The organism is Streptomyces zhihengii (assembly GCF_016919245.1).
Taxonomy (GTDB): domain Bacteria; phylum Actinomycetota; class Actinomycetes; order Streptomycetales; family Streptomycetaceae; genus Streptomyces; species Streptomyces zhihengii.
In genome coordinates this window covers 167,896-282,171 of the sequence record NZ_JAFEJA010000002.1, presented here as the reverse complement: position 1 = coordinate 282,171, position 114,276 = coordinate 167,896, and the positions used below count along the sequence as shown (strand labels likewise).

The following is a 114,276-nucleotide window of genomic DNA, read 5'->3' as shown; positions in this document are numbered from 1 at the left end:
GGCTGGCAGCTGATCGGCACGACGGACGCCGTCCTGTGGGACCCGTCCCGGGAGCCCGCGGCGCTGCTGTCCCCCGGGACGACGGTCCGCTTCACCGTGGCGGAGGGCCCATGAGCGACCGGGCCTTCGCGGTCGTCCGGGCGGGCGCGCTGACCACGGTGCAGGACGGCGGCCGGGCGGGCCACGCCCATCTGGGGGTGCCGCGGTCCGGTGCGCTGGACGCCCCGGCCGCCCGGCTCGTCAACCGGCTCGTGGGCAACGCCGAGGGCGCGGCCGTGCTGGAGACGACGCTCACCGGTTGCGCGGTGCGTCCGCGGTGCCCGGTGACGGTGGCCGTGGGCGGCGCGCCCTGCCGGGTCACGGTCGACGGCCGCCCGGCGGCCTGGGGCGCCGCGCTCGCGGTGCCCGCGGGAGCGGTGCTGGAGGCGCATCCGGCGGTGCGCGGGGTCCGGTCGTACCTCGCCTTCGCCGGGGGCGTCGCGGTCGAGCCGGTGCTCGGCAGCCGCTCGACGGATCTGCTGTCGGGGCTGGGCCCGGACCCTCTGACGGACGGCGCCGTGCTGCCGCTCGGCCCGGGGTGCGCACCGCCCGCCGGGGGCGGCGGTCCGGTGCCCTGGCCCGCGCCGCCGGGCGAGCTCCTGCTGCGCATCCGGCTCGGCCCGCGCGACGACTGGTTCACCGCCGGCGCGCTGCGCACCCTGGCGACCGCCCTGTACCGCGTGACCTCGTCGGGCAACCGCATCGGGCTGCGCACGGACGGGCCCCCGCTGGAGCGTGCCGTGCACGGTGAACTCGCCAGCGAGGGCATGGTCCTGGGCGCGGTGCAGGTGCCGCCCGACGGCCGTCCCGTGGTGTTCCTCGCGGACCATCCGACGACCGGCGGTTACCCGGTGGTGGGGGTGGTCGCCGAGCCGGATCTCGCCGCCGCCGCCCAGGCCGTGCCCGGCACCCCGGTCCGCTTCCTCCCGGTGCGCCGCCGGCGGAGGACCTGACCCGGGACCTGACCCGGGAGCCGTGCCGCCGCCGGAAGCCGTACCACCACGAGCCGCCCCCGGGAGCGGTACGGCCACCGGCCACCGCCGGTTGCCGTACGGCCACCGGCCTGACCCGGGAGCCGTGCCGCCGCCCCGGCCGACCCCGAGCAGCCCCGGGGCCCCGGCCCTCGTGGTGTCAGCCCGGCGCGGGCCCGTACCCGCCCCCGCCGGGCGTGCGCACGACGAGCACGTCACCGGCCTCGACGTCGACGGTGTCCACGCCCGCCAGCGGGCGGGTGCTCCCGTCCGCCCGCTCCAGCAGGTTCACGCCGAGCGCCCCGGGCTCCCCGCCGGCCATCCCGTACGGCGGCACCCGGCGATGCCCCGTCAGCAGCGCGACGGTCATGGGCTCCAGGAAGCGGATCCTGCGGACGACGCCGTCGCCCCCGTGCCGGTGTCCCGCCCCGCCGCTGCCCTCCCGCACCGCGAAGGAGTCCACCCGCACCGGGTAGCGCCATTCGAGGACCTCGGGGTCGGTGAGCCGCGAGTTGGTCATATGGGTCTGGACGGCGTCCGCCCCGTCGAAGTCCTCCCCGGCACCCGACCCGGACGCCACCGTCTCGTAGTACTGGAAGCGCTCGTTGCCGAACGTCACGTTGTTCATCGTGCCGGAGCCCTCCGCCTGCACGGTGAGGGCCGCGTACAGGGCTCCCGTGACGGCCTGCGAGGTCTCGACGTTCCCGGCGACGGTGGCCGCCGGGTGGACGGGCGCGAGCATCGACCCCTCGGGCACCCGGATGTCGAGGGGCTCCAGACACCCGCTGTTGAGGGGGATGTCCTCGCCGACCAGCGTGCGGAAGACGTACAGCACGGCCGCCGTCACCACCGAGGTGGGCGCGTTGGTGTTCCCCGGCTGCTGCGGCGACGTGCCGGCGAAGTCGATGACCGCGGTGCGCCGCCGGCGGTCGACGCGGACCGCGACCTGGATGACCGCGCCGCCGTCCGTCTCGTAGCGGCAGGCGCCGTCGTCGAGCCGGGCCACGATGCGGCGCACCGACTCCGCCGCGTTGTCCCGGACGTGGCGCATGTAGGCCCGCACCACGTCCGTGCCGAACTGGTCCGTCATCCGCCGCAGTTCGGCGATCCCCTTCTCGTTGGCGGCGATCTGGGCCCGCAGGTCGGCCAGGTTGGCGTCCGGCGCCCGCGACGGGTGGGGCGCCCCGGTCAGCAGGTCCCTGGTCTCCCGCTCGCGCAGCCGGCCGTCGCGGACGAGCAGCCAGTTGTCGAAGAGCACGCCCTCCTCGTCGACGGTTCGGCTGAACGCGGGCATGGAGCCGGGCGTGATCCCGCCGATCTCGGCGTGATGGCCTCGCGAGGCGACGAGGAACCGCAGTTCCTCCCCTTCGAACACCGGCGTCACCACGGTGACGTCGGGGAGGTGGGTCCCCCCGTGGTACGGGTCGTTGACGGCGTACACGTCACCCGGCCGCAGCCGTCCGGCGTTGCGGCGCAGCACCTCCTCGACGGTCTCGCCCATGGAGCCGAGGTGGACGGGGATGTGGGGCGCGTTGGCGACGAGGTTGCCCTCGGCGTCGAAGAGGGCGCAGGAGAAGTCGAGCCGCTCCTTGATGTTGACGGAGTGGGCGGTGTTCTCCAGCCGCACCCCCATCTGTTCGGCGATCGCCATGAAGAGACTGTTGAAGACCTCCAGCAGCACCGGGTCGACGTCCGTGCCGACGGCCACCCGGCCGGGTCGCGGGGTCACCCTGGTCAGCAGCAGATGGCCGGCCTCCCCGGCCGTGGCGCGCCAGCCGGGGTCGACGACGGTCGTGGCGTCCGGCTCGGCGACGACCGCCGGTCCGGTCACCTCGTCGCCGGCGCGCAGGGCGGAGCGCTGCACGAGGGGCACGGTGCGGGTGGCGCCGTCGGCGTACATCCGCACCTCGGCGGCGGCCGGCCGCCCTCCGCCGGTCCCGCCCGGCCCGGCGAGCACCTCGCCGTGCTCGGCCGCTCCGCCTGCCGCCTCGACCCGCACCGCCTCCACCACGACGGGCTGGTCCATGGCGAAGCCGTACCGGGTGCGGTGGGCGGCGGTGAACGCGTCCTCCATCGCGGCCGCGGAGTCCAGCGCGACGGGCAGCCCGGCGTCCGTGCCCGCGTAGCGCAGCCGTACCCGGGCGCGGGTGGTGATCGCGGCGTCCGGGATGCCGTCGGAGCGCAGTTCGGCGCGGGTGCGGCCGGCCAGGGTGTCGCAGAGTTCGCGTACCCGGGCCGCCGTCGCGTCGTCGAGCCCGGCCTCGACGGACTGCTCGCGCATCGCGGTGGCGTCGGCGAGGCCGATGCCGTAGGCGGACAGCACACCGGCGAGCGGCGGCACGATCACGGTGCCGATGCCGAGGGCGTCGGCGACGGCGCAGGCGTGCTGTCCGCCGGCGCCGCCGAAGGAGGTGAGCGCGTAGCGGGTGACGTCGTGGCCGCGCTGGACCGAGATCTTCTTGACGGCGTTGGCCATGTTGAGGACGGCGATCTCCAGGAAACCGGCCGCGACCTGTTCGGGGGTGCGCGCGGTCCCGGTCGCGCGGCCGGTCTCGGCGGCCAGGCGGGTGAAGCGTTCGCGCACCGTGCGGGCGTCGAGCGGCTGGTCGCCCCGGGGCCCGAAGACGGCCGGGAAGTGGTCCGGCTGGATCCGGCCCAGCATCACGTTCGCGTCGGTGACGGTGAGCGGCCCGCCCCGCCGGTAGCAGGCGGGCCCGGGGACGGCGCCGGCCGAGTCGGGCCCCACCCGGAAGCGGCGGCCGTCGAAGTGCAGCACCGATCCCCCGCCCGCGGCGACGGTGTGGATGCTCATCATCGGCGCGCGCATCCGGACCCCGGCGACCCGGGTGCCCTGCCCGCGCTCGAACTCGCCCGCGTAGTGGGAGACGTCGGTGGAGGTGCCGCCCATGTCGAAGCCGATGACCCGGTCGTGCCCGGCCAGGCCCGAGGTGCGCACCATGCCGACGACGCCCCCGGCAGGGCCGGACAGCACGGCGTCCTTGCCCCGGAAGTGGCTCGCCTCGCGCAGCCCGCCGTTGGACTGCATGAACATCAGCCGGATCCCGCCGAGTTCGCGGGCCACGTCGTCGACGTAGCGCCGCAGCACGGGCGAGAGGTACGCGTCGACGACGGTGGTGTCGCCGCGCGGCACCAGGCGGATGAGCGGGCTGACCTCGTGGGAGCAGGAGATCTGGGTGAAGCCGAGCTCCTCGGCGAGGGCGGCGAGGCCGCGTTCGTTGCCGGGGTGCCGGTAGCCGTGCATCAGGACGACGGCGGCCGAGGCGATGCCCTCGGCGCGCACGGCGGCGAGCCGTTCCCTGGCGGCGGCGAGGTCGAGGGGGGTGACGGTGCGGCCGTGGGCGTCGACGCGTTCGGGGACTTCGACGACCCGGTCGTAGACCGCCTCGGGGAGCAGGATCCGGCGGTCGAAGAGGTGCGGGCGGTTCTGGTAGGCGATCCGCAGCGCGTCGCGGAAGCCCTCGGTGATCACCAGGACGGTCGGCTCGCCGCGCCGCTCCAGCAGGGCGTTGGTGGCGACGGTGGTGCCCATCCGGACGGCGGCGACGCGGTCGGCCGGCACCGGACGGCCGTCCGGGACACCGAGCAGGGCCCGGATTCCGGCGACGGCCGCGTCGCGGTACCGGTCCGGGTCGTCGGAGAGCAGCTTGCGGGTCACCAGGCGGCCGTCGGGCCGCCTGCCCACGATGTCGGTGAAGGTGCCGCCCCGGTCGATCCAGAACTCCCAGCGCCCGCTCATCCCCCCATTCTCGCGCCGCCGGCCGGGGCCGGCCCGGCTCGGACGCCCAGGGGCGGCACCCGTGGGACGGGCGGGACCGGCACCCGTGGCGCGGACGGGACCGGCGCGGCGGGGGTCAGGGCGGCGAGCGCGGCGGACAGGGCGGCGTCGGCGGTCCGGTCGAGGCGCGCCGAGGTGCCCCGGGCGCGGTGCCCCGCCTCCGCGCCCGCGAGCCACAGCAACTGGGGGACGAGGTCGGTGCACCGGCGGGCCACCCAGCCGGTGCCCGCGGTGGCGAGCCAGAGCAGCGTGTCGGCGCGGGTGGGACGCGGGCGGTCGGGTTCGGCGGAGGGCGCGGGTCCGAGGGCGAGGCCCCGGGGCGCCAGCAGGTCGTGGAAGGTCCGCGCGAGCATCCGGTGGCCCCGCTCACCGGGGTGCAGCCGGTCGGCGCTCCACAGCGTCCGGTCGGCGACCCAGGCCGGGCCCGCGGCGTGCAGATGGACGGCGCCGTAGCGGTCGGAGAGCGCGTGGACGACCGCGTTCACCGCCCGCTGCCGTCGGGCGAGGGGACGGGCGAGGGGCGGCGGCAGCGCGAACATCGCGCCGGGGTCCGGCAGACACGCGGTCAGCAGGACGGTACCGCGCGCGGCGAGTGCCCCGCAGACCTCGTCGAGACTGCGGGCGAGGCGGCCGATGTCGAAGGTGCGCCGCAGGGTGTCGTTGACGCCGACGATCACCGAGGCGATGTCGGGTCCGAAGTCGAGCGCGCGGGGCGCCTGGCTCTCGGCGACATCGCGGCCGAGGGCGCCGCCGACGGCGAGCTTGAGGAATTCGGCGGGCCGCTCCGGGCTCCCCACCCCTTCGGCCAGCAGCGCGGCCCAGCCGCGCCACCCGCCCGCGACCGGATCCCCGACCCCCTCGGTGAGCGAGTCGCCGAGCGCGGCGAACCGCAGCGCCGCGCCCGGACGCGGGCCCCCGTGGCCGCTCACGGCCGGTGCTCGCGCGGCTGGGCGGTGTCGCCGGTGGGCAGTGCCTCGTGGGCGGCGAGGAACGCGGCCACGGAAGCGGGCCAGTCGAAGAGTTCGGCGCGTGCCCGGGCCGCCGCGCGCCGCCCGGGTTCGGGGCGCCCGAGCAGGTCGCCGACGGCGTCGGCGAAGTCCGCGCCGGTGCCGGCGGCCACGGCGCCCGCGCCGCCGATCACCTCCGGCAGCGCCGAGGCGGCACTGGCCACCACGGGCGTGCCGCAGGCGAGCGCCTCCAGGGCGGAGAGGCCAAAGGTCTCCGCGGGACCGGGCGCCAGGCAGACGTCCGCCACCGCCTGGAGACCGGCCAGCGCCTCCCGGTCGGCGACGTGGCCCAGGAAGGCGACGGGCAGCCGTCGCGCCGCCGCCCGGCGTTCGAGGGAGGTCCGCAGCGGCCCGTCCCCGGCGACGACCAGGCGTGCGGGCACGCCGCGCTCCCGCAGCACGGCCAGCGCGTCGAGCGCGGTGCCCGGCCGCTTCTCGACCGACAGCCGGGAGCAGAGCAGCAGGAGCACCTCACCGGGCGCGGCGTACCCGGCCCGCAGCGCGGGGCTGTACCGGGCCGGGGTGCAGCGCTCCAGGTCGACGCCGAGGGGCGCGCGCACCACGTTGCGGGCACCGATGCGGACGAATTCGCGCTCGGCCCATTCCGTGGTGCACACGATCCGGTGGTAGGCCCATGCGCTGCGCCGGTTGAGCCGGTCCGCGGCACGTGCGGCGGCGGGCCCGGGCACCCCCCAGGTGCGCAGCACCCCGTCGGCGGTCTCGTGGGAGACCATGACGGCCGGGATCCGGCGCCGCCGCGCCCACTCCCCGGTCCACCGCAGGGTGGTCCGGTCGGACACCTCCAGCCGGTCGGGGGCGAGGTCCTCCAGCAGGGCGCGCAGCCGGCGCCGTCCGGCGAGCACCCGGTAGCCGCCGGTGCCGGCGAGGAGGGGCCCGGTCAGGGTGATGACGCGGCCCTGCGGGGTGTGCCGGTCGTCGTCCCGCTCGCCGGGGACGACGAGCACCGGCTCGTGCCCGGCCGCGAGGTAGCCGCGGCCGAGCCGGTCCAGCGCGGTGCGCAGCCCGCCGGACGAAGGGGTGACGAAGTTGGCCAGCCGTACGATCCGCAGCCCGCCCGTGCCACCACCGCCAAATGCACGCCCGCCCGTGCCACCACCACCGTTTGCACTCCCGGCCGTGCCGCCACCGCCAAGTGCACGCCCGCTCATGCCGCCACCGCCGTGCGCGCGCCGAGGACCTCGGCGTAGTGGCCGGTGAGCTGGGCGCAGACGGCCGCCCAGGTGCGGCCATCGACGGCGGCCCGGCCGGCGGCGGCGAAGGCCGCGCGGCGTGCGGGGTCGGCGGCGAGCGCCGCGACGGCGTCGCGCACCGCGGCGGGGTCACGGGGTGCGACGAGCAGTCCGGTGCGGCCGTGGTCGACGAGGTCGAGCGGCCCTCCGACGGCGGGGGCGATCACGGGCACCCCGGAGGCCATCGCCTCCTGCACGGTCTGGCAGAAGGTCTCGTACGGGCCGGTGTGGGCGAAGACGTCCAGCGAGGCGAAGATCCGCGCGAGGTCGTCGCCGGTGCGGCGGCCGAGGAAGACCGCGCCGGGCAGCGCCGAGCGCAGGGCGGTTTCGCTCGGGCCGTCGCCGGTGACGACCACGCGTACGCCGGGGAGGGCGCAGACGCCGGCGAGGAGTTCGACGTGCTTCTCGGGAGCCAGGCGGCCGACGTAGCCGACGAGGAGTTCGCCGTGCGGGGCGAGTTCGCGGCGCAGCCGCTCGTCGCGGAGCGCGGGCCTGAAGCGCTCGGTGTCGACGCCGCGCGGCCACAGCCTGACCCGTTCGACGCCGTGGGCCTCCAGGTCCTTCAGGGCCGCGGTGGACGGGGCGAGGGTGCGGTCGGCCGCGCCGTGCACCGCCTTGATCCGCCGCCAGGCGGCCCCTTCCCCGGCACCGACGTAGGTGCGGGCGTAGCCGGCCAGGTCCGTCTGGTAGACGGCGACGGCGGGCAGTCCGAGGCGGGTCGCGACCGCCATGCCGCGGACGCCGAGCACGAAGGGGCCGGCGAGGTGGACGATGTCGGCCCGGTGCGCGGCGACGGCCGCGGCGACCCGGCGGCTGGGCAGCGCGACCCGCACCTGCGGGTATCCGGGCAGGGGCAGCGAGGGGACGCGGACGACGGGGCAGGGCGCCCGGGTGTCCGCCTCGTCCGCCCCGGCGGCGGCCGGGGCGATGACGAGGGGGTCGTGACCGCCGTCGGCGAGGTGCCGGGCGGTCTGCAGGGCGCAGTGCGCCACTCCGTTGACGTCGGGAGGGAAGGACTCGGTGACGATGACGACACGCATACCCGTGTTGTCGTCGGGCCCGGAGTGGACGAGCCGACGTGGATCTTTCCGCCCGTGGAACGTCCCATGAGCGTTGTGTGCCCCGGCCGCCGGGGCGGCCGGGGGTTCGTCACACGGCGGGCATGTCGGGCCCGATCCTGCTGCGCACGGCGGTCTGCACCTCGGCCTCCTCGGCGGGGTCGGCGGCGAGCCTGCGCAGCCGCTCGGCGACGCGGACGTCCCCGGTCTCGGCGTGCAGGGCGGCGACCTCGCGGGTCGTCTCCTCGCAGTCCCAGAGGCATTCGACGGCGAAGCCGGTGGCGAAGGAGGGGTCGGTGGCGGCGAGTGCCGCGGCGGTCCGGCCGCGGAGACGGGAGGAGGTCGTCTCGCGGTAGACGTGGCGCAGGACGGGTGCCGCGCAGGCGATGCCGAGGCGGCCGGCGCCGTCGACGAGGGCCCACAGCTCGGGGGCGTCGGGGCCTTCGGCGCGCACGGTGTCGCGCAGCGCGCCGAGCACGAGGTGGGCGTCCCGGGCGGTGCCCTTGCAGGCGAGGACGCCGGCGGCGGAGGCGCCGAGCGCGTCCGGGCGGTGCACCCAGCCCCGGGCCCGGTCCACGGCCTCGTCCCCGCACATCCGCTCGAACGCGGAGACGGCGGCGTCGGCGACGACCCGTGAGCCGTCGGTGACGGCCGCCTCGACGAGGTCGAGGACGAAGGGGTCCTGGGTGTCGGCGAGGTAGTGGAGGGCGGCGCAGCGGGCGCCGTCGGTGCCGTGGCGTGCGGCGTCCACGATCTCGGCGCGGTCCTCGGGACCGGCGACGGCGGCCAGGCAGCGGGCGGCGGGGACGTGGCGCGCGGTGCCGCGCTCCAGTCCGTCGTCCGCCCAGTCGAACACCGCCTGGACGCTCCACCCGGGCCGGGGGCCGCTGGGCCGCATCTGGCGCTGCCAGCGGTCGAAGGATCCCGCCTCGCGGGCGGCCCTGATCCGGGGGCCGACGAAGGCGCGGGGGTCCTCCTCCCACAGCCGCCAGGGCCGGGGTTCGAAGGCGTCGCGGACGGCGGCGGCGAGCGCGGCGTCGCCCTCGGGGGTGGCCGGGAAGCGGGCGAGCACCGGCACGGCGAGGGCCCGCAGGCCGGTGTCGTCGTCGCGCAGGGCGAGCTCGTCGAGCGCCCATTCCCAGTTGGCCCCGCTCGCGGCGTACCGCCGGAGCAGCGCGAGGGCGTCGCCCCTGCCGTAGGAGGCGAGGTGGCCGAGGACGGCGAGGGCGAGACCGGTGCGGGTCTCGTCGGTCTCGACGAGGTCGCAGCTCGCGGTCAGGTGCCGCTCGATGCCGCCGAGCGAACCGTGCAGGTCCAGGTACAGGCGTGCGTAGTAGAGGGAGCGGTTCTCGACCTGCCAGTCGTGGCGGGGGTCGTCGACCACGCAGTGGTCGAGGGCCGCGAGCGCGTCCGCGCGCGGGGCGGCCAGGGCGTGCAGGGTGCCGTCGCCACGGCCCCTCTGCAGCAGGCCGAGCAGCGTACCGCTCGGCGCTATGACGGGATCGAACATGGGGAGAGCCTCACATCAAGCTGTCGACGCGACCGGGGACTGACATGCCTAGGCCACGCAGCAGCAGGTCGGTCCGCCCGTCGTACGACGCGTCTTCTGCTCGGTGTGAATCATCTTCTCTGCCTCTCTTCGGTGCCCCAGGGGAATTCCCGGATGATGAGGTCCGGGACAGGGCTGACGTCATGATGACCGACGCATTTCGCCACCGCGACCACATTTACGGCGTCCTCGCCGGTGGGTGGCCGCCCGGCCGCCGGTGGGCCGCGGGCGGGTGCGGGGCCCTCGCCCGGCGGCGGGGCGGGCCGCCGGGCCGGAGCCGCGCGACGGGCGCTCAGCGGCCGTCGAACAGCTCCAGGAGGTCCGTCTTCCCGAACATCCGCGCGGTATCCGCGGCGGACGGTGTGCCCGCCTGCGGGTCGGCGCCGCCGTCGAGGAGGACGCGGATGACGGCGTCCTCCCCCTTGAAGACGGCGCCCGCGAGCGGCGTCTGGCCGCGGTCGTTGGCGCGGTCGGCCGCGGCGCCGCGGGCGAGCAGCGCCTCCACGGTGGCCGCGTGGCCGTGGTAGGCGGCGAGCATCACGAGGGTGTCGCCCTTGTCGTTGGTGAGGTCGGCGGGGACGCCCGCGTCGAGATAGGCGGCGAGCGTCTCGGTCTCACCGCGGCGCGCCAGGTCGAAGACCTTGGTCGCGAGTTCGATCACCTCGGAGTCCGGGACCTCGCTCATCGGACGGACCGCCTTTCACCACGTTGACCTGGGTCGCACGGCGGGAGCGGCCGTACGAGTGAACCGACAGGGTACTGCCCGGGGCCGGGCGGCCCCGGGGACGCCGCCGCGGGCCCGGACTGCGCCGGAGGAACTGTGCCGCCTCGGGGTGCGGGGCGCGCGCCGGCCCGGGCGCAGTCGCCACCCATTCGAGTGAAACAGGCAGAAATTCACTCATTTGCACCTTTTGTCGTATAGATACTTTCCGTAAGGATGGAAGAACTCATGGTGAATGTCCCCTCACCCAGGAGAACCTCATGATCCTGTCCATGTCAGGCGTCGTGCTGCTCGGCATCATCGTCTTCCTCTTCTTCCGGAAGGACGGGCTCAAGGCGTCGCACGCGTTCGTCTCCGCGCTCTTCGGCTTCTTCCTCGCGGGCACCGCGATCGCGCCGAGCATCACGGCGGGCACCACGAGCCTCGCCGGGCTGCTGGGCGGGATCAAGTTCTGACACCCGTACGACCGACGAGCACGTCAGGAGACAGATGTGGCCCGGCGACCACTCCCCCGCATTCTGACCAGCGGCAGCGCACAGCTCGCCCGTAGCCGGGAGCTGGCGCGCACGGCCGCCGACAGCGCCACGGATGTCCTCCATCCCCTGATCACGGTCGGCCGTGGTCTGCGGAAGCTGGCCGCGATGGCCCGCACCAAGTGGGCCGCCACACCCAAGGAACGGCGCGGTCCCAGCCTGTTCTCTGTGGCGGCCTGCGTCCTGGTGGTCGCGCTCATCCCGTACGGGCCCCTGATCGCCCTGATCACGGTGATGGCCGCGGCCGCCTGGGCGGGCCGCGTCAAGGTGCCGGTGCGAACCGGCCCCGCCGACGCGGAGATCGCCCGCCTCTCCGCTCTCTACGAGGCCCTCGTGCCGTACTTCTCGGCCGAGGGCGACCCGGCTCCCCTCTTCGCCCACGGCGGCGAGTGGAGCAAGGCCCTCAGCGCCTACGAGTTCGACGAGGACGGCCGCCTCACCCGGCTGCGGATGAGCTACCCGGCCTGGTTCACCGACTCCGAGGCCGCCTCCCGCGACCGGATCGAGCGCCTGCTGCACGCCAAGTCCGGACGGGGCCGCGAGTACCGCTTCGTCTGGGACGAGGAGGGCAACACCCTGCTGATGAGCGTGCTGCCCGCCCTGTCCACCGCGATCGCGGCGCAGCCCTTCGTCATCTCGCCCGGCGAGACGGTGCTGGGCTTCACCGACCCCGATTCCGTCCAGCGCACCGTCCCGGTCACCGCGTCCGACGGCACGGAGCAGGCGCCGCCCGTCGTCTGGCGCACCGGCCCCCGCTCCACCGAGCCGCACCTGCTGGTCCTCGGGGACCCGGGCAGCGGCACCACGACCCTGCTGCGCTCCATCGCCCTCCAGGCCCTGCGCCACGGGGACGTCCTGATCGTCGAGGGCGCCGGCACCGGCGAGTTCGCCTCCTTCGCCGGGCGGCCGGGCGTCCTCGGCGTGGAGTGCGGTCCGGCCGGGGCGCTGTCGGGCCTGGAGTGGGCGGCCCAGGAGACGGAGCGCCGGCTGATCGCCGCCAACCGCGCCCGGCAGGCCGGACAGCCCGCACCCGAGGACACCCGGCGCCCCCTGTGGATCCTGGTGGACCGGCCCGGCACCCTCGGGCACCTCGCGGCGGCCGACGGCCACATGGACCCGCAGGAGCTCCTCCAGGTGCCGCTGCGGCACGGCAGGGCCGCCCAGGTCACCGTCGTCGTCGCGGAGCAGCTCGACGGCGCCGGGGCGCTCACCGAGACGGTGCGCACCCACACCAGGGCCCGGGTCGTGCTGGGCCCCGTCCCCTTCGACGAGGTGGCGGCCGTGCTGGGCGCCGCCCCGTGCACCACCCCGGCCGGCGCCGTCCCGCCCGGCCGCGGGTACGCCAGGCTCGGCACCGGCGAGGTGCTGAGGATCCAGGTCCCGGCCACCCCCGACCCGTACGACGACACGACCGCGGAGGAGCACCGCCGGGCGGTGCTGGACCTGCTGCCGCCGCGCGACGGCGAGAGCGACGGGCACGCCGAGAGCGGTGAGAGCGGCGAGGACACGGCGTCCGAGGCGCGGCCCGCGCTCACCAAGGCGGCCGTCGCCGTCCCCGCCGAGGGCTGAAGCGCTTCACCGGCCGGGTCCCCGCACCGCGGGGGCCCGGCCCTCGTGCGTCAGGCCACGAACGTCCGGGGCGACTCGGCGCCGGCGGAGGCGCCCTTCCGCACCAGGCGCGCCGCGGCGGCCAGGCGGGCGGCGGCCTCGTCGGCGACGGGCCCGCCGACGGTGAACGGCAGCCGGACGTACCCCTCGAACGCCCCGTCGACCCCGAATCGGGGGCCGGACGGCACCCGGACGCCGACCCGCTCCCCGACCTCGGCGAGCCGCGAGCCGGAGAGGCCGCCGGTGCGGACCCAGAGCGTCAGCCCGCCCCGGGGCACGTCGAACTCCCAGTCGGGCAGCTCCCGGCGCACGGCGGAGACCAGCGCGTCGCGGTTCTCCCTCGCCTGCTCGCGGCGGATGGTCACGGCGCTGTCCCAGCCACCGGTGCGCATCAGCCAGTTGACGCCGAGCTGCTCCAGCACGGGGGTGCCGAGGTCCGCGTAGGCGCGGGCGGCGACGAGCGACCTGATCACATCGGGCGCGGCGCGCACCCAGCCGATCCGCATGCCGGCCCAGAACGCCTTGCTCGCCGAGCCGACGGTGAGCACGGTGGACCCGGCCGGGTCGAAGCCGCAGACGGGGCGGGGCATGACGACGTCCGGGTCGAGGTGGAGCTCCGACATCGTCTCGTCGACGACGAGGACGGTCCCGGCGGACCGCGCGGCCTCGACCAGGGCCCGGCGCTGGTCGTCGTCGGCGAGCGCGCCGGTGGGGTTGTGGAAGTCGGCGACCACATAGGCGAGCCGGGGCGCGGCCTCGCGCAGCACCTGCCGCCAGCGGCCCAGGTCCCAGCCGCTGAGCCCGGCGGCCATCGCCACCGGCACCAGCCGGGCCCCGGCCTCCCGCATGAGCTGGAGGATGTTGGCGTAGCTGGGCGACTCGACGGCGATGCGCTCGCCGCGGCCGGCGAAGAGGTGGCAGATGGCGTCTATGGCGCCCATCGCGCCGGTGGTGACCATGATCTGCTCGGGCATGGTGGGGATGCCGCGCTCGGTGTACCGGTCGGCGAGCATCTGCCGCAGGGCGGGCAGGCCCGCCGGGTAGTCGCCGTGGGTGTGGGCGTACGGGGGCAGTTCCTCCAGGGCGCCCTGGAAGCCCTGGGTCAGCCAGGGCTCGGGGGCCGGGAGGGCCGCGCAGCCGAGGTCGATCATGGAGCCGAGGGACTCGGGCGGCAGCGGTTCGAGCCCGCGGGCCGGCAGCGGGTTCCCCGCCGGGACGGCCGTCCAGCTCCCCGCTCCCCTGCGGGACTCCAGGAAGCCCTCGGAGCGCAGGGCCTCGTAGGCGGCGGCGACCGTGGTGCGGCTGACGGAGAGCGACAGGGCCAGTTCGCGCTCCGCGGGGAGGCGGGCGGCCACCGGGACCCGCCCTTCGAGCACCAGCAGGCGGATGCCGTCCGCGAGGGCGCGGTAGGCCGGGGGGCGGCGGGTGCCGGGCCCGGCGGGGCGCTGCTGCTGGGCGCTGAGCTGACGGGCGAGCTGGGCCGCTCCCACCGCCGAGGTCCACTGCGACATGGAAGTCAGTCCACCTTCCTCGAATTGGCCATGGTTGCGACTCTTTCCATAGCCACAGAGTGGCATGCATCGGTCCACTACCACCAGGGGGGTCCTCGTGCCCACGCATCTCACCCGCAGGCTGCTCCAGCTCTACGCCGGTCTCGCGCTCTACGGCGTCAGCTCGGCGCTCCTGGTGCGCGCCGGTCTCGGACTGGAGCCGTGGGGGGTGCTGCACCAGGGGCTCGCCGAGCGGACCGGGATCTCCATCGGCGTCGTGTCGATCATCGTCGGCGCCGTGGTGCTGCTGCTGTGGATCCCGATCCGGCAGCGGCCCGGCCTCGGCACCGTGTCCAACGTGTTCGTGGTCGGGCTGGCCATGGACGGGACGCTCGCCCTGGTGCCCGGCGTCGAGGCGATGGCGGTGCGCGTGCCGCTGCTCGTCGCCGGTGTGGTGCTGAACGGGGCGGCCACCGGCCTCTACATATCGGCCCGCTTCGGGCCGGGCCCCCGGGACGGGCTGATGACCGGTCTCCACCGGCTGACGGGCCGTTCGATCCGGCTGGTGCGCACCGGGCTGGAGGTGGTGGTCGTGGCCACCGGCTTCCTGCTCGGCGGCACGGTCGGCGCGGGCACCGTGCTCTACGCGCTCGCCATCGGGCCCCTCGCGCAGTTCTTCCTGCGGGTGTTCGCCGTCCCCGCGCCGGAGCAGGGCAGCACCGTGGTCGCCGGGGCTTCACCCCGGCAGGCCATACTGCGACCGTGATCCGAATAAGCCACCCCTATCTCGACCACCCGTCGACGCTCGCCTTCGCCCATCGCGGCGGGGCCGCCGACGGGATCGAGAACACCGCGGCGGCCTTCCGGCGGGCAGCGGACGCCGGTTACCGCTACTTCGAGACCGACGTCCACACGACCCGCGACGGCCGGCTCGTGGCGTTCCACGACGCGACGCTGGACCGGGTCACCGACTCCGGCGGCAGGATCGACGCGCTCCCCTGGAGCGAGGTGCGCCGGGCCCGGGTGGCGGGCCGGGAGCCGCTGCCGCTCTTCGAGGAGCTGCTGGAGGAGTTCCCGGACGCCCGCTGGAACGTGGACGTCAAGGCGGCCCCGGCGCTGGAGCCGCTGGTGGAGCTCGTGCGCGGGACCGGGGCCTGGGACCGGGTGTGCGTCGGCTCGTTCTCCGAGCGCCGGGTGGCCCGGGCGGCCCGGCTCGCCGGCCCCCGGCTGGCCACCTCCTACGGCGTCCGGGGCGTGGTCGGGCTGCGCCTGGCGTCGCTGGGACTCCCGGCGCCGCTGCGCGACGGAGCCGTGTGCGTGCAGGTGCCGGAGAAGGAGTACGGCGTCCGCGTCGTGGACCGGCGCTTCGTCCGCGCGGCCCACGCCCGCGGCCTCCAGGTGCACGTCTGGACGGTCAACGACGCGGAGGGAATGGGCAGGCTCCTGGATCTTGGCGTGGATGGCATCATGACCGATCATCTGGAGACGTTGCGCACCGTGCTGACCGACCGCGGCCTGTGGGTCTGACCGTCCGGACGCGCCTGGGCAGGGGACGAGCGAGGGGGCGCGGATGACGGCGGAGACGGCCGGCCGGGAGGCGGGCACGGGCGACCGGGACGAACGGCGCCGGGAGCAGCGCGGCTGGTACTTCTACGACTTCGCGTGCTCCGTGTACTCGACCAGCGTGCTGACGGTGTTCCTCGGCCCGTACCTGACCTCCGTGGCGAAGGCCGCGGCGGACGCCGACGGTTTCGTCCACCCCCTCGGCATACCCGTGCGCGCCGGGTCGGTCTTCCCTTACGCGGTCTCCGCCTCGATGGTGCTGGCGATCCTGCTGATGCCGCTCGCGGGCGCGGCGGCGGACCGGACGGGCCGCAAGAAGCCGCTGCTCGCCGTCGCCGCCTACGTCGGCGCTGCCGCGACCACCGGCATGTTCTTCCTGGACGGCCACCGCTATCTGCTCGGCGCGCTCCTGCTGATCGTCGCCAACGCCTCGCTCGCGGTGTCGATGGTCCTCTACAACGCCTATCTGCCGCAGATCTCCGAGCCCGGGGAACGGGACGCCGTGTCGTCGAAGGGCTGGGCCTTCGGCTACACCTCCGGCGCCCTGGTCCTGGTGCTGAACCTGATCGTGTACTCGGGCCACGACTCCTTCGGCCTGTCCGAGGGCGAGGCGGTCCGGATCTGCCTGGCGTCGGCGGGCCTGTGGTGGGGCGCCTGGAGCATCGTGCCGCTGCGCCGCCTGCGGGACCGCCGGGTGTCGCCGGCCGGCGCGGGGGCGGTCGGCTCGGGCTGGCGGCAGCTCGTCACCACCCTCAAGGACATGCGCCGCCATCCGCTGACCCTGTCGTTCCTGCTGGCGTACCTGGTCTACAACGACGGGATCCAGACCGTCATCTCCCAGGCGTCGGTCTACGGCTCGGAGGAGCTCGGCCTCGACCAGACGACGCTGATCGTCGCGGTGCTGCTGGTGCAGGTGCTGGCGGTGGCGGGCGCCCTGGGCATGGGGCGGCTGGCCAGGACCTACGGCGCCAAGCGCACGATCCTCGCCTCGCTGGGCGTGTGGACGGTGATCCTGGCCGCGGGGTACTTCCTGCCGGCGGGGGCGCCGGTGTGGTTCTTCTGTCTCGCCGCGGGCATCGGCCTGGTGCTGGGCGGCAGCCAGGCGCTCTCCCGCTCGCTCTTCTCCCATCTGGTGCCGCGCGGCAAGGAGGCCGAGTACTTCTCCGCGTACGAGATGAGCGACCGGGGCATGAGCTGGCTGGGGCCACTGGTGTTCGGTCTCGCGTATCAGCTGACCGGGAGCTACCGGGATGCCATCATCTCTCTGGTGATCTTCTTCGCACTGGGCTTCGCGCTGCTGGCGCGGGTGCCGGTGCGGCGCGCGGCGGCCGCCGCGGGCAACCCGCTGCCGGAGCGCATTTAGACAGGGGATGCGGAAGGCCGGTAGTGTACGCCTTTGGCCTGCCAGGCGGACCGTTACTGCGTGCTCAATGATGAAAGACGCTGGGTGACATCTGCGTTCAGATGTGACAAACCGGGCACTGGTGGGTAGAACAAGGGGCGGCACGACGGGCGACGCATGACCCGCAACGGGAATCTTTACCGCCGACCGGACGTTGACCGGATGACGACGACAGCGACACCTGTCCTGTGGGCGACAAGCCCGGGAGGCACGATTCATGAGTGAGCGAGCTCTTCGCGGCACGCGCCTCGTGGTGACCAGCTACGAGACCGACCGCGGCATCGATCTGGCCCCGCGCCAGGCGGTGGAGTACGCATGCGAGAAGGGGCATCGTTTCGAGATGCCGTTCTCGGTCGAGGCGGAGATTCCGCCGGAGTGGGAGTGCAAGGTCTGCGGAAGCCAGGCACTCCTCGTTGACGGGGACGGCCCCGAGGAGAAGAAGGGCAAGCCTGCGCGTACGCACTGGGACATGCTCATGGAGCGGCGTACGCGTGAGGAGCTGGAGGAGGTGCTGGCCGAGAGGCTGGCGGTCCTCAGGTCCGGCGCCATGAACATCGCCGTGCATCCGCGCGACAGCCGCAAGTCCGCCTAGGGCGCGCGCGGGCACACACGCACACGGAGCCGCGGGCTGTGACACACCGGAAGGTGTCGCACAGCCCGCGGCTCCGTTTGTGCTGCCCGCACCCACCGCCTCCAAGGCAGGCGCCGGCGGCGCCGCAGGAAGATACGCCGGTGCTGCCGCAGTCGGATGCGCCGCGGCCCGGACCGGGTGCCCAGCACTCCGGTCCGGGCCGCGGCGGATGCCGGGGGCGCGGCCCCGGCAGCGGCCGGTCGCTCAGGGGGTGAGGGGCGGCCGCGGGGTGTCGTCGGCGGGCGGGTCGTCGCGGACGATCACCTCGCCCTGGACGACCTTGCCGTCCGGCCGGTGCATCCGGGCCTGCTGGAAGGCGCCGCCGAAGCTCCCGGCGGACGCCGCGTTCATCCGGCGCTCCAGGGAGCGTTCGACGGAGCGGCTGAGCCGGGTGCGCACCGGCGGCAGCAGCAGGAACAGGCCGAGGACGTCGGAGATCAGGCCCGGGAGCATCAGCATCAGCCCGCCGAGCATCAGCAGGCCGTTGCCCTCGCCGCTCGACCGCGGGGCCTGGGCCCTGGGGTCGAACGGCTCCCCGCCGGCCGTCTGCCGCTGAAGCGTCTCGGTCAGGTTGGTGAACGCGCGGCGCCCGGCCCGCTTGATCACCACCGCTCCCAGCACGATCCCCGCCACCAGCAGCGCGAAGACCGTGAAACCGCCTGCCGCGCCCGCCACGAGCGTCAGCAGCCAGATCTCCAGGACCAGCCACGCGGCGATGCCGAGGGGGAGGAACGTGCGGGCGCGTGAGCGCCCGCGGGCGGTCGGGGTGGGTGCACCGGTCGTCATGCCCCCAGTGTGCCTGGACCGCCGCCGGGGTGGCGTAAGGAAGAGATCAGTACCCCGGGAGCGATCGGCACCCCGGAAGCGGAGACCGTGGCCGGCTGCCCCGTGCCCCGGGCCCCGGGTCAGTGCCCCGGCGGCTTCCGGCCGAGGAGGCGCCCCGCGCGGGTGCCGACGCCCCAGGCGGTGACCCGCCACAGCGCCTCGACGACGATGTCCCGGCTCATCTTCGAGTCGCCGAGCTCGCGCTCGACGAAGGTGATCGGCACCTCGACGACGTGGAAGCCCGCCTCCACCGCGCGGCGGGCGAGGTCGACCTGGAAGCAGTAGCCCTGCGAGGCGACCTCCGTGAGGCCGAGGCCCTGGAGGGTCTCGGCGCGGAAGGCGCGGAATCCGCCGGTGACGTCGCGGATGGGGACGCCGAGGAGCATCCGGGAGTAGGTGCTGCCGCCGCGGGAGAGCATCTCGCGGTGCTTGGGCCAGTTCACGACCCGGCCGCCGGGCACCCAGCGGGAGCCGAGCACGAGGTCGGCGCCCTTGAGGGCGGTGAGCAGCCGGGGCAGCTCCTCGGGCTGGTGGGAGCCGTCGGCGTCCATCTCGACGAGGACGCCGTAGCCGCGCTCGATGCCCCAGTCGAAGCCGGCCAGGTAGGCGGCGCCGAGCCCTTCCTTGCCCTTGCGGTGCAGGACGTGCACCTGCTCGTCGGTGGCGGCCAGCTCGTCGGCGAACTTGCCCGTGCCGTCGGGACTGTTGTCGTCCGCGACGAGGACGTCCGCGTCGGGCACGGCGGCGCGCACCCGGGCGACGACGGAGGTGATGTTCTCGGCCTCGTTGTAGGTCGGGATGATCACCAACGCCCTGCCGAGCGGGCCGTACCGCCTCCCCTGGGGTCCACCATGGGGAACCGCACCACCGTCGTTCACTGCTGCCCCTTAAAGTCCGTACGCAGGTCCCCACCATAGCGAGCGCCCGCGGCGCTCTGGATGGAGGCGGCGGATCACGGGGCGCACGCCGCGGGAACTGCGGATCGGGCCCGGCGTCCTTCGGGCCGACCTGGGGCCCGCTGGCTGCGGGTCGACCGAGAGCCGTTGTCTACTGAACGCCGGGCCCCACCCGGGTCGCACCCGCCGGCCGGCTGAAACCTTCCCTCTGTCTCCGAGGCGCTGGCGCTGGACCTGGCTCCCAGTGGTGGTGCGCCGGTGCGGCACACCACCCCATGACCCAGAGGCGTTCGGCGACTGCGTGGACGGTGCCGGTCGGACGTCCTGTGGTGGACCCGGCCGAACCTACCGGCCGGTGGGCGCTCGCTGTCAACAGTCGTGTCACCAGCGGGAATCAGCCGAACCAGCAGGTCAGACGGGAAGATCCGCAGGTCGAGGCGGACGGGTGCGGGCCTCGGCGGACGGGACGAAATGTCCGCACGTCACCCGTTCGGTCCCTCGAAGACGGTGTGACCGGCGACCACCGTCCGCAGGCAGCGGGGCAGTTCGCCGCCCGGGGTGAGGTCGGGCAGACCCGGCGTCCCGGAGCGGGGGTCCGTGGACCAGCGGGCGACGCGGTCGTCCGGCGCCTGCACGACGAGCGCGCCGGTGCTCCACAGGGCGTAGTCCGCCGGGGCGCCGGGGACGAGCACTCCGGCGTCGTCGCGGCCCACGGCCCGCCAGCCGCCCCGGGTGTGGGCGGTGAAGGCGGCACGGACCGAGACCCGGTGCGCGGGGGTGCGGTGGAAGGCCGCCGCGCGGACGGTCCCCCACGGGTCGAGGGGGGTGACGGGGCTGTCGGAGCCGAAGGCCAGCGGCACTCCGGCGCGCAGCAGGGCGGCGTAGGGGTTGAGGGTGCGGGCCCGGCCGGCGCCGAGGCGCTGGGCGTACATGCCGTCGTCGCCGCCCCAGGCCGCGTCGAAGGCGGGCTGGACGGACGCGGTGAGACCGAACTCGGCGAAGGCCGCGACCGTCTCGGGGGTCAGCATCTCGGCGTGCTCGACGCGGTGGCGGGCGGCGCGCACCCGGGCGAGGCCCAGCTTCGCGGCCGCGGCACGCAGGCCGTCGGCCACCGCGGTGAGGGCCCCGTCCCCGATGGCGTGGAAGCCGGCCTGGAGGCCGGCCTCGGTGCAGGCCACGACATGGGCGGCCACGTCGCCCGCGTCCAGGTGGGCCGTGCCGGTGTGCGGGGCGTCGGCGTAGGGCTCGTGGAGGCAGGCGGTGTGCGAGCCGAGGGAGCCGTCGACGAAGAGGTCGCCGGCCGCGCCGGCCGCGCCGAGGGCGAGCGCGCGCTCGACGTCGCGGTCCGCCCAGTACCCGACGACCCGGGGGCCGGGCTCGGCCCGGGCGAGCTCCAGCAGGCCGGTGAAGTCGTCCTCCGACGAGATGCGGGGGCCGCCGCACTCGTGGACCGTGCCGATGCCCAGGGAGGCGGCACGGCGCAGCGCGGCCCGCTGGGCGTCGGCGCGCTGGGCGGGCGACACGGCGGCGTAGGCGGCCTCGCGGACGGCGTGGTGGGCGTCGCCGGTCAGCGGTTCGCCGTCGCGGAAGCCGTCCATCGCGCGCACCCCGGGCACGAGGTCGAGCATCGCGGTGGTGACGACCGCGGAGTGGACGTCGATCCGGGTGAGGTACAGCGGGCGGCCGCCGGTCAGCTCGTCGAGCTCGTCGCGCCGCGGCGGGCGGGCCTCGGGCCACCGCGAGGCGTCCCAGCCGTGACCGGTCAGGACGCGGTCGGCGGTGCGCTCCCGTGCGTGCGCGCGGACCAGGGCGGCCGCCTCGGCGAGCGTGGCGGCGGACGAGAGGTCGAGGCCGGTCAGCGCGAGGCCGGTCGCGGTCGTGTGCACGTGCGCGTCCGTGAACGCGGGAGTGACCAGGGCGCCTTCGAGGTCGACCACCTCGTCCACGCCCGGGGCGAAGGCGTCGGCCGCTCCTTCGGAGCCCACCCAGGCGACATGTCCCTTCTCGACGACCATCGCGGTGGCGAAGGGGTCGGCGGGGCTGTGGACTTCTCCACCGCGCAGCAGCACGGTGCGGTGTTCGCTCTTCAGGGCGGTGCTCTCGGTCATGCACCCAGCCTAGGTCTCCCCTTCGGGCCCTAGATACGCGGTGGGCGTGCCTCGTACGGGGTGGACAGCACGACCGTGGTACGGGTGGAGACGCCGGACAGGGAGCGGATCCTGGTGAGCAGGTGCTCCAGCTCGTGGGGCGTGGCGACACGCACCTTGAGGATGTAGTTCTCGTCGCCCGCGACGCTGTGGCACGCCTCGATCTCGGGGACGCCGGCCAGCCGGTCCGCGATGTCGTCCGGAGCGCTGGGGTCGAACGGTTTGACCGAGATGAACGCGGTCAGCGGCAGGCCCACCGCCTCGGGGTCCACGACGGCGGCGTAGCCGCGGATGACGCCCCGCTGCTCCAGGCGGCGGACACGCTGATGCACGGCCGACGTGGACAGGCCCGTGGCCTTGCCCAGGTCGGTGTAGCTCATCCGCCCGTCCTTGACGAGCAAGTCCACGATCTGCCGATCCAGCTCCTCCATGCGGATCAACCTATTGCCCCGGGGTGCCCGCGGCACAGTCCGGGGCGGGCGGAACCGGCGGCGGGAGGGGCCGCCGGGCAGGCCGGAGCCGCCACCGCACCGGAACCGGGGACGCCGTGTGACGAACACCACAGGTTTGCCCAACGGTCCGTCGTGACCTCACGGTTACCCGACCCGCCGGAGGGGAAGTGCTTGCTGTGGTCGAGGCCACAAGCGCCTGATCGGCCCATCCGAGGGGGAGATTCTCCATGCAGAAGTCCAAGCACGACGGCCGCGCCGAACCGGAGCCCGTCGATTCGGCCGACTTTGCCGAGTCCGACGAGTCCGACGGCTTCGACGCGTACGACACCTTCGGGATGTACCGGGTCCTCTGCCCGGACTGCGCCCAGCCGATCGCCCTTCTCGCCGACGAGGAGCTGCTCCCGGAGCACGCCCGGGTCCCCACCCGGTGGAACCCCTTCGGGCTGACCGAGTGCGCGGGCACCGGACGCCCCTCCTCGGACGCGCGTCCGGCCGACGAGCACCTGACCTTGCAGGAGCACGACGCCGTGCTGCTGACGCTGCCCCAGGGCCTGGACTGGCGCACCCAGCCGTTCTCGCACGTCGGCGGCCCCGGCTCGCGGCCGATCAAGATGGTGCCGCTGCAACAGGCCGCCTGAGCCGCGAGCCGTCGTCTGCGGACCGCGAAGGGTCGCGGTCCGCAGTGCTCGGCGGGGGGGCGCCTGCGGGCGGGGCGCGTACGGTCCGGACTGGCGCGCGATTCGCGCGGGCGGTGACCCGCACGCGGGCGCGCGCGTTGGCCCGGCATGAGACTGGTGTACTCCTCGACGGGGCGCGGCGGTCGGCGGCGGCTTGTCGCCCCGGCATCCGAAGAATCGGTTCCGCACCCGGCCGGCCAAGCGGTCCGCCGCGATCCCCGTCCGGTGGGCCCGACGGTCCACCACGATCCGCACCCGGCCGGCCCGGCGGTGCGCGCCGACCCGCATCGCGCCGACGCCGCCGTCCGCGCCGACGCACATCCCGCCGACCCCGCCGTCCGCGCCGATCCGCCGATCTACCGCGACCTGCTGCGGCTCTGGGCGAGCCGCGGGCAGACCCTGCCCGGGCGCCGCGATCCCGAGTGGAGCAGGCTCGCGGCGCCGGCGGCGTGGGACGGGCGCCTCAGCGCGTCTCGGGCCCGGCGAGGTGACGGGCGATGACCATGCGCTGGATCTGGTTGGTGCCCTCGACGATCTGCAGGACCTTCGCCTCGCGCATGTAGCGCTCGACCGGGAAGTCCTGGGTGTAGCCGTAGCCGCCGAGCACCTGCACGGCGTCCGTGGTGACGCCCATGGCCGCGTCGGTGCAGAACAGCTTGGCCATCGCCGCCTGCCGGGAGAACGGCCTGCCCTCGTCGCGCAGCCGCGCCGCCGTCAGGTACAGCGAGCGGCCCGCCTCGATGCGGGTGGCCATGTCGGCCAGCATGAAGCGCAGCCCCTGGAAGTCGGCGATCGGACGGCCGAACTGGGTGCGGTCGGTGGCGTACGCGACGGCCTGGTCCAGCGCGGCCTGCGCGACGCCGATGGCGCACGCGGCGATGCCGAGGCGTCCCGAGTCCAGGGCAGAGAGCGCGATGGCGAAGCCCTGGCCCTCGTCCCCGATCCGGCGGGAGTCGGGCACCCGCACCCCGTCGCAGTGGAGCTGGGCGGTCGGGGACCCCTTCATGCCCATCTTCTTCTCGGGCACGGCGGCGCTCAGCCCGGGGGCGTCGCCCGGGACCAGGAACGCGGTGATCCCCCGCGCGCCCTCGACGCCGGTGCGGGCGAGCACGGTGAGGAAGTCGGCGACCGGGCCGTGGGTGATCCACGCCTTGGTGCCGGTCAGGACCCAGTCGTCGCCGTCGCGCACGGCCTTGGTCCGCAGCGAAGCGGCGTCCGAGCCCGAGGCGGGCTCGGAGAGGCAGTAGGCGCCGAGCAGACCGCCGCCGAGCATGGCCGGCAGGTGTTCGGCGCGCTGCTCCTTGGTGCCGTAGCCGGCGAGGGCGTGGCAGGAGAGGGAGTGGACGCTGACGCCGAGGCCGACGGTGAGCCGGGCGGCCGCCAGTTCCTCCAGCACCTGGAGGTAGACCTCGTAGGGCTGGTCGCCGCCTCCGTACTCGGAGGCGTAGGGCAGGGCCAGCAGGCCGGAACCGGACAGGAGCCGGAAGACCTCGCGCGGGAAGAGACCGGCCTCCTCCTCCTCGGCCGCGCGGGGAGCGATCTCCCGCTGGACGATGTCACGGACCAGGGCGATCAGATCCCTGGCCTCATCGGTGGGCAGCTGACGGTCCACCGGCTGCGGGGCACGGTCTGGCATTGCGGCGCACTCCTCCCTGTCGGGCGCTGCGGCGGTCGCGCGCGCAGGGTGTCGGGGCGCGCCGCCGGTTGTCCTGCCAGGCCGATGCTGCCCTTCCGGATCACGAAAGAGGCTGGTTGGCGGCTGTGGCGCGTCGAGTATGCCCGATCGGCGGGCTGCCGTCACCAGGTACCGGACAGCTTGTCGATCATGGGAGTGCCGACGGCGCGGCACAGGGGGCGTGCGGGGGCGCGGGCCGGGGTCGGCGGCGCCTCAGAGGAGGCCGAGGCGGGTGATGAGCACGGCCAGCACGACCACCAGGGTCCAGCCGAGGACGTGTTCCAGGACCGCGGGGCCGTCGGGCCCTCCGGTGCGGGTGAGGCGTCCGGTGCGGGCGGCGGCTGCGGTGGCGGCGGTCGAAGTCATGGTGCTCTCGATCGGTCGGCGTCGGATCCCCCTGGGCCATCTCTGGCCCCACCACAGTGCCAGCCGGGCCGGGCCGCGGGGTAGAGACGTTCGTCACGCCCCCGCGGGCCCGGCCCGTGCCGTCAGTGGACGCCGACGGCCGCGAGGGCCTTGCGCTGGGCCGCCGTCGGCCTGGCGGGCCAGTACAGGTAGCAGATGCCGCCGGTGCCGGAGACGACCTTGCCGCTCGCGTTGTACCGCTTGGTGCGCAGCCAGATCCGCTCCCACTCGGCACGCCGGTAGACGCGCCGCACCGCCTCGTTGCTGGGCGAGGCGGGGTCGTTGGCGACCACGTCCCCGGCGGGGGTGAAGCCGACGACGGTCATCAGATGGCCGGACGTCCCGTACCCCGCGCCGGTCAGCTCCTCCTTGAGGAAGGACTGCGACGTTATGGCCGGGATGCCCGCCCGGACGAGTGTCTCCAGGTCGGTCAGCGAGGTGAGCCGGGTGACGACGGCGTTCATGTCCCGGTAGGTCGCGGCGTAGGCGGCGTTGAAGGGCCAGTTGCCGCAGCCCGCGTACTGGTGGTCGTAGGTGAAGCGGGCGGCGTGGCAGACCTGGGGGTCGTCGAAGTCCGGGTTCACCCAGGCCAGTTCCTCCGCCGTGGGCCTGCGGCCCCAGTACTCGACGATCATCTGGGAGGAGGTGGGGCTGCACCACGCCTCGCCGCCGTTGTCGTACTCGGGGTACTGGCCGACGTGGGTGTTCTGCGAGTAGCGGGGCACGAGGAGCTCACGGGCCGCGCCGGGGACCGAGGCGGGCACCTCGAAGCGGTCCGGGACGTCGGAGGCCATCGCCCCGAGGCGCCACACGGTGGGCGTGAGCCGTGTGCCGGGCCTGCGGTACAGGGTGACCCGCAGCCGGTAGGAGGTGAGGCGCAGCCCGCTCGCCGCGTCGTCGACGGCGAAGGTGTCCGTCCACACCGACGCCTTCCCGTCGCCCTGGCCGTCGACCGAGGTGCGCCGGATGTCGCCGTCGCCAAAGGCCCAGATCCCGAGGACGAACCAGGGGGTCTCGCCGCCGTCCGAGTAGCGTCCGCGCAGTTCGGTGCGGATCCAGGTGCCGGCCGGGGTGGCGGCGTTCCAGGAGGCGACGAGCTCGGTGGCGGGCACCGTGGAGCGGTGCTCCGGCGAGGTCCAGGCGGCGTACTCCCAGCTCTCCGTGCGCCCGGTGTGCGGGTCGGTGTACTCGGTGGCGCCGGCGGGCGTGCCGATGACGATCCCGGGGCGCTGCCCGGCCACGGCCCGGACGCCGGCGGCGTCGCCGCAGCGCCAGTCGGTGTAGGTGGTCCAGAAGCGGTTGTCGACCGTGCGGGCGGCGGCGGGGGCAGCCCGGGGCGGGGCCGCCGCACCGGCCGGCGCCGCGGAGCCCAGGGCTCCGGCGCTCGCGGCGGCGACGGCGGCGCCGATGACGGTTCTGCGCGAAGCGGGTCTGGCCATGGGACCCCCAAGTCGGGTGCTCGACAGTGGGGGCCACTATCCCGGCTGCGGCGGCGGGCGGCCAGCACTTCGGAGCCGCGTCGGGCGAGCAATATTGGTCTGGTCCACTGAAGGCACGGCTTCGACGGCACCACGGATGACCTGCGGCGATCAGGGTCCTTACGCTGGTGGCCATGAAGGATCTCGGACACCTCGCCGCCACGCTGGGCACGCTCGCGCCGTCGTGCGGGCCGGTGCGGCTGATCGCGGTCGACGGCCACGCGGGCTCCGGCAAGACGACCTTCGCGGCGCGGCTCGCCCGGGCCTGCGGCGAGGAGGTGCCGGTGCTCCACCTCGACGACCTCGCGAGCCACGACGAACTGTTCGCGTGGACCGGCCGGATGCGGCGCGAGGTGATCGAGCCGCTCTCCGCGGGGCGTACGGCCCACTTTCACCCGTACGACTGGAATCTGCGGCGCTTCACGGACCCCCGGCCGCTGCCCGCCGCTCCCCTCGTCCTCGTCGAGGGGGTGGGTGCCGGGCGGCGGGCGCTGCGGCCGCATCTGGCGGCGCTGCTGTGGATGGAGCGCGCCGCCGAGGACTCCTGGGAGCGGGGCCGGACCCGTGACGGAGCGGGCCTGGCCGGTTTCTGGGACGGCTGGACGGCGGCGGAGTCACGCCATTTCTCGGCGGACCCGTCCCGGTCTCACGCCGATCTGCTGGTACGGGAGTGCCGTGAGGGGTACGAGTGGCTGCCGCTCGCCCATGGGGCCGGCCGAACGCCCTGGACATCACCCAGCGTGACCGATTGATTCCGGACACATTCCGGGCCTCGAACGGGACCCCAAAGCGGCTTCAACTCCGCTTGACCGAGGGGGCTTACAGGTCTTACGTTCTCAATGTGCGGCTTTTCGAAGCCGCCGCAGACGCGAAGCCCCCGGTTGTTCCCCCGTGATCGGGGGCTTCGTTCTGCCTTCTTTCCCCTCGCGCGTACATCGCGCCGCCCGATTCTTACCCTGGGTAACCATGGTCGGGCTGCCCCTCGCGCCCTTAAGCCCGCCACCCTGCGCAGGTAGCATGCACCCCGGTGGGCTCAATTCCCTTCCGCGGCACGCTCGTTCCGATCGCCGCCGGCGGGCGCCCCCCACGCGACGACACTGGTGCACGGTTTGTGGGGGGATGGTGGGGGACCCTGTGGACAGCGGCACGCACGGCGCACGCACACCTGCCGAACTCGCCTGGCTGCGCGGGGTGGACGCCTGCACCATGGGCGCCTATCCGCAGGCCGAGGAGGAGTTCCGCGGGGCGGTGGCGCTCGACCCCGGCATGGCGGACGCCTGGCTCGGACTGCACGCGCTGCGCGCCGAGACGACCACCGCGCTGCTGCACATGTACCGCCACCGCGACCGCTTCGGCGAGCAGCGCGCCCGGCACCGCCGCACCCTGAACTCCTGGTACTGGCTGGGCTGGTGGGTGCAGCCGGTGCTGGAGAGCAGCCGGGACCTGCTGCTCGCCCACGCCTCCCACTGGCTGGACGGCCGCCATGTGGCCGAGCTCGACCGGGCGCTGGCGGGACTGCCGCCGGTGGACACCGACCCCCAGGTGCGCTTCCTGCACGCCTGCCGCGCGTACCTGGTCAAGGACTGGGACCAGCTCGTGCGCCACACCGAGCCGCTCGTCGACGACCCCCTGCTGGGGATCGAGGCCGGTCTGTTCGGCGGCATGGCCCGGGTGCGGCTGGAGATGTACGGCCAGGCGGAGCCCATGCTCTCGGCGGCCCTGATGCGCTGCCGCAGCGAGCAGCCGCAGCGCAAGGAGCTGCGCTACTGGCTGGCCCGGGCCCATGAGGGCACCGGGCGCAGCGCCGCCGCGCTCCCCCTCTACCGGGCGGTGCACCGCGTCGACCCGGCCTTCATGGACACCTCGGCACGGCTGGCCGCGATCGCCGAGTACGACGGCTACGACGGCCCCGACGACCCCGCGGGACTGGCCGCCGTCTCGCTGGCCGGGTTCGGCGCCGACCGCGCCGATCTGCGCTCCGAGTCGGAGAGCCCGTTCGCGGCGGACCGGCCGGCCGGCGAGGGGTCCGGCGACCTCGTCGACTTCGGGGAGCTCGACGACCTCGGGGCACAGCCGCCGGGCGGCGTGACGCCGCCGAGGGAGCCGTTACGGCACGGCAGGGGCGCGGCACGGCCGGTCGCTCCACCGCCCTTCCCCTCCGGCCCCACCGATCCGGTGCTGCTGGCCGAGGCACTGTCCGAGCTGGAGCGGATGGTGGGCCTGGAACCGGTGAAACGCCAGGTCAAGGCGTTGTCCGCCCAGCTGGAGATGGCCCGGTTGCGGGCCGGCCAGGGGCTCCCCGTGCAGCCGCCGAAGCGCCACTTCGTCTTCTCGGGCCCCTCCGGCACCGGCAAGACGACCGTCGCGCGCATCCTCGGCCGGGTGTTCTACGCGCTCGGGCTGCTCGGCGGCGACCATCTGGTGGAGGCCCAGCGGGCGGACCTGGTCGGCGAGTTCCTGGGCCAGACGGCGGTGAAGGCCAATGAGCTGATCGACTCCGCGCTCGGCGGCGTCCTCTTCGTCGACGAGGCGTACAGCCTGTCCAACTCGGGCTACAGCAAGGGTGACGCCTACGGCGACGAGGCGCTCCAGGTGCTGCTGAAGCGCGCGGAGGACAACCGCGACCATCTCGTGGTGATCCTCGCAGGCTACCCCGAGGGCATGGACCGCCTGCTCGCGGCGAATCCCGGGCTCTCGTCCCGCTTCACCACCCGGGTGGACTTCCCGTCCTACCGGCCGCTGGAGCTGACCGCGATCGGCGGGGTGCTCGCGGCCGAGAACGGCGACGTGTGGGACGAGGAGGCCCGGGACGAGCTGCGTTCGATCAGCGGCCATGTCGTCGACCAGGGCTGGATCGACGAACTGGGCAACGGGCGCTTCCTGCGGACGCTGTACGAGAAGAGCTGCGCCTACCGGGACCTGCGCCTGTCGCTGTACCCGGGCACCCCGGGCCGCGAGGACCTGGCGACGCTGCGGCTGCCCGATCTGATGCAGGCGTACGGCGAGGTCCTCTCCGGCCGCGGCCCGGCCGCCAGGGACCCGCTGGACCCCTGATCGCGGGCCGGGGGGCCGCGGGCCCGTGACGGACACGGAGGCGGCGGGGAGCCGGACCGGCACCCCGCCGCCTCCGGTCAGCTCGCCAGCGCGGTGCCGGTGGGCGCCGACCGGGGGACGCGGGTGAGGGTGACCCGGTGGGCGGGGTCGCGGACCTCTCCCACCAGCCTCTCCAGCACGTCTTCCAGCGCGACGAGACCGAGCACCCGGCCGTCGGCGTCGGCGACCTCGGCGAGATGGGTGGCGGCCCGGCGCATCACGGTGAGGGCGTCGTCGAGCGGCAGCTCGGCCCGCAGGGTGGCCATCGGCCGCCAGACGTGCTGGGGCACGGCGCGGTCGGCGTCCTCCGCGTCGAGGACGTCCTTGACGTGCAGGTACCCCATGAACGGCCCGGAGCCGTCCGCGCGGACCGGGAAGCGGGAGTACCCGGTGCGGACGGTCAGCTCCTCCACCTGGCGCGGTGTGACCGACGGTTCCACGGTGACCAGCTCCCCCCGGGCGATCAGCACCTCGCTGACCGGACGGCTGCCCAGTTCCAGCACGTCCTCCAGGCGTTCCTGCTCGGCCGGCTCCAGGAGTCCCGCCTGACCGGCGTCCTCCACGAGGCGGCCGAGCTGGTCGCTGGTGAAGACGGCGTCGACCTCGTCCTTCGGCTCCACCCCGAAGCCCCGCAGGACCCGTTTGGCGCAGGCGTCGAGGGCCGCGGTGACGGGACGGCACAGCCGGGCGAAGCCGACGAGACCGGGGCTGAGCCACAGCGCGGTCCGCTCGGGAGCCGCCATCGCGAGGTTCTTCGGAAGCATCTCGCCGATGACCAGATGGAGGCAGACGACGATCGCGAGCGCGATCACGTACCCGAGGGGGTGGACCAGGCCGTCGGGCACCCGCGCCCAGTGGAAGACGGGCTCCAGCAGCCGGGCGACGGTCGGTTCGGCGACCGCGCCCAGGGTCAGGGAGCAGACGGTGATGCCGAACTGGGCCGCCGCCATCATCTGCGGCAGGTTCTCCAGGCCGTGCATCACCTGCCGCGCCCGGCCGGAGCCGGCGGCGGCGAGCGGTTCGATCTGGCTGCGCCGCACCGACACCAGGGCGAACTCGGCCCCCACGAAGAAGCCGTTCGCCAGCACCAGCAGCAGCGCGAACAGCAGCATCAGGGCGCTCATCGGACCACCGCCCGGGCCGCCGGGGCGTCACAGGTGCGGACCAGCCGCACGCGTTCCGCCCGGTAGCGCCCCACCTGGCGCACCGACAGGCGCAGGCCGGGCAGTTCGGCCCGGTCGCCGGGGACGGGGATGCGGCCGAGGAGGTCCGCGACGAGCCCGGCGACGGTCTCGTACGGCCCGTCGGGCACGTCGAGCCCGGTCCTGCGCAGGGTGAGCACCCGGCAGCTCCCGTCGGCGTCCCAGGCCGGCCGGCCGTCCTCGGGCGGGGCGGGCACGAGCTCGGGGCGCTCGTCGGCCTCGCGGTCGTGCTCGTCCCGGACGTCGCCGACGAGCTCCTCGACGATGTCCTCCAGGGTCACCACGCCCGCCGTGCCGCCGTACTCGTCGACGACGACGGCCATCGGCTGCTGGGTGCGCAGCCGTTCGAGAAGCTGCTGCACGGGCAGGGTGCCGGGCACCAGCAGCGGGGCCACGGCGACCCGGGCGGCGGCGACCCGCTGCCGTTCGCCGGCCCGCACGGCCAGGGCGTCCTTGAGGTGGGCCACGCCGACGATGTCGTCGATCCCCGCACGGTAGACCGGGAACCGGGAGAGCCCGGTGGCCCGCGTGAGGTTGAGGACGTCGGCGGCGGTGGCGTCGGCGTGCAGGGCGGCGACCTTCACCCGCGGGGTCATCAGGTGCTGGGCGGTGAGACCGCCGAGCGAGAGGGTCCGGACGAAGAGGTCGGCGGTGTCCTGCTCCAGCGCGCCGGCCCGGGCCGAGTGGCGGGCCAGCGACACCAGCTCGCCCGGCGTCCGGGCGGACGCCAGCTCGTCGGCCGGCTCGACGCCCAGAAGCCGCACGAGACGGTTGGCGGCCGCGTTGAGCAGGGTGATCACGGGGCGCAGCGCGGCCGAGAACACGGTCTGCGGGCCGGCCACGAACCGGGCGACCTGGAGCGGGCGGGACACCGCCCAGTTCTTGGGGACCAGCTCGCCGATCACCATCTGGACGGCGGAGGCGAGCAGCATGCCGACGATCACGGCGACCGTCGCCACGGCGCCCTCGGGCAGGCCGGCCGCGCCGAGCGGGGCGTCGAGCAGCCGGGCCAGCGCCGGCTGCGCGAGCATGCCGACGACCAGGGAGGTGACGGTGATGCCGAGCTGGGTGCCGGAGAGCTGGAAGGACAGTTCCCGCAGCGCGGCGACGACCCGGCGGGCCCGGCGGTCGCCCGCACCGGCGGCGGCCTCGGCCTCGGGGCGCTCGACGGTGACGAGGCCGAACTCGGCGGCCACGAAGAAGCCGTTGGCCAGGATGAGAAGAAGTGCCGCGGAGAGCAGCAGCAGGGGGATGATCATGCCGCCGCCTCCGGGGAGGGGGCGGCGCAGGTACTACCGGACGATCCGTCCATTGCCGGAGGGAGTCACTCCTCGGGTCGTGGGAAGAACCCCGCCGGCCCGGACGGGCCGCATGGGCGGGGCGGGGCGCACCGGGCGCCGCCGCGCACCAGAGTAATGGGGCACGGCCCGGACGGCTCCCGGCGTCACACCGGCGGACGCCCGCCGCCGGACCTCCGTGCGGAGGTGCCGGGCGGCGGGCGGCGAGCCGGAAACCCCGGGCGGGAGACCCCGGGCGGGAGGGCCGAGGACCTCGGGGCGGCAGAACGCAGCCGGGCGGCGGGAGACCCCGGGCGGGCGGGCGGGGGAAGGCGGCCGGGTCAGCGCGCGTCGGCGCCGGTGCTCCGCGTGTCGACAAGGGAGCGCAGGGCTCGGGCGTGCCGGACGGCCTGTGCCCGGGCGACACCCGGCTGGATGCCGAGCGCGGGCATGCTCGTGCCGTCGCTCAGGTCCAGGAAGACCCAGGGGTCGCCGGGACGCAGGTTGACGCGCAGGATCTCGGCCCAGGCGAGCCGGCGCGTACGGGTGAGGTTGACGACCGTCACCCCGTCCTCGTCGGCGACCACCTTCGGCCGGCTGAGCAGTGCCAGCACCCCGAAGAAGAGCAGGGCGACGAAGACGAAGCTGATCCGCTCCGGTGTGCTGAGCCGGTCGAGGAGCAGGGTGACGGCGATGATCACGGCGCACATCACCGAACCGACTCCGAGCAGCACGATCCTGGTGCGCGTGGGGCGGAAGGTCACCGGCAGGGCGGGGGCCGGCGTGGCGGGGGTGGACATGGTGTCGGTGCGTCCGTCCCTCAGAGCCGGCAGGCGTGGATGGCCGTGGTCAGGATGGCCCGCGCGCCCAGGGCGTACAGGTCGTCCATGATCCGCTGGGCCTCCTTGGCGGCGACCATGGAGCGGACGGCCACCCATCCCTCGTGGTGCAGCGGGGAGATGGTCGGCGACTCCAGGCCCGGGGTGAGGGCGACGGCCTGCTCCAGGTTCTCGACCCGGCAGTCGTAGTCCATCATCACGTAGCTGCGGGCCACCAGGACGCCTTGGAGGCGGCGCAGGAACTGCTGGACCCTGGCGTGCTCCGGGTCGGCGCCGGTGCGCCGGACGACGACCGCCTCGGAGGTCATGATCGGCTCGCCGATGACCTCCAGGCCGGCGTTGCGCAGGCTGGTGCCGGTCTCGACGACATCGGCGATGACCTGGGCGACACCCAGCTCGATCGCCGTCTCGACGGCACCGTCGAGGTGGACGACGGAGGCGTCGATGCCGCTGTCGGCGAGGTGCTTGGCGACGATGCCCTCGTAGGAGGTGGCGATCGTCATGCCGCCGAAGTCCTCGACGCCCTGCGCGGTGCCGGGCCGGGTGGCGTAGCGGAAGGTGGAGCGGGCGAAGCCGAGCCGGAGGATCTCCTCCGCGCTCGCCCCGGAGTCGAGCAGCAGGTCGCGGCCGGTGATGCCGATGTCGAGGCGGCCGGAGCTGACGTAGATCGCGATGTCGCGCGGGCGCAGGTAGAAGAACTCGACCTCGTTCTCGGGGTCGACGAGGACGAGTTCCTTCGACTCCTTGCGCTGCTGGTAGCCGGCCTCATGGAGCATCGCCGACGCAGGTCCGGACAGTGAACCCTTGTTGGGGACGGCGATGCGCAGCATGAGACGGGCTTCCTTCGTTCGCGTGACGGTTGTTTCGCGCGGGGGTGTTCGCGTGACGGACGGGCGGACGGGCTCAGAGATGGGCGTAGACGTCGTCGAGGGAGATCCCGCGCGCCACCATCATCACCTGGACGTGGTAGAGCAGCTGGGAGATCTCCTCGGCGGCGGCTTCCTTGCCCTCGTACTCGGCGGCCATCCAGACCTCTGCGGCCTCCTCGACGACCTTCTTGCCGATGGCATGCACACCCTTGTCCACCAGTTCGGCGGTACGGGAGGTGGCGGGGTCGCCGGTCGCGGCCTTGTGCTGGAGCTCGGCGAAGAGCTCCTCGAACGTCTTCTTGGACATGGTGCTCCCACCCTACGCGGAAGTGGGCTCCCCTCAGCGCCAGGGTTCAGATACTGAACGCAGGATGGTCGCGGTCGCCACGGCGGCGGTGACCGCTTCGTGCCCCTTGTCCTCGTTCGACCCTTCCAGGCCGGCCCGGTCCAGCGCCTGCTCCTCGGTGTCGACGGTCAGCACGCCGAAGCCGACGGGGACGCCCGTGTCCACCGACACCTGGGTGAGGCCCTGGGTGACGCCCTGGCACACGTACTCGAAGTGGGGGGTGCCGCCGCGGACGACGACACCGAGGGCGACGATCGCGTCGTAGCCGCGGCCGGCCAGGACCTTGGCGACGACGGGCAGTTCGAAGCTGCCGGGGACGCGCAGCAGGGTGGGCTCGTCGATGCCCAGCTCGTGCAGGGCGCGCAGGGCGCCGTCGACGAGACCGTCCATGATCTTCTCGTGCCACTGGGCCGCGACGACCGCCACCCGCAGGTCACCGCAGTTCTTCACGCTCAGTACGGGCGCGCCCTTGCCGCTCATGTCTCTCCTTGGACGTTGCTGATCGAGTTCGGAAGCAGGCGCCCGCCGCGGGTGCGGCGGGCTCGCCGGCTGCTCACTGGTTGCCGCAGGCCGACGCCCCGGGGGACTCCAGCCACGGCAGGTCGTGCCCCATCCGGTCCCGCTTGGTGCGCAGGTAGCGGAGGTTGTGCTCGCCGGCCTGGACGGGCATCGGTTCGCGTCCGAGGACGCCGATGCCGAGGCGGGTGAGGGCGGCGACCTTGTCGGGGTTGTTGGTCATCAGGCGCACGCTGCGCACACCGAGGTCGGCGAGGATCTGCGCGCCCGCCGCGTAGTCGCGGGCGTCGGCGGGCAGGCCCAGTTCGAGGTTGGCGTCGAGGGTGTCGCGGCCGCGTTCCTGGAGTTCGTAGGCGCGCAGCTTGGACATCAGCCCGATGCCGCGGCCCTCGTGTCCGCGCAGGTAGACGACGACCCCGCGGCCGGCCTCGGTGACGCGGCGCATGGCGGCGTCGAGCTGGGGGCCGCAGTCGCAGCGCAGCGAGTGGAAGATGTCGCCGGTGAGGCACTCGGAGTGGACGCGCACCAGCAGGTCCTCGCCGGTGCCGAGGTCGCCGTGGACCAGGGCGACGTGCTCGACGCCGTCGACGGTCGAGCGGTACCCGTAGGCGGTGAAGTCGCCGGCCGCGGTGGGCAGCCTGACCTCGGCCTCGCGGCGCACGGTCGGCTCGCTGGAGCGGCGGTAGGCGATCAGGTCCTCGATGGAGATGATCGTCAGGCCGTGCTTGCGGGCGAACGGCACCAGCTCGGGCAGCCGCAGCATCACCCCGTCCTCGCCGGCGATCTCGACGATCGCCCCGGCCGGGCGCAGGCCGGCCAGGCGGGCGAGGTCGACCGCGGCCTCGGTGTGGCCGGGGCGGGTGAGGACGCCGCCGGGCTTGGCGCGCAGCGGGAAGACGTGGCCGGGGCGGACGAAGTCGGCCGGTCCGGCCCGGCCCCCGGCGAGGAGCTGGAGGGTGGTGGCGCGGTCGGCGGCGGAGATGCCGGTGGTGACGCCGTAGGCGGGGCCGGCGTCGACGGAGACGGTGAAGGCCGTCTGCATCGACTCGGTGTTGTCGCCGACCATCTGGGGCAGTTCGAGCCGCTCCAGCTCGTCGTTCTCCATCGGCGCGCAGATCAGGCCGCGGCACTCGCTCATCATGAAGGCGACGATCTCGGGGGTCGCCTTCTCGGCGGCGATCACGAGGTCGCCCTCGTTCTCGCGGTCCTCGTCGTCGACGACCACGACGGGGCGGCCCGCGGCGATGTCGCGGACGGCCTGCTCGACCGGGTCGAGGGAGAGGTCCTCGGCGCCGTCGGACGCGTACCAGGTGGGCAGTGCGCTCATGCTGCGACTCCTTCCAGGGCGGGCCGCGGCTCGCGGGAGCGCTGCCACCAGTCGTGGGCACCCCACAGGACGAGGGCGAAGTAGATCACGTAGACCAGGCCGGAGAAGGCGAGGCCGCTGCTGAAGGCGAGCGGGACGCCGACCAGGTCGACCAGGAGCCAGGCGAACCAGAACTCCACCAGGCCGCGGGCCTGCGCGACCATCGCGACGAGGGTGCCGACGAAGATGTACGCGTCGGCCCACGGGCTCCAGGAGAGCGTGGGGAACGCGGTGAACAGCCCGCCGACCGCGAGGGTGCCGAGGGCGGCGCCGCCCAGCAGCCAGCCGCGCTCCTTCCAGGTGGCGAAGCGGACCGCTATGGAGCCGTCCTGCGCCTGCCGGCGGCCGCGGGTCCACTGGTGCCAGCCCCAGACGGCCACCCCGATGACGAGGAGCTGCTTGCCGACGCCGCCGCTGAGGTGGGCGGAGGCGTAGGCGCCGACCAGGATCACGCCGGAGAGCAGCTGCGCGGGCCAGGTGAGCACCGAGCGGCGCCAGCCGAGGGCGAGGGCGATCAGGCCGATGGTGTTGCCGATCATGTCGGACCACATGATGTGCTGTCCGAAGGCCGTGAACGCCTCGGTGTTCAGCCAGTCCAGGGCACTCACTTCGCACGCTCCCCGGCGTCCGCGCCGAGCAGCCGCTCGACGTACTTGGCGATGACGTCGACCTCGAGGTTGACCGGGTCGCCGGGCTGCTTGATGCCGAGCGTGGTGAGCGCCAGCGTGGTGGGGATGAGGCTGATGGTGAAGTGGTCGGCGCCGGCGTCGACCACGGTCAGGCTGACGCCGTCGACGGTGATGGAGCCCTTCTCCACGACGTACCGGGCGAGCTGAGCGGGCAGCGAGACCTTGACGATCTCCCAGTGCTCGGACGGGGTGCGCGCCAGGATCTCGCCCGTGCCGTCGACGTGGCCCTGGACGATGTGGCCGCCGAGGCGGTCGCCGACGGCCGTGGGCCGTTCCAGGTTGACGCGGGAGCCGGCGGCGAGCGCGCCGAGGCTGGAGCGCTTCAGGGTCTCGGCCATCACGTCGGCGGTGAACTCGCCGTCACCCGTCTCGACGACGGTGAGGCAGACGCCGTTGACGGCGATCGAGTCGCCGTGCTTGGCGCCGTCGGTGACGACGGGACCGCGCAGGCGGAAGCGTGAGGCGTCGCCGAGGTTCTCGACGGCGGTGACCTCACCCAGTTCTTCGACGATTCCGGTGAACACTCAGGCTCCCTTGGGGACGGTCGCGGTGACGCGCAGGTCGGGTCCGATGCGGTCGGTGGCGGTGACGTCGAGCCGCAACGCTTCGGTGATGGTGGAGATTCCGGCGTCGGCGAGGGCCGCGGGGCCGGCGCCGAGGAGTACGGGGGCGAGGTAGCCGACGACCCGGTCGACGGCACCGGCGGCGACGAAGGAGCCGGCGAGGGTCGGGCCGCCTTCGAGGAGCACCGAGCGGACGCCGCGCCCGTGGAGTTCGGCGAGGAGGCCCAGGACGCCGATGCCGTGCGCGCCGGCGGGGAGCCGGGCGACGTCGACGCCGGGCAGGTGCCGGGTGTCGGCGTCCTCGGCGACGGCGAGCAGCGTGGGCGCCGCGTCGTCGAGGACGCGGGCGGTCGGCAGGATCGAGGCACGGCTGTCGAGGACCACGCGCAGCGGCTGGGTGGCTCCCTCGATGCCGCGGACGGCCAGGTGGGGGTCGTCGGCGCGCAGGGTGCCGGCGCCGACGAGGACGGCGTCGGACTCGGCGCGCAGCCGGTGGACGTCGGCGCGGGACTCGGCGGAGGTGATCCAGCGGCTGCTGCCGTCCCGGGCGGCGACGCGGCCGTCGAGGGTGGCGGCGTACTTCCAGGTGACGTGGGGGCGGCCGAGGCGCACGGCGGTGAGCCAGGCGGTGTTGCCGGCCTCGGCCTCGGCCTCCAGCAGGCCCTGCCGGACGGCCACACCGGCGGCGCGCAGGGTGTCGGCACCGCCGCGGGCCTGCGGGTTCGGGTCGGCGACCGCGTACACCACACGGGCGACGCCCGCCTCGATCAGCGCCTGGGCACAGGGGCCGGTGCGGCCGGTGTGGTTGCAGGGTTCGAGGGTGACGTAGGCGGTGCCGCCGCGGGCGAGGGCCCCGGCCGCGCGGAGGGCGGCGACCTCGGCGTGGGGGCCGCCGGCGCGCTCGTGGAAGCCCTCGCCCACGGGGTGTCCCGAGGCGTCGGTGACGACGCATCCGACCACGGGGTTGGGGCTGGTGGAGCCGAGTCCGCGGGCGGCGAGCGCGACGGCTCGGCGCATGGCGGCGGTGTCGGCTGCGGTGGCCACCGGGTCCTCCTGCCTCTTCGGGCACGGACTCCGGGGCCTGTCGATGACGACAGAGAGCGGGGGAACACCTCGACGCGCGGAGGCCGGGCCGCGCGCACGGCCGTCGAGGACGACGACCGCGCAGACGGCCGGCGCACCCCGTGAGGGTCGCCCGCCGCGCACTGCCTCCCATCCGGACTTTAACCGTCGGTCCAGGAATTTCACCTGGTCAACCGGCCGCTGGCTGCGGACGGGTCGCGGACTGTAACCGCCGGTTCGGAATTGCACCGACCCCGGAGTGCGCTGCTGCTGATACAGGGCCAGTGTGCCACGTCCGGACGGGGGCCATGCGGGTGACGGCCATGACCTGGCTCACATCCCGCCCAGTGGTCACTTACGTCCCACCATGCGGACAGCTGCCCTGCCACCCCTCCCCTCACCGGCGCCTCAATTGGTCCAGACCTATTGACGGGTTGGTCTAGTCCTCTTAATCTCTGCGTCACCTCCGCGGATCCGGCCCGGCGGTGCGCGCACACCACGGGCCAACCACTGAAGTCTGCAAGCCCGTTGTGCCAGCAGTGCCCTTCGTGCAAGGCCGAACACCCTCCGGAACCCGCCGCCCCGACGCGGCCCGGGGGATCCCCACCAGGAGGAACTGACCGTGCAGTCCCCCACCCCCCTGAGAGCCTCGCTGCTCGCCGCCGGCGCCGCCGTCGCCGCGCTGCTCGCGGGTTCGCTCTCGGCCGGCGTCTCCCACGCCGCCGTCGACAACAGCACCTGTCGTCCCGACGGGCTCTACGCCACCCCCGGCGTCGACGTCCCCTACTGCTCCGTCTACGACGAGAACGGCCGAGAGAAGATGGGCGCCGACCACAAGCGCCGCATCATCGGCTACTTCACCAACTGGCGTACGGGCAAGGACGGGAAGCCCTCGTACCTCGCCTCGGACATCCCGTGGGACAAGATCACCCACATCAACTACGCCTTCGCCCACGTCGACTCGGGCAACAAGCTCTCCGTGGGCCCCGACGGGCCGAACAACGCCTCCACCGGCATGACCTGGCCGGGTGTCGCGGGCGCCGAGATGGACCCGTCGCTGCCGTACAAGGGCCACTTCAACCTGCTCAACAAGTACAAGAAGCAGTACCCGGACGTGAAGACGCTCGTCTCGGTCGGCGGCTGGGCGGAGACCGGCGGCTACTTCGACGAGAACGGCAAGCGCGTCGGCTCCGGCGGCTTCTACACGATGGCCACCAACGCCGACGGCTCGGTGAACCAGGCGGGCATCGACACCTTCGCCGAGTCCGCGGTCTCCTTCGTCAAGAAGTACGGCTTCAACGGCGTCGACATCGACTACGAGTACCCGACCTCCATGAAGGACGCCGGGCACCCCGCCGACTTCCCGATCTCCAACGCCCGCCGCGCCGGACTCAACAAGGGCTACGCGGCCCTGATGAAGACCCTGCGCGAGAAGCTGGACCGCGCGGGCGCGGCGGACGGCAAGCACTACCTGCTGACCGTGGCCGCCCCCTCCTCCGGCTACCTGCTGCGCGGCATGGAGACGTTCCAGGTCCAGAAGTACCTGGACTACGTCAACATCATGTCCTACGACCTGCACGGCGCCTGGAACGAGTACGTCGGCCCGAACGCCTCGCTCTTCGACGACGGCAAGGACGCCGAACTGGCGGCGGCCAACGTCTACGGCAGCTCCCAGTACGGCGGCATCGGCTACCTCAACACCGACTGGGCGTACCACTACTTCCGGGGCTCCATGCCGGCCGGCCGCATCAACATCGGCCTGCCGTACTACACCCGCGGCCACAAGAACGTGCAGGGCGGCACGGACGGCCTGTGGGGCAAGGCCGCCGTCTCCTCCTGCCCGGCCGGGTCCGGCCTGACCAAGTGCGGTGACGGCGCGGTCGGCATCGACAACCTCTGGCACGACAAGGACGACAACGGCGTCGAGTCCCCGGCGGGCTCCAACCCGATGTGGCACGCCAAGAACCTGGAGAAGGGGATCGTCGGCGACTACGTCACCCAGTACGGCTTCCCGGCGAACACCACGCTGACCGGCACCTACGCCCGCAAGTACAGCTCCACGCTGGTCGCGCCGTGGCTGTGGAACGCCGAGAAGAAGGTCTTCCTCTCCACCGAGGACGAGCAGTCGATCGGCACCAAGGCCGACTACGTCGTGGACCGCGGCATCGGCGGCTCGATGATCTGGGAACTGGCCGGCGACTACCAGTGGAACGCCGCCAAGGGTCAGTACGAGATGGGCGAGACCCTCTCCACGCTGATGTACGACAAGTACAAGGCGGCCTCCCCGTACGGCGCCAAGAAGTCGAACGCGGCGCTGCCGTCCGAGGCGGTCGACGTGGACGTGGAGTTCACCGAGTTCAAGCTCGGCGACTCCAACTACCCGATCACGCCGAAGCTGCGGATCACCAACAACACGAAGACGGCGCTGCCCGGCGGCACGGAGTTCCAGTTCGACTACGCCACCGCCGCCCCGCCCAACGCCTCGGACCAGTCCGGCTTCGGCACCAAGGTCATCAGCAGCGACCACACCGGCGGCAACGTGGGCGGCCTGAAGGGCGACTTCCACCGGGTCTCGCTGAAGCTGCCGGCGTGGCAGTCCCTGGCGCCCGGCGCCACCGTGGACCTGTCGTTCAACTACTACCTGCCGGTGTCGACGCCCTCCAACTGGACGGTGAGGATCGGCGAGAAGACGTACGCGATCGAGGGCGACCTGGCCCGCGGCACGACCCTCGTCGAGCCGGGCACCGGCGGCACCCCGTCGCCGTCCCCCTCGCCGAGCCAGTCCGGCGGGACCGGCGGCACGGGCGGCGGGGGCACCTGCTCCGCCCCCGCGTGGTCGGCGTCGAGCCAGTACGGCGGCGGCACGACCGTGTCCCACGCGGGGCACACCTGGAAGTCCAAGTGGTGGACGACCAACGAGGAGCCCGGCAAGACCGGCGAGTGGGGGGTGTGGCAGGACCTGGGAGCCTGCTGACCCACCGACGGGCGGCCTCGCGCCGCCCGCCCGGGGCCCGGTGCCGTGCGCGAGCACGCACCGGGCCCCGGTGCGTGCCGGGCGGGCGCCGGGCCCCGGGCGTGCAGGGGCGGTGGTCGGGTGCGGGGCCTGCGGGGCGGGCGGCCGCCGTGCGTGCGGGGACGGGCGCCAGGCCCGTGCGTGCAGGGGCGGTGGTCGGGCCCCGTGCATGCAGGGGCGGTGGTCGGGTGCGGGGCGGGCGTCGGGCGGCCGCCGTGCGTGCGGGCACCGGGACCCGGTGCGTGCAGGGGCGGGCGTCGGGCCCCCGTGCGTGCGGGCCCGCGTCCCGGGTGACCCGCCGCCGCCTCGGGGGCGTCACACCGCCGGCGCGCAGCCGCCCGCCCCCTGGCCGGCTACGCCGGGCCGCCCGCGAAGAGGTCGTCCTGGGCCGCCTCCTGGGCCATCAGGAGGGCGCCGCGCAGGACGGCGCCGCCGCCGAGCGTGCCGGGGCGGACCTCGGTGCGCAGCGGGGACATCGCGGCGAGGCTCCCGCCCACCCGGGCCGCGAGTTCCGGTCCGCCGGCGTGGCCGACCTCCCCGCCCAGCACCACGCAGCCGGGGTCAAGCACCGAGACGACCGCGGCGGCGCCCAGCGCCAGGCGGCCGGCGAGTTCCCCGACGAAGGCGGTGTGCCCGCCGGCCACGGCGGCCGCGACCACCTCGGCCGCGGCGGGGGCCTCGGAGAGGGCGTCCCGCCCTTCGGGCAGCAGCCCGTGCCGCTCGGCGAGCGCGCAGACGGCGGCCGACCCCGCCAGGGAGTGGAAGCCGCCGTCGCAGTCGACGGCGGACGGCATCCCGCCGGTGCCCGGTACCGGGAGGAAACCGATCTCGCCGGCCCCGCCGGACGAGCCGCGGCGCAGCCGCCCGTCGAGGACGAGTCCGGCGCCGACGCCGTGCCCGAGCCACAGGAAGGCGAAGGACTCCCGGTCGCTGGCCGCGCCGACGCGCTGCTCGGCGAGGGCCGCGAGGTTGGTCTCGTTCTCGACGACGACCCGGGCGGGCAGCCGGTGCTGGAGGGCGGTCACCAGGCGGCGGTGCCAGGCGGGCAGCCCGGTGGTCTCCCGGAGTTCGCCGGTGGCGGGGTCGATCAGCCCGGGGGCGCCGATGCCGACGCTGTGCAGCCGGGCGGCGCCGGCCCGGGCGACGGCGCCCTCCAGCAGGGCGACGGCCTGCTCGACGGCGGGCTCGGTGCCCGTGTCGCCGCCGATGGGCAGGGACGCCCGGGCGAGCGTGGTGCCGAGGAGGTCCGCGACGACCACGGTGACGCTGCGCATGCGCACGTCGAGCGCGGCGAGGTGCGCCCGCTCGGCGACGATCCCGTAGAGCCGGGCGTTGGGCCCGCGCCGTTCGGCGCCCGCCTCGCCGACGACGCGCACCAGCCCCGATCCCTGGAGCCGCTCCACGAGATCGGCGACCGTGGGCCGGGACAGTCCGGTCATGGCCTTCAGTTGTCCTGCCGTCAACGGGCCCTCCCGCTGGAGCAGTTCCAGGGCGAGGCGGTCGTTGATGGCCCGGGCGGTGCTCGGGGATGCGGGCATACCGGAATCCTTCCAGACGTCCCGGCGTGCGCCGTGCGCGGTCTCTTCCCGGGCTCTATTTATCAGGCAGGCTTCCTGATAGTTTACGTCCCACATTCTCGGGGAGGGGTACACCCATATGCTCAGCGAACCGGCAGCCGCGCCGAAGCTCCAGGAGCTCAAGCGCGCCCGTATCGCCGTCGCCGTCGTCTTCTGCGTGCACGGCGCGGTCACCGGCAGCTTCGCCACCCGGATCCCCTGGATCCAGGACCACGCCGGGGTGAGCGCCGGCCAGTTGGGGCTCGCGCTCGCGTTCCCCGCGCTCGGCGCCTCCGTGGCGATGCCGCTCGCCGCCGCCGTCAGCCACCGCCTCGGCGCCCGCAACGCCCTGCGCGGCCTGCTCGCCCTGTGGACGCTCAGCCTGATCCTGCCGTCGCTCGCCCCGAACCTGGTGACGCTGTGCCTCGGGCTCTTCGTCTACGGCGCCACGGCCGGCATGTCCGACGTGGCGATGAACGCACTGGGCGTGGAGATCGAGAACCGCCTCGACCGGTCGATCATGTCCTCGCTGCACGGCATGTGGAGCGCCGGCGCCCTGATCGGCTCGGCCGTGGGAACGCTCGCCGCCCATCTGGGCACGGACGCGCGTCTGCACCACGCACTCGCCGCCGCGGCCCTGACGGTGTTCGGGCTGATCGCCTGCCAGGGCGTGCTGGACCTGCGGAGCGCCCCCGACGAGGAGGCGCCCCCGCGCTTCACGCTGCCGCCCCGCTCGGCCCTGGTCATCGGCGCGGTCGGCTTCTGCGCGGTGTTCGCGGAGGGGGCGAGCCTCGACTGGTCGGCGGTCTACCTGCGGGACGTGATGGACACGTCCGCCGGACTCGCGGCCGCGTCGACCACGGCGTTCGCCCTGATGATGGCGATCGCCCGGCTGGCGGGCGACCGGATCGTGGACCGGTTCGGGCCGGTGCGCACGGTCCGCACCGGCGGGGTGCTGGCGACGGCCGGCGGCCTGCTGGTGGTCGCCGCGCCCCATCCGGCGCTCGCCATGGCCGGCTTCGGTCTGATCGGGCTGGGCGTGGCGGTGGTCGTACCGCTCGCCTTCGCCGCCGCCGGGCGCAGCGGCCCGAACCCCAGCCAGGCCATCGCCGGTGTCGCCACCATCACCTACACGTCCGGGCTGATCGCCCCGTCCGCGATCGGGGCCGTGGCCGACGTGACGAGCCTGGTGGTCTCCTTCGGCCTGGTCACGGCCCTGGCGCTGGGGCTGGTCGTCGGCGCGGGGGTGCTGCGCTCGGCGGGCCGGGAGAGCGCGCCGGTCAGCCCCCGGGACGCAGCAGTGCCCGACCGGCGTCCCTGAAGCGCGCGCTCCAGGGCGCGGGCCGCAGGGTGGCCGCGTCCAGCCGGACGAGGACGCGGCTGCCGCGGGCGTAGGTCGTGGCGCCGTCGGCGGAGCAGAAGCGGAAGCCGTAGGTGAGCCCGGTCGTGCCGAGGCGGTCGAGCCACAGGTGCACGGCGTACCCACCCGCCCGGGTCACCGGCCGCTCGTAGCCGATGCGCAGTTCCCGCACGGCGTTGCAGGCGTCCTCGGCCGCCGCCCAGTCGCCCTCGTAGCCGAAGCCGTGCCCCGCCCAGTACGCCCCCCAGGCGCGCTCGACGAGCAGCGGGTAGCGGGCGTTGTGCAGCAGGCCGAGGGCGTCCAGGTCGTCGAAGTGCACCTCGACGGGGACCAGGACGCCGGGGGCGGTGGCGCTGTCCGCCGGCACGGAAGGGGAGGGGGCGTGGGTGGTCACGGGTGGTACTCCAGAGGCGGTGCGGGGCGGTGCCGAGCGGTGCGGCCGGCCGGTGTCGGCCGAAATCGATTCATCCTAAGCGGTCGCTCAGCACCCTGGAACCAGATCCTCCGCCGGTGCCGCGACGGCGGGCCACTACGATGTCGCCGATCCTTGACTACTGCATGAAGTGGAGCGGCCCGTGAATCTCGGCGTGCGCTGGACCCTGCACGGCGACGGGCGGACCCCCGCCCCCGGTGCCGTCGTACGACCCGACGAGCGGCTGTCATGGCCGAGAACCGCCGGTCTCGGCGCCCAGCACGTGGTCGCCATGTTCGGCGCCTCGTTCGTCGCGCCCGTGCTGATGGGTCTCGACCCGAACCTCGCGATCATGATGTCCGGCGTGGCGACGGTGATCTTCCTGCTCGCCACCCGCGGCAAGGTCCCCAGCTACCTCGGCTGCTCGCTCTCCTTCGTCGGCGTGGCCGCCACCATCCGCGCGACGGGCGGCGACAGCGCCACCGTGACCGGCGCCGTCCTGGTGGTCGGCGCCGTGCTCTTCGCCGCCGGACTCGCGGTGCGGCACTTCGGCGCGCGGATCATCCACGCGACGATGCCCCCGATCGTGACCGGCGCCGTGGTCATGCTGATCGGCTTCAACCTGGCCCCGGTCACCGCCGCCACCTACTGGCCGCAGGACCAGTGGACGGCCCTGCTGGTCATGCTCTTCACCGGGCTCGCGGTGGTGTGCCTGCGCGGCTTCTTCTCCCGCGTCGCGATCTTCCTCGGTCTGATCTTCGGATACGTCCTCTCCTGGGCGCTGGACCGGATCTTCGGGCAGATCCACTCCCCCGCCGGCGGCGGCGAGGCCGTGGACCACTGGCGCCTGGACCTCTCCGGCGTCGGGCAGGCCGACTGGATCGGGCTGCCCTCCTTCCACGCCCCGAGCTTCGAGTGGTCGGCGATCCTGGTGGCCCTCCCGGTGGTCATCGCGCTCATCGCGGAGAACGCCGGGCACGTGAAGGCGGTCGGCGAGATGACCGGCGACCCGATCGACGACAAGCTGGGCACCGCCATCGCGGCCGACGGCGCCGCCTCGATGCTGTCCACCGCCGTCGGCGGCCCGCCGAACACCACGTACTCCGAGAACATCGGCGTCATGGCGGCCACCCGGGTGTACTCCACGGCCGCCTACTGGGCCGCCGCCGCGTTCGCGCTGCTCTTCGGTCTGTGCCCCAAGTTCGGCGCCGTGGTGGCGGCGATCCCGGGCGGTGTGCTGGGGGGCATCACCGTGATCCTCTACGGCATGATCGGCCTGCTCGGCGCGCAGATCTGGATCAACGCGAAGGTCGACCTGCGCAACCCGCTGAACCTGGTCCCCGCCGCCGCGGGCATCATCATCGGCGTCGGCGGCGTCAGCCTGAAGATCACCGACAACTTCGAGCTGGGCGGGATCGCGCTGGGCACGCTCGTGGTCATCACCGGCTACCACGTGCTGCGCGCCTTCGCGCCGGCCCACCTCAAGGAGCCCGCGACCCGGGAGGAGCCCCTCCTCGACTCCGGCACCTCCTCGTACGACGACGACACCAAGCGCTGACGCGCACGGCCCCGGGCCGTCGCGGTTCCGGGACACACCACGGAGCGCCACACGCCCCCGGGCCGTCGCGCCGACGGGCCGCGGCGTCCTCCTTTCCGGGGAAGCCGCGGCCCGTCAGCGTGTCCGCGGCCCCGCGCCTGGGACGCTGCCTCCATGGCGCAGAGGGAACAGCTCGCGGTACGGACGGTGCGCGGCCCGTCCGCGCCGGGCAGCGGCGGGACGGCGGCGGCGGACGGCCCCGCCGGGCCGGCCGCGGGGCTCGGCTCCGTGGCCGCGCGGATGCGGGCCTGCGGCGCGCGCTGGCCGGCCGCGGACGGCATGGCGGTCTTCAACCGGGTGTACCTCACGGTCACCGAGGAGCTGGCCGGGCGGGTGGCGGGCGGGCACTTCCCCGACCGCCGGGCCGCCGGGACCCTCGGGACGGTCTTCGCCGAGCGCTACCTGGAGGTCGCCGAGTCCGGCGGCGACGGGCCCCGGCCGCCCGCCTGCTGGCGGCCCCTGCTCCAGTACCGCGGTCACCCCGGGATCCGCCCGCTCCAGTTCGCGCTGGCCGGCGTCAACGCCCACATCGGGCACGACCTGCCGCTCGCGGTGGTGGACGCCTGCCGGGCGCTGGACTGCGCGCCGCCCGCGCTGGAGGACGAGTTCGAGCGGGTCGGCGATCTGCTGGTGCTGCTGGAGGAACGCGTCCGCGAGGACCTGATGCCGGGCCCGGACCTGCTCCAGGTCGCCGACCCGCTGACCCATCTGGTGGGCGCCTGGTCCCTGGAGCGCGCGCGGGAGGCCGCCTGGTCCGCCGCGCGGCTGCTCTGGGGCATGCGGGAACTGCCAAGCCTGGCCGCGGAGTTCACCGAGCGGCTGGACGCGGGCGTCGGCCTGGTGGGCCGCTGCCTCCTCACGCCCTGCCGCTGAGACGTCCCCGGCGCCCGGCGCCGGGCGCCGCTCCCCCGGGCGGCCCCCGTCGGTCCTCCGGTCAGTCCTCCGGCAGCTCGACGGGCGCGATCTCGTCGTACACGTCGCCGGGGCCCGGGTTGGTCGGGTCGGTCGTGCCGCCGAACTGGTGCATCACGCCCCAGACGGCGTTGAGCGCGGTCTGCACGGCGCCCTCGGCCCAGCCGGCCGTCCAGGAGATGTCGTCGCCGGCCAGGAAGATGCCCCGCTTGTCCTCGGGCAGCCGGTCCTGCATGAAGTGGGTGAACAGCCGCCGCTGGTAGCGGTAGTGGCCCGGCAGGTTGGCCTTGAACGCGCCCATGAACCAGGGCTCGTTCTCCCAGGAGACGGTGACCGGGTTGCCGATGATGTGGCTCCGGATGTCGACGTCCGGGTAGATCTCGCCCAGGGACTTCAGCATCACCTCCATCCGCTCGTTCGCGGACAGCGGCAGCCACTTCAGGCTGTCGTCGCACCAGGTGTACGACAGGCAGATGACGGCGGGCCGGTCGGGGCCGTCGTCGAGCAGGTAGGTGCCGCGGGTCATCCGGTCGGTGAGCGTCATCGACATGGTGTCCCGGCCGGTGCGCGCGTCCTTGTCCAGCCAGAACGGCCGGTCGACGGGCACGAACAGCTTCGAGGACTCCATGTAGTGGGTGCGCTCCATCGCCGTCCAGTGGTCGATGGGGAACAGCGCGTCGTCGCAGGCGATCTTCGAGAGCAGCAGCCAGGACTGCGCGGTGAAGACCGCCGCGCGGTAGGTGCGGATGTCGCCGGCCGCGTCGGTCACCGTGATCCGGTTGCCCGCGGTGCGGGACAGGCGGGTGACGGCGGGGCGGGGGTCGCCGCCGTGGAGCGAGGAGAGCGAGGTGCCGAGCGGCCAGTGCACGATCTTGGCGGGCTCGCGCTCCCACAGGCGCAGCGGAAGCTGCTGGCTGCCCTCGACGATGCCGCGGTGGTGGTCGTCGGCCTCGGAGTAGACGACCCGCAGGATCTCCAGGATGGAGTTGGGGAAGTCGGTGTCCCAGCCGCCGGTGCCGAAGCCGACCTGGCCGAAGATCTCGCGGTGCCGGAAGGACTTGAACGCCTCGGAGTCGCAGAGGAAGCCGTAGAAGGTCTGGTTGTCCAGCTTCTCGACGAGCCTCGCCCAGATCTCCCGGATGCGCGGGACGTCGCGCTCGCGCATGGCGCGGTTCATGTCGGAGAAGTCCGCGCCCTCCTCCAGGCAGGCGTTCCAGGCGTTCATCACGTCGCGGTAGACCTGCGGCAGGTCGTCGATGGTCTCCGCGTAGTGCGACTCGCCCTTGAGGTCGACGACGGTGGACGGCGTCGAGGGCGCCAGCGGGTTGGGGAAGGGGCGGGTCGTGAGCCCCACGAGGTCGATGTAGTGCTGGAGCGCGGTCGACGACGGCGGGAAGCGCATGGCGCCCATCTCCGCGGTCAGCCCGCCCTCGCAGCCCTCGAAGCCGACCGTGCGCAGCCGGCCGCCGATCTCGTCCGCCTCGTACACGACGGGCTTCAGGCCCATCTTCATCAGCTCGTAGGCGGCGACGATGCCCGAGAGGCCGCCGCCGATGACCGCGACCTCGGCGCCGTGCTCGGTCGCGGGTATCTGCCCGATGCCCGCCGGGTGGGCGAGGAAGTCGTCGTAGGCGTAGGGGAAGTCCGGGCCGAACATGGTGATCGGCGGCTGCTCGTCGCTGTGCTGGACGGCGGTGGTGGGCACCGTGGACGTCATGGGGTACGGACTCCTTGCGCGGAACGATGAAGCGGAGGGGAAGCGGGGAAGCGGCGCGGTCAGCTCAGGGAGCCGTACAGACCGGGGCGGCGGTCGCGCAGATACGGGTTGTTCTCCCGCGAGGCGGCCAGCAGGGCGGGGTCGACCTCGCCCACGACGAGTTCCTCGCCGCGTCCGGCCCGGGTGCGCACCGCGCCGTCGGGGCTCGCGAGCGAGCTCAGCCCGACGAACTCGAACTCGCCCTCCGCGCCGGTGCGGTTGACGTACGCGATGTACATCTGGCTCTCGAAGGCGCGGACCGGGACGAGCGACTCGGCGACGAACTGGAACGGGTGCATCTGCGCGGTCGGCACCAGCAGCAGGTCGGTGCCGGCGAGGGCGTGGGCCCGGACGTTCTCCGGGAACTCCACGTCGTAGCAGATGAGCAGGCCGATGCGGACGCCGTCCAGCTCCGCCTGCACCACCGGCAGGTCGCCCGGGGTGAACCACCGCTGCTCGAAGCAGCCGAAGAGATGGGTCTTGCGGTAGTTCGCCAGCCGGGTGCCGTCGGAGCCGATGAGCTGGGCGGAGTTGTGGACCAGCTCGCCCGCGCGCTCCGGGTAGCCGTAGTGGACGGCGATGCCGTGCCGTACGGCGATGTCCGCGACCGCCCGGGCGCCGGGTCCGTCGGCAGCCTCGGCGAGCACCGGGACGTCGTCGCCGATCGCGTAGCCGGTGAGGAACATCTCGGGGGCGACCAGCAGCCGGGCACCGGCCTCGGCCGCACGGCCCGCGGCCTCGTCGAGCACCTTCAGATTCGCGGCGACATCACCGGGGACGCCGGAACTCTGGAGCAGGGCGGTGCGCAACGGCGGCATGGGTGACCTCGGACGACGGTACGGGGGACGGGGAGACGTCCAAAACGGTACGGTCCGCCCTCCCGCCGCGACAAGGCGCGTCCGTTGCGCGCCGACGGCCGATCCGTTGCGTCCTGGAAGGCCTGTGCGGCGATTCGTTGCGCCGACCCGGGCGCTACCGCGGAGGTACCCGCCTACGACCGCCGGCGGACCTTCCGGGAGGCGCTGCCCGCCGCCCGGCGGAGACGGTACGGGCCCCTGGCGCGATGTACCGCGGACCCCCCGCCGGAAGAGTGTGACGTGTTCGCCTCACCTGTGGAAAGGACCTCCCATGAAGAAGCGCACCGTCACCCGTCGCGCCGGGATCGCCGCGATCGGCGCCGCCCTGCTGATCACCGCCGGGGCCACCGGCTCCGCCGTCGCCTCCGGCGAGGCGGGCGTCACGGGGAAGACGCCGCGCGACGCCGCCGCCCTCACCGGCTCGGCGAAGCTCTACCGGTCGCTCGGCGACGACATCACCTTCACCTTCGACGCCCGGCTCGCGGCCGAGCACAACGACGACCCGACCCGGGCGACCGGCACCTTCCGGTTCAGCCACTTCCTCCACGGCGAGGGCGCCTGGGCGGAGGCGGAGGTGGACTGCCTGATCACCGGCGGCAAGGTGGCCGTGGTGTCCGGCGTGATCACCAGGAGCGATCTGGAGGGGGCCGAGGGGCGGCGGGTCGGCATCACCGTGCACGACCTGGGCGGCAAGGACCGGCTGGGGTACAGCTGGGCGTCCACCGGCAGCCCGGTGGACCAGGGCGACGTGCCCAAGTGCGTGGGCTCGGCGCCGTTCGAGAAGGTGAAGCACGGCACCGGCGACTTCCGGGTGCTGCCCTGGAAGCCGGCGCTCTGACCCGCCGGGAACGCCGCGCGGCCCGCACCCGGCGGACGTGCCGGGCGCGGGCCGCGGTGCCGGCCGCTCAAGCGCTGCCGACCGGTCAAGGGCGGCCGATGCTCACGGCCGTTGAAGCGGTGCCGGCCGTTCAAGCACTGCCGATGCTCACGGCCGTCGAAGCGGTGCCGGATGTGCCGGCCGCACCCGGGGGCCGGCGGCTCCGTCTCAGGCGGGCGAGCCGGAGGAGAAGCGCCGCAGCAGCGGCGACAGGACCAGCACCGACTTGGTGCGCTCGACGAACGGCTCGCCCGCGATCCGCTCCAGCACCCGCTCGAAGTGCCGCATGTCGGAGGCGAAGACCTGGACGAGGGCGTCCGCGTCACCGGTGACCGTCGAGGCGGACACCACCTCCGGATAGCGCTCCAGGCCGCGGCGGATGTCGTCGGGCGAGGTGTTGTGGCGGCAGAAGATCTCGACGAACCCCTCGGTCTCCCAGCCGAGCGCCGCCGGGTCGACCCGCACGGTGAAGCCGGTGATCGCCCCCTCCGCGCGGAGCCGGTCCACCCGGCGCTTGACCGCCGGGGCCGACAGTCCGACGACCTGGCCGATGTCGGCGTAGGAGCGGCGGGCGTCCTCGGCGAGGGCGTGGACGATGCGTTCGTCGAGATCGTTCAGTCGCACTGCGGGTGGATCACTTCTCTGCGGGGTGGAGGCGGGAGCGGCGGTGGCCGTACAGGAAGTAGAACACGAGGCCCGCCGCCATCCAGCCACCGAAGACCGCCCAGGTCACGCCCGGCAGGCTGACCATCATCCAGGCGCAGAAGAGGAATCCGAGCACCGGCGTCACCGGGAAGAGCGCCACGCGGAACGTGCGGGGCATGTCGGGCCGGGTGCGGCGCAGGATCACGACGGCCACGTTGACCAGCGCGAACGCGAAGAGGGTGCCGATGCTGGTGGCGTTGGCCAGCTCGCCCAGCGGGATGAAGGCGGCGAGCGCGCCGCAGAAGAGGGAGACGATCACGGTGTTGGCGCGCGGCGCGCCGGTCCGCGGGTTCACCCGGGCGAAGACCTTCGGCACGAGCCCGTCGCGGGACATCGCGAAGAGGATGCGGGTCTGCCCGTACAGCACCGCGAAGACGACGCTGGCGATGGCGACGACGGCGCCCGCGGCGAGCACCACGCTCCAGAAGGAGTGCCCGGTGACGTCCTGCATGATCCGGGCCAGCGCGGCCTCGGTGCCCTCGAAGTCCTGCCACGGCGTGGCGCCGACGGCGACGAGTGCGACGAGGCAGTACAGGACGGTGACGATCAGCAGCGACAGCATGATGGCGCGGGGCAGGTCCCGCTTGGGGTTCTTCGCCTCCTCGCCGGCGGTCGACGCCGCGTCGAAGCCGATGTACGAGAAGAACAGGGTCGCGGCGGCGGCGCTGATGCCGGTGATGCCCAGCGGGGCGAGCGGGGTGTAGTTGCCGGCCTTGATGCCGAGGAAGCCGATGGCGCAGAAGAGCAGCAGGGTCGCGATCTTCACCACGACCATGACGGTGTTGATGCGCGCGCTCTCCTTGGCGCCGCCCATCAGGAACACCATGGCGAGCAGCACGACCACCAGCGCCGGCAGATTGATCAGACCGCCCTCGCCCAGCGGGGCGGAGACCGAGGCGGGGATGGTGACGCCGATCGTGCCGTCGAGCAGTTCGTTGAGGTACTCGCCCCAGCCGACCGCGACGGCGGCCACGGAGACGCCGTACTCCAGGATCAGACACCAGCCGCAGATCCAGGCGACGAGCTCGCCCATGGTGGCGTAGGAGTAAGAGTACGAGGAGCCGGAGACGGGGACCGCCCCGGCGAGCTCCGCGTACGACAGCGCCGAGAACAGCGCGGTGAGACCCGCGAGCACGAACGAGACGGCGACGGCGGGGCCCGCGAGCGGGGTGGCCTCGCCGAGGACGACGAAGATCCCGGTGCCGAGCGTGGCGCCGATGCTGATCATCGTGAGCTGCCACATCGACAGCGAGCGGCGCAGCGCGCCGCCCTCGCCCTGGCCGCCCTCGGCCACCAGCTGGTCGACGGGCTTGCGCCGCATCAGGCGCGCACCGAGCCCGGGGCCCGGGGAGGGCGAGGCGGACGGATCGGTCGCGGGCGGGGCTGCGCCGTGATCCAGCACGGGGGGGGACTCCTTCGTCGCTGCTTCGGTGAGGGAGACCCACGGCGGCCCGCGCGCATGCCGAAGAGGCCCGCGCATGGGGGGACAGGACCGCCGAGCAGACGGTCACCGCCACTCCTGGTACGGGGCCAGAGCCTACGAGTAGGCAGGTCATGGCCGTAATGCACCATTATTGCTCATCGGCGGACGATCATTGCGCGTCGGCCGGGTACGCGGGGAAACATTGCGCCGGAGCGCACGGGAACGCCGTTCGGGGCGGGGCGGGCTCCTCCGCCGAGGTCGGGCAGATCCCCGTTCGGAGCCGGGCGGGATCCCCTTTCGGAGCCGGGCGGACCGGCTCCGGGGCCGCTTCCTTCCGGTCCGGGTACCGGCCCGGTGAACTCGCGGTCATGAACCGCGCGCGGCTGGGTAGACGACGCGTGATGAATGCTCAGCCGCCGCACATGGTGCTCCAGGAATCGCCCCCGCAGGAGTCGGGTGGCGCGGGCGCGCGCAGCGCGACCGCCGAGTTCCTCGCACAGCACTGCCCCTGGGCGGATCTGGACGCCGTGCTGCTCGTCGTCTCCGAGCTGGTCGCCAACGCGGCCCGCCACACGGCCGGCTGGTGGCGGCTGCGGCTGACCGCGGGCTCGGACACCCTCGTGGTGGAGATCGACGACTCCAGCCCCCAGCTGCCGGTGGCCCGTGAGCCGGACCTCGCCGGCGGCGGCGGTTTCGGCTGGCACATGGTGCAGCGGCTCGCCGGCCATGTCGAGGTGAGCCTCCAGCCGTACGGCAAGCGGGTCCAGGCGGCGTGGATGCGCACCGCCCCCGTGGCCTGCTGAGCCCTCCCCCGCCGGGCCACTCCGCAGATCCCTGCCAGGCCCTTCGGCCGAGCCTTTCCACCGCCCCCTGCCGGGCCCTTTCGCCGGGCCTCTCCACAGCCGACGGCCGGTGCCCTTCGGCCGGGCCTCTCCGCAGCCGACGGCCGAGGCGGCCGCCCCCGGCCGCACACCGCGGAAGCGCACACGGACAGAGGCGCACACCACAGAAGCGGCGTCCCGGAGACGGGACGCCGCTTCTGCCGTGGGGGGAACATGGCTCGGGGGCCGGGGGTGGGGTGTGTCCCCCGGCCGGCGGGAGGTCACTCCACGAGCAGCAGACCCTCGCGCAGCCGCCCGGTGATCCGGGACAGCAGCCGGGAGACGTGCATCTGCGAGACACCGAGCGCCTCGCCGATCTCGGACTGGGTCATCTCGTCGCCGAAGCGCATCTGCAGGATCCGGCGGTCACGCTCGTCGAGGCCCTCGATCATCGGCTTGAGCGCCTGCACGTTCTCCGCGATCTCCAGGTCCGCGTCGGGCGCGCCGAGACGGTCGGAGAGCGGAACGGCGGCGTGGTCGGAGGCGTCGTCCATGGGCATGTCGATGGAGCCGGCCGTGTAGCCGTTGCTCGCGACGACGCCCTCGATGACCTCGTCCTCGTCGATCCCGAGGTGCTCGGCGAGCTCCGCGGTGGTCGGGGCGTGGTCGAGCTTCTGCGAGAGCTCGTCCACCGCCTTGGCGAGGTCGATCCGCAGCTCCTGGAGCCGGCGCGGCACATGGACGGCCCAGCTCGTGTCGCGGAAGAAGCGCTTGATCTCACCGACGATGTACGGGACGGCGAAGGTGGCGAACTCGACCTCGCGGCTGAGCTCGAACCGGTCGATCGCCTTGATCAGGCCGATGGTGCCGACCTGGACGATGTCCTCCATCTGCTCCGCGCGGTTGCGGAAGCGGCCGGCCGCGTACTTGACCAGGGCCAGGTTCAGCTCGATGAGGGTGTTGCGCACGTACTGGTACTCGTGGGTGCCCTCTTCGAGGACGGTCAGCCGCGCGAAGAAGACCTTCGAGATCTCACGGGCGTCCTTCGGTGCCACCTCCCCCGGGTTCTGCACCTCCGGAAGGTCGAGCTCCGCCATGCGCGGGCGCTGCGACGCTGTGGACGTGACTGCGTTCTGAACCGCGCTCGCCGTGGACACGTTCATCCTCCCCTGCTCCGATGTCACTGCGAAGGCGCGCCTACCCCCGAAGTCCCCTCCCATGCCGAGGAATTTCGAGAATCCCGGATTTTTCTTCCCGGGGCCCGTCTCGGGGGCGATTCGGGCCCGTCTCGGGGGCGGATACGGCCCGACGCGTGGGCGGTTCCGGGTGTTTCGAGGTGGTTCGAGACGTTCCCGGGGCGGAGAAACCGCCGCCGCCCGGCCCCACGGGACGCGCGGGACCGGGCGGCGGCTGCGGACGGACCGTCAGCTCCAGCTCGCGTGCAGCGGCTTGCCCTCGGCGTAGCCCGCGGCGCTCTGCACGCCCACGACGGCGTTCTCGGCGAACTCCTCCAGCGAGCCGGCGCCCGCGTAGGTGCAGGAGGAGCGGACGCCCGCGATGATCGAGTCGATGAGGTCCTCGACACCGGGCCGCGCCGGGTCCAGGAACATCCGCGAGTGGGAGATGCCCTCCTCGAACAGCGCCTTGCGGGCACGGTCGTAGGACGACTCCTCGCTGGTGCGGTTGCGCACCGCGCGGGCCGACGCCATGCCGAAGGACTCCTTGTAGAGCCGGCCGTCCGCGGCCTGCTGGAGGTCGCCCGGGGATTCGTAGGTGCCCGCGAACCAGGAGCCGATCATCACGTTGGACGCCCCGGCGGCCAGCGCCATGGCCACGTCGCGCGGGTGGCGGACACCGCCGTCGGCCCAGACGTGCTTGCCGTACTTCTTCGCCTCGGCGGCGCACTCCAGCACGGCGGAGAACTGGGGGCGGCCGACCCCGGTCATCATGCGGGTGGTGCACATGGCGCCCGGCCCGACACCGACCTTGATGATGTCGGCGCCCGCCTCGATGAGGTCGCGGACGCCCTCGGCGGCCACGATGTTGCCCGCCACGATCGGCACCGAGGGGTCGAGGCCGCGCACCGCGCGGACGGCGCTGATCATCGACTCCTGGTGGCCGTGCGCGGTGTCGACGACGAGCGTGTCGACGCCCGCGTCGAGCAACTGCTTCGCCTTGCCCGCGACATCGCCGTTGATCCCGACGGCGGCGGCGATGCGGAGCCTGCCCCGTGCGTCGAGGGCGGGCGCGTAGAGGGTGGCGCGCAGGGCGCCCTTGCGCGTCAGCACACCCGCCAGCCGGCCCTCGGCGTCGACGGCGGGCGCGTAGCGGCGGTTGGCGTTGTCGAGGGTGGTGAACGCCTCGCGCGGGTCGATGCCGGCGTCGAGCAGCAGCAGGTCGCGGGACATCACCTCGGAGAGCTGCGTGAAGCGGTCGACGCCGGCGAGGTCGTGGTCGGTGACGATGCCGACGGGGCGCCGCTCGTCGTCGACGACGACCCCGGCGCCGTGCGCCCGCTTCGGCAGCAGGGACAGCGCGTCGGCGACGGTCTGGTGGGGGGCGAGGACGATCGGCGTGTCGAGCACGTGGTGGCGCGACTTGACCCACGCGATGACGTCGGTGACCACCTCGATCGGAATGTCCTGGGGGATCACGACGAGACCGCCGCGGCGGGCGACGGTCTCGGCCATCCGGCGGCCGGCGATGGCCGTCATGTTGGCGACCACCAGCGGGACGGTGGTGCCGGTGCCGTCGGGGGACGAGAGGTCCACACCCTGACGGGAACCCACGGCCGAACGCCGCGGCACCATGAACACATCGTCGTACGTCAGGTCGTACAGCGGCTTCTGGTCATTGAGAAAACGCACGTGCTGAACATCCCAGTCGATCGGAGTTGGCCCCCCGACGGACACGGCCGGAGGAAAACGCACGTACTTCATTCTCCCATGTGGCGGCCTCGGATATGCCCCGGCAGAAGCTCCAGTCCCGGCGGCCGGCCCCGAGCGGATCCTCCAAACGCCGGCCGCGCGCACGCGACGGCCCCCGGTACCGGGGTGGTACCGGGGGCCGCCGAAGCCGTACGGGCGCGCTCCCACGGCGCCCGTCACCACCGCCCCGTCAGTCGTCCGGGTCGGAGCGCTCCAGCGCGGGCCGGGGGCCGGGCTGGGCCGCGAGCAGCAGATCGGCCGCCGCGGTGTCCGTCACCAGGCTGGTCACCAGCCCGGAGCGCAGCACCGCGCCGATGGCCTCGGCCTTGCGCTGCCCGCCGGCGATGGCCACGACCTCGGGGATGCGCCGCAGCCGGTCGGCCTCGACCGTGATGCAGCGCTCGCCCAGGTCGCGCCCGACCCGGCGGCCGTCGGTGTCGAAGAGGTGCGCCGACATCTCCGCCGCGACGCCCAGCGAGGCGTAGTGGGCGCGCTCCTCGTCGGACAGCATGTCGTGCACCGTGGAGATGCCCGGCTCCCAGGAACCGATGGAGACACAGGCGACGGTGACCTTGTCGAAGTACTCGAAGGCCCGCGCGATCCCCGTCTGGTGCCGCAGCGCGGCGGCCGTCGCCGGGTCCGGCAGCAGCATCGGCGCGTAGATGGGGTGGGCCTCGCCGCCCGAGACCTGGGCGGCCCGCCGGACCGCCTCGACCGAACCGCGTTCCGCGGTGCCGGCGTCGTACACACCGGTGAGCTGGACGACCGTGCAGGGCGGCAGCCGGTCCAGCGCGGCGGCCATGTGGATGGTGGAGCGGCCCCAGGCCAGGCCCAGGACGTCACCCTCGTCCACCAGCTCGCCCAGCAGGTCGGCGGCGACCTCGCCGAGGTTCTCCGGGTCGGGCGACTCGTCGGCGTCCGCGGGGGACTCGACGACGACCGCGTGCCGCAGCCCGAAGCGGGCGCGCAGCGCGTCGGAGCGCTCGGCGTCCAGCTCGGCCGGGACGCGGATCTCGATGCGTACGAGGTCGCGCTCCAGCGCGGTCTCCAGCACTCTGGCGACCTTGAAGCGGCTGACGCCGAACTCCTCCGCGATCTGGATCTTGGACTTGCCCTCCAGGTAGAAGCGGCGGGCCATGGCCGCCGCCTGCACCAGCTCAGCGGGTCCCATCCGCAGGGCGGACCGTCCCGCCGGCCTAGCAGTCACCGCGATCTCCTCACTGCTGTACACATGTACACACTCCCCGGAGCCGCCATCCTGTCAGATGGTCCGGTCCTTGATCAGCCCTGCCGGGCCAACATCGGTTGAACAAGCACAGCCGCCGGCGCCCCGGCGTCGTCCCGCGTCAGTGGGCGCACGCCCAGGGCGCCGACGCGGTCACCGCGGCCGCCTGGTCGCGCAGCATCCGCACGGCGGCGGCCGGGTCGTCCGCGTTGTAGACGGCCGAGCCCGCCACGAAGACATCGGCGCCCGCCTCCGCGCAGCGCTCGATGGTGGAGGCCGAGACCCCGCCGTCGACCTGGAGCCACAGCTCCAGGCCGTGCTTGGAGATCAGCTCCCGGGTGCGGCGGATCTTCGGCAGCATGATGTCCAGGAACGCCTGGCCGCCGAAGCCGGGCTCCACGGTCATGATCAGCAGCATGTCCAGCTCGGACAGCAGGTCCTCGTAGGGCTCGACCGGGGTGGCGGGCTTGAGCGCCATCGACGCCCGCGCGCCCTTGGCCCGGATCTCGCGGGCGAGCCGCACGGGGGCGGCGGCGGCCTCGGCGTGGAAGGTCACGGAGCCGGCGCCCGCCTCGACGTACCGCGGCGCCCAGTGGTCGGGGTTCTCGATCATCAGATGGCAGTCCAGCGGGGTGTCCGTGGCCCTGGCCAGCGATTCGACGACCGGCACGCCCAGGGTCAGATTGGGCACGAAGTGATTGTCCATCACGTCGACATGGAGCCAGTCGGCGCCCTCGACGGCCTTCGCCTCCTCCGCCAGGCGCGAGAAGTCGGCGGAGAGGATACTGGGACTGATCTGAACGGCCATGTGCCAAGCCTGCCACGTTCCGGGCCACTTCCCCTCCCCGGGACGGTATCCGGTATGGACCAGGACCGCTCGGGTTCCCGACAGCTCACCGCAATACCGGCCATTCGACCGGCCGTCGGCGTCCTCCCGGCCGGTGCCGCGGCGGTCCCTCCGCGCGGCGCCCCGGGGCCCCGCCCGGCCGCGGGCCCTGGGAGCGGCATGACGGACGCACCGCACGGCACCCCGCAGCCCTCTCCGCGCGAGGGCGGCACCCCGCGGCCCCCGTCGCGTGAGGGCGGAGAGGCCTCCGCGCCGCGCGGGGGCGTGGCCCGGCTGGTGTGCGGGCCGCGCAGCAAGTGGGTCGTGCTGATCGTCTGGATCGCGGTGATCCTGCTGGCCTTCCCGCTGGCCCAGAAGCTCGGCGACGCCCAGGACAACGACGCCTCGTCCTGGCTGCCCGGCAGTGCGGAGTCCACGCAAGTCCTGCACGAGTCCGAGGGGTTCCGGCCCGAGATGATCCCGGCGGTCGTGGTCTGGGCCCGCGCCGACGGACTGACCCCGGCCGACCGGGCCCGGATCGCCGAGGAATCGGCGCGGATCCGGCAGCTCGACGACCACGGACTGCGCGGCGACGAGGCGCGCGGCCCCGTCTTCGACCGGCCCGTCGACCCGCGCGCGGCCCAGCTCTACGTGCCGATCACCATGGACGAGAAGGGCTGGGAGCGGATCGGCCCGGCCGTCGACTCGCTGCGGGAGATCACCGGTACGGGCACGGCGGGCCTCGCGGTGCACATCACCGGGCCCGGCGGCACCTCGGCCGACTTCTCGGAGGCCTTCGAGGGCATCGACTCGACCCTGCTGCTCGCGGCGCTCGGCGTCGTGGTCGTGGCGCTGCTGATCACCTACCGCAGCCCCACGCTGCTGCTGGTGCCGGTGTTCGCGGTGATCGGCGCGCTGTTCGCCGCGCAGGCGGTGATCTATCTGCTGGCGGCGCACGCCGGTCTGACCGTCAACGGGCAGAGCGCGGGCATCCTGACCGTGCTCGTGTTCGGCGCGGGCACGGACTACGCGCTGCTGCTGGTCGCCCGCTACCGCGAGGAGTTGCGCCGGCACGAGGACCGGCACGAGGCGATGGCCCTCGCCCTGCACCGGGCCGGACCGGCGGTGCTCGCCAGCGGGGCCACGGTGGTGCTCGGCATGCTGGTGCTGATGGCGGCCGAGATGAACTCGACGCGGGGCCTCGGACCGGTCGCCGCGATCGGCGTCGCGGTGGCCCTGGTGGCGATGGTGACCCTCTTCCCGGCCCTGCTGGTGCTCTTCGGACGCTGGATCTTCTGGCCGGTGATCCCGCACACCGGCTCGGCCGAGCCGACCGAGCGGGGTGTGTGGGCGCGCACCGGCGCCCGTATCGCCCGCCGGCCCCGGACGGTGTGGACCGCGACGGCGCTCGTCCTCGCCGTCTTCGCGCTCGGTCTCACCCAGCTCCGGGCCGAGGGCATCGACAACGCCGACGCGTTCACCGGGAAACCCGACTCGATCACCGGGCAGGAGGTCCAGGCGCGCTACTTCCCGGCCGGGAGCGGCGATCCGCTGGTGGTCGTGAGCGACGTCGGCCGGGCCCGGGAGGTCGGCGCCGTGGTGGCGGGCACCGAGGGGGTCGTGCCGGGCTCGCTGCTGGTGCCGCCCGGTACGGTCCCGGTGCACGAGGGCCGGGTGCTGTTCGAGGCGACCCTGACGGATCCGGCGGACAGCCAGGCGGCCCGGGACACCGTGGAGCGGGTCCGGGACGCGGTGCACGCGGTGCCGGACGCCGATGCCCGGGTGGGCGGCGGGTCCGCCGCACTGCTGGACATGGACACGGCCACCACCCATGACAATCTGCTGATCATCCCGCTGGTGCTGCTCGTGGTGCTGCTGGTGCTGATGGCGCTGCTGCGGTCCCTGGTCGCGCCGCTGCTGCTGATCGGCACGGTGGTGCTGTCGTTCGCCGCCGCGCTCGGCATGAGCGCGCTCGCCTTCCGGTACGTCTTCGACTACGCCGGGGAGTCGACCGACTTCCCGCTGTTCGTGTTCGTCTTCCTGGTCGCCCTGGGCATCGACTACAACATCTTCCTGACCACCCGGGTCCGGGAGGAGGCGCGGAAGCACGGCACCCGCCAGGGGGTGCTCACCGGGCTCGCGGCGACCGGAGCGGTGATCACCTCGGCCGGCCTGGTCCTCGCCGGGACGTTCGCCGCGCTGGGGACGCTGCCGATGGTCGCGTTCGCCGAGATCGGCTTCGCGGTGGCGCTGGGGGTGCTGCTCGACACCTTCATCGTCCGCTCGGTGCTGGTGACGTCCCTCTTCCTGGACGTGGGCGACCGGGTGTGGTGGCCGCACCGGATGGCCCGGGGCCCGGCCGCACCGGCCGGCGACGCCTCTCCCCCGCCACTCGGGACGGTTCCGTGACACGAGGGGCCGCCGGCGCCGGTCCCCGCACCGTCCCCCGCCCCCGCCGTGGAATCGACGCCGCCATCCCTTGCGCCCCATGGATTTCCCGTCATTTCCCTGCTCAGACACGGTGGTTCGCCGCGCCCGCCCCGCGCGGGAACCGGTTGGCCGGGAACGGGAGAGCGTGACATCCTCTCCAGGTTCCTTCCTGACGGGGGATCAAGAACGGGGGCGAGCAATGGGATACACCATCCCTGAAGGCGTCGACACGATGCTGGACGTCGTGGGCGTGGGGTGGCCGAACGTCGACGAGGACGCGTACCGCGACATGGCGGACGCGCTGCGGGAGTTCGCGGACGACGCGGACGACGACGCGGGCTCGGCGCACGGCCACATCCAGCGGCTGCTGTCGACGGGGCAGAGCGAGTCGCTGACGGCGCTGGACAAGCACTGGCAGAAGGTCCAGGCGAAGAACAAGGACCTGGCGGGGGCGGCGCGGATCATCGCCGGGGCCCTGGACCGGGTCGCGGACATCATCGTGGCCCGCAAGATCGCCGCGGTGGGCGAACTGGCCGACCTGTGCGCGACGGTGGGCATCGCGCTCGCGGCGGCGCCGTTCACGGCCGGTCTCACCGCGCTGCTGGCGGGCGGGAAGATCGTCGCGACGCGGATCGCGTTCAAGAAGATCCTCAAGGAGATGGCGGAGGCCGCCGTCTCCGAGATCGTCGCCGTGCTCACCCAGCCCGCGGTAGCCGCGCTGGAGAGCGTCGTCACGGACCTCGCGATCCAGACGGCGATGAACGTCACCGGCCAGCAGGACGGCATCGACGTCGACCAGGCGGTGCAGGCCGGCAAGGACGGCATGCAGATCAACTCGGCCGGCGGCGGGGGCAAGCCGGGCGCGGGCCCGGTGATCGACCACGACGCGCACAGCAACACCGGCGGCCGGCTGGCGGACGTCCAGATCAAGATGAACTCCCGCGCCGCCACCAAGATCGGCCGGGCCAAGGGGCACCACGGGCGCGCCAAGGGGAAGGACGCGCTGACCGCCGCCCTCGACACCACCATCGAGGAGGTGGTGGAGAAGCTGGTCAAGGGCCACGGGCACATGGGCAAGCACGTGGGCAAGGACCTGCCCGAGGCCATCGGCCAGGGCTCCAAGCACCACCGCACCTCGGACCAGGGCGTCCGGGACCGCATCGCCAAGGCCCAGAAGACCGATGTCCCGAACTCGGGCCGCCAGTTCACCGGCACCGGTTACCCCGGCACCTGGGGCGGCGGCGAGGGGACGGGCTGGCCGGGTGCCGGCGGCAAGCGCACCGGCATGCCGAGCGGCGGCGGCGGGGGTGGCGGCGGAGGCGGCGGGGGTGGGGGTGGCGGCGGCAACGGCGGAGGGGGCAACGGCGGCGGACGCCCCCTGCAGCCGCAGCCGGACTGGCACGGCAGGAGCGCGGGCCGGATGCGCCACCACCGGCGGGACGCCCTCGACGTCTCCGGGCTCGACGAGCCGGAGCGCATGCGGCTGCTGGAGACCGAGGCGCGCCGGCTCGCCGACGACGCGCAGAAGACGTCCGGCCACACACCCGAGGGCAAGGACCGCGTCCAGTCGGGCTGCGCGGGCTCGCTGTCCCACGGCGACGTCATCACCTCCCACACCAGCTCCCAGGGCCGCCACGGCCAGGCGTACCCGGACACCCATCCCTCGCTCAAGGAGCTGTACGACGACGTGCAGGCGCGCTCCGACCGCGACGGCACCCCCCTCGGCCGAGGGCACGGACGGTGCGCGGAAGTATCCTTGGTCTCCGACCGGTTGCACGAACTCGGGCGCACCCGGGACATATCCAGCCTCGACGACGCCCGTGACGCACTGGCCGGGAGCAAGATCCACACCGTGGCCATCGGCGAACAGTTCGACAACGACGGCAACAAGGTGGCGCACGGCGGCTACCTCCCGCCCTGCCGCAGCTGCGGGCCGGTGATGGACGCCCTGGGAGTCGGTCTGCACAGCTGACCGTCCGACCAACCGATTCCCCCAGCGAGGAGCACCATGAGACGACCCACCGCCCCCCGGAGCGAGATCGACGCCTGGCTGTCGGCCCACGGCTGGCACGCGGACCGCGAGAAGGAGCCGGAGAACCTGGCGAAGGCCGGCGAACTGATCGCCCTGCGGGTGGAGGGCGCCGCCGGACAGGGCTTCCCCCTGGAGCCGTGGGACGAGGTGCGCCGCTTCGTGGCGTCCTTCGTCGGCCTGGAGTTCCCCATGCCCAAGGCGCCGGAGCGGGTCTTCCGGGCGAACCCCACCTTCGGGTACGCGGGCGACGCCGAGGACATCACCGAACTGGCGGAGAACCTGGGGCAGCGGCTCTTCCCGGTCGGCTGGGAGTCGACCGAGAACGGCATCGTGCTGCTGGACGACACCGGGCGCTTCTTCTATCTGCACTACACCGGGCCCTACTTCCTCGGGGCCGACGAGACCCAGGCCCTGTCCAGTCTGATGACCGGGGACCAGGAAGACGCGGAGGGACACTTTGTCTGACCTCGTGCCGGGCGTGGCCGCCTCGCTGATCGTCCAGGGGACGATCGTCAGCCACACCAATCTGACCGGGGACGAGTCCCCCCGGCTCCACCCCGCCGTCCAGGGGTTCTTCGACGCGCTGCCCCCGGGGCTGCGGGAGCCGTTCATCGGCTACTGCGCCGAATCCGCCCTCGTCTCGGACCAGTTGTGGGGCCTGGACGAGCAGCGCGCGGACGGCGGCACCACCTCGCTCGACGAGGCGCGCGAGCACTTCGCGGGCGCCGCGCTGATGGCGCGCAGGATCCGCGACCACGGCGATCCGGAGCACGGCACCCCGGCGCCCGTCTGCCGGTCCTGCACCGCGCTGCTCGACGAACTCGGCGTGGACGTCGTCGACTCATGAGCGGCGACTTCGACGCGCTGACGGCCGCCGGCTGGTACGAGGGACGGGACGCGGGCGAGGGCGCCCTGGCCGCGGCGCTCACGGCGGCGGCGGTCCTCGCCGCCGCCACCGGCGCACGGGGCAGCAGCCTCTTCCCCGCCGCGCTCCGCGCGCTGCGGGAGTTCCACGGCCTGGCACCGGTGCCGGGCACGGCGGGCACCGAGGTCGCGGCGACCGGCTGCGTCATCGACCCCGGCACGGCGGTGCACGCGGCACGCTCCTTCGCCGCGCTCGCCGGGGAACTCGGCGAGGAGGTGTTCCCCCTCGGCCGCACGGACGCCGGCGGCGCGCTCGGGGTCTCGGAGTCGGGCGGCCTGCTCTGCGTCGACCACGGCGGCCGGTGGGTCCTCGGCGACTCGGTGGCCGACGGGCTCCGCGCCCTGACCACGGGGCGGGCGCCGCGCCGGATCGTCCCCCGCCGGTGGGGGTGGGAGGCACCCGCCACCCACGAGGACCCGCTGGAGAACGCGGTGCGCACGGTGCTCGCGGGTGTCTACGTGCTGCACCACCGGCAGCTCTTCGGGGCGCGGTCGCTGGGGCTCGCGGCGGCCTCGCTGCGCGGCATCGGCGCCGAGGTCCTCTCCGTCCCGGTGCCGCTGCCGGCCGGCTCGCTCCAGGACATCGCCGCCCCGCTGACGGCACGCGTGCGGGAATCGCTCGACGCGGCCGGCGTCGGTGTGCGGGGCTGCGCGATCACCCTGACCGCGAGCGCGCCCGAGGGCACCCCGGCCCCGTACTCCTCGGTGCGCTGCTCGGTGCGCTTCGGCCACTCGGCCGTGGCGCCCGCGGCGGCGGAGCTCTCCCTGGCGGCGGGCGCGGGCACCGTCCACGGCCGGGCCCGCGGTCTCGTCCGCGCCTGCGTCCGCGACCTGTCCCGCTACGCGGGCGCCGGCGCGGACGTCCCGGTGCCGGTGCCCGTGTAGCGGTCCGGGCCGGAGGCCGCGGTCAGGCGGTGCGGCGCAGCAGGGCGAGGTACATCGCGTCGGTGCCGTGCAGATGCGGCCACAGCTGCACGTCGGGGCCGTCGCCGAGGGCCGGGACCCCGGGCATCAGCGGCCGTGCGTCGATCCACTCGGCGGACACCGCCGGTCCGCCGCGGCCGCGCAGCACGTCGTCGACGACGACCCGGGTCTCCGCGAGATGCGGGGAGCAGGTGGCGTAGCCGACGACGCCGCCGACCCGCACCGCCCGCAGCGCCTCGCGCAGCAGGCCGCGCTGGAGCGGGGCGAAGCCGTCGAGGTCCTCGGGCCTGCGCCGCCAGCGGGCCTCGGGGCGGCGGCGGAGCGCGCCGAGGCCGGAGCACGGCACGTCGACGAGCACCCGGTCGAAGACGCCCTCCCGCCACGGCGGACGGGTGCCGTCCGCGGCGACGACCTGGTACGGGCCGGGGTTGCCCGCCAGCGCGCGCCCCACCAGCCGGGCCCGGTGCGGCTGCTTCTCCGAGGCGAGCAGCGCCGCGCCCCGCTCGGCGGCCAGCGCGGCGAGGAGCGCCGCCTTGCCGCCGGGGCCGGCGCAGCCGTCGAGCCAGCGCCGGTCGGGGCCGTCGAGGGGCGCCGCCGCCAGGGCGAGCGCGACGAGCTGGCTGCCCTCGTCCTGCACGCCCGCGCGGCCCTCCCGGACGGCCTCGATCGCACCGGGCTCGCCGCCCTCGGCCAGCCGCACCGCGTACGGGGACCAGCGGCCCGGCAGCACCGACTCCTCCCCGAGCACCTCCAGCAGCTCACCGGTCGTGGCCCGGCCGGGGCGCGCGACGAGGGTGACCTCGGGGCGCTCGTTGTCGGCCTCCAGCAGGTCCTCGATCCCGGCCCGCCCGCCGCCGAGCGCGTCCCAGAGCGCCGAGACGACCCACCGCGGGTGGGAGTGGACGACCGCGAGGTGGTCCTCGGCGTCGTCCTCGTACGGGGGCGCGACGCGCTGCACCCAGGTGTCCAGGTCGTCCTGGGAGATCTTGCGCAGGACGGCGTTGACGAACTTGGCCCGGCCGTCGCCCAGCACCACCCGGGCGAGCTCGACGCTGGCGGAGACCGCCGCGTGGGTGGGGATGCGTGTGCCGAGCAGCTGGTGCGCGCCGAGTGCGAGGACGTCGAGCACCGGCGGGTCGACCTCGCGCAGCGGCCGGTCGATGCAGGCGGCGATGACCGCGTCGTAGGTGCCCTGGCGGCGCAGGGTGCCGTAGACGAGCTCGGTGGCGAGCGCGGCGTCACGGCCGTCGAAGTCGCCGTGCTCGCGGGCCTTCTTGAGCAGCGGGGGCAGGACGAGGTTCGCGTACGCGCCCCGTTCGTCGACGGCCCGCAGCGCCTCGAAGGCGAGGATCCGCACGGGATCCTTCTTGGGCTTGCGGTACGGCTTGGGGGGACGGCGACGGGACTGCTCGCTCAAAAGGTGCTCCGCGTTCGTGAGGGCTGATCCCTCCCACCCTACGTCCGGCGCGCCGCCCCTCCGCGACGGGACCGGCGGCCGGACCGCGGGCGCGCGTCAGGCGCCGAGCTTCTCGGACGCGCCGATGCGCACCCCGCGCGCCCAGTCCGCGGCGCGCATCGGCTTCTTGCCCTGGGGCTGGACCCACAGCAGCTCCACGGCGTGCGAGCCGGTGCCCGCGTGGACGTGGTTCTTCCCGGCGTCCAGCTCGCCGGGGGCCAGGTCGGTGCGGTCGGGCAGCGGGGTGACGTGGAGGAGCTTGAGGCGCTCCCCCCGGAAGACCGTCCACGCGCCGGGGGCCGGGGTGCAGCCGCGCACCACGCGGTCGACGCGCAGCGCGGGGGCGGTGAAGTCGACGTGGGCGTCCTCGACCGTGAGCTTCGGGGCGAGGGAGACGCCGTCGGCGGGCTGCGGCACGGCGTGCAGGGTGCCGTCCTCGATGCCGTCCATCGTCGCGGCGAGCAGGCCGGCGCCGGCGAACGCCAGCCGGGTGAGCAGGTCCCCGCTGGTGTCGGTGTGCCGCACGGGCTCGGTGATCACGCCGTAGACCGGGCCGGAGTCCAGCCCCTCCTCGATCTGGAAGGTGGCGGCGCCCGTCATCTCGTCACCCGCGAGGATCGCGTGCTGCACGGGCGCGGCCCCGCGCCAGGCCGGCAGCAGGGAGAAGTGGAGGTTCACCCAGCCGCGGGCCGGGATGTCGAGGGCGACCCGGGGCAGCAGGGCGCCGTAGGCGACGACCGGGCAGCAGTCCGGCGCGATCTCGCGCAGCCGTGCGAGGAACGCCTCGTCCTTGGGCCTGGCCGGCTTGAGCACCTCGATCCCGGCCTCCTCCGCGCGCTGGGCGACCGGGCTCGCCACCAGCCGCCTGCCCCGCCCGGCGGGCGCGTCGGGCCGGGTGACGACCGCGACGACCTCGTGCCGCCCGGAGGCGATCAGGGCGTCCAGGGCGGGAACGGCGACCTCGGGGGTACCTGCGAAGACGAGCCTCATCGGTGACTGACTGCCTCTCGGGCCGGAGCTGTTGTGCGGGCGGTGACGAGCAGCTCACCAGTCTATGGGGCGGTGCCGCAGGGGGCGTACGGAAGCCCGCGCGCCCCGCGCATATGCGCTTACGCCCCGAAGCGTGACCAGATCGACGGCAGGAGCGTTGGTCAAGAGAGATTGACCGAAGCGGGCCGCCCGGACGCGGCCCGGCCCCTTCCACGCCGGTTCGAGAGGCTTGTCGATGGCCGACCACGCAACCCACGACGCCCAAGCCCGGGCAAGCCTGCACCTGTTGGTGCGGGACATCGAGCGGGTCCGCCGGCAGGTGGACGCCTTGCGCACGCTCACCGCCCAGTTGGGCAATGTCTACCGTCCCCGCCGCTCCGGCCCGTCCACGGGCTTCGTCGTCTACGGCAGGGCGCCCGCCCCGACCGTCCGCCTCGCGCAGGAGCTGCGCGACAGCGTCGAGACGCTGGTGACCGCGGCCGTGGACTTCGACCGCTCCCTGGGCTTCTCCTGGGACGCGGTGGGCTCGGCGCTCGGTGTCACCAAGCAGGCCGTGCACCGCCGTTACGGCTCGCGCCGCACGACGCCCCCGCCGCAGCCCGGACCGGCCGCCGAGGCCGAACGGATGCCCGAGAACACGGCGACGCGTACGATCCCCGGCCCGCTGCCCGCCGTGCCGGCCGCCCGCTCCATGCCACCCCAGCCGACGGACCCGCGCCCGAGCGCCTTCCCCGGCCCCCGCAACGGCTGACCGCCACGGGGGCGCCCCACGGCTGGGGCGCCCCGACCACCGGGCGCCCCGAGGACCCGGCCCGTGCGGCGGGCTGGGTCCGCACAGGGCCGAGCGCCCGGTCCCATAACCCCCGGGACGCCCCGGTACCAGGCACCCCGCCCGTGGCGGCGCACCCCCCGGGCCCCGCGGCCCCGACCGCCGGCCCGGGACGCCCCGCGGCGCCGGCCGCCCGAGGGCTGGGGCGCCCCGCGGCCTGGCCCGCCGAGGCCCGCGGCCCCACCCGGGCAGGACCCCGAGCGGCCGGTGGGTCAGCCGCTGTCCGGCGAGGCCACCCGCAACAGGACAGACCAAGCCGACGTCCGGCGGGCCCACCCCCGGCCCGACAGACCCAGCCGACGTCCGGCAGGCTGCCCCCGGCCCGGCGGCGTCAGCCGATGTCCGGCGGGTCCACCCGCAGCCGGACGGCGTCCGTGCCGCCGCGGGCGAGACGGGCCACCTGGGCCGTCTTCAGGGCGGCGGCCAGGGCCGAGCCGCTCCCCGGCGGCACGCGCAGCAGCGCGCGCTCCCAGCGCTCCCCCACCGGGGGGTCACCGGGGCGGCGCGGGCCCCGGCCGGGCTCGGTGACGGGCAGCGGCACGGGCCCCAGCACCTCCGTCGGAGGCGGCAGCTCGGCGGCGGCGAGGAACTCCGCGACGGCCTCCGGCCGACCGGTCACCTCGGCCATCCGCGACACGGGCGGGAACCGCAGCTCCGCCCGTTCCGCCAGTTCGCGCAGCGCGTGGCCGACCGGGTCCCAGCGGACCAGCGCCTGCACGGGGCGCAGGGTGGGCTCGGCCACCACGACGACCGTGCCGCCCTCGTCCTGCCCCCGCACGAGGGACGCGGCGGCGATCCACCGGCGCAGCGCCTCCTCGCCGGCGCGCAGGTCGGGCCGGGTGAGCATCGCCCAGCCGTCCAGCAGCAGCGCGGCCGCGTACCCGCCCTCGGCGACGGGCTCGGCCCCCGGGGTGGAGACCACCAGCGCCGGCCGCCCGGGGACGGTGTCGAGCACATGGTCGCGGCCCGAGGTGCGCACGGGCACGGCCGGGAAGGCCCGCCCCAGCTCCTCCGCCGTGCGCCGCGCCCCCACGATCCGCGCGCGCAGCCGCACCGAGCCGCACTCCGCGCAGTGCCAGTCGTTCTCGGCGGTGCCGCACCACACGCAGTGCAGCTCGCGCTCGTCCCGTGCCTCCAGCGGGCCGGCGCAGTGGCGGCAGCGGGCCGGGGTGCGGCAGCGCTCGCAGGCGAGCCGGGGCGCGTAGCCGCGGCGCGGCACCTGCACCAGCACGGGGCCCTCGCGCAGGCCCTCGCGCACCGTCTGCCAGGCGAGGCTGGGCAGCCGCGCGGCCCGGGCCGCCTCGTCCCGGGCGAGGTCGTGGTCGCCGACGGTCCGCACCAGCGGGGCCGCGGCCCTGACCCGCGCGCGGTCGGCGACCAGCGGACGGGCCCAGCCGCTCTCGACGAGCTGCGCGGCCTCGACGGTGCAGCCGGTGCCGCCCAGCAGGAAGGCGCAGTCGTCGTGGGCGGACCGGAGCTCCAGGACTTCGCGGACGTGCGGGAAGGGCGCGTGGTCGTCGCTGTGGCTGGCGTCGCCGTCGTCCCAGACGGCGACGAGGCCGAGGTCGCGGACGGGGGCGAACATGGCGGCACGGGTGCCCACCACGGCTCGCACCGAGCCCCTGCGCACGGCCAGCCACTCGCCGTAGCGCTTCTGCGGCCCCGAGTCGGCGGTGAGCAGGGCGTGCCGGCCGGGGCCGAGCAGTGCGGTGAGCGCCTCGTCGACCCGGGCTGCCCGGCGCCCGTCGGGGACCACGACCAGGGCGCCGCGCCCCGAGGCGAGGGTGGCGGCGACGGCGCGGGCGAGTTCGTCCGGCCAGTGCGGGCCGGGCAGGGCGGTCCACACCGCGCGGGGCGTCCGGCCTGCGGCGAGCGAGCTCAGGAAGGCGGGGCCGTGTCCGTAGCGCTCCCAGGGGCCCGGTTCGGGGGCGGGCGGCGGCGGCAGCGGATCGGGGGACGGGCGGGCCTCGGCCTTGCCGTTCCGGGGCGGGACGGCGAGCTGGAGGATGTCGGCGAGGCTGCCCGCGTACCGGTCGGCGACCGCCCGGGCGAGGTCGAGCATGCCGGGGCTGAGGACCGGTTCGGGCGAGACGACATGGGCGAGCGCGGCGAGCGGTCCCGTGTAGTCGGACTCCGCGAGCCGCTCGACGAGGAAGCCGTCGATCAGCCCGCCGCCCTCCCGGCGCCCGCCGCGCACCTGGTGCGAGCCGGCGCCGAAGCGGACGCGGACGCGCACCCCCGGCTGGGCGGCCTCGTCGAGCTCCTCGGGCACGGCGTAGTCCCAGAGCCGGTCGAGGTGGAGCACGCCCTTGTCCACCATGACCCGGGCGATGGGCCGGTCCTTCGCCAGCGGGGCCCCGCGCCAGGTGCGGGGCTTGGCCTTGGGCACATGGGCCCGCCGGACGGTCTCCCGGATGAGCGCAAGCTGCTCCGGCCCGCCGTCCGCGGGCTCCTTCGGCTGCTCGTCGTCGCTGCTCACAGCCAACATTCCTACCAGAGCCCGCCGACAGTCCGGCCCGGCCCGTGCACCGCCCGCCCATGGCACCGGGCCCCCGGCCGCTGCTGCGGCCGGGGGCCCGGTGCGAGTGCGGGTGCGGCTGCGTCCTAGACGCCGGCCGCCGCGCGGAGGGCGTCGACGCGGTCGGTGCGCTCCCAGGTGAAGTCGGCGAGCTCACGGCCGAAGTGGCCGTAGGCCGCGGTGCGGGCGTAGATCGGGCGGAGCAGGTCGAGGTCGCGGATGATCGCGGCCGGGCGGAGGTCGAAGACCTCGGCGATGGCCTGCTCGATCTTCTCGACGTCCGTGGTGGCGGTGCCGAAGGTCTCGACGAAGAGGCCGACCGGCTCCGCCTTGCCGATCGCGTACGCGACCTGGACCTCGCAGCGGGCCGCGAGACCGGCCGCCACGACGTTCTTGGCGACCCAGCGCATGGCGTAGGCGGCCGAGCGGTCCACCTTCGACGGGTCCTTGCCCGAGAAGGCGCCGCCGCCGTGACGGGCCATGCCGCCGTAGGTGTCGATGATGATCTTGCGACCGGTCAGACCGGCGTCGCCCATCGGGCCGCCGATCTCGAAGCGCCCGGTCGGGTTGACCAGCAGGCGGTAGCCGTCGGTGTCCAGCTTGATGCCGTCCTCGACGAGCTGCTTCAGCACGTGCTCGACGACGAACTCGCGGATGTCCGGTGCCAGCAGCGAGTCCAGGTCGATGTCGGACGCGTGCTGCGAGGACACCACGACGGTGTCCAGACGGACCGCCTTGTCACCGTCGTACTCGATGGTGACCTGGGTCTTTCCGTCGGGACGCAGGTAGGGGATGGTGCCGTTCTTGCGGACCTCGGACAGCCGGCGGGACAGCCGGTGGGCCAGGTGGATCGGGAGCGGCATCAGCTCGGGCGTCTCGTCGCACGCGTAGCCGAACATCAGGCCCTGGTCGCCGGCGCCCTGCTTGTCGAGCTCGTCCTCGTCGCCCTCGACGCGCTTCTCGTACGCCGTGTCGACGCCCTGCGCGATGTCCGGGGACTGGGAGCCGATGGACACCGAGACGCCGCAGGAGGCGCCGTCGAAGCCCTTCTTCGACGAGTCGTAGCCGATCTCGAGGATCTTGTTGCGCACGAGGGTCGGGATGTCCGCCCAGGCCTTGGTGGTCACCTCGCCGGCGACGTGCACGAGGCCGGTCGTGATCAGGGTCTCGACGGCGACCCGGGAGGTCGGGTCCTCCTTGAGCAGGGCGTCGAGGATCGTGTCGCTGATCTGGTCGGCGATCTTGTCGGGGTGGCCCTCGGTCACGGACTCCGAGGTGAAGAGACGGCGGGACACATCGCTCCCTGGGGTTGCAGCGGCTGCTGGCTGATCATTGACGGACCGGCAGGGGGCTGCGCCCCGCGACGTTCCGCGGACCAGTTTATCGGTCGCGTTCCGCAGCCGGACAACCCGTCTCGCAGCGTGGGAGCTCCCTGACCTGTGGTCCATGGCCGAGACGGTACGACCATAGCGTCTGCGAGCGGAGTGATTCGCCACATTTGGCGGGTTTTACCGGGGTGCTGTTCTTCACCCCGGTGTCGCCGAGTGTTCGCCGGGCCGGGCGCGGCGCCCCGTCCGCCGGCCGCCCCCGGCCATGAGGTGTCTCACACTGCGGGACCGGAGCCGCCCGCGGGCGGCTCCGGCAGGCGCCCCCGGTCAGCGGCCGGCCCGGTCCACCCGGGCCTCGACGAGGTCCCAGACGATGTCGGCGAGGGCTTCCTTCGGACCGTGCGGCACCGGTGTCTCGGCGCCGTCGGCGGCGAGGACGACGGCCTCGTTCTCCTCGGAACCGAAGGTCCTGCGCTCCCCCACCTCGTTCACGACCAGCAGATCGCAGCCCTTGCGGCGCAGCTTGTCCCGCCCGTTGGCGAGGACGTCGTCGGTCTCGGCGGCGAAGCCGACCACCACCTGGCCGGGGCGGGCGCGGTCGGCGGAGATCTCGGCGAGGATGTCCGGGTTGCGGACCAGGGTGACGGCGGGGGCCTCCACGCCGTCCTTCTTCTTGATCTTGCCGGTGGCGTACTCACTCGGCCGGAAATCGGCCACGGCCGCGGCCATGACCACGGCGTCGGCGTCGGCCCCCGCCTTCAGCACGGCCTCGCGGAGCTGCACGGCGGTCCCGACGTGCACGACGTCGACCCCCGCCGGGTCCGGCAGGCCGGTGTTGGCCTCGATCAGGGTGACCCGGGCGCCGCGCGCGGCCGCCGTACGGGCCAGGGCGTAGCCCTGCTTGCCCGAGGAGCGGTTGCCGAGGAAGCGCACCGGGTCCAGCGGCTCGCGGGTGCCGCCGGCGCTGACCACCACATGGAGGCCGCCGAGGTCGGGGGCGGCCGTGCCGCGGGCGAGGACCCGGCGGCAGACCTCGAAGATCTCGCCGGGGTCGGGCAGCCGGCCCTTGCCGGTGTCGACGCCGGTGAGCCGGCCCACGGCGGGTTCGATCACCACGGCGCCGCGCCGGCGCAGGGTGGCGACGTTCTCCTGGGTGGCCGGGTGCTCCCACATCTCGGTGTGCATGGCGGGGGCGAAGACGACCGGGCAGCGGGCGGTGAGCAGGGTGTTGGTCAGCAGGTCGTCGGCGAGGCCGTGCGCCGCCTTGGCGAGCATGTCCGCGGTGGCGGGCGCCACGACGACGAGGTCGGCGTGCTGGCCGATGCGCACGTGGGGGACCTCGTGGACGTCGTTCCAGACCTCGGTGGAGACCGGGTTGCCCGACAGCGCCGACCAGGTGGCCGCGCCGACGAAGTGCAGCGCGGACGCGGTGGGGACCACCCGCACGTCGTGCCCCGACTCGGTGAGCCTGCGCAGCAGCTCGCACGCCTTGTAGGCGGCGATGCCCCCGCTGACCCCCAGTACCACCTTCGGCTTGTCCACTGCGTCTCCCCGCACTCGGATCCGGTACGTGTCCATGCTGCACCACCGGGCACCGGACGTCCCCGGCGGCCCGGCGCGGTCCCGGACACACCACAGGCCCGGCGGACGGATCCGCCGGGCCTGTGGCCGAGAACGTGGTGCGCCTACTGGGCCGGGCCCTCGATGGCCTCGGAGGTCAGCAGTCCCGCGTTGATCTCACGCAGGGCGATCGAGAGCGGCTTCTCGTGGACGTGGGTGTCCACCAGGGGGCCGACGTACTCCAGCAGGCCCTCACCGAGCTGCGAGTAGTACGCGTTGATCTGACGCGCGCGCTTGGCCGCGTAGATCACGAGGCTGTACTTCGAGTCAGTGGCCTCGAGCAGCTCGTCGATCGGCGGGTTGATGATGCCCTCGGGCGCGGTGATGGAAGAGGACACTCTCTAGCCTTCCGAAGAACGTGCACAAAAGATTCGGACAAAAGATCAAACAACTGCCATCAAGGCTAGCAGCTCACGGGCCACGCCTTCGACGGAGGTGTTGACGAGGGTGGTGTCGAACTCCGCCTCGGCGGCGAGTTCGACCCTGGCCGCCGCCAGGCGCCGCTCGATCACCTCGGGGGACTCGGTGCCGCGGCCGGTGAGCCGGCGGACGAGCTCCTCCCAGCTCGGCGGGGCGAGGAAGACGAGCTGCGAGTCCGGCATGGACTCCTTGACCTGCCGGGCGCCCTGGAGGTCGATCTCCAGCAGCACCGGCTCGCCCGCCTCCAGGCGGTCGAGGACCGCACGGCGTGGCGTGCCGTAGCGGTTGCCCGCGAACTCGGCCCACTCCAGCAACTCGCCGTTGGCGACCAGCTTGTCGAACTCGTCGTCGCCGACGAAGAAGTACTGGACGCCGTGCTCCTCGCCGGGGCGCGGCTTGCGGGTCGTGGCCGACACCGAGAGCCACACGTCGGGGTGGACCTTGCGCATATGCGCGACGACCGTGCTCTTGCCGACCCCCGAGGGGCCGGAGAGCACGGTCAGCCGCGGACGAACCTCTGCTGCCATGAGGCGATTATCCAGGTTCCCGGGAGTGCCTCGCGCCGCGCCCGGCGGCGCCGGCCGGCCGGCGGGCACCGGCCGCGTCAGCGGACCGGGCCGCCCACCGGGCGTCACGCGCCGGGCGGGGCACCAGGGTCGTCAGGCGGCGCCGCCGCCGAACTCTCGCTCCAGGGAAGCGATCTGGTTCGAGCCGAGACCGCGCACGCGGCGGCTCTCGGAGATGCCGAGCCTCTCCATGATCTGCTTGGCGCGGACCTTGCCCACGCCCGGCAGGGACTCGAGGAGGGCCGAGACCTTCATCTTCCCGATGACGTCGTTCTCCTGGCCCTGCTTGATGACCTCGTGGAGGGAGGCGCCGGAGTGCTTGAGTCGATTCTTGACCTCGGCCCGCTCCCGGCGAGCCGCGGCGGCCTTTTCGAGCGCGGCTGCGCGCTGTTCAGGGGTAAGGGGCGGAAGAGCCACGCCTACGTCACCTCGGATGTCGAACTGTCGGATACGGACCGGTGAGGACCGAAGTCGGTCCCGCACCTGGTGAGCGTCGAACAGTGCAGTTCACCGCCCTGCTCGCGCGCTCTGGGACGGAGACTAGCGGCCAACACGCCTCCAGTCAGCGAGAACGGACGAAAAGTCCTGGTCAGCATCGACCGACCAGGAGTTTTCAGACAAAACGACCGACATTTCTGTCAAGAAAATGTCAAGGCCCGGGCCGGGGACCCCTCCGGAGCTGCTCAGACCCCGGCCGAGGCCACGGCCTCACGCACCTCGTCGGCGAAGCGGTCGGCTGCGGACCGCAGCGCCGCCGCGTCCGGTCCGTGCCGCAGGACCCCGCGGCTGACGCTCGGCACCACGTTGCCCACCGCGGCGCCGAAGACCCGGGGCAGGTCGGCCGGCGTCGCGCCCTGGGCGCCGATGCCGGGGGCGAGCAGCGGGCCGTTGATCGCGAGGTCCGCGCCCGCGTCGCCGAGGGTGGCGCCGACGACCGCGCCGACCGAGCCCAGCGGGTCGGCCCCCTCGTTCTCCGCCGCCATGTGCCGCAGCATCAGCGCGGCGAGCGAGGACCCGTCCGCGGCCGTGGCGCGCTGCACCTCGGCGCCCTCCGGGTTGGAGGTCAGCGCGAGCACGAAGACCCCGCTGCCGCTCAGCACGGCCTGGTCCAGGGCGGGCCGCAGCGACCCGAAGCCGAGGTAGGGGGAGACGGTGACGGCGTCCGAGAAGAGCGGCGAGTCCTTGCGCAGGAAGGTCTCCGCGTAGGCGCCCATCGTGGAGCCGATGTCGCCGCGCTTGGCGTCCATGAGCACCAGCGCGCCGGCCGAGCGCGCCTCCTCGACGGCCTTCTCCAGGACGGCGATGCCCCGGGAGCCGAAGCGCTCGAAGAAGGCGGACTGGGGCTTGAGGACGGCCACCCGGCCGGCGAGGGCCTCCACGGTGGTGCGGGTGAACCGCTCCAGGCCGGCGACGTCGTCGGCGAGGCCCCAGGCCGTGAGCAGGGAGGCGTGCGGGTCGATGCCGACGCAGAGCGGCCCGCGGGTGTCCATGGCGTGGCGCAGACGGGTGCCGAACGGCTCCAGGGGGCTCATGCGGTGGCTGCCTTCCGTGTCTCGGCGCCGACGGCCTCGGCGAGGGTGGCGTAAGGGCTGGCCGCGAGGCGTGCGGCGAGGCCCTTGTGGATCGCCCGGGCGTAGAACGGGCCCTCGTACACGAAGGCGCTGTAGCCCTGGACCAGGGTGGCGCCGGCGAGGATGCGCTGCCAGGCGTCCTCGGCGTCGGCGATGCCGCCGACGCCGACGAGGGTGATGCGGTCGCCGACGCGGGCATACAGGCGGCGCAGCACCTCCAGGGAGCGGGCCTTGACGGGGGCGCCGGAGAGGCCGCCGGTCTCCGCCACGACGTCGGGCGGCGAGGTGAGGCCGAGGCCCTCGCGGGCGATCGTGGTGTTGGTGGCGATGATGCCGTCCAGGCCGAGTTCGAGCGCCAGGTCGGCCACCGCGTCGACGTCCTCGTCCGCGAGGTCGGGGGCGATCTTGACGAGCAGCGGCACCCGGCGGCCGGTGACCGTGCGGTCGGCGGCCTCGCGCACGGCGGTGAGCAGCGGGCGCAGCGACTCGGTGGCCTGGAGGTTGCGCAGGCCGGGGGTGTTGGGCGAGGAGACGTTGACGACGAGGTAGTCGGCGTGGCGGGCCAGGCGCTCGGTGGAGGCGACGTAGTCGGCGACGGCCTCCTCCTCGGGGACGACCTTCGTCTTGCCGATGTTGACGCCGAGGGTGGTGCGGAAGACCTCCCGGCGCCCCGCCAGGCGCTCGGCGACGGCGGCGGAGCCCTCGTTGTTGAAGCCCATCCGGTTGATCAGGGCGCGGTCCGGCACCAGCCGGAAGAGGCGCTTTCCGGGGTTGCCCGGCTGGGGCTCGGAGGTGACGGTGCCGATCTCGACGTGGTCGAAGCCGAGCATCGCCATGCCGTCGACGGCCTGGGCGTTCTTGTCGAAGCCGGCCGCGAGGCCGAACGGTCCGTGCATCCGCAGGCCGAGCGCCTCGGTGCGCAGTTCCTTGTACCGGGGCGCGAGCACCGCGGCGGCGAAGGTCCGCAGTACGGGGACGCGGGCGGCGAGGCGGATCCAGCGGAAGGCCAGGTGGTGGGCCTTCTCGGGGTCCATCCGCGTGAAGACCAGGGCGAAGAAGAGTTTGTACACGGTGGTGTCCTCATGAGGAGGGGGACACCGTTTCCGGTGTCCCCCTCGGGTGACTAGTCGCGGGCCGCGGTCAGGTGTTCGGCGTGTTCCTGGAGCGATCGGACGCCGACGTCGCCGCGGTTCAGCGCGTCGATGCCCTGGACGGCCGCCGCGAGCGCCTGGACCGTGGTCAGGCACGGTACGGAGCGGGCCACCGCCGCCGTACGGATGTCGTAGCCGTCGAGGCGGCCGCCGGTGCCGTACGGGGTGTTGACGATGAGGTCGACCTCGCCGTCGTGGATGAGCTGGACGATGGTCTTCTCGCCGTTCGGACCCACGCCCTCGGACTGCTTGCGGACGACGGTGGCGTTGATGCCGTTGCGCTTGAGGACCTCGGCCGTGCCGGAGGTGGCCATCAGCTCGAAGCCATGGGCGACCAGCTCGCGCGCCGGGAAGATCATCGAGCGCTTGTCCCGGTTGGCCACCGAGACGAACGCGCGGCCCTTGGTGGGCAGCGGGCCGTAGGCGCCGGCCTGCGACTTGGCGTAGGCGGTGCCGAAGAGCGAGTCGATGCCCATGACCTCGCCGGTGGAGCGCATCTCCGGGCCGAGGATGGTGTCGACGCCGCGGCCGTGGACGTCGCGGAAGCGCGACCACGGCATCACGGCCTCCTTGACGGAGATCGGCGCGTCCAGCGGGAGGGTGCCGCCGTCGCCGCTGCGCGGCAGCAGCCCTTCCTGGCGCAGCTCGGCGATGGTCGCGCCGAGCGAGATCCGGGCGGCGGCCTTGGCCAGTGGCACGGCGGTCGCCTTGGAGGTGAAGGGCACGGTGCGGGAGGCGCGCGGGTTGGCCTCCAGCACGTAGAGGATGTCGCCGGCCATGGCGAACTGGATGTTGATCAGACCGCGCACGCCGACGCCCTCGGCGATGGCCTCGGTGGAGGCGCGCAGCCGCTTGATGTCGAAGCCGCCGAGGGTGATCGGGGGCAGGGCGCAGGCCGAGTCGCCGGAGTGGATGCCGGCCTCCTCGATGTGCTCCATGACGCCGCCGAGGTAGAGCTCGTGGCCGTCGTAGAGGGCGTCGACGTCGATCTCGATCGCGTCGTCGAGGAAGCGGTCCACCAGGACCGGGCGGGTCGGCGAGATCTCGGTGGACTCGGCGATGTACGCCTCCAGGCGCGCCTCGTCGTAGACGATCTCCATGCCGCGTCCGCCGAGCACGTAGGACGGGCGGACGAGGACGGGGTAGCCGATCTCGTCGGCGATGGCCTTGGCGCCGGCGAAGGTGGTGGCGGTGCCGTGCTTCGGCGCGGGCAGGCCGGCCTCGGCGAGGACCCGGCCGAAGGCGCCGCGGTCCTCGGCGGCGTGGATGGCCTCCGGGGAGGTGCCGACGACGGGGACGCCGTTGTCCTTGAGCGCCTGGGACAGGCCGAGCGGCGTCTGGCCGCCGAGCTGCACGACGACACCGGCGACCGGGCCGGCCAGCGACTCGGCGTGCACGATCTCCAGCACGTCCTCCAGGGTGAGCGGCTCGAAGTAGAGCCGGTCGGAGGTGTCGTAGTCGGTGGAGACGGTCTCCGGGTTGCAGTTGACCATCACGGTCTCGTACCCGGCGTCGTGCAGCGCGAAGGAGGCGTGGACGCAGGAGTAGTCGAACTCGATGCCCTGGCCGATGCGGTTGGGCCCGGAGCCGAGGATGATCACGGCGGGCTTGGTGCGGGGCGCGACCTCGGACTCCTCGTCGTAGGACGAGTAGAAGTACGGGGTGCGGGCGGCGAACTCGGCGGCGCAGGTGTCGACCGTCTTGTAGACCGGGCGGATGCCCAGCGCGTGGCGCACCTCGCGGACGACGTCCTCGCGCAGGCCGCGGATGGCGGCGATCTGGGCGTCGGAGAAGCCGTGGCGCTTGGCCTCGGCGAGCAGCTCGGGATCGAGCTTCTCGGCCGCGGCCAGTTCGTCGGCGTACTCCTTGATCAGGAACATCTGGTCGACGAACCAGGGGTCGATCCGGGTCGCGTCGAAGACCTCCTCGGGCGTGGCGCCCGCGCGGATGGCCTGCATGACGGTGTTGATCCGGCCGTCGGTCGGGCGCACGGCCTCCCGCAGCAGCTCGTCCTTGTCCCCCGGGTCGCCGGTGAAGTCGAACTGGCTGCCCTTCTTCTCCAGCGAGCGCAGCGCCTTCTGGAGGGCCTCGGTGAAGTTGCGGCCGATGGCCATGGCCTCGCCCACCGACTTCATGGTGGTGGTGAGGGTGGAGTCGGCGGAGGGGAACTTCTCGAAGGCGAACCGGGGCGCCTTGACCACGACGTAGTCGAGGGTGGGCTCGAAGGAGGCCGGGGTCTTCTCGGTGATGTCGTTCGGGATCTCGTCCAGCGTGTAGCCGACGGCGAGCTTCGCGGCGATCTTGGCGATCGGGAAGCCGGTCGCCTTGGAGGCGAGCGCCGAGGACCGGGAGACCCGGGGGTTCATCTCGATGACGATGATCCGGCCGTCGGCCGGGTCGACCGCGAACTGGATGTTGCAGCCGCCGGTGTCGACGCCGACCTCGCGGATGATCGCGATGCCGATGTCGCGCAGCCGCTGGTACTCGCGGTCGGTGAGCGTCATCGCGGGCGCCACGGTGATGGAGTCGCCGGTGTGGACGCCCATCGGGTCGAAGTTCTCGATGGAGCAGACGACCACGACGTTGTCGTTCTTGTCGCGCATCAGCTCCAGCTCGTACTCCTTCCAGCCGAGGATGGACTCCTCCAGGAGCACCTCGGTGGTCGGGGAGAGCGTGAGGCCCTGGCCGGCGATGCGGCGCAGCTCCTCCTCGTCGTGGGCGAAGCCGGAGCCGGCGCCGCCCATGGTGAAGGAGGGGCGGACGACGACGGGGTAGCCGCCGAGGGTGTCGACGCCCGCGATGACGTCGTCCATGGAGTGGCAGATCACCGAGCGGGCGGACTCGCCGTGGCCGATCTTGCCGCGGACGGCCTCGACGACCTCCTTGAACAGGTCGCGGTCCTCGCCCTTGTTGATCGCCTCGACGTTGGCGCCGATCAGCTCGACGTTGTACTTCTCCAGCACGCCCTGCTCGTGCATGGAGATCGCGGTGTTCAGCGCGGTCTGGCCGCCGAGGGTGGGCAGCAGCGCGTCGGGGCGCTCCTTGGCGATGATCTTCTCGACGAACTCGGGGGTGATCGGCTCGACGTAGGTGGCGTCGGCGATCTCCGGGTCGGTCATGATCGTGGCCGGGTTGGAGTTGACCAGGATGACCCGCAGGCCCTCGGCCTTGAGGACGCGGCAGGCCTGGGTGCCGGAGTAGTCGAACTCGGCGGCCTGGCCGATGACGATCGGGCCGGAGCCGATGACCAGGACGGACTGGATATCGGTGCGCTTAGGCACGCTCGGCCTCCATCAGAGAAACGAAGCGGTCGAAGAGGTACGCGGCGTCGTGCGGGCCGGCGGCCGCCTCGGGGTGGTACTGGACGCTGAAGGCCGGCTGGTCGAGCAGCCGCAGGCCCTCGACCACGTCGTCGTTCAGGCAGACGTGGGACACCTCGGCGCGGCCGTAGGGGGTGTCGGAGACCTTGTCGAGGGGGGCCTCGACGGCGAAGCCGTGGTTGTGCGCGGTGACCTCGACCTTGCCGGTGGTGCGGTCCTGCACCGGCTGGTTGATGCCGCGGTGGCCGTACTTCAGCTTGTAGGTGCCGAAGCCGAGGGCCCGGCCGAGGAGCTGGTTGCCGAAGCAGATGCCGAAGAGCGGGGTCCGGCGCTCCAGGACCGCCTTGATGACCGTGAGGTCGGCGGTGGCCGGGTCGCCCGGGCCGTTGGAGAGGAAGACGCCGTCCGGGTTCACCGCGTAGACCTGCTCGGCGGTGGCGGTGGCGGGCAGCACGTGCACCTCGATGCCGCGCTCGGCCATCCGGTGCGGGGTCATGCCCTTGATGCCGAGGTCGAGGGCGGCGACGGTGAACTTCTTCTCACCGATGGCCGGCACCACGTACGTCTCGGCGGTGGCGACCTCGGCGGAGAGGTCGGCGCCCTTCATCTCGGGGGCCTGCTGGACCCGGGCGAGCAGCGCGGCGTCGCCGGCGAGGGTCTCGCCGGAGAAGATGCCGACGCGCATGGCGCCGCGCTCGCGCAGGTGGCGGGTGAGCGCGCGGGTGTCGATGCCGGAGATCCCGACGACGCCCTGGGAGGCGAGCTCCTCGTCGAGGGAGCGGCGGGAGCGCCAGTTGGAGGGGATGCGGGCGGGGTCGCGGACGACGTATCCGGAGACCCAGATCCGCTTCGACTCGTCGTCCTCGTCGTTGACGCCCGTGTTGCCCACGTGGGGAGCGGTCATCACGACCACCTGGCGGTGGTAGGACGGGTCGGTGAGGGTCTCCTGGTAGCCGGTCATGCCGGTGTTGAACACCGCCTCGCCGAAGGTCTCCCCCACGGCCCCGTAGGCGCGGCCGCGGAAGATGCGGCCGTCCTCCAGGACGAGTACGGCGGGAGCTTTGCCGGCTCCCCGGGTGGAGATCGTCATCGTGCGGTGCCTTCCGTCGTCCTGATCATGTTCTCGATTGCGTCGACCCAGGTGGTCTGCTCGGCCGCGTGGTCCGAGCGGAAGCCGGAGTCGATCTGCCGGTCCCCGTGCGCCCAGGTGACGATCAGCAGACCGCCCTCGGCGAGGACCTTGCCCGCGATCCCCTTGTCGAGCCGGGCGCCGCGCAGGGCGCCGGCCGGTACGAAGAAGTCCCGGGCACCGGGGCGCACCACAGCGAGCCCCTGGTCGGTGAGCGTGAGTTCGGCGCGGCTGCGCACGCCGAGGCCGTGGGCGACGATCCGGTCGAGCCACTGCCCGGCCGTGGTGGAGCCGTGGTAGCGGCCGGTCATCGTGAGCAGCGCCTCGCCGGGCGCCTCGGGCGCCTCGGGGAGTTCGGGCAGGTCGGACTGGAGGCTGCCGCGCCACTTCCATCCCTGGCGCATCAGCCAGTAGACGAAGGCGACGAAGAGGAGCAGGCCCACCACCCAGCCGATCCGGGCGGCCCAGTCGGTGACCTCCGCCGACTTCCGCTCGGCGTCGGCTGCCGCCTGTGCGGCCAGATTCATCAGTGCAGGTGTCACGCCAGCTTCCCGTCCACGACCGTCGCCCGGCCCCGCAGGAAGGTGTGGGTGACGCGTCCCGGCAGCTCGCGGCCCTCGTACGGGGTGTTGCGGCTGCGGGAGGCGAAGCCCGCGGGGTCCACCACACCACGGTATGCCGGATCGACCAGCGTGAGGTTCGCGGGCTCACCAGCCGAGACGGGGCGTCCGTGCCCCTGGGCCCGTCCGATGCGCGCGGGGGCGAACGACATCCGGTCCGCCACCTGGGCCCAGTCGAGCAGCCCGGTCTCCACCATCGTCTGCTGGACGACGGAGAGCGCGGTCTCCAGGCCGACCATGCCCATCGCGGCCGCGGCCCACTCGCAGTCCTTGTCCTCGTGCGGGTGCGGCGCGTGGTCGGTGGCGACGATGTCGATGGTGCCGTCGGCGAGCGCCTCCCGCAGGGCCAGCACGTCGCGCTCGGTGCGCAGCGGCGGGTTGACCTTGTAGACGGGGTTGTAGCTGCGGACCATCTCGTCGGTGAGCAGCAGGTGGTGCGGGGTGACCTCGGCCGTGACGTCGATGCCGCGGGACTTGGCCCAGCGGACGATCTCCACGGAGCCGGCGGTGGAGAGGTGGCAGATGTGCACCCGGGAGCCGACGTGCTCGGCGAGCAGGACGTCGCGGGCGATGACCGACTCCTCGGCGACGGCGGGCCAGCCGCCGAGGCCGAGTTCGGCGGAGACGACGCCCTCGTTCATCTGCGCGCCCTCGGTGAGGCGCGGCTCCTGTGCGTGCTGGGCGACGACGCCGCCGAAGGCCTTCACGTACTCCAGGGCGCGGCGCATGATGACCGCGTCGTCGACGCACTTGCCGTCGTCGGAGAAGACGGTGACGCCGGCGGCCGAGTCGTGCATGGCGCCGAGCTCGGCGAGCTTCTTGCCCTCCAGGCCGACGGTGACGGCGCCGATGGGCTGCACGTCGCAGTAGCCGGACTCCTTGCCGAGCCGGTAGACCTGCTCCACGACGCCGGCGGTGTCGGCGACGGGGAAGGTGTTGGCCATGGCGAACACGGCGGTGTAGCCGCCGCTCGCGGCGGCGCGGGTGCCGGTCAGCACGGTCTCGGAGTCCTCGCGGCCCGGCTCGCGCAGATGGGTGTGGAGGTCGACCAGGCCCGGCAGCAGGATCTGCCCCTGCGCCTCGATCACCCGGGCGCCCTCGTCGGAGAGCCCCGTGCCGACGGCCGCGACGGTGGCGCCGTCGATCAGGACGTCCTGCGCCTCGCCGCCCAGCACCTTCGCACCGCGGATAAGGATCTTGCTCATGGTTCTTACTTCTCCTCGGTACGGGGGTTGGGTGCGTCGGATTCGTTGCCGCCGAGCAGCAGGTAGAGGACGGCCATCCGGATGGACACGCCGTTGGCGACCTGCTCGATGACGGTGCAGCGGTCGGAGTCGGCGACCTCCGCGGTGATCTCCATGCCGCGGACCATGGGGCCGGGGTGCATCACGATGGCGTGGCCGGGCATCTTCGCCATCCGGTCGCCGTCGAGGCCGTAGCGGCGGGAGTACTCGCGCTCGGTGGGGAAGAACGCGGCGTTCATCCGCTCGCGCTGGACGCGCAGCATCATGATCGCGTCGGACTTGGCGAGCGTGGAGTCCAGGTCGTACGAGACCTCGCAGGGCCAGGTCTCGACGCCGACGGGCACCAGGGTGGGCGGCGCGACCAGGGTGACCTCGGCGCCCAGGGTGTGCAGCAGGTCGACGTTGGAGCGGGCGACCCGGCTGTGCAGCACGTCGCCGACGATGGTGATCCGGCGGCCCGCCAGGTCCTGCCCGATCCCGGCGTCGCGGCCGACGAGCCGGCGGCGCATGGTGAAGGCGTCCAGCAGGGCCTGGGTGGGGTGCTGGTGGGTGCCGTCGCCGGCGTTGATGACAGGGGCGTCGATCCAGCCGGAGGTCGCGAGCCGGTAGGGGGCGCCGGAGGCGCCGTGCCGGATGACGACGGCGTCGACGCCCATGGCCTCCAGGGTCTGCGCGGTGTCCTTCAGGGACTCGCCCTTGGAGACGCTGGAGCCCTTGGCGGCGAAGTTGATGACGTCCGCGGACAGCCGCTTCTCGGCGGCCTCGAAGGAGATCCGGGTGCGGGTCGAGTCCTCGAAGAAGAGGTTGCAGACGGTGCGGCCGCGCAGGGCCGGGAGCTTCTTGATCGGCCGGTCGGCGACCCGGGCCATCTCCTCGGCGGTGTCGAGGATGCGGACCGCTTCGTCGCGGGTGAGGTCGGCTGCCGAGATGAGGTGGCGCATCATCGGGGTGTTCTCTCCAGATCTGTGGAGCCGGACGGGCATGCGGGCGCGCGGCAGCGCTCGCCGTACGCGGGGGTGCCGTACGGGGGAGCTACTGCTCGCCGGCCGGAGCGGTGTCCTTCAGCCCGAGCAGCACGGTGTCGCGACCGTCCTCCTCGGCGAGCTGGACCCGGACCGCCTCGCGGAGCGACGTGGGGATGTTCTTGCCGACGTAGTCGGCGCGGATGGGCAGCTCGCGGTGGCCGCGGTCGACCAGGACGGCGAGCTGCACGGCGCGCGGCCGGCCGATGTCGCCGAGGGCGTCCAGCGCGGCGCGGATGGTGCGCCCGGAGAAGAGCACGTCGTCGACGAGGACGACGAGGCGGCCGTCGACGCCGTCGGCGGGGATCTCGGTGCGGGCGAGCGTCCGCGCGGGCTTCAGGCGCAGGTCGTCGCGGTACATGGTGGTGTCGAGGGAGCCGACGGCCATCTTCTGGCCGGTGATGCCTTCGAGCTTGTCGGCGAGCCGGTGCGCGAGGTGGACGCCGCGGGTCGGGATGCCGAGGAGCACCACGTCGTCGGCGCCCTTGGCGCGTTCGACGATCTCGTGGGCGATGCGGGTCAGTGCCCGCGCGATGTCCGGGGCCTCCAGAACGGGCCGGGCGGCATCGGGGCTGTGCTGCGTGTCCATACGAAACGGACCTCCTTCTCCGCCTCACGGGACGGCTCTTAAAGGACGTCGGAATTGCGCCGTCCACGTTACCAGGGCTTGATGGGTGTACTGATCCGGGTACGCCGGTCCGTGGCCGGAACCGGTCCGGACCTTTCGGCTTGACTCAGCCAAGTCACGCTGCGTAACCTCACAGTGAGTTACCAGTCGCGCGGCGGAGCCGCACGTTGTCCATGCGTCCGGGGAGCCATATGTCCAGCGAATACGCAAAGCAGCTCGGGGCCAAGCTCCGCGCCATCCGCACCCAGCAGGGGCTTTCCCTCCACGGCGTGGAGGAGAAGTCCCAGGGCCGCTGGAAGGCCGTCGTGGTCGGCTCGTACGAGCGCGGCGACCGTGCCGTGACCGTGCAGCGCCTCGCCGAGCTGGCGGACTTCTACGGCGTCCCGGTGCAGGAGCTGCTTCCGGGCACGACGCCGGGCGGGGCCGCCGAGCCGCCGCCGAAGCTCGTCCTCGACCTGGAGCGCCTGGCCCACGTCCCGCAGGAGAAGGCGGGCCCGCTCCAGCGGTACGCGGCCACGATCCAGTCGCAGCGCGGCGACTACAACGGCAAGGTGCTCTCGATCCGCCAGGACGACCTGCGCACCCTGGCCGTGATCTACGACCAGTCCCCCTCGGTGCTGACCGAGCAGCTCATCAGCTGGGGCGTCCTGGACGCGGACGCCCGCCGCGCGGTCGCGCACGAGGACAACTGATCAACCCCGCGCGCCCCTTCTGAAAAAACGTCACGCCCGGGGGCGGGACCGGTTTGCCGACCGGTTCCGCCCCCGGGCGCTTGCGCGTCCGGGGCACGGAACAGCACCGGGCCCGGGGCGGGAGGATGGTGGTCCTCCCGCCCCGGGCCCGGTGGAAGCCGTCCGGCCGGCCGCGGGGTCAGTCGCGGCGGAGGCTCGGCTTGAGGTCCTTGAAACGGCCCAGCAGGCCGTTCACGAAGGACGGCGAATCGTCGGTGGAGAACTCCTTGGCGAGCTGCACCGCCTCGTCGATCACCACCGCGTCCGGCGTCTCGTCCACCCACACCAGCTCGTACGCGCCGAGCCGGAGGATGTTGCGGTCGACGACCGGCATGCGGTCCAGCGTCCAGCCGACCGCGTACGTGGCGATCAGCTCGTCGATGCGGTCCGCGTGCGCCGCGTACCCCTCGACGAGGTCCATCGTGTACTCGGCGACCGGCGGCTGGCGGTCGTCCGACCGCGCGTGCCGCACCCAGTCCGCGAGGACCGTCTGCACGGACGCCCCGCGCTGGTCGGCCTCGAAGAGGATCTGGAAGGCGCGCTTGCGGGCCTTGTTACGGGCAGCCACGGTTAGCTGTTCACCCGGCCGAGGTAGTCGCCCGAGCGGGTGTCGACCTTGATCTTCTCGCCGGTGGTGATGAAGAGCGGGACCTGGATCTCGTAGCCGGTCTCCAGGCGCGCGGGCTTGGAGCCACCGGTGGAGCGGTCGCCCTGCACACCGGGCTCGGTGTGCTCGATGACCAGCTCGACGGCGGCCGGCAGCTCGACGTAGAGCACCTCGCCCTCGTGCTGCGCGACGTTGGCGGTGAAGCCCTCGATGAGGAAGTTCGCCGCGTCGCCGACCTGCTTGCGGTCGACCATGAGCTGGTCGTACGTCTGCATGTCCATGAAGACGAAGTACTCGCCGTCCATGTACGAGAACTGCATGTCACGGCGGTCGACGGTGGCCGTCTCGACCTTCACGCCTGCGTTGAAGGTCTTGTCGACGACCTTGCCGGAGAGGACGTTCTTGAGCTTGGTGCGCACGAAGGCCGGGCCCTTGCCGGGCTTGACGTGCTGGAACTCGACGACGGACCAGAGCTGGCCTCCGTCGAGCTTGAGCACCATGCCGTTCTTGAGGTCGTTCGTGGAAGCCACGGTTGCGGAATCTCCTGGACTGACGCTGGTGGACGACGAAGTGGCCGCGGGGACGCGCTACAGCGCGAGCAGCTCCTTGGTCGTGATGGTGAGTAGCTCGGGGCCGCCGTCCGCCTCCTGGCGCACGACGAGCGTGTCATCGATCCGGACCCCGCCCCGTCCCGGGAGGTGGACCCCCGGTTCGACGGTGACCGGCACGCAAGCGTCCAGTTTACCCATGGCCGCAGGGGCTAGCTGCGGGTCCTCACCGATTTCCAGCCCGACACCGTGACCGGTGCGGGGCGCGAGGTGTTCGCCGTGCCCGGCGGCGTCCAGCACCTGCCGGGCCGCGTGGTCCACGTCGCGGTACGCGGTCCCCGGCAGCAGCGCCTCCCGCCCGGCGCGCTGAGCGGCGAAGACGAGGTCGTAGAGCTCGATCTGCCAGTCCGCCGGCGAGGTGCCGATCACGAAGGTGCGGCCGATCTCGCAGCGGTAGCCGCGGTAGTTCGCGCCGAGCGAGACCGAGAGGAAATCCCCCTCCTCGACCCGCCGGTCCGAGGGCCGGTGGCCCTGGAGCCCGCTGTTGGGGCCGGTGGCGACGGAGGTGGGGAACGCGGGGCCGTCGGCGCCGTGGTCCACGAGGCGGCGCTCCAGCTCCAGCGCGAGGTGCCGCTCGGTCCGGCCGACCAGGATCGACTCCAGCAGCTCGCCGAGCGCCTGGTCGGTGATCTCCGCCGCGATCCGCAGGGAGGCGATCTCGTCGTCGTCCTTGACGACGCGCTGCTGCTCGACGGCGAGCCCTAGATCGGTGATCCGTACCTGGGGGGCGACCGACGCGACGGCCCGGTGGCGGGCGACGGTCAGATGGTGCTCCTCGACGGCGAGGGCCGCGGTGCCGGTGCCCCGGGCCAGTTCGGCGGCGGCGACGACGGCGTCGGCGGTGCCGGCCGGCAGCACCACCAGCCGGAGCCCGTCGTCCGGCCGCCCGCCCGCGGGATCGCCCCCGGGGCCCCGGGGGCACAGCAGCACGTCCTCGCGGCTGCCGAGCAGCAGGGCCGCGCCGGGCGGGGCGGCCCCGGCGAGGTAGCGGACATTGGCGGGCCGGGACACCAGGACCGCCGCGCTCCCGGCCGCCGCGCAGCGATCACGCAGCCGGCCGCGCCGGACGCCATACACCTCGGACATTCTCCGAGCGTACGAGCCCGCCCCGCACTCGGCCCGGCGACGGACCCGGGCGGGTGTTCCCGCGGGGGCGGGGTTTCCGTCCCGTCCGGCGCGCGATCCCGGACGGCCCGCCGCGAGATCCAGCCCGCCCGGCGCGCGATCCCGGACCGCCCGGCGGGAGATCCCGGACGGCCCGCCGCGAGATCCAGCCCGGCCGGCGCGCGATCCCGGACGGCCCGCCGCGAGATCCAGCCCGGCCGGCGCGCGATCCCGGACGGCCCGGCCGGAGATCCAGCCCGTCCGGCGATTGAGGACACGGCCGCAGGCCGTGCCCACGGACGGCCCGCACGCGGGCACGGACGACCGGCCACCCGCCGGCCGTCGTGACGGCACCACGCTCCGCGCGGTGTCCTCAAACGCCGGACGGGCTGGGAACTGGCCGCCCGGTCCCCAGCAGCCGGACGGGCTGGAACGCGACCCGGGCCCGCACGCGGGCACGGACGACCGGCCATCCGCCGGCCGTCGTCACCGCACCACGCTCCGCGCGGTGTCCTCAAACGCCGGACGGGCTGGAAAGCAGCCGGACGGGCTGGGAAGCGGCCCGGCCTCCAGCAACAGGGCGGGCCGGAAAGCCGCCCGCCCGAGGGCCTACCAGGTCGGGGGGCTGGTGATCGCGCGGGCGAGGACCTCGTCGAGGACGCGGGCCGTCGTCTCGACGTCGTACTTGGAGTTGTCGATGATCGGCAGGCCCGAGCCGTACCACCCCGCCATCCGGCCGTGGATCCCCGCCACCTCCTCGTCGGAGAGGCGGCGGTTGCCGGAGCGCTCCGCGTTCCGTTCGAGGACGATCTCCAGGCCGGGGAGGAGCACCACGGGCAGCAGGCCGGGGCCCACGTGGCGCTTCCAGCCGCCGAGGCCGACGACGGGGCGGTCGGGGAAGACCGCGTCGTCGAGGATGCAGGAGATCCCGTTGGCCAGGAAGTTGCGGGCGGCGAAGCCGCAGGTGCGGCGGGCCAGGCGGTACTGGGCCTCGGAGTGGTCGTTCCAGCCGTCCTGGGGGTCGGCGAACCCCGAGCACACCCACTCGCGGACGTCGTCGAGGCTGATGTGCGCGGTGGGCACCCGCCGGGTCCGGGCCCAGTGGCGGGCGACCGTCGTCTTCCCGGCGCCGGCCGGGCCGATGAGCAGCACGGCGAGCATCGCCGCGCCCGTGCCGTCGGACGGGGGCGGCGCGGGTATGGGGACGGGCTCCCCCGGCGGGAGCTGGACGTGTCCGGTGGTCTCGCGCGGCGGCGGTCCCGCGGAGGGGTGCCGGGGCGCGGGGCCGTTCCAGCCGCCGTTCACGGGCGGCGGGACCGGCGGCGACGCCGGCGGCCCCTGCGGGGGTGGCGGAGGCAAGGGCCCGCCGGGCGGGCCGGGCACCGGCCCGGGGTGGTGAGCGCTGGGTGTCCATGCGGCCGGTCCCCGCCCCGGTCCGTGGGGCGGCGGCAGCGGAGCCCCCACTGCGTGCTGCATCCGGTGCAACTCCGTCTCGTACGACTGACGCTGATGGGCGGCCGTCGGCCCCCCGCCCCCGAACGTTACCCTTTCGCGACCGTTCGGATGTGCGACCGCCTCCGGCCGCCGTCACGACAACGGCCGAAGGCGGCGCAAAGTGCCCCATCGGGCGGGCCCGGCAGGCCCGTTGGCACGGGACGCGGGCCCGCGCTCAGGCGTCCAGCTCCTCCACCAGCGCGCGCAGCGCCAGCCGGTAGGAGCCGATGCCGAAGCCGGCCACCGTGCCGCTGGCGACGGAGCCGACGACGGAGGTGTGGCGGAAGGCCTCGCGGGTGTACGGGTTGGAGATGTGCACCTCGACGAGAGGGGCGGTCCGCTGGGACGCCGCGTCGCGCATCCCGTACGAGTAGTGGGTGAAGGCACCGGGGTTGAGAACGACCGGAATCGACTGGTCCGCGGCCTCGTGGAGCCAGCGGATCATCTCGCCCTCGTCGTTGGTCTCGCGCACCTCGACGTCGAGGCTGAGTTCCCGGCCGAGCTTCCCGCACGCCTCGACCAGGCCCGCGTACGAGGTCGCGCCGTAGACGTCGGGCTCACGGGACCCGAGCCGGCCGAGGTTGGGCCCGTTGAGCACCAGCACGCGGCGGCTCATGCGGACACCTCGCCGAAGGCGGCGAGCAGCACGGCCGGGTCGGGGCCCTCCAGCACGGTCGGCTTGCCGAGGCCGTCGAGGACGATGAAGCGCAGCACGCTGCCGCGCGACTTCTTGTCGACCTTCATGGTCTCCAGCAGCTTGGGCCACTGGTCGCCGCGGTAGGTGAGGGGCAGTCCGACGGACTCCAGGACGCTGCGGTGCCGGTCGGCGGTGGCGTCGTCGAGCCGGCCCGCGAGGCGGCCCAGTTCGGCGGCGAAGACCATGCCGACGGAGACCGCGGCGCCGTGGCGCCACTTGTAGCGCTCGTTCTTCTCGATGGCGTGGGCGAGCGTGTGACCGTAGTTCAGGATCTCGCGCAGCCCGGATTCCTTGAGGTCGCTGGAGACCACGTCGGCCTTCACCCGGATCGAGCGCTCGATGAGCTCGGCGGTGTGCGGCCCCGCCGGGGTGCGGGCGCCCTGCGGGTCGGACTCGACGAGGTCGAGGATCACCGGGTCGGCGATGAAGCCGGCCTTGATGATCTCGGCCATGCCGCTGACGTAGTCGTTGACCGGCAGCGAGTCGAGCGCCGCCAGGTCGCAGATCACTCCGGCCGGCGGGTGGAAGGCGCCCACGAGGTTCTTGCCCTCGGCGGTGTTGATGCCGGTCTTGCCGCCGACGGCCGCGTCGACCATGGCGAGCACGGTCGTCGGGACGGCGATCCAGCGCACCCCGCGCAGCCAGGTCGCGGCGACGAAGCCGGCGAGGTCGGTGGTGGCGCCGCCGCCGACGCCCACGATGACGTCGGTCCGGGTGAAGCCGGTCTGGCCGAGCGCCTTCCAGCAGTAGGCGGCGACCTCGGCGGTCTTCGCCTCCTCGGCGTTCGGCACCTGGATGGCGACGGCCTCGTAGCCCTGGCCGGCGAGATCGGCGCGCAGCGCCTCGCCGGTCTCGGCGAGCGCCTCGGGGTGGACGACGGCCACCCGCTGGGCCTGCGTGCCGATCAGGCCCGGCAGTTCGCCGAGGAGCTGCCGGCCGATCAGGACCTCGTAGGGGTCGGTGCCGGCCGTGCCGCCGACCTGGATGCGGGTCACTGCCTGGTCCGTCACTGCTTCTCCTGCCGGGGGTCCGGGGTCGTCTCCCCCGGTGTTGCGGTCTTCAGCTCCAGTGCGTCGAGGACGGCGTCGGCGACCTCGGCGGGGGTGCGGTCGTCGGTGGCGACGACGGCGCGGGCGACCTCGGTGTAGAGGTGGCGGCGGGCGTCCATCAGCTCGCGCCACTGGCGGCGCGGATTGACGGCGAGCAGCGGCCGGGCCTGGTTGAGCCCGACCCTGCGGGCGGCCTCCTCGGCCTCCATGGACAGATAGACGACCGGCAGGCCGCCGAGCAGCTCGCGGGTGCCGTCGTCGAGGACCGAGCCGCCGCCGAGGGCGAGGACCCCGGTGTGGGCGGCGACCGCGGCGGCGACGGCGGCACGCTCCAGCGCACGGAAGTGCGCCTCGCCCTCGTCGACGAAGATGTCGGAGATCTCGCGGCCCTCGGCGGCGACGATGTCGGCGTCGGTGTCCCGGAACGCCACGCCCAGCCGTGCGGCGAGCAGTTCGCCGACGGTGGACTTGCCGGACCCCATCGGGCCGACCAGGACGATCAGCGGGGCGCTCACCGGATGTGGAGGTTGTCGAGGTACGCGCGCACGTTGCGCCGGGTCTCGGTGACGCTGTCGCCGCCGAACTTCTCGGCCACCGCGTCCGCGAGGACGAGCGCCACCATGGCCTCGGCCACGATGCCGGCGGCGGGCACGGCGCACACGTCGGAGCGCTGGTGGTGGGCGGCGGCGGGCTCGCCCGTCCCGACGTCGATGGTGCGCAGCGCGCGCGGCACGGTCGCGATCGGCTTCATCGCGGCGCGCACCCGCAGCAGCTCACCGGTGGACATGCCGCCCTCGGTGCCGCCGGAGCGGCCGGAGGTGCGGCGGATGCCCTCGTCGGTGGGGACGATCTCGTCGTGGGCCTGGGAGCCGGGCACCCGGGCGAGGTCGAAGCCGTCGCCGACCTCGACGCCCTTGATGGCCTGGATGCCCATGAGCGCGCCGGCGAGCCGGGCGTCGAGCCTGCGGTCCCAGTGGACGTGCGAGCCGAGGCCGACGGGCACGCCGTAGGCGAGGACCTCGACGACGCCGCCGAGGGTGTCGCCGTCCTTGTGGGCCTGGTCGATCTCGGCGACCATCGCCTTGCTCGCGTCGGCGTCCAGGCAGCGGACGGGGTCGGCGTCCAGGCGCTCCTCGTCGGCGGGGACGGGGACGACGCCGTACGGGGCCTTCGCGGCGGCGAGTTCGACGACGTGGGAGACGATCTCGATCCCCGCCGTCTCCTTCAGGTACGAGCGGGCGACCGCGCCGAGCGCCACCCGGGCGGCCGTCTCGCGGGCGCTCGCGCGCTCCAGCACGGGACGGGCCTCGTCGAGGGCGTACTTCTGCATGCCCGCGAGGTCGGCGTGGCCGGGGCGGGGGCGGGTGAGCGGGGCGTTGCGGGCGAGCTGCGCGAGCTCGTCCGGGTCGACGGGGTCGGCCGCCATGACCTTCTCCCACTTGGGCCACTCGGTGTTGCCCACCATCACGGCCACCGGGGAGCCCATGGTCAGACCGTGGCGGACGCCGCCCAGGAAGGTGACCTCGTCGCGCTCGAACTTCATCCGGGCACCGCGTCCATAACCGAGACGCCGCCTGGCGAGGTGGTCCGCCACCATGTCGGTGGTGACGGGGACACCGGCGGGAAGACCCTCCAGCGTCGCCACCAGTGCGGGTCCGTGCGACTCGCCCGCGGTCAGCCAACGCAACCTGCTCAACGGTGCTCCTCATGCTCGCGCCTCGTACTGCGGCGGCCCGGCACCAGGGCCCGCCCGGCGGTGAGACCGGGGGCGCGCGGCCCAGGCCCGCCTCCCCCGATCCTCCCACGTCCCGGCGCGCCCCCCGGCCACCGTCCCATCAGGCGGACGAGGAGCGGGACGGCTCAGGCCCTGTCGTCGCCGCCCGGGCGGGCCGGCGGGGCGTAGGACCCGAGGAAGGCCGCGCCGCCCTGCTGCTGCCCGGCGGGCGCGGCCGGCGGCTGGGCGGGCTGCTGCGCGGCGGGCGCGTAGGGGCCGAGGAAGTCCGCCCCGCCGGGCCCGGCGGGCTGCTGGGCCGGCGGCGCGTACGGACCGAGGAAGTCCGCCCCGCTGCCCCCGCCGGCCGGCGGGGCGGCCACGGGCTGCGGGGAGCGGGCCGCCCGGCGCCGGGCGAGCTTCCCGCGGATGGAGGCGATCCAGCCGAGGACGACGAGCAGGATGATCAGGCACAGGATGGGGATCTGCAGCCAGTCGGGGAGGAAGGAGACGACTCCCTCGAAGATGTTCTTCATGATCGATGCCTGCGGCTGACCGGTGTCCATGGCCGGATCCCCCTGTGCTTTTGTCGTGCCCCTGATTGAACGGGCAGATACTAGCGGGCCCCGAGGGCCTGTTCACCGGCGGTCCGCATGGCCTCGACGGGCACCGGCGAGACCCCCGTCATCTGCTCGCACTGGAGCACCGCCTGGTGCACCAGCAGGTCGAGACCGCCGACGACGGCGCCGCCCCGCTCCGCCCAGGCCGCCGCCAGCCGGGTGGGCCACGGCTCGTAGAGGACGTCGAAGAGCGTGCCGGGCCGCGCCGGCACCGCGGCCGCCAGGGCGTCGGTCGTGCCGGCCGGGGTGGTGGCCACGACCAGAGGGGCGGCAAGGGCCTGTGCGGCGTCCGCCCAGTCGGCGACGGTGACGTCGACGCCGAGCCGCTCGCCCCAGCCGCGCATCTCGGACGCCCGGGCCGCGCTGCGCACATAGGCGGTGACCGGCCCGGTGCACAGGCGCGACAGGGCGGCCAGCGCGGAGGACGCGGTGGCGCCGGCGCCGAGCACGGCGGCGGACTCCACCTTCTCCACCCCCCGCTCGTGCAGGGCGGCGATCATCCCCGGGATGTCGGTGTTGTCGCCGGTCCTGCGCCCGTCCTCGGTGAACACCAGGGTGTTGACCGCCTCCACCGCGGCGGCGGTCTCGCTGATCTCGTCGAGCAGCGGGATGACCGCGCGCTTGAGCGGCATCGTCAGCGACAGTCCCGCCCAGTCCGCGTCGAGCGCGTCGACGAAGCCGGGCAGCGCGGCCTCGTCGACGTCGAACCGCTCGTAGGTACGGCCGGTCAGGCCCATGGCGGCGTAGGCGGCGTTGTGGAGCACCGGGGAGAGCGAGTGGGCGACGGGCGAGCCGAGCACGGCCGCCCGTCGCGCCCCGGGCCTAACTGGCATTGAACTTGTCCTTCAGCTTCAGGAAGTCGGCGTGGGTCTTGGCGAACTCCGTCACCTTCATGCCGTCCGTGGCGACGAAGTACATCCAGCCGTCGTCCGTCGGGTTCAGCGCCGCGGCGATGGCGTCGTTGCCGGGGTTGCTGATCGGTCCGGGCGTCAGGCCCCGCTGGGTGTACGTGTTGTACGGGTCCTGGTTCTTGTTGATCTCGGCCTCGGAGATGTCGATGTTCGACTCCCCCTTGAGATAGTTGAAGGCCGAGTCGAACTGGAGCAGCTGGTTGGTCTCGGTGTTGGTCGGCTTGAGGCGGTTGTAGACGACCTCGGACATCTTGCGGAAGTCGTCGTGCGTCTTGCCCTCGACCTGGACGAGGCTGGCGAGCGTCAGCAGCTCCCAGGGACTCTTGAGCCCCAGTCCCTCGGCCTTGTCCTCCAGGCCCGCCTTCTCGTACTCCTGGTTCGCCCTGGCGACCATCTTCTTCAGGACGGCCTCGGGCTTGGTGCCCTTGGCGACGGGATAGGCGGCCGGGAAGAGGAAGCCCTCCAGCGGGTCCTTCACGTCGGCGTGGCCCCGGGCCCACTCGGGCAGCCCGAGCGAGTCCGCGTTCTTCTCGGCGACGTCGGCGGTGGTGCCGGCCTCCAGGCCGAGGCGCTTGTCGATGTCGGCGTAGATCGTGGCGTTGCGGCGGCCCTCGGCGATGATCAGGTTGTTGCGGCTGGCGTCGCTGAGCATCAGCTCCACGGCGCTCTTGGCCGACATCTCCTTCTTCAGGAGGTAGCTGCCGTCCTGGATGGAGCGGCCCTTGGGGTTGTCGTTCTGGGCCTGGACGAAGGCGTCCACGCTCTTGACGACGCCCTCGCGCTTGAGGATCTGGCCGATCGTGGAGCCGGTCGCGCCCTTGGGGATCTCGACCGACACCTGGCCGGTGCCCGCTCCCGCGAAGTCCTCGACCTTCCCGCGGTCCTGCCAGAACTGGTAGCCGAAGTACCCGACGCCGCCCATTCCGCCGACCAGGACCGCCGCGACCACCAGGCAGGCCAGGCCGTTGCGGCCCTTCCGCTTGCCGCCGCGGCCGCCGCCGGAGCGCGGCCCTTCGTCGTGGTCGTCGTATCCGTCGCCGTCGTCGTCGCCGCCGTCGTCATGGCCGTCGTCGCCGCGCCGGGCCTGCTCACGGCCGCGCCCGCGGCCCTCGCCGCGGCGGCCCGTGCCGGTGTCCTCGCCGGTGAAGAACGGGTGGTCCTCCTCCTGCTCGGCCTCCCGGTCCCAGTCCACGGCGGGTTCCGGTTCGGGCTGCTGCCGACCGCGGCGGCCGGGGGGCTCGGGCGGCGGGTACGCCTCGGGCGTCGCGTAGTAGTCGGCCTCCTGCCGGCTGCCGTAGCCCGGGGGGTGGGCGCCGTAGCCGCCGGTCTGGTCCGGGTTGTACGGCATGGCCGCCTGCTGGCCGGTGTCCCAGGAGGAGTCGTAGCCCTGGCCGCCGTACTGGTGCTGCTGCTGCGCGTACGGGTCCTGCTGCTGCCCGCCGCCCTGCGTGTGCTGCTGGTGCTGGTCGTACTGGCCCTGACCCTGGCCGCCGTACTGCTGCTGCTGCCCGTACTGCGCCTGCGCGTACGGGTCCTGCTGCTGCCCGCCGCCCTGCGTGTGCTGCTGGTGCTGGTCGTACTGGCCCTGACCCTGGCCGCCGTACTGCTGCTGCTGCCCGTACTGCTGCTGCGCGTACGGGTCCTGCTGCTGCCCGTACTGCGCCTGCGCGTACGGGTCGTGCTGCTGCCCGTACTGCTGGTGCTGCCCCTGCTGCTGATACTGCTGGGACTCACCGGTGTACGGAGCGTGACCCTCGGTGGACTGCCGGCCTCCCCATCCCTGGTCCCCGTACAACGGGTCCTCGGGATGCCACGGTTCGGAGCCGGGGCCCCGGCCATACTCAGTCATCGATCCCCTAGGGCCGCGAGACGGCGAAGACGATCCGCCTCTTCTCTGTGCGGCCGCTGTTCGAACACGGCCGCATTGCGCGGAACGTTACCGTATCGCGATCAGACAATCGTTTCGACGCCCTCGCCCGGGGGTTGGCCCGACACCCGTTCGGACTCCAGGGCGTTCTGCAGGATCACCACGGCGGCGGCCTGGTCGACGACGGACCGGCCCTTCTTCGCCTTCACCCCCGACGCGCGCAGCCCCGCGGTGGCCGTCACCGTCGTCATCCGCTCGTCGACCAGACGGACGGGGACCGGCTTGATGCCCTGGGCGAGTGTCCTCGCGAAGGCGCGGACCTTCTTGGCCGCCGGGCCCTCCGTGCCGTTGAGCGAGCGGGGCAGCCCGACCACGACCTCGATCGGCTCGTACTCCTCGACCAGGAGCCGCAGCCGCCGGTGGGCGGCCGGGACGTCCCGGCCGGGGACGGTCTCCACCGGTGTGGCGAGCAGCCCGTCCGGGTCGCACGAGGCCACCCCGATCCGGGCGTCCCCGACGTCGACCGCGAGGCGGCGTCCTCTGCGCATGGCGCTCACTTCCCGTTCCCCGCCGGGGCCGGGGCCGGCCGGACGCGCGCACGCAGGATCCGTGCGCGCGTCCGGCCCTGCCGCGGACCGGCGGCCGTGCTCACGCGGTCTCGGTGACAAGACGCTCGACGGCGGCGATCGCGTCGCCGATGGCGTCCGGGTTCTGGCCGCCGCCCTGGGCGACGTCCGGCTTGCCGCCACCGCCGCCGCCCAGCGTCTTCGCCGCGGCGCGCACCAGGTCGCCGGCCTTGAGACCGCGCTCACGGGCCGCCTCGTTGGTGGCGATGACCGTCAGCGGACGGCCGTTGGCCGTGGTGAAGACGGCCACGACGGCCGGACGGTCGCCCGGGATGCGGCCGCGCACGTCGAGCACCAGCTTGCGCAGGTCGTCGGCGGAGGTCCCGTCGGGGACCGTGCCGGTCACCAGGGCCGTGCCGCGGACGTCCTTGGCGCCCTCGGCGAGACCGGCGGCGGCGCCCAGCACCTTCTCGGCGCGGAACTTCTCGATCTCCTTCTCGGCGTCCTTCAGCTTGCCGAGCATGGCGGCGATCTTCTCCGGGAGCTCCTCGGAGCGGCCCTTGACCAGCTCCTGGAGCTGGGCGACGACCGTGTGCTCCTTGGCCAGGAAGTTGTACGCGTCGACGCCGACGAGGGCCTCGACACGGCGCACGCCGGAGCCGATGGAGGACTCGCCGAGCAGCTTCACCAGGCCGAGCTGGGAGGTGTTGCCGACGTGGGTGCCGCCGCACAGCTCCTTGGAGAAGTCGCCGATGGTCACGACGCGCACCCGCTCGCCGTACTTCTCGCCGAACTCGGCGATGGCGCCCTGCTTCTTGGCCTCGTCGATGCTCATGACCTCGGCGTGGACGTCGAGTTCGCGCGCGAGGACCTCGTTGATCTTCTGCTCGACGTCGGTGAGGACCGTGCCGGGGACGGCGTTCGGGGAGCCGAAGTCGAAGCGGAAGCGGCCCGGGGAGTTCTCCGAGCCGGCCTGGGCGGCCGTCGGGCCGAGGGCGTCGCGCAGGGCCTGGTGGGTCAGGTGGGTGGCGCTGTGGGCGCGGGCGATGGCCCGGCGGCGGCGCACGTCGATGGCGGCGTGGGCGGCGGCGCCCACGGTGACCTCGCCGACCTGCACCACGCCCTTGTGGACGCTGACGCCGGGAACCGGCTGCTGCACGTCGCGGACCTCGATGACCGCGCCGGAGTCCAGCCGGATGCGGCCCTGGTCGGCGAGCTGGCCGCCGCCCTCGGCGTAGAAGGGGGTGCGGTCGAGGACGACCTCGACCTCGTCGCCCTCGGAGGCCGCCGGGGAGGAGACGCCGTCGACGAGCAGGCCGACGACGGTGGACTCGCCCTCCAGGGCGCTGTAGCCGGTGAACTCGGTGGTGCCCGAGTTGTCGGCGACCTCGCGGTAGGCGGAGAGGTCGGCGTGGCCGGTCTTCTTGGCCTTGGCGTCGGCCTTGGCCCGGTCCCGCTGCTCCTTCATCAGGCGGCGGAAGCCGTCCTCGTCCACGGACAGGCCCTGTTCGGCGGCCATCTCCAGGGTGAGGTCGATCGGGAAGCCCCAGGTGTCGTGGAGCAGGAACGCCTTGTCGCCGGCGAGCACGGTGCCGCCGGCGGCCTTGGTCTCGGTGACGGCGGTGTCGAGGATGTTGGTGCCGCCCTTGATGGCCTTGAGGAAGGCGGACTCCTCGGCCACGGCGACGGTCTCGATGCGGCCGCGGTCGGTGACCAGCTCCGGGTACTGCTGCCCCATGGTGTCGATCACGACGCCCACGAGGTCCTTGACGACCGGTCCGGTGGCGCCCATCAGCCGCATGTTGCGGATGGCGCGGCGCATGATCCGGCGCAGGACGTAGCCGCGGCCCTCGTTGCCGGGGGTGACGCCGTCGCCGATGAGCATGGTGGAGGTGCGGATGTGGTCGGCGACCACGCGCAGCGAGACGTCGGAGCCGGCCTCGGCGCCGTAGCGGACACCGGTCAGCTCGGTCGCCTTGTCCATCACGACGCGCAGGGTGTCGGTCTCGTACATGTTCTGCACGCCCTGCAGGATCATCGCGAGGCGTTCCAGGCCGAGGCCGGTGTCGATGTTCTTGCTCGGCAGGTCGCCGAGGATCGGGAAGTCCTCCTTGCCGTCACCGGCGCCGCGCTCGTACTGCATGAAGACCAGGTTCCAGATCTCCACGTAGCGCTCGTCGTTGACGGCCGGGCCGCCCTCCTCGCCGAACTCCGGACCGCGGTCGTAGTTGATCTCGGAGCACGGTCCGCAGGGGCCGGGGACGCCCATCGACCAGAAGTTGTCCTTCTTGCCGAGGCGCTGGATGCGCTCGGCCGGGACGCCGACGACGTCGCGCCAGATCTGCTCGGCCTCGTCGTCGTCGAGGTAGACGGTGATCCAGAGCTTCTCCGGCTCCAGGCCGTAACCGCCCTTGTCCTGGGGGCTGGTGAGCAGCTCCCAGGCGAGCTTGATGGCGCCTTCCTTGAAGTAGTCGCCGAAGGAGAAGTTGCCGCACATCTGGAAGAACGTGCCGTGGCGGGTGGTCTTGCCGACCTCTTCGATGTCGGGGGTGCGCACGCACTTCTGCACGCTGGTGACGCGCGGCGCGGGCGGCTTGACCTCGCCGAGGAAGTAGGGCTTGAAGGGCACCATGCCCGCGGGGACCAGCAGCAGAGTCGGGTCGTCCGCGATGAGCGACGCCGAAGGGACGGCGGTGTGGCCGCGCTCCTCGAAGAAGCTCAGCCAGCGGCGGCGGATTTCAGCCGACTCCATCAGTGGTCCTCATTCCGGTTGTACGAGGTTCCGGTGCCCGGTTCCTCGGTGGTGTTCTCGGTGGTGCGGTGGGTGCCGGCGGTGTTCGGGGGGCCGTCCGCCGCGTGCAGGCGGACGACCGCAGCCGGCCCGCCGCGCCCGACGGCCGGGCGCCGGGAGGCCGGGGGCAGTCCGGGCCTCTCGTTCAGGCCGAGGGCCTCGCCGAGTTCGGCCTCGCGGTGCGCCATCTGCGCCCGGATGTCGACGGCGATCTCCTTGAGCCGGTGCCCCGCGTCGATCGCCTTGTCGGCCGCCTGGGCGGCGAGGCTCTCGGGGGTGAGCTGCTTCAGCTTGCGGTTGACCTTGGTGGTGGCCCACACGCCGGCGCCCACGCCCGCGGTGAACCAGAAGGTACGGCGGAACATGGAGCGTCAGCCTTTCCGCTTCTTGCGCCGTGCGCCCGGTACGGTCCGGCCGACGATCACGGTACGACGGGGGTCGCCGGACGGGGTGTCCTCGCCGCGGCGGCCCAGCGCGCGCCGTACGCCGTAGCCGAAGGCCGCGACCTTGACGAGGGGGCCGCCGAACGTCGACGCCACGGTGGTGGAGAGCGCGGAGGCGTTGGAGGTGACCTCCTGGACGTCGCTGGCGATCGCGTCGACCCGGTCGATCTGGGTCTGCGCGGAGCGGACCGCGTTCGACGCCTCGGCCAGCAGCGGCACGGCCTGTTCGGTCACGTCCGCCACGAGTCGGGTGGTCGCCCTGAGCGTCTGGGCCAGCCTCACCAGCACCACGGCGAGGAAGGACACCAGGATCGCCCAGAAGACGGCCACCAGAATCCCGGCAACCTCTCCACCGGTCACTGCGCACCGCTCTCTGAATCGTCGTCCGGCACTGAATTGTCCGCGTCCCCGACCCTATCGCGCCCGGGGTGGCGCACCGTACCGGATTGCCGCGCCGCGGGCGGGGCCCGGCGCGGGGGCGGTTGTACGCAGCGCACACGCCTCGGTACGCTGCGTGCGCTATGCGCTACCCCGGCCCCGGTGATCCCCACCGCACCTCCCCACCGGCCCCGTGCGGCCTCCCCGCCGAGCTGAACGGCTTCGTCGGCCGGGCCGGCGAGCTGGCCGCGGCGGCACGCGCCCTGGAGGCGTCGCGGCTGGTCACGCTCGCCGGCCCGGGCGGCATCGGCAAGACGCGCCTCGCCCTGCGTGCCGCCGCGACGCTGAAGAATCGGTACGCCGACGGGGTGCGGCTGGCCGAGCTGTCCCTGCTGACGGACCCGGAGCTCGTCGCCCACACGCTGCTGGCGGCGATCGGGGTCACCGACCACACCGGCCGGCCCGCCCGCACGGTGCTGCTGGAGCGCCTGGCCCCCGCCCGGATGCTGCTCGTCGTCGACGGCTTCGAGCACCTGGTCGACGTCTGCGCCGGTCTGCTCCACGACGTCCTGCGCGGTGCGCCCGGCGTCACGGTGCTGGCGGCGGGCCGCAGGCCGCTGCGGCTGGACGGCGAGACGGTGCTGCCGCTGGGGCCGATGTCCGAGGAGGACGCCGAGCTGCTGTTCACCGTCCGGGCGGCGGGCACCGCGGCCTGGCAGCCGGCGGAAGGGGATCCGGCGCGGGTGCGGGAGCTGTGCCGCCGCCTCGACGGGGTGCCGCTGGCGCTGGAGCTGGCCGCCGGCCGGCTGCCCGCGCTCTCGCTGGAGCAGCTGCTGGAGCGGACGGACGACCGCTTCGGGCTGCTGACGGGCGGTGTGCGGGGGGCCCTGCCGCGGCACCGGACGCTGCGCACGACGGTCGGCTGGAGCCATGAGCTGTGCACCCCCGCCGAACGGCTGCTGTGGGCACGGCTGTCGGTCTTCGCCGGCCCCTTCGACCTGGAGGCCGTCGAGTACGTCTGCAGCGGACCGGACCTGCCGTCCGAAGCGGTGCTGGACGTGCTCGGCGAGCTGATCGCCCAGTCCGTGGTCACCCGGGCCGAGGGCACGGGCGGCGCCCGCTACCGGATGCTCGACACCGTCCGCGCCTACGGCGCCGAGTGGCTCGCCTCGCTCGGCGACACGGAGCGGCTGCGCAGCCGGCACCGCGACTGGTTCATGGGGCTGGCCACCTGGTGCGAGCTGGAGTGGTTCGGTCCGCGGCAGTCGGACGTCGCGGCCTGCGCGGACGACGCCCTGCCCAATCTGCGGGCGGCCGTCGAGGTGTGCCTGGAGCGCCCGGACGAGGCCCACCTCGGGCAGCATCTGGTCGGCACCCTCTGGTTCTACTGGGCCGGGTGCGGCCGGCTCTCCGAGGGGAGGCACTGGCTCGACCGGGTGCTCGCCGAGGACACCCGGTACGAGGACGCCCGGCTCAAGGCCCTGTGGGTGCTCGGGTACGTGGCGGTGCTCCAGGGCGACGACGCGGCGGCGGCCGCCGCGCTGCACGAGTGCGGCGAGGCCGCCGAGGCGGCCGGCAACGTGGTGGCGGGCGCGTATGCCACCCACCGCAAGGGCTGCCTCGCCCTGCTGTCCGACGACATGCCGCGCGCCGAGCGGCTGCTGCGCCGGGCGCTCGCCGACTACGACCGGGCCGGGGAGCTCAACAGCAATGTGCTGATGGGCCGGGTGGAACTGGCCATGGCCCTGGTCTTCCAGGACCGGCTGGAGGCGGCCGTCGCGGTGTGCGAGGAAGTCCGGGAGATCTGCGGGACGTTCGGGGAGCAGTGGGCCGGCGCGTACGCGCTGTACGTCCTGGCCTACGCGGCCTGGACGGCCGGTGAGCACGCCCGCGCGCGGGCGCTGCTCGTCGAGTGCATCACCGTGGACCACCGGTTCAACGACCTCGTCGGGCTGGTCCTGGCGATCGAGCTGCTGGCGCTGGTGACCGCCTCCGAGGGCGATCCGGCGGAGGCCGCGGTGCTCCAGGGGGCGGCGGCGCCGGTCTGGGACTCGGTGGGCGTCACCGTCTTCGGCTCGGCGCACTTCGGGGCCCCGCGGGAGCTGTGCGCCCGCCGTGCGCGGGAGCAGCTCGGGGCGCGGCGGTACGAGGAGTGCGTGCGGGCCGGGCGGGCGCTGCCGCTGGACGCGGCGGTACGGCGGGCGCTCACCGCTCCGGAGCGGGTGCGTGTCTTCCGGGCCCGGCAGCGCACCGGCCCGCCGGCCGCCCCGGACACGCGAGAGCCCGCCGGCCTCCCCACCGGGAACGGCGGGGAAGCGGCGGGCTGAGGCGGTGTCCGGCGGTCTCCCGCCGGACACGGCACGCCTGGGCGGCGGGTCTCCCGGCTCTCACCGGGAGGTTTCCGGCCGGATCAGCGGGCGTAGTACTCGACGACGAGCTGCTCGTCGCAGATGACCGGAACTTCCTTGCGCTGCGGGTCGCGGTCCAGGCGGAAGGCCAGGGCCTTCAGGTTGACCTGGAGGTAGCGGGGGGTCTCGCCGTCGGCGGCGAAGCCACCCTCGCGGGCCACCTGGAAGAGGGCCTTCTCGCGGGAGCGCTCGCGGACCATCACGACGTCGTCGGGACGGACGCGGAAGGACGGCTTGTCGACCTTGCCGCCGTTGACCTCGATGTGGCCGTGGACGACCATCTGACGGGCCTGGTAGATGGTGCGGGCGATGCCCGAACGCAGGACCAGGGCGTCGAGGCGGCGCTCGAGCTCGACGACGAGCGCGTCGCCGGTCTTGCCCTCGGCCTTCTTGGCGCGGTCGTAGGCGCGGGCCATCTGGCGCTCGCTGATGTCGTACTGAGCGCGCAGGCGCTGCTTCTCGAGCAGACGGACCTTGTAGTCCGAGTTCTGCTTGCGGCCACGGCCGTGCTCACCCGGCGGGTAGGGGCGAGCCTCGAAGTACTTGACGGCCTTCGGCGTCAGGGCGATACCGAGCGCACGGGACTTCTTGACCTTGGGACGCGACTGGTTAGGCACGTTCTCCAGACCTCCGTAGTAGGTTAGGTTAGGCTTACCTTACTCAAGGAGATCGCATGTCTCGCCCTGGGAACACCAAGCGCATCACGGACAGCACGAATAACGCCGACGCGTCTGTGGACGTCGTGATGACGTCCGGCGTCGAGGTGACGGAGGTCCGATCAGCTCATGGTCAGCCGCGTCCCAGCGGGCTTGAAATCACTCGGATGCCGTCAGCAGCCGAACGCACACGAACTCTCGTACAGAGTACATGCTCAGCGGTGCTGCTCGTTCACGGAGTGGAGGGGGCCCGCCCGGAGCAGCTCGCCCCGCAGGCCCGGGTGGTCGGCCCCGACGGTGAGGTGTACCTGCTGTTCTCCGCCGACTCCCCCGTGGTGCGCGCCGCCACCCACGCCGTCCACGACGAGCTGCCGGCCGTGCTGGAGATCACCGACGTGGCACCGGTCTCCGTTCCCCACCGTATCCGCGGCCGCGCCTGGGTGTCCGGCTGGCTCACCTGCGCCCCCGGGCTCGCGGCGGAGCCCGGGGCCATGATGCTGCGCCTGGAGGTCGGCGAGGCGAGCGTCGACGACCTCTGGGGCACCGGCGGCGTGGAGCCCGAGGACTTCGCCGCCGCGGCCGTGGATCCGCTGGTGGCGCACGAGACCGAGCTGCTCCAGCACCTCGCCGCCGCCCACGGCGACCAGGTGCAGGGACTGTGCGCGCTGCTCGGCGAGCGGGCGCGGGACGCCGGCGGGCGGGAGAGGCGCGCGGTGCCGCTGGCCCTGGACCGGTTCGGGCTGCGGGTGCGGTTCACCGGGGAGCCGGGGGAACCGGGGTTCGACGCGCGCTTCGACTTCCCCGCGCCGGTGCGCGACGTCACGGAACTGCGCCGCGCGATGCACGCGCTGTTCGCTGCGGCGGGGTAGCGCGCCGGGGGCGCGCGGTTCAGGGCTGCGCGGGGTGCCGGTGCGGCCACGGCCCCGTTCCGCCCGGGCCGGTGGGTCCGCCCGGGCCGGTGGGTCCGCCCGGGCCGGTGGGTCCGCACGGCCCCGTTCCGCCCGGCCCCGTAGGTCTGCCCGGGCAGGTGGTCGCGGCACGGCCCGCGGCCGTGTCCTCAATCGCCGGACGGGCTGGAGTTTCCGGCCCGCAGCCGCTCGCGGACCTTCTCGACCACATCCGCGTAGCGGGCCTCCGCGCCGTAGCGGGTGGGCTCGTAGTAGCGGCGGCCGCGCACCGCGTCCGGTGCGTACTGCTGGGCAGCGATGCCGCCCGGGACGTCGTGCGGGTAGACGTAGCCCTGCGCGTGGCCCAGCTTGGCCGCGCCCTTGTAGTGGCCGTCGCGCAGATGGGACGGCACGGGACCGGCCATGCCGTTGCGGACGTCCTGCTGGGCGGCGGAGATCGCGAGCGTCGCCGCGTTGGACTTCGGGGCCAGCGCGAGGGCGATCGTGGCGTGGCTCAGGGTCAGCGCGGCCTCGGGGAAGCCGATCATGGCCACCGCCTGGGCGGCCGCCACGGCGGTGGGCAGCGCCGTCGGGTCCGCCAGGCCGATGTCCTCGCTGGCGGAGATCATCAGCCGGCGGGCGATGAACCGCGGGTCCTCCCCCGCCTCGATCATCCGGGCCAGGTAGTGCAGCGCGGCGTCCACGTCGGAGCCCCGGATGGACTTGATGAGCGCGCTGGCCACGTCGTAGTGCTGGTCGCCGTCGCGGTCGTACTTCACCGCGGCGCGGTCGACCGTCTCCTCGACCGTGGCCAGGGAGATCTCGCCCTCCCCCTTGTCGATGGCCGCCCCCGCGGCGGCCTCCAGCGCGGTGAGCGCCCGGCGGGCGTCGCCGCCGGCGATGCGCAGCAGGTGGTCCCGGCCCCCCGGGGCGAGCTCCACCGCTCCGTCGAGACCCCGCTCCTCGGCGAGGGCGCGGTCGAGCAGCGCGGCGATGTCGTCGTCGGTGAGCGGCTCCAGGGTGAGCAGCAGCGAGCGGGAGAGCAGCGGGGAGATGACCGAGAAGTACGGGTTCTCCGTGGTGGCGGCGATCAGGGTGACCCAGCGGTTCTCCACGGCGGGGAGCAGGGAGTCCTGCTGGGCCTTGGAGAAGCGGTGGATCTCGTCGAGGAAGAGGACCGTCTCCCTGCCGTACCCGCCGGAGGCCCTGCGGGCGCCCTCGATGACCGCCCGGACCTCCTTGACGCCCGCGGTGATGGCGGAGAGCTCGACGAACCGCTTGTCGGTGGCCTTGGAGACGACGTACGCGAGGGTCGTCTTCCCGGTGCCCGGCGGGCCCCAGAGGATCACCGAGGAGGCACCGGCCCGGCCGGTGGCCCCGTCGCCGACGAGGCGGCGCAGGGGCGATCCCGGCTTCAGCAGATGCTGCTGGCCGACGACCTCGTCGAGGGTGCGCGGGCGCATCCGGACGGCCAGGGGGCTGCTGGTCGGGTCGGTCTCCTGGCGCTCTTCGGCAGCGGCGGTGAACAGGTCGGGTTCCACGTCCTGAAGCCTATGCCAGGGGACCGACAGTCTCTTCCGGGCGGGTCAGGAGGTCCAGAAGTCCCACCAGCGGGTCAGGATCAGCATCCCGATCACGCCGATGTGCAGCACCGGCAGGACCCAGGTGAACTCACCGAAGAAGGTGCGCAGCGCGGCGGGCGCGGGCAGCACGCCCTTGCGGACGTTGTGGGAGGTGACGTACCAGAACATGACGATCGTGCCCGTCCACGCGAGGCAGCACCACAGGCACAGGGCGTTGATCTCGTACAGCGACTGCTGCATCAGCCAGGTGCAGAAGCCGACGCCGAACAGGCAGCCGGCGTTCAGCCCGAGCCAGTACCAGCGGCGGTAGCGGGCCCCGGCCAGCAGCGCGACGCCGATCGCGATCACCATCGCGTAGGTGACCAGGCCCAGCATCGGGTTGGGGAAGCCGAAGACGGCGGCCTGGTCGCTCTTCATGATGTTGCCGCAGGAGACCACCGGGTTCAGGCTGCATCCCGGGGTGAAGCCCGGGTCCTGGAGCAGTTTGAACTTGTCGATGGTGATCACCCAGGCGGCCAGCAGCCCGGCCGCGCCGGTGACCACCAGCATCCACGCGAAGGCGCGGCTCGCCCCGATCGTGCCCGCGTCGGGGCGGTCCTGGGTGCCGGTGGGCACGTCGCGGGCTGCTGAAGAGGTCATGTCGCCGTTCCATCGTCTCGCCGGTGGCTGGAGCAGGGCCATTCTGCCCCACCGTGCCCCGCCGTCTCCGTTCGATCCGCATAAGGAACCCCGCCGGGTGACCGCCGCGCACCGGGGCAACGGCGAAGGGGCCCCGGGCAGTTGACGCCCGGAGCCCCTTCGCGCGGCCCGGTCAGGCCAGCTTCGCGCGCAGTTCGGAGACGACGGTCTCCAGCGGGACCGCCCGCTGCTCGCCCGACTCCATGTCCTTGAGCTGGACCACGCCCTCGGCGAGGTCGCGCTCGCCGGCCACCAGGGCGTACGGCGCCCCGGACCGGTTGGCGTTCTTCATGGCGCCCTTGAGGCCCTTGCCGCCGTAGCTGAAGTCCGCGGCGACCCCGGCCCTGCGCAGCTCCGTCACCACGCCGAACAGCACCCGGCGGGCCTCCTCGCCGAGCGGGACGGCGTACACGCTGGTGGCGGCCGGGATGTCGAGGACGACGCCCTCGGCCTCCAGGGCCAGCACCGTGCGGTCGACGCCGAGGGCCCAGCCGACGGACGGCAGCGCGGGGCCGCCGATCATCTCGGAGAGGCCGTCGTAGCGGCCGCCGCCGCCCACCGCGGACTGGGAGCCGAGACCGCCGTGCACGAACTCGAAGGTGGTGCGGGTGTAGTAGTCGAGACCGCGGACCAGCTTCTCGTCGTCCTCGAAGGCGACCCCGGCCGCCGTGATCAGCGCCCTGACCTCCTCGTGGTACGCCTTGCAGGCGTCGCAGAGGTAGTCGCGCAGCATGGGCGCGCCGGAGAGCTGCTTCTGGACCTCGGCGCGCTTGTCGTCGAGGACGCGCAGCGGGTTGATCTCGACCCGGCGGCGGGTGTCCTCGTCGAGGTCGAGGTCGCGCAGGAAGGTCTGCAGGGCCTCCCGGTAGACCGGGCGGCACTCCTTGTCGCCGAGCGAGTTCAGCAGGATGCGGAAGTCGCGCAGCCCCAGCGAGCGGTACGCCTGGTCGGCCAGGATGATCAGCTCGGCGTCCAGCGCCGGGTCCTCGGCGCCGATCGCCTCCGCGCCCACCTGGGAGAAGTGGCGGTAGCGGCCCGCCTGGGGCTTCTCGTACCGGTAGTAGGAACCGGAGTACCAGAGCTTCACCGGCAGGTTGCCGGCCTTGTGGAGGTTGGCCTCCAGCGCGGCGCGCAGCACCGACGCGGTGCCCTCGGGGCGCAGCGCCAGCTGGTCGCCGCCCTTGGTCTCGAAGGCGTACATCTCCTTGGAGACGATGTCGGTGGACTCACCGACGCCGCGGGCGAAGAGCTCGACGTTCTCGAAGCCGGGCGTCTCGACGTAGCCGTAGCCGGAGTTCTTCAGCGGGGTGGAGATCGCGTCGCGGACCGCGAGGAACACTGCGGAGCGCGGCGGGATGAGGTCGTAGGTGCCCCGGGGGGCCTGGAAGGTGTTCACGTCGGAATCTCGTCACATTCCTCGTCGGGGAGCGGGCCGGCCGCTCCCGGGGCCGGAGGCCACTTCGCGCAGATACGGGTTGGTGGCTCGCTCACGGCCGATGGTCGTCTGGGGACCGTGGCCGGAGAGCACCACGGTCGAGTCGTCGAGCGGCAGGCAGACCCGGCCCAGCGAGGCGAGCATCTCGTCCATGTCGCCGCCGGGCAGGTCCGTGCGTCCGATGGAGCCGGCGAACAGCAGGTCGCCCGAGAAGAAGACGGACGGCACGTCCGCGGCCTCGGGCATCCGGAAGGTCACCGACCCCTTGGTATGGCCGGGCGCGTGCGCGACGGAGAACTCCAGACCGGCGAGGCTCAGGGAGGCGCCGTCGGCGAGCTCCTTGACGTCGTCGGGCTCGCCGACCGTCAGTTCGCCCATGAGCGGCATGCCGATGGAGCGGCCGAGGGCCTTCTCCGGGTCGCTCATCATGTACCGGTCGGCGGGGTGGATCCAGGCGGGCACGTCGTGCGCGCCGCAGACGGGGACGACGGAGGCGACATGGTCGATGTGCCCGTGGGTGAGCACCACGGCGACGGGCTTGAGCCGATGCTTCCTGAGCGTTTCCTCGACTCCCTGCGCGGCCTGGTGGCCGGGGTCGATGATCACGCACTCCTCGCCCGCGGCCGGGGCGACCAGGTAACAGTTGGTCCCCCAGGCTCCGGCGGGGAACCCGGCAATAAGCACGATCGTCCTCAGTTCGGTCGTCGAGAGGCTTGTGGCGGGACCGGCGGGCGGCTGACGCGCGCCGATCACGGCTGATCAGAGCCTACCGGCGCTGCTCCTCCCACAGCCAACCCGTATACCGTACGGGGCAAGCTCGGCGGTCAGCATCACGCGACGTGCTCAGCACCCGCGGCGCACGGCCCTTTTCGTCCACGAACCATGTCCACGAACTACAAGGAGAAGACCCGGTGGTCACCAGCGATCAGCGGCGGCGGCAGCTCGCCCGGGAGAAGTTCGAGCGCCAGCAGCAGCGTCGGGAGAAGGCGCGGAAGAAGGCGAAGCAGCGCAACACGGTCATCGCGGCCGTGATCGCCGTGGTCCTCGCCTCCGGTGGCGCCGTGTACGCCGGGGTGAGCCTGGGCGGGGGCGACGACAAGAAGGACGACAACGCCTCGTCGGCCGCGGAGAACTCGCCCGCCCCGGAGCCGTCGGAGACGGAGAGCAAGGCGCCCGAACCCGAGATGGCGATCGACAAGAAGGCCAAGTACACCTTCTCGATCGACACCAACGAGGGCGGGCTCAGCATCGCGATGGACGCGGCGAAGACCCCGCACACCGTGAACTCCTTCAAGGCGCTCGCGGACAAGGGCTACTTCGACGGCACCAAGTGCCACCGTCTGACCACGCAGGGCATCTTCGTCCTCCAGTGCGGCGACCCCAAGGGCGACGGCACCGGCGGCCCCGGCTACACCATCCCGGACGAGAACCTGACCTCGCTCGGCAAGGCCGGCACCGACGGCGCGGTGACGTACAAGGCCGGCACGGTGGCGATGGCCAACACCGGCCAGCCGGGCACCGGCGGCAGCCAGTTCTTCCTCGTGTACAAGGACACCAAGCTGCCCCCGTCGTACACGCCGTTCGGCACGCTCGACGCCGAGAGCCTGAAGGTCGTCGAGGCGGTCGGCAAGGCCGGTGTGGAGGGCGGCGCGACCGACGGGGCGCCCAAGAAGGCGGTCACCATCGAGAAGGCCACCGTCCCGAAGGTGTGAGCCGGGGAATTCGGCGGCGCCGAGTGCGGACAGCCGGGCGGCCGGTCGCCTAGATTGGCGTTGTGCAGCGCGGACTGGATGCGCGTTGCGTACGGCGGGCGAGACCCGTCAAGGAAACTGTGGACGATGCCCGGGGGACCACTCCCCCGCGGACATCAGGTTGAGGAGGCGCTGTGAGCAGCGACCCGTGGGGCCGCGTCGACGAGACGGGCACCGTGTACGTGCGTACTGCCGAGGGCGAGCAGGTCGTCGGTTCGTGGCAGGCCGGAACTCCCGAGGAGGCACTGGCCTACTTCGAGCGCAAGTACGAGGGCCTGGTGGTCGAGATCGGCCTCCTCGAGCGCCGGGTGAAGACCACCGACCTGTCGGCGAAGGACGCCCAGATCGCGATCGACCACCTGCGCCAGCAGGTGGACGAGCACCACGCGGTCGGCGATCTCGCCGCGCTGCGCGAGCGGCTGGACGCCCTCGTGGCGACGGTGGACAAGCGCCGCGAGGAGCGCAAGGTCCAGCGCGCCAAGCAGAGCGACGAGGCGCGCAAGTCCAAGGAGGCGCTGGTCGCCGAGGCCGAGGAACTGGCGCAGAGCGAGCAGTGGCGGTCCGCCGGCGAGCGGCTGCGGGCGCTGGTGGACACGTGGAAGGGCCTGCCCCGGCTCGACCGCAAGTCCGACGACGAGCTGTGGCACCGCTTCTCGCACGCGCGCTCGGCGTTCTCCAAGCGGCGCAAGGCGCACTTCGCGTCGCTGGACGCGCAGCGCGAGGAGGCCCGCAGGACCAAGGAGCGGCTGGTCGCCGAGGCCGAGGCGCTCTCCGGGTCGACGGACTGGGGCCCGACCGCGGCCTCCTACCGCGACCTGATGGCGCAGTGGAAGGCGGCGGGCCGCGCCCAGCGCGAGGCCGAGGACGACCTGTGGAACCGCTTCCGCGGCGCCCAGGACATCTTCTTCGCCGCGCGCAGCGGCGTCTTCGCCGAGCGGGACGCGGAGCAGGGCGAGAACCTCAAGCTGAAGGAGGAGCTCGCGGCCGAGGCCGAGAAGCTCGTCCCGGTGACGGACCTCAAGGCGGCGCGTGCCGCGTTCCGGTCCATCAACGAGCGCTGGGAGGCCGTCGGCCACGTGCCGCGCGACGCCCGCCCGAAGGTGGAGGGCAGGATGCACGCGGTGGAGCGTGCCCTCCAGGAGTCCGAGGAGAACGAGTGGCGCCGGACGAACCCGGAGGCGCGTGCGCGTGCCGCGGGTCTGACGGGGCAGCTCCAGGCGGCCGTCGACAAGCTGCGCGAGCAGATCGACGCCGCCCGCGCCTCGGGCAACAACGCCCGCGCCGACAAGCTCTCCCGGGAGCTGGAGGGCCGGCAGGCCCTGCTCGACCAGGCCCTGAAGGGCCTGGAGGAGTTCGGCGGCTGAGCGGTCCGCCCGCAGCACGTGACGGAGCCCCGGCGGTGATCCCACCGCCGGGGCTCCGGCCGTTTCACGGACCGGACGCGGCACCGTCGCACAGATCGAGCGCGTGCTTGAGGACCTCGCACGCCTGGATGTGGTTGCCGGACTCCTGGAGGAGGTCGGCCAGCCGCCGGCACACCAGGACCGCCTCCGGCCCGTAGGCCTTGTGGACCTGGGTGAACGCGGACTCCAGGACGGTGATCGCCTCCGCGATCTGCCCCGTCTCCGCGAGCATCTCGGAGAGCTCCAGCTGGACGGCGAGCAGATTCCCCTGGTCGCCCGGAGGCTGCTCCTGGAGGGCGAGCCTGAGCACCGGCAGCGCGTCACGGCTGTTGCCCTCGGCGCGCAGCATGCGGGCGATGTTGAGGCCCGTCGCGACGGCGGCCGCACGGACCTCCGTCGCCAGCACGGGCGGCTGGGCACGGGTGCGGCTGCGGGCCGGGGCGGCCTTGTTGCGGGCCAGCGGCAGCGCCCCGACGCCGTTCTCCTGCGAACGCTGGGGCGCCGGGCGGTTCTTGGACCGGAGCCGTTCCCTGAGCACCCGGTACAGGGTGTCGAGGTCGAGGAGGTCGGGGCCGTCCGGTACTCCGTGGCGCAGGATGCGCAGCAGTTCGGCGGTGAAGGCCGTGTTGCGTTCCCCGTCCGGGGAGAGGGCCACCCGGTCGCGCGGTGAGGCGGTCAGCACGTACGCGCCGTCGACGGCCGCCTGCGCGGCGAGCACCTGATCCGCGCCGGCCAGCGTCCGTGCCGCCCGGCCGCTGAAGCAGCAGTCGAGCACGACCACCTTGCGCCGGGCCCGGGCGGTGCGCAGGGCGCCGCGCAGGTGCTGGTATCCGACCGCGGTGTAGCCGAAGCCCTCACGTGAACCGCCGAGCCCGAGGAAGAGGTCGGCGGAGTCCACGTCCCGCATCCCGTGGCCCGCGTAGTAGACGAACAGGGTGTCGGTGGCCTCCTCGGCCGCCTGGTGCACCGGGTCCAGCATCGCGGAGGCGCCCTGGGGGTCGGCGACCACGGTGCAGTGCTGGACGGGAAGTCCCCAGACGGTGGGGTCGCACAGCTCCTGCGCCAGGTCGATCAGATTGGCCTCGACCGCGGGCAGCGGCTCCAGGTGGAGGTACGAGGCCGTACCGATGAGCACCGCCTGGGAAAGGCTCGGGTCAGCGAGGACTGCCATCGCCGTCCGTGTCCAGTGCGGCGAGGAGACGCCTGAGGGCCTCGTCGTCGGCGGCCAGTTCCGCGGACACGTGGACCTCGACGCCGTTGCGGGTCAGGGTGAGCCCGGGCGGCTTGCGCAGCGAGGAGCGCCACTGGAGCACGGAGACGACGACCGCGGCGGCCGACATCCCGCTGCCGACCGCGAACTGCACGAGGTCGAAACCGGTGCCCATGCTGCCGGGCTCGGGTGCCGCGTCCGCCAGGATCCGGCCGCGGACGCGACCGCCGAGGCTCTCGTCCTCGTGCACCCAGCGCGTCAGCGACCGCAGTGCCTCCTCGGCGTCGCCGTCGTCGCCGAGCCGTACCGCGATCTCATCCACGGCTTCCGTCCTTCCGTCGGTCGATCATCTTGTTGACCTGCGCGAACAGTTCCACCGCCTGAGGTCCGGCCCCGAGCCTCGCCAGACAGACGCCGTGCCAGTACTGGCTCGTCAGCGTCGTCGGGTGGTCCGGTCCCAGGGACTCCACGCAGACGGGCACGATCACGGCGAACATCTCGGCGGCCTCGTGGAGCCGCCCGCGGAGCACGAGGTTGACCGCCTCTCGCAGCCGGGAGGCCGCCTTCTGCGGAGTCAGGCTGCTGAGCACCAGGCGGCGGATGCCCACACTGAGGGTGGGCGGGTGCCCCGCATCGGAGCGTTCGTGACCTTCGCGGTCGTCCGCTGCGACCCAGTCGTACTCGGGCACCCCGCCGACGGGCACTTCTCCGGTCGCGGGGCCGAGAGCTCCCCGGATCGCCTGCTCACGGGCGTATCCCGTCAGGAGGTCCGCGAGCAGGCGCTGCCCGCTCGCGGCGAGCGGGCCGAGCACCGTCCCGACGGCGGCGGCCGAGCCCGGCCGCTCGGCAGGCTCCAGGGCGCACAGCTGGTCGATGACCGAGGTCAGTCCCGCCGGCAGACCGCGCCTGCCGTGGGTGCGGGGCATGCCCTTGACGGCGCGCAGGATGATCGCGCCGATGTCCCTGGCGGCGGCGAACGGCGGTTCCCCGACGGCTGTCTGGTAGAGGCAGGCACCCAGCCCGTAGAGGTCGGCCGCGACGGTCGGGTGGCCGCCCTGCATGATCTCGGGGGCCATGAACTGCGGTGTGCCCGGAGAGACGCCCGCCCGGGTGATCGCCTCGGCACCGATCACCTTGGCCACACCGAAGTCCTGGAGTACCACCTGGCCTTCGACGGTGATGCCGATGTTGGAGGGCTTCAGGTCGCGGTGCAGCACATTCGCGTCGTGCACCGCCTGGAGGGCCTGGGCGACGCAGAAGCCCACCCAGGCGACCGCCGGTGCGGGGAGCGCTCCGGCCGAGTCGACCAGCTCCGCCAGATTCAGCCCTTCGACGTACCGCATCACCAGGTAGGGGACGCCGTCGTGCCTGCCGTAGTCGAACAGCGTCACCACGCCGGGGTGAACGACGCGGGTGAGGGCCGTCGCCTCCTGGGCGAAGCGCGCCCTGCTCATGTCGTCGTCCGACATCCCCCGGACCGCGGACAGCAGCTTCACCGCGACGACCCGCCCGAGCCTGAGGTCGGTGGCGCGGTGCACCTCGCCCACCGACCCGACGCCGATCAGCGCCTCCAGCCGGTAGCGGCCGGCGACTAAGCCGTTCTCCCCCATGTGCCCCTCGCCCCCTCGTCTCCCTGCTCCTGCGCCCGCGCCGGCGTCCTACGGCCGGCGGGCCGAGGTGACGCGGTAGACGTCGTAGACGCCC

At 73.5% G+C, this 114,276-nt stretch carries 102 protein-coding genes and 1 riboswitch (2 of these 103 cut by a window edge); of the genes, 28 read left to right on the top strand and 74 right to left on the bottom strand.

All coding sequences use genetic code 11. The features are described from left to right. On the top strand, positions 1–114 hold the 3' end of the coding sequence (locus JE024_RS29460; RefSeq protein ID WP_205377007.1) for a 5-oxoprolinase subunit B family protein. Its footprint begins 534 nt before the window's first position; 114 of the gene's 648 nt are visible here — the last part of the coding sequence; its start codon lies off the left edge, out of view; the stop codon is at positions 112–114. Further along, on the top strand, positions 111–992 hold the full coding sequence (locus JE024_RS29455; RefSeq protein ID WP_205377006.1) for a 5-oxoprolinase subunit C family protein: 882 nt from the start codon (positions 111–113) through the stop codon (positions 990–992). The genes JE024_RS29460 and JE024_RS29455 overlap by 4 nt, the downstream gene beginning before the upstream one ends. Before the next feature lie 178 nt (positions 993–1,170). Here JE024_RS29455 and JE024_RS29450 read toward each other — a convergent pair whose 3' ends face one another. The 6 genes from JE024_RS29450 to JE024_RS29425 form a co-directional block, all read right to left on the bottom strand. Beyond that, positions 1,171–4,767 (bottom strand): hydantoinase B/oxoprolinase family protein, encoded by a 3,597-nt coding sequence (locus JE024_RS29450; protein ID WP_205377005.1) that lies wholly within the window; start codon positions 4,765–4,767, stop codon positions 1,171–1,173. Further along, on the bottom strand, positions 4,764–5,735 hold the full coding sequence (locus JE024_RS29445; protein ID WP_205377004.1) for an SGNH/GDSL hydrolase family protein: 972 nt from the start codon (positions 5,733–5,735) through the stop codon (positions 4,764–4,766). The genes JE024_RS29450 and JE024_RS29445 overlap by 4 nt, the downstream gene beginning before the upstream one ends. Then, the gene (locus tag JE024_RS29440) at positions 5,732–6,982 is read right to left on the bottom strand and encodes a glycosyltransferase (RefSeq protein WP_205377003.1); all 1,251 of its coding nucleotides are present in this window, start codon (positions 6,980–6,982) and stop codon (positions 5,732–5,734) included. The genes JE024_RS29445 and JE024_RS29440 overlap by 4 nt, the downstream gene beginning before the upstream one ends. Next, positions 6,979–8,103, bottom strand: coding sequence for a glycosyltransferase family 4 protein (locus JE024_RS29435; protein ID WP_205377002.1), 1,125 nt, complete (start codon positions 8,101–8,103; stop codon positions 6,979–6,981). Before JE024_RS29435 ends, JE024_RS29440 begins: the two co-directional genes overlap by 4 nt. Positions 8,104–8,212: 109 nt before the next feature. Further along, on the bottom strand, positions 8,213–9,631 hold the full coding sequence (locus JE024_RS29430; protein ID WP_205377001.1) for a HEAT repeat domain-containing protein: 1,419 nt from the start codon (positions 9,629–9,631) through the stop codon (positions 8,213–8,215). 331 nt (positions 9,632–9,962) lie between these two features. After that, a complete protein-coding gene (locus JE024_RS29425) occupies positions 9,963–10,355 on the bottom strand; it encodes an ankyrin repeat domain-containing protein (RefSeq protein ID WP_205377000.1) in 393 nt (130 codons plus the stop codon). Positions 10,356–10,651: 296 nt separating this feature from the next. Here JE024_RS29425 and JE024_RS29420 point away from each other — a divergent pair, with 296 nt between their 5' ends. Continuing rightward, positions 10,652–10,846, top strand: coding sequence for a hypothetical protein (locus JE024_RS29420; RefSeq protein ID WP_147990831.1), 195 nt, complete (start codon positions 10,652–10,654; stop codon positions 10,844–10,846). 36 nt (positions 10,847–10,882) lie between these two features. Next, entirely contained in the window at positions 10,883–12,493 is a 1,611-nt protein-coding gene (locus JE024_RS29415; RefSeq protein ID WP_244883254.1) for a hypothetical protein, read from the top strand. Between the two features lie 50 nt (positions 12,494–12,543). Here JE024_RS29415 and JE024_RS29410 read toward each other — a convergent pair whose 3' ends face one another. After that, on the bottom strand, positions 12,544–14,043 hold the full coding sequence (locus JE024_RS29410) for an SCO1417 family PLP biosynthesis transcription factor (RefSeq protein WP_205376999.1): 1,500 nt from the start codon (positions 14,041–14,043) through the stop codon (positions 12,544–12,546). A 64-nt stretch (positions 14,044–14,107) separates the two neighbouring features. Here JE024_RS29410 and yczE point away from each other — a divergent pair, with 64 nt between their 5' ends. From yczE to JE024_RS29390, 4 genes are all read left to right on the top strand, one after another. Next, the gene (yczE, locus tag JE024_RS29405) at positions 14,108–14,788 is read left to right on the top strand and encodes a membrane protein YczE (protein ID WP_205376998.1); all 681 of its coding nucleotides are present in this window, start codon (positions 14,108–14,110) and stop codon (positions 14,786–14,788) included. Then, entirely contained in the window at positions 14,785–15,549 is a 765-nt protein-coding gene (locus JE024_RS29400; RefSeq protein ID WP_205376997.1) for a glycerophosphodiester phosphodiesterase family protein, read from the top strand. The genes yczE and JE024_RS29400 overlap by 4 nt, the downstream gene beginning before the upstream one ends. 43 nt (positions 15,550–15,592) lie before the next feature. Beyond that, a complete protein-coding gene (locus JE024_RS29395; protein WP_205376996.1) occupies positions 15,593–16,948 on the top strand; it encodes an MFS transporter in 1,356 nt (451 codons plus the stop codon). Positions 16,949–17,204: 256 nt separating this feature from the next. Further along, positions 17,205–17,579, top strand: a complete 375-nt coding sequence (locus JE024_RS29390) for an RNA polymerase-binding protein RbpA (protein ID WP_026278069.1) — start codon at positions 17,205–17,207, stop codon at positions 17,577–17,579. Between the two features lie 243 nt (positions 17,580–17,822). Here the strand turns inward: JE024_RS29390 and fxsA are convergent, their stop codons facing one another. The 4 genes from fxsA to JE024_RS29370 all read right to left on the bottom strand — a co-directional run bounded on the left by fxsA (position 17,823) and on the right by JE024_RS29370 (position 21,917). Further along, the gene (fxsA, locus tag JE024_RS29385) at positions 17,823–18,404 is read right to left on the bottom strand and encodes an FxsA family membrane protein (RefSeq protein WP_205376995.1); all 582 of its coding nucleotides are present in this window, start codon (positions 18,402–18,404) and stop codon (positions 17,823–17,825) included. 119 nt (positions 18,405–18,523) lie between these two features. Then, entirely contained in the window at positions 18,524–19,321 is a 798-nt protein-coding gene (locus JE024_RS29380; protein WP_205376994.1) for a polyprenol monophosphomannose synthase, read from the bottom strand. A gap of 500 nt (positions 19,322–19,821) precedes the next feature. Continuing rightward, entirely contained in the window at positions 19,822–21,447 is a 1,626-nt protein-coding gene (locus tag JE024_RS29375) for an amidohydrolase (protein ID WP_205376993.1), read from the bottom strand. Between the two features lie 29 nt (positions 21,448–21,476). After that, complete coding sequence (locus JE024_RS29370) at positions 21,477–21,917, bottom strand: Lrp/AsnC family transcriptional regulator (protein ID WP_147990823.1); 441 nt, start codon at positions 21,915–21,917, stop codon at positions 21,477–21,479. A 248-nt stretch (positions 21,918–22,165) separates the two neighbouring features. Here JE024_RS29370 and JE024_RS29365 point away from each other — a divergent pair, with 248 nt between their 5' ends. Further along, positions 22,166–22,576, top strand: coding sequence for a hypothetical protein (locus tag JE024_RS29365; RefSeq protein WP_205376992.1), 411 nt, complete (start codon positions 22,166–22,168; stop codon positions 22,574–22,576). Between the two features lie 502 nt (positions 22,577–23,078). On the opposite strand, the gene JE024_RS29360 is transcribed toward JE024_RS29365, so the two are convergent. The 3 genes from JE024_RS29360 to JE024_RS29350 all read right to left on the bottom strand — a co-directional run bounded on the left by JE024_RS29360 (position 23,079) and on the right by JE024_RS29350 (position 26,134). Beyond that, the gene (locus JE024_RS29360) at positions 23,079–24,251 is read right to left on the bottom strand and encodes an acyl-CoA dehydrogenase family protein (protein WP_205376991.1); all 1,173 of its coding nucleotides are present in this window, start codon (positions 24,249–24,251) and stop codon (positions 23,079–23,081) included. A gap of 252 nt (positions 24,252–24,503) precedes the next feature. Beyond that, a complete protein-coding gene (locus JE024_RS29355; protein WP_205376990.1) occupies positions 24,504–24,656 on the bottom strand; it encodes an SCO1431 family membrane protein in 153 nt (50 codons plus the stop codon). 122 nt (positions 24,657–24,778) lie between these two features. Beyond that, positions 24,779–26,134, bottom strand: a complete 1,356-nt coding sequence (locus JE024_RS29350; RefSeq protein WP_205376989.1) for a C39 family peptidase — start codon at positions 26,132–26,134, stop codon at positions 24,779–24,781. 173 nt (positions 26,135–26,307) lie between these two features. Here JE024_RS29350 and JE024_RS29345 point away from each other — a divergent pair, with 173 nt between their 5' ends. Together JE024_RS29345 and JE024_RS29340 are read left to right on the top strand one after the other, a co-directional pair. Then, positions 26,308–26,925: a uridine kinase family protein gene (locus JE024_RS29345; RefSeq protein WP_205376988.1), complete on the top strand. Its 618-nt coding sequence runs from the start codon at positions 26,308–26,310 to the stop codon at positions 26,923–26,925. 367 nt (positions 26,926–27,292) lie between these two features. Beyond that, entirely contained in the window at positions 27,293–29,227 is a 1,935-nt protein-coding gene (locus JE024_RS29340) for an AAA family ATPase (RefSeq protein WP_205376987.1), read from the top strand. Positions 29,228–29,304: 77 nt separating this feature from the next. Here the strand turns inward: JE024_RS29340 and JE024_RS29335 are convergent, their stop codons facing one another. The 10 genes from JE024_RS29335 to ribD all read right to left on the bottom strand — a co-directional run bounded on the left by JE024_RS29335 (position 29,305) and on the right by ribD (position 37,977). Then, entirely contained in the window at positions 29,305–30,390 is a 1,086-nt protein-coding gene (locus tag JE024_RS29335; RefSeq protein WP_205376986.1) for a hemolysin family protein, read from the bottom strand. After that, positions 30,387–31,727, bottom strand: coding sequence for a hemolysin family protein (locus JE024_RS29330; protein WP_205376985.1), 1,341 nt, complete (start codon positions 31,725–31,727; stop codon positions 30,387–30,389). Before JE024_RS29330 ends, JE024_RS29335 begins: the two co-directional genes overlap by 4 nt. A gap of 359 nt (positions 31,728–32,086) precedes the next feature. Further along, positions 32,087–32,545 carry a PH domain-containing protein gene (locus tag JE024_RS29325; protein WP_205376984.1) on the bottom strand — a complete coding sequence of 153 codons (459 nt, stop codon included), beginning with the start codon at positions 32,543–32,545 and terminating at the stop codon, positions 32,087–32,089. 20 nt (positions 32,546–32,565) lie between these two features. After that, positions 32,566–33,414: an ATP phosphoribosyltransferase gene (gene hisG, locus JE024_RS29320; protein ID WP_205376983.1), complete on the bottom strand. Its 849-nt coding sequence runs from the start codon at positions 33,412–33,414 to the stop codon at positions 32,566–32,568. 73 nt (positions 33,415–33,487) lie between these two features. Then, on the bottom strand, positions 33,488–33,760 hold the full coding sequence (locus JE024_RS29315) for a phosphoribosyl-ATP diphosphatase (RefSeq protein ID WP_147990811.1): 273 nt from the start codon (positions 33,758–33,760) through the stop codon (positions 33,488–33,490). 33 nt (positions 33,761–33,793) lie between these two features. Further along, positions 33,794–34,279 (bottom strand): 6,7-dimethyl-8-ribityllumazine synthase, encoded by a 486-nt coding sequence (ribH, locus tag JE024_RS29310; protein ID WP_205376982.1) that lies wholly within the window; start codon positions 34,277–34,279, stop codon positions 33,794–33,796. Between the two features lie 73 nt (positions 34,280–34,352). Next, positions 34,353–35,642 (bottom strand): bifunctional 3,4-dihydroxy-2-butanone-4-phosphate synthase/GTP cyclohydrolase II, encoded by a 1,290-nt coding sequence (locus tag JE024_RS29305; protein WP_205376981.1) that lies wholly within the window; start codon positions 35,640–35,642, stop codon positions 34,353–34,355. Then, complete coding sequence (locus JE024_RS29300) at positions 35,639–36,289, bottom strand: nicotinamide mononucleotide transporter family protein (RefSeq protein ID WP_205376980.1); 651 nt, start codon at positions 36,287–36,289, stop codon at positions 35,639–35,641. Before JE024_RS29300 ends, JE024_RS29305 begins: the two co-directional genes overlap by 4 nt. Next, positions 36,286–36,894: a riboflavin synthase gene (locus tag JE024_RS29295; protein ID WP_205376979.1), complete on the bottom strand. Its 609-nt coding sequence runs from the start codon at positions 36,892–36,894 to the stop codon at positions 36,286–36,288. The genes JE024_RS29300 and JE024_RS29295 overlap by 4 nt, the downstream gene beginning before the upstream one ends. Then, a complete protein-coding gene (gene ribD, locus JE024_RS29290) occupies positions 36,895–37,977 on the bottom strand; it encodes a bifunctional diaminohydroxyphosphoribosylaminopyrimidine deaminase/5-amino-6-(5-phosphoribosylamino)uracil reductase RibD (protein ID WP_205376978.1) in 1,083 nt (360 codons plus the stop codon). Positions 37,978–38,131: 154 nt separating this feature from the next. Further along, a riboswitch (FMN riboswitch) is annotated at positions 38,132–38,262 on the bottom strand. A 355-nt stretch (positions 38,263–38,617) separates the two neighbouring features. On the opposite strand from ribD, the gene JE024_RS29285 reads away from it, so the two are divergent. Then, positions 38,618–40,969 (top strand): chitinase C-terminal domain-containing protein, encoded by a 2,352-nt coding sequence (locus JE024_RS29285; protein ID WP_205376977.1) that lies wholly within the window; start codon positions 38,618–38,620, stop codon positions 40,967–40,969. A 392-nt stretch (positions 40,970–41,361) separates the two neighbouring features. Here JE024_RS29285 and JE024_RS29280 read toward each other — a convergent pair whose 3' ends face one another. Further along, positions 41,362–42,546, bottom strand: coding sequence for an ROK family transcriptional regulator (locus JE024_RS29280; RefSeq protein ID WP_205376976.1), 1,185 nt, complete (start codon positions 42,544–42,546; stop codon positions 41,362–41,364). 118 nt (positions 42,547–42,664) lie between these two features. Between JE024_RS29280 and JE024_RS29275 the strand changes: the two genes are divergently transcribed. Then, positions 42,665–43,885 (top strand): MFS transporter, encoded by a 1,221-nt coding sequence (locus JE024_RS29275; RefSeq protein WP_205376975.1) that lies wholly within the window; start codon positions 42,665–42,667, stop codon positions 43,883–43,885. Here the strand turns inward: JE024_RS29275 and JE024_RS29270 are convergent. After that, positions 43,845–44,318: an acyl-CoA thioesterase gene (locus JE024_RS29270; RefSeq protein ID WP_372449881.1), complete on the bottom strand. Its 474-nt coding sequence runs from the start codon at positions 44,316–44,318 to the stop codon at positions 43,845–43,847. The genes JE024_RS29275 and JE024_RS29270 overlap by 41 nt on opposite strands. 181 nt (positions 44,319–44,499) lie before the next feature. Here JE024_RS29270 and JE024_RS29265 point away from each other — a divergent pair, with 181 nt between their 5' ends. After that, complete coding sequence (locus JE024_RS29265) at positions 44,500–45,894, top strand: uracil-xanthine permease family protein (RefSeq protein WP_205376974.1); 1,395 nt, start codon at positions 44,500–44,502, stop codon at positions 45,892–45,894. A gap of 153 nt (positions 45,895–46,047) precedes the next feature. Further along, positions 46,048–46,806, top strand: coding sequence for a DUF5995 family protein (locus tag JE024_RS29260; protein ID WP_205376973.1), 759 nt, complete (start codon positions 46,048–46,050; stop codon positions 46,804–46,806). A gap of 61 nt (positions 46,807–46,867) precedes the next feature. On the opposite strand, the gene JE024_RS29255 is transcribed toward JE024_RS29260, so the two are convergent. Together JE024_RS29255 and JE024_RS29250 are read right to left on the bottom strand one after the other, a co-directional pair. Next, on the bottom strand, positions 46,868–48,562 hold the full coding sequence (locus JE024_RS29255; protein WP_205376972.1) for a flavin monoamine oxidase family protein: 1,695 nt from the start codon (positions 48,560–48,562) through the stop codon (positions 46,868–46,870). A gap of 59 nt (positions 48,563–48,621) precedes the next feature. Further along, positions 48,622–49,419 (bottom strand): carbon-nitrogen hydrolase family protein, encoded by a 798-nt coding sequence (locus JE024_RS29250; RefSeq protein ID WP_205376971.1) that lies wholly within the window; start codon positions 49,417–49,419, stop codon positions 48,622–48,624. Positions 49,420–49,729: 310 nt separating this feature from the next. Between JE024_RS29250 and JE024_RS29245 the strand changes: the two genes are divergently transcribed. After that, a complete protein-coding gene (locus tag JE024_RS29245; protein ID WP_205376970.1) occupies positions 49,730–50,296 on the top strand; it encodes a Repetin in 567 nt (188 codons plus the stop codon). A 207-nt stretch (positions 50,297–50,503) separates the two neighbouring features. On the opposite strand, the gene JE024_RS29240 is transcribed toward JE024_RS29245, so the two are convergent. Further along, the gene (locus tag JE024_RS29240; RefSeq protein WP_205376969.1) at positions 50,504–50,959 is read right to left on the bottom strand and encodes an Lrp/AsnC family transcriptional regulator; all 456 of its coding nucleotides are present in this window, start codon (positions 50,957–50,959) and stop codon (positions 50,504–50,506) included. Positions 50,960–50,969: 10 nt separating this feature from the next. Then, entirely contained in the window at positions 50,970–52,442 is a 1,473-nt protein-coding gene (locus JE024_RS29235; protein ID WP_205376968.1) for an amino acid permease, read from the bottom strand. 422 nt (positions 52,443–52,864) lie between these two features. On the opposite strand from JE024_RS29235, the gene JE024_RS29230 reads away from it, so the two are divergent. After that, a complete protein-coding gene (locus JE024_RS29230) occupies positions 52,865–53,266 on the top strand; it encodes an ATP-binding protein (RefSeq protein WP_205376967.1) in 402 nt (133 codons plus the stop codon). A gap of 299 nt (positions 53,267–53,565) precedes the next feature. Here the strand turns inward: JE024_RS29230 and JE024_RS29225 are convergent, their stop codons facing one another. The 4 genes from JE024_RS29225 to rpe all read right to left on the bottom strand — a co-directional run bounded on the left by JE024_RS29225 (position 53,566) and on the right by rpe (position 58,244). Next, positions 53,566–54,447 (bottom strand): RNA polymerase sigma factor SigF, encoded by an 882-nt coding sequence (locus JE024_RS29225; RefSeq protein WP_205376966.1) that lies wholly within the window; start codon positions 54,445–54,447, stop codon positions 53,566–53,568. Between the two features lie 261 nt (positions 54,448–54,708). Continuing rightward, complete coding sequence (locus tag JE024_RS29220) at positions 54,709–56,151, bottom strand: GuaB1 family IMP dehydrogenase-related protein (RefSeq protein WP_205376965.1); 1,443 nt, start codon at positions 56,149–56,151, stop codon at positions 54,709–54,711. Between the two features lie 250 nt (positions 56,152–56,401). After that, a complete protein-coding gene (locus JE024_RS29215) occupies positions 56,402–57,442 on the bottom strand; it encodes a sugar-binding transcriptional regulator (protein WP_205376964.1) in 1,041 nt (346 codons plus the stop codon). Positions 57,443–57,557: 115 nt separating this feature from the next. Then, on the bottom strand, positions 57,558–58,244 hold the full coding sequence (gene rpe, locus JE024_RS29210) for a ribulose-phosphate 3-epimerase (protein WP_205376963.1): 687 nt from the start codon (positions 58,242–58,244) through the stop codon (positions 57,558–57,560). 198 nt (positions 58,245–58,442) lie between these two features. Here rpe and JE024_RS29205 point away from each other — a divergent pair, with 198 nt between their 5' ends. From JE024_RS29205 to JE024_RS29185, 5 genes are all read left to right on the top strand, one after another. Beyond that, the gene (locus JE024_RS29205; RefSeq protein WP_205376962.1) at positions 58,443–60,671 is read left to right on the top strand and encodes an MMPL family transporter; all 2,229 of its coding nucleotides are present in this window, start codon (positions 58,443–58,445) and stop codon (positions 60,669–60,671) included. Between the two features lie 220 nt (positions 60,672–60,891). Beyond that, on the top strand, positions 60,892–62,664 hold the full coding sequence (locus tag JE024_RS42375; protein WP_205376961.1) for a YwqJ-related putative deaminase: 1,773 nt from the start codon (positions 60,892–60,894) through the stop codon (positions 62,662–62,664). 36 nt (positions 62,665–62,700) lie between these two features. Continuing rightward, on the top strand, positions 62,701–63,189 hold the full coding sequence (locus tag JE024_RS29195; RefSeq protein WP_205376960.1) for an SUKH-3 domain-containing protein: 489 nt from the start codon (positions 62,701–62,703) through the stop codon (positions 63,187–63,189). Then, the gene (locus tag JE024_RS29190; RefSeq protein ID WP_205376959.1) at positions 63,182–63,571 is read left to right on the top strand and encodes a YwqJ-related putative deaminase; all 390 of its coding nucleotides are present in this window, start codon (positions 63,182–63,184) and stop codon (positions 63,569–63,571) included. The genes JE024_RS29195 and JE024_RS29190 overlap by 8 nt, the downstream gene beginning before the upstream one ends. Continuing rightward, positions 63,568–64,533 carry an SUKH-3 domain-containing protein gene (locus tag JE024_RS29185; RefSeq protein ID WP_205376958.1) on the top strand — a complete coding sequence of 322 codons (966 nt, stop codon included), beginning with the start codon at positions 63,568–63,570 and terminating at the stop codon, positions 64,531–64,533. The genes JE024_RS29190 and JE024_RS29185 overlap by 4 nt, the downstream gene beginning before the upstream one ends. 22 nt (positions 64,534–64,555) lie before the next feature. Here JE024_RS29185 and JE024_RS29180 read toward each other — a convergent pair whose 3' ends face one another. Beyond that, the gene (locus JE024_RS29180) at positions 64,556–65,989 is read right to left on the bottom strand and encodes an RsmB/NOP family class I SAM-dependent RNA methyltransferase (RefSeq protein ID WP_205376957.1); all 1,434 of its coding nucleotides are present in this window, start codon (positions 65,987–65,989) and stop codon (positions 64,556–64,558) included. Between the two features lie 96 nt (positions 65,990–66,085). Beyond that, entirely contained in the window at positions 66,086–67,018 is a 933-nt protein-coding gene (gene fmt, locus JE024_RS29175) for a methionyl-tRNA formyltransferase (protein ID WP_205376956.1), read from the bottom strand. 235 nt (positions 67,019–67,253) lie between these two features. Here fmt and JE024_RS29170 point away from each other — a divergent pair, with 235 nt between their 5' ends. Next, complete coding sequence (locus tag JE024_RS29170; RefSeq protein WP_205376955.1) at positions 67,254–67,769, top strand: hypothetical protein; 516 nt, start codon at positions 67,254–67,256, stop codon at positions 67,767–67,769. Positions 67,770–68,178: 409 nt separating this feature from the next. Here JE024_RS29170 and JE024_RS29165 read toward each other — a convergent pair whose 3' ends face one another. From JE024_RS29165 to pyrR, 14 genes are all read right to left on the bottom strand, one after another. Then, positions 68,179–70,326: a primosomal protein N' gene (locus JE024_RS29165; protein WP_205376954.1), complete on the bottom strand. Its 2,148-nt coding sequence runs from the start codon at positions 70,324–70,326 to the stop codon at positions 68,179–68,181. Positions 70,327–70,451: 125 nt separating this feature from the next. Next, positions 70,452–71,660, bottom strand: a complete 1,209-nt coding sequence (gene metK, locus JE024_RS29160; protein ID WP_205376953.1) for a methionine adenosyltransferase — start codon at positions 71,658–71,660, stop codon at positions 70,452–70,454. A 360-nt stretch (positions 71,661–72,020) separates the two neighbouring features. Continuing rightward, positions 72,021–73,271, bottom strand: a complete 1,251-nt coding sequence (coaBC, locus tag JE024_RS29155; RefSeq protein WP_205376952.1) for a bifunctional phosphopantothenoylcysteine decarboxylase/phosphopantothenate--cysteine ligase CoaBC — start codon at positions 73,269–73,271, stop codon at positions 72,021–72,023. A 107-nt stretch (positions 73,272–73,378) separates the two neighbouring features. After that, positions 73,379–73,651 (bottom strand): DNA-directed RNA polymerase subunit omega, encoded by a 273-nt coding sequence (rpoZ, locus tag JE024_RS29150; protein ID WP_005319902.1) that lies wholly within the window; start codon positions 73,649–73,651, stop codon positions 73,379–73,381. A gap of 45 nt (positions 73,652–73,696) precedes the next feature. Continuing rightward, positions 73,697–74,260 carry a guanylate kinase gene (gene gmk, locus JE024_RS29145; RefSeq protein WP_205376951.1) on the bottom strand — a complete coding sequence of 188 codons (564 nt, stop codon included), beginning with the start codon at positions 74,258–74,260 and terminating at the stop codon, positions 73,697–73,699. Between the two features lie 132 nt (positions 74,261–74,392). Beyond that, complete coding sequence (locus tag JE024_RS29140) at positions 74,393–74,716, bottom strand: integration host factor (RefSeq protein WP_005319887.1); 324 nt, start codon at positions 74,714–74,716, stop codon at positions 74,393–74,395. 266 nt (positions 74,717–74,982) lie between these two features. Further along, positions 74,983–75,831, bottom strand: a complete 849-nt coding sequence (pyrF, locus tag JE024_RS29135) for an orotidine-5'-phosphate decarboxylase (RefSeq protein ID WP_205376950.1) — start codon at positions 75,829–75,831, stop codon at positions 74,983–74,985. Next, complete coding sequence (locus JE024_RS29130) at positions 75,828–76,940, bottom strand: quinone-dependent dihydroorotate dehydrogenase (RefSeq protein ID WP_205376949.1); 1,113 nt, start codon at positions 76,938–76,940, stop codon at positions 75,828–75,830. Before JE024_RS29130 ends, pyrF begins: the two co-directional genes overlap by 4 nt. 53 nt (positions 76,941–76,993) lie before the next feature. Continuing rightward, entirely contained in the window at positions 76,994–80,302 is a 3,309-nt protein-coding gene (gene carB / locus JE024_RS29125; protein ID WP_205376948.1) for a carbamoyl-phosphate synthase large subunit, read from the bottom strand. Then, positions 80,295–81,431 carry a glutamine-hydrolyzing carbamoyl-phosphate synthase small subunit gene (gene carA / locus JE024_RS29120; protein ID WP_205376947.1) on the bottom strand — a complete coding sequence of 379 codons (1,137 nt, stop codon included), beginning with the start codon at positions 81,429–81,431 and terminating at the stop codon, positions 80,295–80,297. The genes carB and carA overlap by 8 nt, the downstream gene beginning before the upstream one ends. Next, positions 81,428–81,997 (bottom strand): PH-like domain-containing protein, encoded by a 570-nt coding sequence (locus JE024_RS29115; protein ID WP_205378414.1) that lies wholly within the window; start codon positions 81,995–81,997, stop codon positions 81,428–81,430. The genes carA and JE024_RS29115 overlap by 4 nt, the downstream gene beginning before the upstream one ends. 11 nt (positions 81,998–82,008) lie before the next feature. Beyond that, on the bottom strand, positions 82,009–83,295 hold the full coding sequence (locus JE024_RS29110) for a dihydroorotase (protein ID WP_205376946.1): 1,287 nt from the start codon (positions 83,293–83,295) through the stop codon (positions 82,009–82,011). 5 nt (positions 83,296–83,300) lie between these two features. Next, a complete protein-coding gene (locus tag JE024_RS29105) occupies positions 83,301–84,278 on the bottom strand; it encodes an aspartate carbamoyltransferase catalytic subunit (RefSeq protein ID WP_205376945.1) in 978 nt (325 codons plus the stop codon). 88 nt (positions 84,279–84,366) lie between these two features. Next, a complete protein-coding gene (gene pyrR / locus JE024_RS29100) occupies positions 84,367–84,945 on the bottom strand; it encodes a bifunctional pyr operon transcriptional regulator/uracil phosphoribosyltransferase PyrR (RefSeq protein WP_205376944.1) in 579 nt (192 codons plus the stop codon). 230 nt (positions 84,946–85,175) lie between these two features. Between pyrR and bldD the strand changes: the two genes are divergently transcribed. Further along, positions 85,176–85,676, top strand: a complete 501-nt coding sequence (gene bldD / locus JE024_RS29095) for a transcriptional regulator BldD (protein ID WP_017242229.1) — start codon at positions 85,176–85,178, stop codon at positions 85,674–85,676. Between the two features lie 178 nt (positions 85,677–85,854). Here bldD and nusB read toward each other — a convergent pair whose 3' ends face one another. From nusB to JE024_RS29020, 15 genes are all read right to left on the bottom strand, one after another. Further along, a complete protein-coding gene (gene nusB, locus JE024_RS29090) occupies positions 85,855–86,283 on the bottom strand; it encodes a transcription antitermination factor NusB (RefSeq protein WP_205376943.1) in 429 nt (142 codons plus the stop codon). Between the two features lie 2 nt (positions 86,284–86,285). Next, positions 86,286–86,852, bottom strand: coding sequence for an elongation factor P (gene efp, locus JE024_RS29085; protein WP_205376942.1), 567 nt, complete (start codon positions 86,850–86,852; stop codon positions 86,286–86,288). A gap of 57 nt (positions 86,853–86,909) precedes the next feature. Continuing rightward, positions 86,910–88,016: a M24 family metallopeptidase gene (locus JE024_RS29080; RefSeq protein WP_205376941.1), complete on the bottom strand. Its 1,107-nt coding sequence runs from the start codon at positions 88,014–88,016 to the stop codon at positions 86,910–86,912. A 627-nt stretch (positions 88,017–88,643) separates the two neighbouring features. Then, on the bottom strand, positions 88,644–89,510 hold the full coding sequence (locus tag JE024_RS29075) for a Pro-rich N-terminal domain-containing protein (RefSeq protein WP_205376940.1): 867 nt from the start codon (positions 89,508–89,510) through the stop codon (positions 88,644–88,646). A 193-nt stretch (positions 89,511–89,703) separates the two neighbouring features. Next, entirely contained in the window at positions 89,704–90,144 is a 441-nt protein-coding gene (locus JE024_RS29070; RefSeq protein ID WP_205376939.1) for a type II 3-dehydroquinate dehydratase, read from the bottom strand. Further along, positions 90,141–91,235, bottom strand: a complete 1,095-nt coding sequence (gene aroB / locus JE024_RS29065; protein WP_205376938.1) for a 3-dehydroquinate synthase — start codon at positions 91,233–91,235, stop codon at positions 90,141–90,143. The genes JE024_RS29070 and aroB overlap by 4 nt, the downstream gene beginning before the upstream one ends. Next, a complete protein-coding gene (locus tag JE024_RS29060) occupies positions 91,232–91,789 on the bottom strand; it encodes a shikimate kinase (RefSeq protein WP_244883252.1) in 558 nt (185 codons plus the stop codon). The genes aroB and JE024_RS29060 overlap by 4 nt, the downstream gene beginning before the upstream one ends. Then, the gene (gene aroC, locus JE024_RS29055; RefSeq protein ID WP_205376937.1) at positions 91,786–92,970 is read right to left on the bottom strand and encodes a chorismate synthase; all 1,185 of its coding nucleotides are present in this window, start codon (positions 92,968–92,970) and stop codon (positions 91,786–91,788) included. Before aroC ends, JE024_RS29060 begins: the two co-directional genes overlap by 4 nt. A 164-nt stretch (positions 92,971–93,134) precedes the next feature. Next, a complete protein-coding gene (locus tag JE024_RS29050) occupies positions 93,135–93,551 on the bottom strand; it encodes a hypothetical protein (RefSeq protein WP_205376936.1) in 417 nt (138 codons plus the stop codon). 50 nt (positions 93,552–93,601) lie between these two features. After that, entirely contained in the window at positions 93,602–94,438 is an 837-nt protein-coding gene (locus JE024_RS29045; protein WP_205376935.1) for a shikimate dehydrogenase, read from the bottom strand. Next, entirely contained in the window at positions 94,428–96,365 is a 1,938-nt protein-coding gene (mltG, locus tag JE024_RS29040) for an endolytic transglycosylase MltG (protein ID WP_205376934.1), read from the bottom strand. Before mltG ends, JE024_RS29045 begins: the two co-directional genes overlap by 11 nt. Positions 96,366–96,466: 101 nt before the next feature. Then, entirely contained in the window at positions 96,467–96,940 is a 474-nt protein-coding gene (gene ruvX / locus JE024_RS29035; protein WP_205376933.1) for a Holliday junction resolvase RuvX, read from the bottom strand. 91 nt (positions 96,941–97,031) lie between these two features. Then, on the bottom strand, positions 97,032–99,701 hold the full coding sequence (gene alaS / locus JE024_RS29030; protein ID WP_205376932.1) for an alanine--tRNA ligase: 2,670 nt from the start codon (positions 99,699–99,701) through the stop codon (positions 97,032–97,034). Continuing rightward, complete coding sequence (locus JE024_RS29025; RefSeq protein ID WP_205376931.1) at positions 99,701–100,105, bottom strand: hypothetical protein; 405 nt, start codon at positions 100,103–100,105, stop codon at positions 99,701–99,703. Before JE024_RS29025 ends, alaS begins: the two co-directional genes overlap by 1 nt. 6 nt (positions 100,106–100,111) lie before the next feature. Beyond that, positions 100,112–100,543 (bottom strand): DUF948 domain-containing protein, encoded by a 432-nt coding sequence (locus JE024_RS29020; protein WP_205376930.1) that lies wholly within the window; start codon positions 100,541–100,543, stop codon positions 100,112–100,114. Positions 100,544–100,704: 161 nt separating this feature from the next. Here JE024_RS29020 and JE024_RS29015 point away from each other — a divergent pair, with 161 nt between their 5' ends. Next, positions 100,705–102,888: an ATP-binding protein gene (locus tag JE024_RS29015; RefSeq protein WP_205376929.1), complete on the top strand. Its 2,184-nt coding sequence runs from the start codon at positions 100,705–100,707 to the stop codon at positions 102,886–102,888. Positions 102,889–102,971: 83 nt separating this feature from the next. On the opposite strand, the gene rpsD is transcribed toward JE024_RS29015, so the two are convergent. Then, positions 102,972–103,586, bottom strand: a complete 615-nt coding sequence (gene rpsD, locus JE024_RS29010; protein ID WP_147990758.1) for a 30S ribosomal protein S4 — start codon at positions 103,584–103,586, stop codon at positions 102,972–102,974. 206 nt (positions 103,587–103,792) lie between these two features. Between rpsD and JE024_RS29005 the strand changes: the two genes are divergently transcribed. Beyond that, positions 103,793–104,494: a DUF2470 domain-containing protein gene (locus JE024_RS29005; RefSeq protein ID WP_205376928.1), complete on the top strand. Its 702-nt coding sequence runs from the start codon at positions 103,793–103,795 to the stop codon at positions 104,492–104,494. Between the two features lie 188 nt (positions 104,495–104,682). Here JE024_RS29005 and JE024_RS29000 read toward each other — a convergent pair whose 3' ends face one another. The 4 genes from JE024_RS29000 to JE024_RS28985 form a co-directional block, all read right to left on the bottom strand. Further along, entirely contained in the window at positions 104,683–106,053 is a 1,371-nt protein-coding gene (locus tag JE024_RS29000) for a replication-associated recombination protein A (RefSeq protein ID WP_205376927.1), read from the bottom strand. Between the two features lie 45 nt (positions 106,054–106,098). Then, positions 106,099–106,734, bottom strand: a complete 636-nt coding sequence (locus tag JE024_RS28995; RefSeq protein WP_205376926.1) for a vitamin K epoxide reductase family protein — start codon at positions 106,732–106,734, stop codon at positions 106,099–106,101. 172 nt (positions 106,735–106,906) lie between these two features. Beyond that, positions 106,907–108,169, bottom strand: coding sequence for a histidine--tRNA ligase (gene hisS, locus JE024_RS28990; protein ID WP_205376925.1), 1,263 nt, complete (start codon positions 108,167–108,169; stop codon positions 106,907–106,909). Between the two features lie 12 nt (positions 108,170–108,181). Next, positions 108,182–108,892, bottom strand: coding sequence for an MBL fold metallo-hydrolase (locus tag JE024_RS28985; protein ID WP_205378412.1), 711 nt, complete (start codon positions 108,890–108,892; stop codon positions 108,182–108,184). A 227-nt stretch (positions 108,893–109,119) separates the two neighbouring features. Between JE024_RS28985 and JE024_RS28980 the strand changes: the two genes are divergently transcribed. Next, positions 109,120–109,920 (top strand): peptidylprolyl isomerase, encoded by an 801-nt coding sequence (locus JE024_RS28980; RefSeq protein ID WP_205376924.1) that lies wholly within the window; start codon positions 109,120–109,122, stop codon positions 109,918–109,920. Between the two features lie 173 nt (positions 109,921–110,093). Then, positions 110,094–111,323, top strand: a complete 1,230-nt coding sequence (locus JE024_RS28975; RefSeq protein ID WP_205376923.1) for a DUF349 domain-containing protein — start codon at positions 110,094–110,096, stop codon at positions 111,321–111,323. A 64-nt stretch (positions 111,324–111,387) separates the two neighbouring features. Here JE024_RS28975 and JE024_RS28970 read toward each other — a convergent pair whose 3' ends face one another. The 4 genes in view from JE024_RS28970 to JE024_RS28955 are tightly spaced (at most 48 nt apart) and all read right to left on the bottom strand, a layout consistent with a single transcriptional unit that may run on beyond the window. Beyond that, a complete protein-coding gene (locus JE024_RS28970) occupies positions 111,388–112,533 on the bottom strand; it encodes a caspase family protein (RefSeq protein ID WP_205376922.1) in 1,146 nt (381 codons plus the stop codon). Continuing rightward, positions 112,517–112,894: an effector-associated constant component EACC1 gene (locus tag JE024_RS28965; RefSeq protein ID WP_205376921.1), complete on the bottom strand. Its 378-nt coding sequence runs from the start codon at positions 112,892–112,894 to the stop codon at positions 112,517–112,519. Before JE024_RS28965 ends, JE024_RS28970 begins: the two co-directional genes overlap by 17 nt. After that, positions 112,887–114,182 carry a serine/threonine-protein kinase gene (locus JE024_RS28960; protein ID WP_205376920.1) on the bottom strand — a complete coding sequence of 432 codons (1,296 nt, stop codon included), beginning with the start codon at positions 114,180–114,182 and terminating at the stop codon, positions 112,887–112,889. The genes JE024_RS28965 and JE024_RS28960 overlap by 8 nt, the downstream gene beginning before the upstream one ends. Before the next feature lie 48 nt (positions 114,183–114,230). Continuing rightward, on the bottom strand, positions 114,231–114,276 hold the final stretch of the coding sequence (locus JE024_RS28955; RefSeq protein WP_244883569.1) for a RelA/SpoT family protein. 2,303 nt of this gene lie beyond the right edge of the window; only the last 46 of its 2,349 coding nucleotides appear in the window; its start codon lies off the right edge, out of view; the stop codon is at positions 114,231–114,233.

Bases quoted from the DNA above. Each gene is read 5' to 3' on its own strand.
- pyrF (WP_205376950.1), bottom strand. From the start codon at position 75,831: ATGAGCCCCCTGGAGCCGTTCGGCACCCGTCTGCGCCACGCCATGGAC.
- JE024_RS29435 (WP_205377002.1), bottom strand. From the start codon at position 8,103: ATGCGTGTCGTCATCGTCACCGAGTCCTTCCCTCCCGACGTCAACGGA.
- JE024_RS29305 (WP_205376981.1), bottom strand. From the start codon at position 35,642: ATGAGCGCACTGCCCACCTGGTACGCGTCCGACGGCGCCGAGGACCTC.
- JE024_RS28970 (WP_205376922.1), bottom strand. From the start codon at position 112,533: ATGGCAGTCCTCGCTGACCCGAGCCTTTCCCAGGCGGTGCTCATCGGT.
- rpe (WP_205376963.1), bottom strand. From the start codon at position 58,244: ATGGCCGTTCAGATCAGTCCCAGTATCCTCTCCGCCGACTTCTCGCGC.
- JE024_RS29360 (WP_205376991.1), bottom strand. From the start codon at position 24,251: ATGCCAGACCGTGCCCCGCAGCCGGTGGACCGTCAGCTGCCCACCGAT.
- JE024_RS29280 (WP_205376976.1), bottom strand. From the start codon at position 42,546: ATGCCCGCATCCCCGAGCACCGCCCGGGCCATCAACGACCGCCTCGCC.
- JE024_RS29170 (WP_205376955.1), top strand. From the start codon at position 67,254: ATGGCCGACCACGCAACCCACGACGCCCAAGCCCGGGCAAGCCTGCAC.
- gmk (WP_205376951.1), bottom strand. From the start codon at position 74,260: ATGGCAGCAGAGGTTCGTCCGCGGCTGACCGTGCTCTCCGGCCCCTCG.
- JE024_RS29430 (WP_205377001.1), bottom strand. From the start codon at position 9,631: ATGTTCGATCCCGTCATAGCGCCGAGCGGTACGCTGCTCGGCCTGCTG.
- JE024_RS29425 (WP_205377000.1), bottom strand. From the start codon at position 10,355: ATGAGCGAGGTCCCGGACTCCGAGGTGATCGAACTCGCGACCAAGGTC.
- JE024_RS29025 (WP_205376931.1), bottom strand. From the start codon at position 100,105: ATGTTCCGCCGTACCTTCTGGTTCACCGCGGGCGTGGGCGCCGGCGTG.
- JE024_RS29275 (WP_205376975.1), top strand. From the start codon at position 42,665: ATGCTCAGCGAACCGGCAGCCGCGCCGAAGCTCCAGGAGCTCAAGCGC.
- JE024_RS29080 (WP_205376941.1), bottom strand. From the start codon at position 88,016: ATGTCCGAGGTGTATGGCGTCCGGCGCGGCCGGCTGCGTGATCGCTGC.
- JE024_RS29075 (WP_205376940.1), bottom strand. From the start codon at position 89,510: ATGCAGCACGCAGTGGGGGCTCCGCTGCCGCCGCCCCACGGACCGGGG.
- JE024_RS29395 (WP_205376996.1), top strand. From the start codon at position 15,593: ATGACGGCGGAGACGGCCGGCCGGGAGGCGGGCACGGGCGACCGGGAC.
- JE024_RS29260 (WP_205376973.1), top strand. From the start codon at position 46,048: ATGGCGCAGAGGGAACAGCTCGCGGTACGGACGGTGCGCGGCCCGTCC.
- JE024_RS29450 (WP_205377005.1), bottom strand. From the start codon at position 4,767: ATGAGCGGGCGCTGGGAGTTCTGGATCGACCGGGGCGGCACCTTCACC.
- JE024_RS29050 (WP_205376936.1), bottom strand. From the start codon at position 93,551: ATGGACACCGGTCAGCCGCAGGCATCGATCATGAAGAACATCTTCGAG.
- JE024_RS29105 (WP_205376945.1), bottom strand. From the start codon at position 84,278: ATGATGCGCCACCTCATCTCGGCAGCCGACCTCACCCGCGACGAAGCG.
- JE024_RS29335 (WP_205376986.1), bottom strand. From the start codon at position 30,390: ATGAGCGCCCTGATGCTGCTGTTCGCGCTGCTGCTGGTGCTGGCGAAC.
- JE024_RS29005 (WP_205376928.1), top strand. From the start codon at position 103,793: ATGCCGTCAGCAGCCGAACGCACACGAACTCTCGTACAGAGTACATGC.
- JE024_RS29255 (WP_205376972.1), bottom strand. From the start codon at position 48,562: ATGACGTCCACGGTGCCCACCACCGCCGTCCAGCACAGCGACGAGCAG.
- JE024_RS29315 (WP_147990811.1), bottom strand. From the start codon at position 33,760: ATGTCCAAGAAGACGTTCGAGGAGCTCTTCGCCGAGCTCCAGCACAAG.
- JE024_RS29440 (WP_205377003.1), bottom strand. From the start codon at position 6,982: ATGAGCGGGCGTGCACTTGGCGGTGGCGGCACGGCCGGGAGTGCAAAC.
- JE024_RS29340 (WP_205376987.1), top strand. From the start codon at position 27,293: ATGGTGGGGGACCCTGTGGACAGCGGCACGCACGGCGCACGCACACCT.
- JE024_RS29325 (WP_205376984.1), bottom strand. From the start codon at position 32,545: ATGTCCACCCCCGCCACGCCGGCCCCCGCCCTGCCGGTGACCTTCCGC.
- JE024_RS29245 (WP_205376970.1), top strand. From the start codon at position 49,730: ATGAAGAAGCGCACCGTCACCCGTCGCGCCGGGATCGCCGCGATCGGC.
- mltG (WP_205376934.1), bottom strand. From the start codon at position 96,365: ATGACTGAGTATGGCCGGGGCCCCGGCTCCGAACCGTGGCATCCCGAG.
- JE024_RS29230 (WP_205376967.1), top strand. From the start codon at position 52,865: ATGAATGCTCAGCCGCCGCACATGGTGCTCCAGGAATCGCCCCCGCAG.
- coaBC (WP_205376952.1), bottom strand. From the start codon at position 73,271: ATGGACACGTACCGGATCCGAGTGCGGGGAGACGCAGTGGACAAGCCG.
- JE024_RS29110 (WP_205376946.1), bottom strand. From the start codon at position 83,295: ATGAGCAAGATCCTTATCCGCGGTGCGAAGGTGCTGGGCGGCGAGGCG.
- JE024_RS29355 (WP_205376990.1), bottom strand. From the start codon at position 24,656: ATGACTTCGACCGCCGCCACCGCAGCCGCCGCCCGCACCGGACGCCTC.
- JE024_RS29345 (WP_205376988.1), top strand. From the start codon at position 26,308: ATGAAGGATCTCGGACACCTCGCCGCCACGCTGGGCACGCTCGCGCCG.
- JE024_RS29225 (WP_205376966.1), bottom strand. From the start codon at position 54,447: ATGAACGTGTCCACGGCGAGCGCGGTTCAGAACGCAGTCACGTCCACA.
- JE024_RS29350 (WP_205376989.1), bottom strand. From the start codon at position 26,134: ATGGCCAGACCCGCTTCGCGCAGAACCGTCATCGGCGCCGCCGTCGCC.
- JE024_RS29070 (WP_205376939.1), bottom strand. From the start codon at position 90,144: ATGAGCCGCCGCGTGCTGGTGCTCAACGGGCCCAACCTCGGCCGGCTC.
- bldD (WP_017242229.1), top strand. From the start codon at position 85,176: ATGTCCAGCGAATACGCAAAGCAGCTCGGGGCCAAGCTCCGCGCCATC.
- yczE (WP_205376998.1), top strand. From the start codon at position 14,108: ATGCATCGGTCCACTACCACCAGGGGGGTCCTCGTGCCCACGCATCTC.
- JE024_RS29375 (WP_205376993.1), bottom strand. From the start codon at position 21,447: ATGACCGAGAGCACCGCCCTGAAGAGCGAACACCGCACCGTGCTGCTG.
- JE024_RS29015 (WP_205376929.1), top strand. From the start codon at position 100,705: ATGCGCTACCCCGGCCCCGGTGATCCCCACCGCACCTCCCCACCGGCC.
- JE024_RS29390 (WP_026278069.1), top strand. From the start codon at position 17,205: ATGAGTGAGCGAGCTCTTCGCGGCACGCGCCTCGTGGTGACCAGCTAC.
- JE024_RS29115 (WP_205378414.1), bottom strand. From the start codon at position 81,997: ATGAATCTGGCCGCACAGGCGGCAGCCGACGCCGAGCGGAAGTCGGCG.
- pyrR (WP_205376944.1), bottom strand. From the start codon at position 84,945: ATGGACACGCAGCACAGCCCCGATGCCGCCCGGCCCGTTCTGGAGGCC.
- JE024_RS28995 (WP_205376926.1), bottom strand. From the start codon at position 106,734: ATGACCTCTTCAGCAGCCCGCGACGTGCCCACCGGCACCCAGGACCGC.
- JE024_RS42375 (WP_205376961.1), top strand. From the start codon at position 60,892: ATGGGATACACCATCCCTGAAGGCGTCGACACGATGCTGGACGTCGTG.
- fxsA (WP_205376995.1), bottom strand. From the start codon at position 18,404: ATGACGACCGGTGCACCCACCCCGACCGCCCGCGGGCGCTCACGCGCC.
- JE024_RS29185 (WP_205376958.1), top strand. From the start codon at position 63,568: ATGAGCGGCGACTTCGACGCGCTGACGGCCGCCGGCTGGTACGAGGGA.
- JE024_RS28960 (WP_205376920.1), bottom strand. From the start codon at position 114,182: ATGGGGGAGAACGGCTTAGTCGCCGGCCGCTACCGGCTGGAGGCGCTG.
- JE024_RS29205 (WP_205376962.1), top strand. From the start codon at position 58,443: ATGACGGACGCACCGCACGGCACCCCGCAGCCCTCTCCGCGCGAGGGC.
- JE024_RS29410 (WP_205376999.1), bottom strand. From the start codon at position 14,043: ATGTCGCAGTGGACCTCGGCGGTGGGAGCGGCCCAGCTCGCCCGTCAG.
- JE024_RS29420 (WP_147990831.1), top strand. From the start codon at position 10,652: ATGATCCTGTCCATGTCAGGCGTCGTGCTGCTCGGCATCATCGTCTTC.
- JE024_RS29370 (WP_147990823.1), bottom strand. From the start codon at position 21,917: ATGGAGGAGCTGGATCGGCAGATCGTGGACTTGCTCGTCAAGGACGGG.
- JE024_RS29045 (WP_205376935.1), bottom strand. From the start codon at position 94,438: ATGCCAGTTAGGCCCGGGGCGCGACGGGCGGCCGTGCTCGGCTCGCCC.
- JE024_RS29330 (WP_205376985.1), bottom strand. From the start codon at position 31,727: ATGATCATCCCCCTGCTGCTGCTCTCCGCGGCACTTCTTCTCATCCTG.
- JE024_RS29455 (WP_205377006.1), top strand. From the start codon at position 111: ATGAGCGACCGGGCCTTCGCGGTCGTCCGGGCGGGCGCGCTGACCACG.
- JE024_RS29195 (WP_205376960.1), top strand. From the start codon at position 62,701: ATGAGACGACCCACCGCCCCCCGGAGCGAGATCGACGCCTGGCTGTCG.
- alaS (WP_205376932.1), bottom strand. From the start codon at position 99,701: ATGGAGTCGGCTGAAATCCGCCGCCGCTGGCTGAGCTTCTTCGAGGAG.
- hisG (WP_205376983.1), bottom strand. From the start codon at position 33,414: ATGCTGCGCATCGCCGTCCCCAACAAGGGTTCACTGTCCGGACCTGCG.
- JE024_RS29365 (WP_205376992.1), top strand. From the start codon at position 22,166: ATGCAGAAGTCCAAGCACGACGGCCGCGCCGAACCGGAGCCCGTCGAT.
- carA (WP_205376947.1), bottom strand. From the start codon at position 81,431: ATGACGATCTCCACCCGGGGAGCCGGCAAAGCTCCCGCCGTACTCGTC.
- JE024_RS29250 (WP_205376971.1), bottom strand. From the start codon at position 49,419: ATGCCGCCGTTGCGCACCGCCCTGCTCCAGAGTTCCGGCGTCCCCGGT.
- fmt (WP_205376956.1), bottom strand. From the start codon at position 67,018: ATGAGGCTCGTCTTCGCAGGTACCCCCGAGGTCGCCGTTCCCGCCCTG.
- ribH (WP_205376982.1), bottom strand. From the start codon at position 34,279: ATGAGCGGCAAGGGCGCGCCCGTACTGAGCGTGAAGAACTGCGGTGAC.